This is a genomic window from Thioclava sp. SK-1 (genome assembly GCF_001705665.1).
Lineage (GTDB): Bacteria > Pseudomonadota > Alphaproteobacteria > Rhodobacterales > Rhodobacteraceae > Thioclava.
Genome location: NZ_MDHA01000069.1, coordinates 170,367 through 285,709, shown reverse-complemented (window position 1 = coordinate 285,709; position 115,343 = coordinate 170,367). Strand labels below are relative to the sequence as shown.

The window sequence follows — 115,343 nt, the reverse complement described above, 5'->3', positions numbered from 1 at the left end:
AATTGTCCGAAGATGTCCATGTGGGCAATTTCGTTGAAATCAAGAATTCAGTCTTGGCGGAGGGCGTCAAGGTTGGCCATCTGACTTATATCGGGGATGCCGATATAGGCGCGCGCACGAATATCGGTGCAGGGACTGTGACCTGTAATTACGACGGGGTAATGAAACATCGCACCACTGTGGGTGAAGATGTGTTCATCGGCTCGGATACGATGCTGGTTGCGCCGGTGACGGTGGGGCGTGGGGCGCTGACGGCCTCTGGTTCGGTCATTACCGGGGACGTCCCCAGCGAGGCATTGGCGGTTGCCCGCGCGAAACAGGTGAATAAGCCGGGGCTGGCCGCGAAGCTGTTTGCCAAACTGCGGGCGGAAAAAACGCGCCGCGCTGGGAAAAAGGGCTGATATCATGTGCGGAATCATTGGAGTCCTGGGTGATCACGAAGTTGCGCCGATCCTTGTAGAAAGCCTGAAACGGCTGGAATATCGCGGCTATGACAGTGCAGGGATTGCCACGGTTCACGACGGAAATCTGGATCGCCGCCGCGCGGTTGGCAAATTGATCAACCTGTCGGATGTGCTTGTGCGTGAACCCCTGCGCGGGATGGCCGGTATCGGCCACACACGTTGGGCAACCCACGGCGCAGCGACCGAGGGCAATGCGCATCCGCATCGCTCTGGTCCGGTGGCGGTGGTGCATAATGGTATCATTGAGAATTTCCGTGAACTGCGCCGTGAGCTGGCCGAAGATGGGCTGGCGGCGCAAACCGATACAGACACAGAAACCGTGGCGCTTTTGACCCGGCTTTATCTGGATCGTGGGATGTCGCCTGCCGATGCGGCCGTGGCGACATTGAAACGGTTGGAGGGCGCTTTTGCGCTGCTATGGCTGTTTGATGGTGAAGACGACCTGATGATTGCGGCCCGAAAGGGGTCGCCCTTGGCGATCGGTCATGGCGATGGCGAGATGTTTGTCGGCTCGGATGCGATTGCTTTGGCCCCGATGACGGACCGCATCACCTATTTGGAAGAGGGCGATTACGCCTTTATTACGCGGCAGTCCCTAGTGATCCGCGATCAGGCCGATCAGCTGGTGACCCGTGAGGAGCAGCGGATTGATCTGGGTCGCACCCGGGTTGAAAAGGCTGGCTATAAGCATTTCATGGCCAAAGAGATTGCCGAACAGCCGGTGGTGATTGGCGATGCGTTGGCGCATTATCTGCATGCCGATCAGATCAACCTTCCTGCCGATCTGGATTTTGCGGGTCTGGACCGTTTGACCCTGGTGGCCTGTGGCACAGGGTTCTATGCCTGCCAGACTGCGAAATACTGGTTTGAAAGCCTCGCGGGCATCCCATGTGAAATCGATGTGGCATCTGAATTTCGTTATCGCGAGCCACCTATGCCGCAAAAAAGTTTTGCGTTATTCGTCAGCCAATCCGGCGAGACGGCGGATACACTGGCCGCGCTGCGCTATTGTCAGGACCGGGTGCAAAAGACGGTGGCGGTCGTCAATGTGCCATCGTCATCCATGGCACGCGAGGCGGATATCGCGCTGTCTTTGCATGCGGGGGTGGAGGTCGGCGTTGCCTCGACCAAGGCATTTACATGTCAGTTGACCGTTCTGGCCGTGATGGCGATCAAAGCCGGCCTGGACCGCGGGCATTTGACACAGGCGCAGGCAGCAGAACATATCGCAACCCTGCGGGCCTTGCCCGGTGTGTTCAATGCCGCACTGGCCTGTTCGGATGAGATTGCCGCGCTGTCGGAAAAACTGGCTGAAGCGCAGGATATTTTGTTCCTAGGCCGTGGCCCATTGTATCCATTGGCGATGGAAGGCGCGCTAAAGCTAAAAGAAATCAGCTATATACACGCAGAAGGCTATGCTAGCGGTGAATTGAAACATGGCCCTATTGCACTGATTGAACGCACGGTGCCGGTGGTTGTTTTTGCGCCATATGATCGTCTGTTCGACAAAACCGTGTCAAATATGCAAGAGGTCATGGCGCGGCACGGTCAGGTCTTGCTTGTGTCGGATGCCAAGGGCATTGCGCAGGCAGGTGAGGGGACTTGGGCTACGTTGAAATTGCCCGAGGTGGCAGAACCTTTCGCACCTATTCTTTATGCGCTGCCCGCGCAGCTTTTGGCCTATCATACGGCCATCGCGAAAGGGACGGACGTGGATCAACCGCGTAACCTTGCAAAATCAGTGACGGTGGAATGATGGCTCGCAAACGCGGTGGTGGACATAAGGCGCAGGTGCTGCGCGATGACGGGGAGCGGCTGTCGCCCGAAGAGGAGGCACGCCTGACAGCAGAGCTGGAAAGCTATGTAAGCTCTGACGCTGACTATGAATATTTCGCAGAAGACGAAGACGCGGGCGATGTGTTGCCACCCCCCACCTTTGAAGATGTGATCTATGCGTTGGAAGCGTGGAAAGACGACGGTCGCGCAGATCAGCTGCATACGACGCAGGGCGTGGACCGCCGCTATATCGGGGTGGCGCCGGCGGGGTTGGATGATCTGGTCGCGATGTGGCGCGGGTCGATGGATGTGGAGGCCCGTGTCGATTTGGCACGCGCCCTATGGGACAGTGATATCTTTGAGGCCCGCCTGGTCGCGACACGGTTGTTGTTCCAGGCACGGCTGCGGCCTGACGATGTGGCCTGGGCGATGATTCAGGGATGGATCTTCCAGATGGATTGCCCTGCGCTGACGGAGGCGGTGTGCAAAACCGCTGCGAAACGGGTTCAGGCCGATGCCGCGCGTTTAGATCAGCTGGAGCTATGGTTCGACGCGGCCGATGATACCATCCGTTCGGCTGCGTTCCGTGTGACCTTGCCATGGGCTAAGCTGCGCAACCTGAAAGACGATGACATCGCGGTGCAAGATCGGATCTTGGGTTGGGTCGTCACTTTTGGTGCAGAGGCTGGGCCGGCATTGCGTCTGAGCATGTCGCAATGGCTGCGGGCCTATCTGCGCCATGCGCCAGAGCGCGGCACCGCATGGGCACAGGGTCAAGTTGACGCTCTGGCGCCCGGGGTGCGGCGTGAAATCGCGCGTTTGTTGAATATTGAACTGACGCCGAGTTAATCTTTGCAGACAGTTTCTACCGGAATGTTTGCGCAAATTGCTGCAGGCCTGCGACATATCGCTGCGCTGCGGCAATTTGCGCCCTTCACAAGATGTCGCAGTAAAATCATCGGGTTTAATCCGAAGTGATTCGTTTGTTTTTCCGTTTTGCCAAGATTTTTACCGATTTTGGTGCGGTCGCGGAAAAAGAACTGTGCGTGGATTAACCATCGACAAACGCTTTGCCATGACTTTACGTGGGAACGGGATTTTATATCACAGTTTCGGTATGCCTTTGCATATTCTATTTCCTTTTCAGTAGGGAAACCCGGAGCCGGATGTTGACCCCGCCGCCCCACGGGGCTATTGCAACAGACAGCCGGAACCTGCGCGACAACGTGGTCGCGTCACTAGGGAGCCAAACAGTGCAAGACCTACTGCGCGAATACCTTCCCATTCTCATTTTCCTGTGCATTGCATTGGCGCTTGCGCTGATCTTGTTACTTGCCGCGGCAGTTTTGGCCGTGCGTAACCCAGATCCAGAAAAAGTGTCAGCCTATGAATGCGGCTTTAACGCTTTCGACGACGCACGGATGAAATTTGACGTTCGCTTCTACCTCGTCTCGATCCTATTCATCATTTTTGACCTCGAAGTCGCCTTTCTGTTCCCGTGGGCGGTGGCCTTCGGGGATCTGTCAATGGTCGGATTTTGGTCGATGATGGTGTTCCTATTGGTTCTGACCGTAGGATTTGCCTATGAGTGGAAGAAAGGGGCGTTGGAATGGGCGTGATGACATCAGCCAATACTGCCGGTGGTGACCGTGAGGTCGCGACGCAGGCGCTGAACAACGAGTTGCAGGACAAAGGCTTCCTGCTGACCTCCACCGAGGACATCATCAACTGGGCGCGTAATGGCTCGCTTCACTGGATGACCTTTGGCTTGGCGTGCTGTGCGGTCGAAATGATGCAGGTGTCGATGCCGCGCTATGACGTGGAGCGTTTCGGCACCGCGCCGCGCGCATCGCCGCGTCAGTCGGATCTGATGATCGTCGCAGGCACATTGACCAATAAAATGGCTCCGGCGCTGCGCAAAGTTTATGACCAGATGCCAGAGCCGCGCTATGTGATTTCGATGGGGTCATGTGCAAATGGTGGCGGGTATTATCATTACAGCTACTCGGTCGTGCGCGGCTGTGACCGGATTGTGCCCGTGGATATCTACGTTCCCGGTTGCCCGCCCACAGCTGAAGCGTTGCTTTATGGTATCTTGCAGTTACAGCGTAAGATTCGCCGCACCGGCACATTGGTGCGCTGAGGAGAGACGACTATGCCATTGAACGAACTGGCCGAACATATTGAGCTGAAGCGTCCCGATGATGTTGTCTCGACCGAGGTGGCCTTTGGGGAGCTTGCGGTAACGGTGACATTGTCCGGGATTGTGGATTTTCTGACCTTCCTGAAGGAAGATCCCAATTGCATGTTCTCTTCGCTTGTCGACATTACTGCGGTTGATCACCCAGAGCGGCCACAACGATTTGACCTCGTGTGGCATTTCTTGTCGATGTATCGCAATCAGCGTATTCGTGTAAAAGTTGCGATCCGTGAAGATGAAATGGTGCCGTCGCTGACTGGCGTTCATAAATCCGCAGATTGGTTTGAACGTGAGATTTTCGATATGTTCGGGATCTTGTTCTCGGGCCATCCGGATTTGCGCCGCCTGTTGACGGATTACGGTTTCCGTGGCCACCCGCTGCGTAAAGATTTCCCGACCACCGGATATCTTGAGGTGCGCTGGGACGAAGTGCAAAAGCGCGTTGTTTATGAGCCCGTTAAATTGGTTCAGGAATATCGTCAGTTTGACTTCTTGTCGCCGTGGGAAGGGGCCAAATACATACTTCCTGGTGACGAAAAAACAGCAGACAAAGCGGGGGCCAAGTAATGGACTTGGCTGCGACACAAAGCGGATCGTGCCTGCCGGATGCCACATGGATCGCGGCACAGCGCGGCCTGTCAGCCACAGCCTCCGATGGGGTTATCGGCCTGGGGCGATCTGTTGTGACTTCGCAGATGCCGATTGACTGCAACTTAAAGAATTACGCGCTCGCGAACATGACCTCGGATATGACCGAGGGTGATCTTTTTGCGAAATTCGCGCCCAGCACGGCTGATCAAGCCCAGAGCACGGAGAATGACGCATGATGGACGGCGACATCCGGCAGAACCATTATGATGACGGCTCGCAAGACGCCCTGACCGGCGAACAGCGGATCCGAAACTTTAATATCAACTTCGGGCCTCAGCACCCGGCAGCCCACGGTGTTTTGCGCATGGTTGTCGAGCTGGACGGCGAAGTGGTGGAACGTTGTGACCCCCATATTGGGCTGTTGCATCGCGGCACTGAAAAGTTGATGGAAAGCCGCACCTACCTGCAAAACCTGCCCTATTTCGATCGGTTGGACTATGTTGCGCCGATGAACCAAGAGCACGCCTGGTGCCTGGCCATTGAACGCCTCGCCGAGGTTGAGGTGCCACGCCGCGCACAGCTGATCCGCGTGCTGTATTCCGAAATTGGCCGCGTTTTGAATCATTTGCTCAACGTGACAACGCAGGCAATGGATGTTGGCGCCCTGACCCCACCGCTGTGGGGTTTTGAAGAGCGTGAAAAGCTGATGATTTTCTACGAGCGGGCTTGCGGGTCGCGCTTGCACGCAGCCTATTTCCGTCCGGGTGGGGTGCATCAGGACCTGCCGCCAGCACTGATCGACGATATCGAGACATGGGCCAAGGAATTCCCTGCTGCTCTCAATGATATTGACGGCCTGCTGACGGAAAACCGCATTTTCAAACAGCGTAACGTCGATATTGCTGTTGTGACCGAGCAAGACATTTTGGATTGGGGCTTTTCGGGCGTTATGGTCCGTGGTTCCGGTCTGGCGTGGGATTTGCGTCGCTCGCAGCCATATGAATGCTACGATGAATTTGATTTCGATGTGGCTATCGGTAAATCCGGCGATTGCTACGATCGCTATCTTGTCCGCATGGCAGAGATGCGCGAATCCGTAAAAATAATTCGCCAATGCGTCGATAAGCTGCGTGCAGAAAAGGATGGTGACATCCTTGCACGCGGTAAGCTGACGCCGCCGAAACGTGGCGATATGAAGACGTCCATGGAAGCGCTTATCCATCACTTCAAGCTCTATACCGAAGGGTTCAAGGTCCCCGCTGGGGAGGTATATGCCGCGGTTGAAGCGCCCAAGGGCGAATTCGGCGTGTTTTTGAAGTCTGACGGGACCAATAAACCCTATCGCGCAAAGATCCGCGCGCCAGGTTTCCTGCATATGCAGGCAATGGATTACCTCGGCACGGGCCACCTGCTTGCCGATCTTTCTGCAATTATCGGCACGATGGATATCGTGTTCGGGGAGGTTGACCGCTAATGCTTCGCCGTTTGCATCACGAACAGCCCGAGAGCTTTGAGTTCACACCAGCCAATCTGGAGTGGGCGCAGACACAGCTGAAGAAATTTCCTGTTGGCCGGGAGGCTTCGGCAATTATTCCACTGTTGTTCCGCGCACAGGAACAAGAAGGCTGGCTGTCCAAACCCGCGATCGAATATGTGGCAGATATGTTGGACATGGCCTATATTCGCGCACTTGAAGTTGCGACGTTCTATTTCATGTTCCAGTTACAACCTGTTGGGTCGGTTGCACATTTCCAAATTTGTGGCACGACCTCCTGCATGATTTGCGGGTCCGAGGATCTGATGCAGATCTGCAAGGACAAGATCGCACCACACCCGCATGAAGTCTCTGCCGATGGCAAGTTTTCATGGGAGGAGGTGGAATGCCTTGGGGCCTGTGCGAATGCCCCGATGGCCCAGGTTGGTAAGGACTATTACGAAGATCTGACCGAAGAGGGGCTGGCGAAGCTAATCGACGATATGGCAGCGGGCGGAAACCCCAAGGCTGGATCGCAAATCGGCCGGTTCTCGTCCGAGCCCGCGTCAGGTTTGACTGCGTTGCTTGAGTCCGAGACGGATAAAGAAGATTACAACGGCTCGGTTGAGCGTGCCGTGAAGATCGGTGACTCGATCAAGCGTATTGATGGTCAAGAAGTCCCGCTGCGCGCGCCTTGGGCCGCCAATCAGCGTGGGCCGATCGGCATTATGGGCACGCAGCAGCGGCCTAAGTCTGCTGTGCAGCAGGCCGCGTTGAAAGAGCCGCGCCCATCGAAGGGCAAACCGGTGGATGCGACGGGTGTGACCGAACAGGAAGCACAAGCGGTCGAGAAGGGCAATCCGCCGGGAAAGTCTGATCCGGTTGCAGCCGCCGCGATTGAGGCTGCGGCAACCGGGACACAGGAAAAGCCGGCGATGCTATCTGCGCCGCGCGAAGATGGTGCCGATGATCTGAAGCTGATCAAAGGCATTGGGCCAAAACTGGAAGAGACGCTGAACCAGATGGGCGTCTTTCACTATGATCAGATCGCGGCGTGGACCGGCGCGGAACTGGCTTGGGTGGATGACAATCTGGAAGGGTTTAAGGGCCGTGCGACCCGCGATGATTGGGTCGAACAGGCACAAACACTGGCGTCTGGAGAAGAAACTGACTTTGCGGCGCGGGCTCGGAAAGACGGTATTTACGACTAAGAGGCAGGCTACAATTATTGTGGCTCACTGACGGGAGATGCGGCGTGACGATTGAAACGCGCAAAGATGCTTGGAGGATTGGGGCGATAGCGGGTGCTATTGTCTTCGTGTTCCTATGGCTCTTTGGCGAACCAACGTTTATGGCCGCAGTGTTCTTGGGCTTGGTTACGGCCGGGCTATTGGGCGCGGTACTGGAATGGCTGTTTATATCCGGCACACAGGATATGGCAGAGGCTGATTGGGAAACTGGTGTGGCATCGCGTATCGTGTCCCCAACCGACAGCGCGACCCACGGGACGTTGGATCATTACCGCAAGGACCATGAAACCGGCGCGCAGTTGAACGCACAGCTGGAAGCGCGTGCGCATCAGGCAGAGGCCGACGCGCAGGTTCACATGGCGCCTGTGAATGAGGCGGCGATGGAATGGCGAGCGGATCACCGCGCGCTGTCAGATGTTGAAGATGATGATGACAGCGTGTCCGGCGCGGGGCGTGCGCCGGTGGCCCTGGCTGCCCCACGCGACGGCGAAGCCGATGACTTGACCTTGATCGAAGGTATCGGGCCGAAACTGTCCGCGCGTTTGAATGATTGGGGCGTGTTTCATTACGATCAAATCGCTGGATGGGGCGAAGATGAGATCGCCTATGCGGATGAAAATGTGCCACGGTTCAAGGGGCGTTGCACACGCGATAAATGGGTATCGCAAGCGCAGATTATAGTGCGCGACGGGAAAGATGCTTTCCTGGAGCGTGCAAAGACGAATGACTACTGAGGGAGACACCGTGACGGCTGCGGATAGGGATGCGCAAGATCGCCGTGATGGCCGGTTGGCGGCTGTGGTGATTGCCATCACGACGCTGCTTTGGATCGGATTTCAGTGGGTCGGAAAACAACAGGGCTGGGGGGCGCGCATTGCGATCCTTGGTGATTTCGCGGCAATTGCCGCATATATTTTCGCGCTGGTTCAGGTCTGGCGCATCTGGCGTCGCAAGATCGGTTGAGGCCAGTAAGATGAGGGAAGCGACATGCTGAAGGATCAGGACCGGATCTTTACCAACCTTTACGGGATGTATGACCGTTCGCTTGCTGGTGCGCAAAAGCGCGGCCATTGGGACGGAACGGGCAATATCTTGTCGAATGGCAAGGATTGGATCGTTGAACAGGTCAAGGCCTCTGGGTTGCGTGGCCGTGGTGGTGCAGGTTTCCCAACGGGGTTGAAATGGTCCTTCATGCCGAAGGAATCTGATGGGCGTCCCGCCTATCTGGTCATCAATGCGGACGAATCCGAACCGGCGACATGTAAAGACCGCGAAATTATGCGCCATGATCCGCATACGCTGATTGAAGGCGCGCTGATTGCCGGTTTCGCGATGCAGGCTCAGGCCGCCTATATCTATATTCGCGGCGAGTATGTTCGTGAAAAAGAGGCGCTACAGCAGGCCATCGACGAATGCTACGAGGCTGGTCTTATCGGCAAAAATGCATGCGGGTCTGGCTATGATTATGATGTGTATCTGTCGCATGGCGCAGGCGCGTATATATGTGGTGAAGAAACCGCGCTGATTGAGAGCCTTGAAGGTAAAAAGGGCATGCCGCGGATGAAACCGCCATTCCCGGCGGGTGCGGGCCTGTATGGCTGCCCGACCACAGTGAACAACGTTGAATCCATTGCGGTTGTGCCAACCATTTTGCGCCGCGGTGCGGATTGGTATGCCTCATTCGGGCGGCCCAACAACACCGGTGTCAAACTGTTTGCGATGTCGGGTCATGTGAACACGCCTTGCGTGATCGAGGAATCGATGTCTATCAGCATGAAAGAGCTGATCGAAAAGCACGGCGGCGGTGTGCGCGGTGGTTGGAAAAACCTAAAGGCCGTGATCCCCGGCGGCGCATCCTGCCCGGTGTTGCCTGCCGCGCTGTGCGAAGATGCGATCATGGATTACGATGGCATGCGGGAACTTAAGTCCTCATTCGGCACGGCCTGCATGATTGTGATGGATCAGCAGACTGATATTATTAAAGCCATTTGGCGGCTGTCCAAGTTCTTCAAACATGAAAGCTGCGGCCAGTGCACGCCGTGCCGTGAAGGCACGGGCTGGATGATGCGTGTGATGGATCGTCTGGTAACAGGCGAGGCCGAGGTTGAAGAAATAGATATGCTGTTTGATGTGACCAAACAGGTTGAAGGCCACACGATCTGTGCGTTGGGCGATGCCGCAGCGTGGCCGATTCAGGGGCTTATTCGTCATTACCGTGAAGAAATCGAAGACCGGATCAAAGCGAAGAAAACTGGCCGTATGGGCGCGATGGCAGCGGAGTAACCATGGCTCAGATCGGATCATATCACCGTAAAACCACAGGCCGCGCCACGCGGTTGCGTTTGGTGATGTGTTTCTCTGGGATGGCGTTGTTGATCACGGCTTGCGCTGCTCCGCATCAGTCCGCTGTTGCACACAAACAGGTGCCTGCCGGATATGCGATTGCGCAAAGCCCGCAAGACGGTTTGCTGGTAGCGCGCCAAGGCACAGCTTTCGGCTTTGACGAAGGGGCCGAGGCAAAGCGGGCCGCGAATGACTATTGCGGGGCGGCAGGGGTCGCCTCGGGGACCGAAGACCATTACCGGGCAGGGGCCTGGATCTATCCAAGGGGGTGCGCATAAGCGCCCTGATTGAAACGAAATTTCGCGTAGGTTTCCCCTGCGCCAGAGCCAACTGACGGATTGTGACATGGCAGACCTCAGAAAGATCATCATCGACGATAACGAGGTAGAGGTGAACCCGAACCTCACCTTGATCCAGGCATGTGAAGAAGCCGGGGTCGAGGTTCCGCGCTTTTGCTATCATGAACGTCTGTCGATTGCGGGCAACTGCCGGATGTGTCTGGTCGAGGTGGTCGGTGGTCCGCCAAAGCCTGCGGCTTCTTGTGCGATGCAGGTCAAAGATTTGCGCCCCGGCCCAGAGGGTGCACCGCCTGTCATCAAAACCAATTCGCCTATGGTCAAGAAGGCCCGCGAAGGGGTCATGGAGTTTCTGCTGATCAACCACCCGCTGGATTGCCCGATCTGCGATCAGGGTGGTGAGTGTGATTTGCAAGACCAAGCAATGGCCTATGGGGTTGATTTCTCACGTTACCGGGAGCCGAAACGCGCCGGAACTGAGCTGAACCTTGGGCCACTTGTTGAGACGCATATGACGCGCTGCATTTCCTGCACTCGTTGTGTTCGCTTCACATCCGAAGTGGCGGGCATCACGCAGATGGGGCAGACCGGGCGTGGCGAAGATAGTGAGATCACGTCTTATCTGAACCAGACGTTGGATAGCAATTTGCAGGGCAATATTGTTGACCTTTGCCCGGTTGGCGCTTTGGTGTCTAAACCCTATGCGTTCACCGCGCGTCCGTGGGAACTGACCAAAACTGAAACCATTGATGTGATGGACGCGCTTGGGTCGAATATCCGCGTTGACACCAAAGGTCGCGAAGTGATGCGCATTTTGCCGCGCAACAATGACGGTGTGAACGAAGAATGGCTGGCCGATAAATCCCGCTATGTCTGGGATGGTTTGCGCCGTCAGCGTCTTGATAAACCCTACGTCCGTGAAAATGGAAAATTGCGTCCGGCAAGCTGGGGGGAGGCTTTGACCAAAGCCGCCGCCGCACTGACTGGGAAGAAAGTTGTGGGACTGGTCGGTGACTTGGCACCCACAGAGGCGGCATTCTCGTTGAAAAATTTGGTGGAGGGGCTTGGCGGTAACGTTGAGTGCCGCACCGATGGTGCGCGTCTGCCCATTGGCAACCGCTCCGGTTATGTTGGCAATGCCGCGATTGAAGATATCGAAACCGCGTCCGAGATCGTGATTATTGGGTCGAACCCGGCGGTCGAGGCACCGGTGCTGAATGCGCGGATCCGCAAAGTTTGGCTGAAAGGGACAAAAGTGTCCTTGATTGGCGCGGAATGCGATTTGACATTTGATTACGACTACCTTGGTGACGATCGCGCTGCTTTGACGGATCTGACGGTTAGCGATGATGCGCTGGTGATCATCGGCCAAGGCGCGATCAATGAGGCCGACGGTGAGGCCGTGATCGCGCATGTAATGGCCAAGGGCGCAAAGATGCTGGTGCTGCACAGCGCGGCGGGACGTGTCGGCGCGATGGATGTGGGTGCCGTGACCGAAGGCGGTCTACTGGCGGCCATCGACGGTGCGGAAGTCATCTATAATCTTGGCGCCGATGAGGTTGAGATCGCAAAGGGAGATGGTGCACCCTTTGTCATCTATCAGGGCAGCCACGGGGATCGTGGTGCAAATCGAGCAGATATCATTCTGCCGGCGGCGGCCTATACCGAGGAAAACGGCTTGTTCGTCAATACAGAAGGCCGTCCGCAGTTGGCTTTCCGCGCGGCATTCCCGCCCGGCGATGCGAAGGAAAACTGGGCGATCTTACGTGCATTGTCCGCGGAATTGGGCGCGAAACAGCCATGGGACAGTTTGGCCGGTCTGCGCCGCGCAATGATCGAAGCTGTGCCGCATCTGGCACAGGTCGATACTGTTGTCGAAAACGAATGGACGCCCATCGCGACCCGCGATATGGGCACGGCAACCTTCCGCCCCGCATTGCGTGATTACTATTTGACTAACCCGATTGCCCGTGCCTCGACTTTAATGGCAGAGCTTTCGGCAGCTGCGAAACAGCGCCGTCAGGCGCCGATCGCCGCGGAATAAGAGGAACGACATGCGCTCCAGCAATCGCCAGATCGCGCTTATCGCCACCGGCCTTTTGGCCGGTCTGGCGGCTTGCGCACAAGCTGACGGTGCTGGAGGCAGATCGGATGTGTCGTATCAACCGGTTGAGACACGGCTGCTTGATGGCGATTTGGTGAATTTCCGCGTTGGCCTTTCGGGCAGCGGCGCGGGTGATACGCAGGTGGCGGAATATGCCAACTGTGCGGCGGCGCAATATGCGCTGATCCGTGGATATGGGTTCGCGCGGCATGTTCGCACGAATGTCGAACAAGAGGCTGGCATCTGGCGGGCGGATGCAGTCTATACCATTTCGCCCGCGCTGCCCCGTGGGTTACGAACGATCGACGCCGAAGTGACGGTGGCTGATTGCCGTGACCGGGGCATTCCGACGGTATGACAAGAAGGCGGTCTGAGGGACGACATGGCTGATTTTTTCACAACACCCGGGGGGACATTTGTTCTGATCCTCCTTCAGAGTCTCGCGGTTATTGCCTTTGTGATGATCGCTCTGATCTTTCTGGTTTATGGCGACCGTAAAATTTGGGCCGCCGTTCAGATGCGCCGCGGACCAAACGTGGTTGGTCCTTGGGGGCTGCTTCAAACCTTTGCCGACGCATTGAAATATGTCGTCAAAGAGATTGTTGTCCCTGCGGGTGCCGATAAATTCGTATTTTTCCTGGCACCGGTTTTGTCGATGACACTGGCGTTGTTGGCATGGGCGGTGGTGCCCTTCGCAGATGGCTGGGTCTTGGCAGATATCAACGTGGCCGTGCTGTTTGTCTTCGCGATTTCATCGCTTGAGGTCTACGGCGTGATCATGGGTGGTTGGGCGTCGAACTCAAAATACCCATTCCTTGGGTCGTTGCGGTCGGCGGCACAGATGATCTCATATGAAGTATCGATGGGTCTTGTGATCATTGGTGTGATCATTTCAACCGGTTCGATGAACCTGTCCGACATCGTGCGCGCCCAAGACGGTTCCTTTGGTCTGTTCAATTGGTATTGGCTGCCGCATTTCCCGGTTCTGTGGATGTTCTTCATTTCGGCATTGGCTGAAACGAACCGTCCACCGTTCGACTTGCCCGAGGCGGAGTCTGAGCTGGTTGCAGGCTTTATGGTCGAATATTCCTCCACACCGTATCTGCTGTTTATGGCGGGTGAATATATCGCCATCTGGTTGATGTGCGCGCTGATCTCATTGTTGTTTTTCGGCGGTTGGCTGTCGCCAATTCCGGGCTTGCCCGATGGCGTGTTGTGGATGTTCCTCAAGATGGTCATCTGGTTCTTCATGTTTGCGATGGTAAAGGCGATCGTGCCGCGCTACCGCTACGACCAGCTGATGCGCATCGGTTGGAAAGTCTTCTTGCCGCTGTCCCTTGCCTGGGTGGTGATTGTGGCATTCCTTGCAAAATTCGAAGTATTGGGCACGTTCTGGGCCCGCTTCGCGACTGGAGGCTGATATGGCATTCGATTATGCTCGCGCGGCGAAATATTTCCTGCTTGCCGACTTTGTGAAGGGGTTCGGCTTGGGGATGAAATATTTCTTCAAACCCAAAGCCACGCTGAACTATCCGCATGAAAAGGGCCCGCTGTCGCCGCGCTTTCGTGGTGAGCACGCTTTGCGGCGCTATGCAAATGGCGAAGAGCGCTGCATCGCATGTAAGCTGTGCGAGGCAATTTGCCCGGCACAGGCGATCACCATCGACGCAGAGCCGCGGGCTGATGGTTCGCGGCGGACCACGCGATACGATATCGACATGACGAAATGTATCTACTGCGGTTTTTGCCAAGAAGCGTGCCCAGTGGATGCAATCGTTGAAGGTCCGAATTTTGAATTCGCAACGGAAACCCGTGAGGAGCTGTTCTATGATAAGGACAAGCTGCTGGATAACGGCGCCCGTTGGGAAGCTGAAATCGCCCGCAACCTCGCGCTTGATGCGCCCTACCGTTAAGGACAGCTGATGACGCAGGATTTTTCGAAACTCATCCAGCAAATGATGGAGCAGGGCACGCAGATGGCGCGCATGATGAATCCTGCGACCGAGAGTTTCAATCCTTCGGCATTTGAGAAATTCCTTCCCACATTGTCAAAAGACATGATGGAGATGTGGTTTGGCAAGACATACAACCGCGAGGGGCTGGATGCGCGCACGCGCCTTCTGGTGACGATCGCGGCGCTGACCGTTTTGGGGGCGCAGACGGAACCGCAGCTTCGGCTTGCCATCCGTCATGCCCTTCAGGCCGGCGCAACACAGCGGGAGGTCGCAGAGACGATCTTCCAAATGAGCATGTTCGGCGGGATACCCGCCATGAACCGCGCGCTTGAAATCGCCCAAGGGGTGTTTGCAGAGCAGGCGGGGAACGAAGATTCTGCGGGAGATGACGCATGATGGTGTTCGCTTTGGCCTTTTACCTTTTCGCCATATTGGTGGTGGTATCTGGCATTATGGTGGTTCTGGCACGGAACCCCGTCCACTCGGTCCTTTGGCTGATCCTTGCGTTCTTTTCGGCCGCAGGTTTGTTCGTGCTGATGGGCGCAGAGTTTGTGGCCATGCTGCTTGTCATCGTTTATGTCGGCGCAGTTGCAGTTTTGTTCTTGTTCGTGGTGATGATGTTGGATGTCGACTTCGCTGCGCTAAAGGGCGAGATGGCAAAATACTTCCCGCTTGCCGGGTTGATCGCGATTGTCATGTTACTGATGCTGGGTATGGGTATCGGAACATGGCATGTGGCCGATGGCGCCGAGATGATGCGCACGGCGGTCACGCCCGAGGGCGTTCACAACACTAAGGCGCTTGGGCTGCTGATCTATGACCAATATTTGTATCTGTTCTTGTCATCGAGCCTGATTTTGCTGGTGGCGATGATCGGTGCGATTTTGCTGACACTGCGCCACCGGACGGATGTGAAACGTCAAAACGTGATGGAGCAAATGCATCGTGATCCCGCCAAGCAATTGAAAATGCTGGATGTTAAGCCGGGACAAGGGCTGTAAATTTATCGGCAGGGCGACTACCCTGCCACACTCCCGGCTGATGCGTGGCCGGTGAGGTTCAAGACAAAGGTGTGGCCCAATGGGGCGACCTGACAAGACGAATGGATGACGGGACGATGACCCGGAGGGACATAGATGATCGGAATTGAGCATTACCTGGCGGTGGCGGCGGCGCTGTTCGTCACTGGCATTTTCGGAATTTTCGTCAACCGGAAGAACGTCATCGTCATTTTGATGTCGATCGAGCTGATGCTTCTGGCGGTGAATATCAACCTTGTGGCTTTTTCGACCTATCATGGGGATCTGGCTGGTCAGGTGTTCACGATGTTCGTGTTGACCGTTGCTGCGGCTGAGGCTGCGATCGGTCTTGCGATCCTTGTGGTATTCTTCCGGAACCGTGGTTCTATCGACGTCGAAGACGTCAATATGATGAAGGGGTAAGCTCAGATGGCTTCGATCATTCTCTTTGCACCTCTTCTGGGGGCGATCATCGGCGGCTTTGGCTGGCGTCTGATCACCGAGAAGGGCGCGATGGCGCTTACAACGGGATTGCTATTCCTGTCGTGCGTTCTTAGCTGGGTGCTGTTCCTTGGCCATGATGGCACATTGCAGCAGATTGACCTGTTCACCTGGGTCACATCTGGCGATCTGGACACGTCCTGGTCGATCCGTCTGGATCGGCTAACGGTGATTATGCTGATCGTGATTACCTCTGTTTCAGCGTTGGTCCACCTGTATTCTTGGGGCTACATGGCCCATGATGAGAACTTCCCGGATCAGGCTTATAAGGCACGGTTCTTCGCCTATCTGTCGTTGTTTACCTTCATGATGTTGATGCTGGTCACTGCCGATAACGTCTTGCAGATGTTCTTTGGGTGGGAAGGCGTTGGTTTGGCATCATATTTGCTGATCGGTTTTTATTTTAAAAAGCCATCGGCGGGTGCTGCTGCGATGAAAGCGTTTATCGTCAACCGCGTTGGTGACTTTGGTTTCTTGTTGGGGATCTTTGCGCTGTTCTTCCTGGTGGGCAGCATTGATTTCAACACGATCTTTGCCGCGGGGCCGCAATTGGCGGAAACGCAGCTTCACTTCTTGTGGCGCGATTGGAACGCGGCAGAGCTTATTGCCATGCTTTTGTTCATCGGCGCGATGGGTAAATCGGCGCAGTTGCTGCTGCATACATGGTTGCCCGACGCAATGGAGGGGCCGACACCGGTTTCCGCATTGATCCACGCCGCGACGATGGTGACCGCTGGCGTCTTTCTGGTGTGCCGTATGTCGCCCATCTTTGAATTCGCGCCCCATGCCAAGATGTTCATTGTCTTCCTTGGCGGAACGACGGCGTTCTTTGCCGCGACAGTTGGCTTGGTGCAAAATGACATCAAACGTGTGATCGCCTATTCAACCTGTTCGCAGCTTGGCTATATGTTTGTGGCTGCCGGCGTTGGCGTTTATTCGGTCGCAATGTTTCACCTGCTGACGCACGCATTTTTTAAGGCGATGCTGTTCCTTGGTGCTGGCTCGGTCATCCATGCGATGCACCACGAACAAGACATGCGTAACTATGGTAACCTGCGGAAAAAGATCCCTGTCACATTCTGGGCGATGATGATAGGCACATTGGCGATCACCGGCGTTGGTATCCCTTTAACGCATATCGGTTTTGCCGGGTTCTTGTCGAAAGACGCGGTTATCGAAAGCGCCTATGCAGGCACGAACGGCGGCTATGCGTTTTGGATGTTGGTCATCGCGGCATTGTTCACTAGCTTCTATTCCTGGCGCTTGATTTTCATGACGTTTTTCGGGAAAGAGCGCGGCGACCGTCATACGCATGAGCACGCCCACGAAAGCCCGCTTGTTATGACCATTCCGCTGGGCGTGCTTGCGCTGGGTGCCGTGTTCTCGGGGATGGTGTGGTATAACAGCTTCTTCGGTGACCACAGCAAGGTTCTGTCCTTCTTCGGCCTGCCTGCACATCACGAGGAAATGGCCGAAGGCCACGGGGCTCAGGCGGATGCGCATGCAAGCACGACCGTCGATAGCCACGCCGAACCAGCGGAAGCTGCTACAGCGGATGCTCATGGCGCGCATGATGTCGTCGCGGGTGTTGCGCCCCAGGGGGCGATCTTCATGGCCGCGGATAACACCGTGCTTGATGATGCCCACCATGTGCCGGTTTGGGTGAAAATTTCGCCCTTTATCGCGATGTTGATCGGCCTGGCAACGGCCTGGCTGTTCTATATCAAGGATACATCGTTGCCGGTTCGTTTGGCAAAGGCGCAGCCTGGCCTGTATCAATTTCTGCTCAACAAGTGGTATTTTGATGAGCTGTATGACTTCGTCTTCGTTCGCCCGGCGAAATGGCTTGGCAAGTTCCTTTGGAAAAAGGGTGATGTCGGGGTCATTGACGGCGGTATCAACGGGCTTGCGCTGGGGCTCATTCCTGCGCTTACGCGGCTCGCTGGTCGGTTCCAGTCGGGTTATCTATTCCACTACGCTTTCGCCATGGTCGTCGGTATCGTGGTGCTCATGTTCTGGGTCGTCATGACCGGGGGGTCGCACTAATGGAAAACCTTCTTTCCATCATCACGTTTATTCCCCTCGTGGCGGCTGCCATCCTTGCGCTGGTGCAGCGCGGGGGAGGTGAGGCGGCTGACCGGAATGCCAAATGGTTTGCGCTGACGGCGACAACGGTCACATTTTTGGTGTCGCTGTTCGTGCTGGCGCAGTTTGATCGCAGCAACACCGGGTTCCAATTCGTTGAAGATCGCGAATGGATCATGGGGCTGCATTACCGGATGGGCGTGGACGGGATCTCCGTTCTGTTCGTCATGCTGATCACCTTTATGATGCCGCTGACGATTGCGTCGTGCTGGCATGTTTCGGCGCGGGTCAAAGAATATATGATTGCGCTTCTGGTGCTTGAGGGGCTGATGATCGGCGTCTTTACAGCGCTTGATTTGGTGCTGTTCTATCTGTTCTTTGAGGCTTCGTTGATCCCGATGTTCCTGATTATCGGGATCTGGGGTGGCAAAAACCGTATCTATGCCGCGTTTAAATTCTTCCTATATACGTTCCTTGGTTCCGTCCTGATGCTGGTCGCGATGATCGCGATCTATATGCAAACCGGCACAACAGATATCGCGGTCTTGCTGACCAAAGAGCTGCCGTCCAATGACATCACTGTGCTTGGCGTGCATATTGTCGGCGGCATGCAAACCTTGCTGTTCCTGGCGTTTTTTGCAAGTTTCGCAGTGAAAATGCCGATGTGGCCTGTGCACACATGGTTGCCGGATGCGCACGTTCAGGCGCCGACCGCCGGCTCGGTCATTCTTGCGGCGATCTTGCTGAAAATGGGTGGCTACGGTTTCCTTCGTTTCAGCTTGCCGATGTTCCCTGTTGGTGCCGAAGTTATGCAGGATTTCGTATTCTGGCTCTCTGCGATTGCCATTGTGTACACATCGCTGGTCGCGCTGGTCCAAGAGGATATGAAAAAGCTGATCGCGTATTCTTCGGTCGCGCATATGGGCTATGTCACCATCGGTATCTTCACCTTTAACCAACAAGGGATCGATGGCGCGATCTTCCAGATGCTCAGCCACGGCTTTGTATCGGGTGCGTTGTTCCTGTGCGTTGGCGTGATTTATGACCGAATGCATACTCGTGAAATCAGCGCTTATGGCGGCTTGGTGAACCGGATGCCGGCCTACGCGGTTGTATTCATGTTCTTCACCATGGCGAATGTTGGCCTGCCGGGTACAGCAGGGTTTGTTGGGGAATTCCTAACACTCATGGGTGCGTTCCAAGCCAATACTTGGGTGGCGCTGGTTGCGACCTCGGGCGTGATTTTCTCGGCCTCTTATGCTTTGTGGCTATATCGCCGAGTTGTCTTCGGCGACTTGATCAAAGAAAGCCTGAAGTCGATCACCGACATGGAACCACGTGAGAAATGGATTTTTGCGCCATTGGTCGCGATGACCCTGCTCTTGGGTGTTTATCCTAGCCTTATCACGGATCTTATCGGCCCAAGTGTCGGGCAATTGATCCATAACTACCATGCGAGCCTGCCCGCCGATGCTATGGCAGCAGCGGCTGCGGCAGCGCATTAAGGAGAAGCGACAATGACTTCTGCGGATTTCTCCACGGTTTTGCCGGAATTCCTGCTGGCGGTATATGCGATGTGCGCGCTGCTGGGCGGTGTTTGGCTTGGCAAGGATAAGGCGGCTGGCCCAATTCTTTGGCTGACGGTTATGGTATTGGTCTTGTTCGGCCTGCTGGTTGGGCTGCAAGGCGGGACGGAGCCGGCATTTGGCGGCCTGTTCATCGATGACGCATTCGCCCGGTTTGCCAAAGTCGTGATTTTGCTGTCGGCGGCCGCGGTTCTGGCGATGTCGTCTGACTATGCTTCAAAACGCGGGTTGCTGCGCTTTGAATATCCGATTTTGATCGTGCTGGCGGTGGTCGGCATGATGATGATGGTATCGGCTGGCGACCTGATGTCGCTGTATCTGGGGCTAGAGCTGCAGTCGCTCTCGCTTTATGTGGTGGCGGCATTGCGGCGCGATTCCGCGCGCTCATCCGAGGCAGGTTTGAAATATTTCGTCCTTGGTGCGCTGTCTTCCGGTATCTTGCTTTACGGTGCATCGTTGACCTACGGATTTGCAGGCACCACGCAATTCTCTGGTATTTACCAGATGGTTGAAGGCGGTCAGGCCCCTGTTGGTCTGCTGTTTGGTCTGGTCTTCATGCTGATCGGGCTGGCGTTCAAAGTGTCCGCGGTTCCGTTCCATATGTGGACACCGGATGTATACGAAGGCTCGCCCAGTTCGGTGACAGCGTTTTTTGCGACCGCGCCGAAAATGGCCGCGATGGCACTGATCGCGCGGCTTGCGTTTGATGCCTTCGGTCAGGTGACTGGGGATTGGGCGCAGGTGATCGGTCTGATGGCTGTGGCCTCAATGTTCCTGGGTTCCATCGCGGCGATCGGCCAGCGCAATATCAAACGCCTTATGGCCTATTCATCGATCACGCATATGGGTTTTGCCTTGCTGGGTCTGATGGCGGGAAATGCCGCGGGTGTTGAGGCGATGCTGCTGTATATGACGATTTATATCGTGATGAACGTTGGCACATTTGCCTTTATCTTGTCGATGGAACGCGATGGCGTGCCGGTCACGGATATCTCGTCCCTGAACCTATATTCGCGCCAACAGCCACTGCGTGCGATGGCGTTGTTGATCTTGTTCTTCTCGCTCGCGGGTGTGCCACCGATGCTGGGCTTCTTTGCCAAATATTCGGTGCTATCCGCCGCGCTTGGCGCAGGATATGTCTGGTATGTTGTGCTGGGTGTGATCGCCTCGGTCATCGGTGCGTTCTACTATCTGCGCATCGTTTATCTGATGTATTTCGGTGAAGAGACCGAAGGTCTGGACAGCCATATGCCATCGGTGCAGTGGGGTATGTTGGTTGCCTCTGCGGTGATCGTGCTGTTTGGTGCGATCAACCTGTTCGGGATTGAGGGCGCCGCCAAGGCGGCGGCAGCAGCGCTTGTCAATTGATCGGGAATGGCCGGAGGGTGTGGCACGCCACGCCCTCCTGAAAGTCGACAGCACGATGGCCGAAGCGGCCAGATTGGCCCCGCAGCTTGCGGGGCCTGCGTGGGTTTTGGCGCATGAACAAACCGCAGCGCGGGGGCGTCGTGGCCGCGTCTGGCGCCATCCCAAGGGAAATTTCTCGGCAACCTATGTTTGTCGTCCGAAGGGCGATGCCAGTCACCGCGCGCTGTATTCCTTTGTTGCGGCGCTTGCCTTGGATGCGGCATTGGCGGCGGTCAGCGGTCCGCACGCACGGTTGGGCATCAAGTGGCCCAATGATGTTTTGTTGAATGGCGGTAAGGTTGCAGGGATTTTACTGGAGAGTTTGGGCGACGCCGGGCTTGCCATTGGGATCGGGGTCAATCTGATGCAGGCCCCGGGCCGTGAAGATGTTGAACCCGGTGCAGTTGCCCCGGTCAGCTTGCACAGTGAATGCGGACTGACAGTCACCCCGCTGGAGTTTCTGGACGCTCTTGGCCCTGCTTTCCACCATTTTTCCCAGCAGTTTGCGCTATATGGTTTTGACCCGATCCGCGCTGCATGGCTGTCGCGTGCTGCACGTTTGGGCGAAATCGTGACTGCGCGCACCGGCACCGAGAGTTACACAGGTATTTTTGACACTATCGACTTGCGCGGTGCGATGATCTTGAAGCAGCCTGATGGCCCGCGCGCGATCTCGGCCGCGGATGTCTTTTTCTAAGGGGGCGCCATGCTGCTCTGTATCGACTGCGGGAACACGAATACGGTGTTTTCCATCTGGGACCGGGATCAGTTTCTGTCGACCTGGCGGATGGAGACGAACCATAAGCGCACCGCAGATGAATATTTCGTCTGGCTGTCAACGCTGATGAACCTGCAGGGAATTAAGCCCGATATCGACTCGGTTGTGATTTCCTCGACTGTGCCCAATGTCGTGTTCAACCTTCGTGTGTTGGCGAACCGGTATTTTGATTGCCGTCCACTTGTCGTGGGCCGGCCAGATTGTGCGTTGCCGGTTCCGCCGCGCGTCGATCCCGGCACCACAGTTGGGCCGGATCGTTTGGTCAATACGGTCGCGGGGTTTGACCGGCATGGCGGCGATCTGATCGTCGTTGATTTTGGCACGGCGACGACATTTGATGTTGTCGCACCTGACGGTGCCTATATCGGTGGGGTGATTGCACCGGGCGTGAACCTGAGCCTGGAGGCGCTTCACGCTTCGGCCGCGGCGTTGCCCCATGTCGATGTCACTAAGCCAGAGCGCGCAGTGGGCACGAATACGGTTGCGTGTATCCAATCAGGTGTGTTCTGGGGCTACATCGGCCTTGTGGAAGGAATTGTTCGCCAGATCCGGTTGGAACGTGATCGCCCGATGAAGGTGATCGCAACAGGCGGGTTGGCAGAATTATTTGAACAGGGTTTCGACCTGTTCGATAGTGTGGAATATGATCTGACCATTCACGGTCTACGGCTTATCAACGATTATAATAAGGGGCGCGAGCACGCATGAGCGACAGGCTTATTTACCTCCCACTTGGGGGCGCCGGCGAAATCGGGATGAACGCCTATGTCTATGGCTACGGGCGCGAAGGAAAAGAGCGCCTGATCATTGTGGATCTGGGCGTTACATTCGGCGATATGGATACCTCGCCGGGGATTGACCTGATCATGGCAGACGCGTCGTGGTTGGAACAAAACGCATCGCGGGTGGAGGCGATTTTCATCACCCACGCACATGAAGATCACATCGGGGCGCTGGCCTATCTGTGGCCCAAGATCAAGGCGCCGATCTATGCCCGGCCCTTCACCGCCCGTCTGGGGCAGCTGAAGCTGGACGAAGGCGGCATTCATACGGAAATCAACGTCGTTGCACCGCGCCCGGACACGATTGAGGCCGGACCATTCAACGTGCAGTTCGTGCCGATTTCGCATTCGATTCCTGAAAGCTCGGCATTGGTGATTGATACGCCTGCAGGGCGTGTGGTGCATACGGGTGATTTCAAACTGGATGGCAATCCCATTGTCGGTGAACCCTTCGACGCTGTGATGTGGGATGAAATCAGCAAGGAAAACGGCGGCGTTCATGTTTTGACATGTGATTCCACCAATATTTTCACCCATCTGCCGGGCCGGTCGGAATCCACGCTGATCCAACCTTTGACCGAATTGATCGCGCTGCAAGATGGGATGATCGTTGCAACCACCTTTGCCTCCAATGTGGCCCGTCTGAAGACGCTTGCCGACGCGGGTGTGGCGGCGGGGCGCTCGGTCTGCTTGTTGGGCCGTTCCATGAAGAAAATGGTGCAGGCGGCGCAAGAAACCGGCGTGCTGACCGATTTTCCGCCTGTTGTGCAGCCCGAGGATGCCGCAGAGATCCCGCGCGAGAATTTGATGCTGATCGTGACCGGCAGCCAAGGAGAGCGCCGCGCTGCCTCTGCTCAGCTTAGCCGTGGCCGATATCTGGGGCTGGAGCTGAAAGAGGGCGACTCGTTCCTGTTCTCCTCCAAGACCATTCCGGGCAATGAGATCGGTGTTATTCGGATCATGAATGCGTTCTCTGAGATGGGCGTTGAAGTGATCACCGAACGTGGCGGGTTGTATCACGTTTCTGGTCACGCCAACCGTCCTGATCTGGAAGCGGTGCATGATCTGTTGCGGCCCAAGATGTTGGTGCCGATGCATGGAGAACACCGGCATTTGCGCGAACATATGAAACTGGCCCTGTCCAAAGGGATCGCGTCTGAGGTTGCGACCAATGGCACGATGCTGGATCTGACCGGGGACGCGCCGAAGATCGTCGAATACATCGAAACCGGCCGCAGCTATGTTGATGGCACGGTGTTGATCGGGGCGATGGATGGGGTTGTTCGCGACCGTATCCGCATGGCATTGAACGGTCATGTGCTGGTGACATTGATCATCGATGAAGACGGTAAGCCGCTGGGCGACCCGTGGGTCGAGGTCAAAGGGCTGCCGCCGCAGGGTCGTTCAGGTGCGCCATTGGTTGAAACACTGGAGACCGAGTTGGCCGAAGCGCTGGACCGCACCTCACGTAAAATTATGGCCAATGACGACAAGCTTGACGAGCTGATGCGGCGCGGCGTGCGCACCGCGTCTGTCGAAGAGATCGGCAAAAAGCCCGAAGTGACCGTGGTCGTATCGCGCCTTTTGGACGAGTAACCTTGTGTTTCGTTTTGGAAATGCAAAAACCGCCCCTGATCTGGGGCGGTTTTTTTGTGGGAATACCTGGCCCGCGGCGTCGGGCCAATACCAGATTTGGTCTGGCGTTACGCAGGGTCCAACAAACCACGGCCTTTCAGCAGTGGCTCTACGCCGGGCATACGGCCACGGAAGGCGCGATACAGCTCATCTGCCGGGCGTGACCCGCCGGTGGACAAGATGCACTCTTGCAACCGTTTTGCGGTGTCCGGATCAAACGGGTCGCCGGCCTCAGTAAAGGCCTCGAACGCGTCAGCATCCATGACTTCGGACCACATATAGCTGTAATAACCACAGCTATAGCCATCACTGGAAAATACATGTGCGAATTGTGGCGTTGCATGGCGCATGGGGATCGCATGGGGCAAGCCCAGTTGGTTCAGGATCTCGGTTTGACGGGCCATCATATCCTGCGGGGCGCTGCCATCGTGATAGGCCAGATCGACTAAGGCCGACGCCAGATATTCCACGGTGCTAAAGCCCTGATCATATGTGGCGGCCGCGTCCATCTTGTCTTGCAATGCTTTGGGCATCGGCGCGCCGGTTTTGTAATGTCGGGCATGGCGTTCCAATACCGCAGGCACATCCAGCCAATGTTCATAAAGCTGGCTTGGCAGTTCCACGAAATCACGCGCAACCGAGGTGCCAGAGATTGATTGATAAGTCACATCTGACAGCATCTGATGCAGCGCATGGCCAAATTCGTGGAACAATGTGCGCGCATCATCATGGCTGAGCAATGCCGGATCGCCCTTGGCGAAATTGCACACATTCAGAACGATTGGCGTGGTCTCGCCGCCCAGCTTGCCTTGCGAGCGCATGGCAGAGCACCACGCGCCAGAGCGTTTGGAGCCGCGCGCAAAGTAGTCGCCCATAAAGACGGCAATATGCTTGCCATCGCGCGTGACATTCCAGCCGCGCACATCGGGGTGATAGAATGGTCCCTCCAGCGGGAGAAACTCCAGTCCGAACAGGCGGTTGGCCACGTCAAATGCGGCGCCGATCATCGCCTCTAGCGACAGGTAGGGTTTCACCGCAGTTTCATCGAAATCAAACTCCGCCACCCGACGTTTTTCAGAATAATAGCGCCAATCCCAGGCCTCTAGCGGGCCATTGATTCCGTCTTCGGTCATCATCCGGGTCAGAATTTCAGCATCGGCCAGCGCGGCGCGTTTCGCCGGAGCCCAGACGCGCATTAGAAGATCGCGCACCTGCTGGGGTGTTTTGGCCATCTCTGGCTCCAGCTTGAATTGCGCGAATGTGTCATAGCCCAAAAGCGCGGCGCGTTCCTGGCGCAAATTCAGGATTTCGGCGGCAATGGCGCGGTTGTCTGTGTCACCGCCATTGGCACCGCGCGCGACCCAGGCTTTCTGCGCCAATTCGCGCAGATCGCGGCGTGGTGAGAATTGCAAAAACGGTGAGATCAGCGACCGAGACAACATCAGAACAGGTCCGGCCTGATCGCGTTCTTGTCCCGCCGCACGAGCCGCGTCGATGACAAATTCGGGCAAGCCGGTCAGATCGTCTTCGGACAGCGTGTGAAACCACGCCCGTTCATCGGCCAGCAGGTTTTGCGAGAATTGCGTATACAGAACCGCAAGCCGTTCTTTGATTGCGGACATCCGATCGGCAGCCGCCCCATCCAGCGCGGCGCCTGATCGCACAAAGCCCTGATAGGTCAGATCCAAAACGCGCAGCTGTTCAGGCGTCAGATCCAGCGTGTCACGGGTGGTCCACAGCGCTTCGATCCGGGAAAACAGCGCCGCATTGCGGGTGATCTCGGATGAAAAAGCAGCCATTTTTGGGGCAAGGTCACGCATCAGCGCTTCGCGTTTCGCCGTGCTATCGGCGCTGGACAGGTTGTAAAACACGCCCGCGACACGATCGAGCGAGGTTTGTGCGCGCTCCATCGCGTCAATTGTGTTGCGGAAACTGGGGGCCGCATCATTTGTGGCGATCTCTGCGATATTCACGCGGGCTTCGGCCAAGGCCGCTTCAAACGCAGGTGCGAAATGATCGTCTTGGATTTTGGCAAAAGATGGCAGCGCGAATGGGCCAGACCATTCAGACAACAGCGGGTTTGACATTGAACTCTCCTACAGGTCGCAACATGACCGTTAAGTGATCTTTGCACCACTGAGCGTTCAGGCGCAATCGCCGCAGATGGGACAATTCTTCTGACGTGTCACCCGGATCTGTCGGCTTTCACCCCACAGCGCGTCATGGATCACCAAACGGCCGCGCAGGTCTTGTCCCGCGCCGGTCAGGGTTTTAAGCGTTTCACTGGCCATCATTGACCCAATGATGCCGGGCAGGGCGCCGATCACGCCTGCTTCGGCGCAGGTGGGCGCAAGCCCGGGAGCGGGCGCCTCGGGAAAGATGCAGGCATAGCAGGGCGCATTGCGGGCGGGGTCATACAATGACACTTGTCCCTCCCATTGGGTGATCGCGCCTGACAAAAGCGGTGTCTTTGTAGCGACGCAGGCGGCATTGACTATATACCGGGTTTCAAAATTATCGCAGCCATCAACCACCAGATCATATTGCGCGATCATGTTTTGGGCGTCGTCCTGTGTCAGCCGCCGTTGATAGGGTTTGATCGTCAGATAGGGGTTCAAGGCCAGCAGATTGGCGGCGGCAGAGTGCACTTTGGGCATGCCAATATCGGCATCGCGATGCAGGATCTGACGTTGCAGGTTGGAATTGGATACCACATCATCGTCAATCACGCCGATCGTGCCGACCCCAGCGGCGGCCAGATAATACAGCGTTGAAGATCCCAGTCCACCTGCGCCAATCACCAGCACTTTGGCACGTTTCAATTTCGCCTGACCTGGGCCGCCGATTTCACGCAATAAGATATGCCGGGCATAGCGTTCCAGCTCGGCATCATTAAACAGAGGTTTGGGTCCGGGTTGAGGGGGCTCCGGGCTCCGACGGCGCAGCGCATGCAGGGCTTTGCGATAGGCAGCAACCAGTGTGCAAATCACCAAAAGCGCCGTCCACCCGGGCAAGCTGCCGCCAATCATTGCGATGATCGGTGACGTGTCAGGCAAGAGCAGATGCGCGGTTATAAACCCCGCCATAAGGACTACGGCCACGATGGCGATCTGCAGCCTATGCATCCGCAGCGCCACTCCCAGGCCCACACAGGCCAGCAATATCAGCAGTCCTGCCATCTATGCCGTCCCGGTGGAGCCAAACCCACCCGACCCGCGGGCAGTGTCGTCCAGCGCGGTCATGATTTCAAACTGTGCCTGAACAACTGGGGCGATGATGGCTTGTGCGATGCGATCACCATGGGCGATTGTGAAGGGCTCTTGCCCCAGATTTATCAGCAACACCCCCAACGGCCCACGATAATCACTGTCGATGGTGCCGGGCGTGTTGGGCAGGCTGATGCCATGTTTGAAGGCCAGCCCCGAGCGGGGCCGGATCTGCATCTCATACCCTTGTGGGATGGCGACACGCAGGCCGGTTGGAACGATCACCCGCGCCATCGGGTGCAATGTCAGGCCAGTCGTGCGTTGTGCATCGGGAAAATTGGCGCGTAAATCGGCCCCTGCCGCTCCGGGTGTCTCATAGTGTGGCAAGGCGACGGTTGGGTCGGCCCAGTCTTCGCGCATAACGGCAATCGTCTGTGTCATTGGTCAGCCTTGGTCAAATGGGCGGCGATTTTACGCGCAAGTTGGGTGGCAACCTGCGCTTTTGGCATGCGGGGCCAATGGTCGCTCCCATTGGCATCAATAATCGTCACGGCGTTTTCTGTCCCGCCCATGATTCCCGTGCCGGGGCTGACATCATTCGCCACGATCCAATCGCAGCCTTTGCGGACGCGCTTGGCGGTGGCGTGGCTGTCAACATCATGGGTTTCGGCGGCAAAGCCTACGACCAGCGGCGGACGGTCTGTGCTGCGCTGTGCGACCGTGGCCAAAATGTCCGGGTTCTCGGTAAATTCCAGAACGGGCATCTGGCCGCTACCGTCTTTCTTCATTTTTCGCGTGGCGGCATTGGTCACGCGCCAGTCGGCGACGGCTGCGGCAAAAATGGCGGCGTCGGCAGGCAGGGCTTGAGTGACAGCATTGAGCATATCCTGAGCCGTTTGCACCCGTATCACCGTGACATTTTCGGGTGGTGGCACGCTGGCCGGGCCGGTGATAAAGGTTACGCGCGCGCCCAGATCGCGCAGCGCCGCAGCAATCGCGGTGCCCTGCGCGCCAGATGATCGATTGGCGATATAGCGCACCGGGTCAATCGGTTCATGTGTCGGACCCGAAGTCACAAGCACATGCTTTCCAACAAGCGGGCCTTGGGCGAAAAACGCAACAAGCGCCTGCACAATCGTCGTAGGCTCTGACATACGGCCGGCACCGAATTCGCCGCAGGCCATATCGCCTTGGTCTGGGCCTATAATCAACACGCCATCCGCGCGCAGCTGCGCCAGATTGCGTTGCGTGGCCGGGTGGTCCCACATGCGGACATTCATCGCCGGGGCAATCATCACCTTTTTATCCGTTGCCAGCAGTAAGGTAGAGGCCAAGTCACTGGCCAAACCCGATGCCATTTTTGCCATCAGATCCGCTGTGGCGGGCACGACCAACAATATATCGGCGGCGCGCGACAGTTGAATATGGCCGATTTCAGTTTCGCGGGTCAGATCGAACAGATCTTGATGGACCTGTTCCCCCGCAAGGGATGAAATGGTCAGAGGCGTGACAAATTGCGCCCCTGCACGGGTCAAAATCGGGGTGACGCTGGCGCCCTGAGCGCGCAGCATGCGAATTAGCTCGGGCACTTTGAAAGCCGCGATGCCGCCGCCAATGATCAGACCGATCCGCTTACCTGTCAGCATAATGCCCCCCTGTCGCAGCCCCTAAGATCTAAAACCCGGCGCGGCGATGCGCAAGGGATCGCAGGTAGGGGCCTGAAGCGACAAAAGCCGGACACGCGGTCCGGCCTTTGCAGCTTTGTGATCCCGGGGAAGGGCACAGCTGATTTCAGGCGAAGAAAGTTTGCAACTCCGCACCATGCGTTTCCAAAGATTTGCGCATTTTCACGAAAGCCTGGGCTTCCAATTGGCGGATACGTTCTTTCGACAGACCCATTTCCTGTCCAAGGCTTTCCAACGTGCGTGGGTTTTCAATTAGTCTACGCTCGCGCACGATATAGTGCTCGCGCTCTGACAGGCGGGCAAGCGCATCGCGCAGCCAGCCGCGCATCGCACGACCATCATGCTGCTCGGTGACGTGATCTTCGGGATTGGCGTTTTCATCCTCCAGCGTGTCGACCCATTCACGGCCTTCATCTTCGCTGGATTGCGTCGCATTGAGCGAGAAATCACTACCCGACAAGCGGCCTTCCATCATCTCAACATCGGCGAGTGGCACGCCGATCACTTCTGAAACACGTTGGCGCAGCTGTGCACCGTCCAAAACGATCCCTTCGGCGGCATATTCGCGCTCTAACTGGGCCTGAACACGGCGCATGTTGAAGAACAGCGACTTCTGCGATGAGGTGGAGCCGGTGCGCACCATCGACCAGTTGCGCATGACAAATTCTTGGATCGATGCCTTGATCCACCACACAGCATAGGTTGAGAACCGCACGCCGCGCTCGGGGTCAAATTTTTCGGCCGCTTTCATCAGGCCCAAGCTGGCTTCCTGAATGAGATCGTTCATCGGTGCGCCATATCTGCGGAACTTCGATGCCATCGAGATCGCCAGACGCATATAGGCGCTGATCAGGCGGTGCAGGGCCTGTTCGTCGCGATCTTCGCGCCATGCGCGCGTCAATTCCAGTTCCGTCTCCGCATCCAGAAATTCGGCTTTCATTGCGCGGCGTGGTAGCGTTTCGTCGGTCATTCCATCGAGTGGCATTTTTGTCTCCCCGGGGTTGGCGTCCCGTACACGGCGCTGTGTCACGCCGGGTCACATATACTAACTGGATAATGCTGCGACGCAGGATTTGGTTCCTCACGCTTGCGTCTTTTTTCTTGAAATATCTCTGGGGGAGGCCATGAGAAGCCTGAAATTATGAGTTTCAAGAAATTATTTTCGGCTAAATTTCAAGATGTTATTGCAGGGTTTTGGGGGCGAAACGCCTTAATGAAATTTCACATGAATTACGATTTTAATCGTCTGCGTGCATGAGCGAACCATCGAAGCCCTGGCATCGATCCGCCCTATCAGGTTCCATCACGCGATATCACCCAGGGTACGCAGGGCGGTCTGGCGCTGTGGCAGATCAACGTTAATCATTTGTAAACTATGTCGCGCAACGCTGTGGGCGTGGCGCGTTTGGTTGCACCACATGGCACTTTGGGGGGACGGCGCAGATGGTTACAAAGACCTATACCGTCGCCTTTGAAGGTGTCGATGCCCGGTTGGTAGAAGTGCAATGTGCGCTTGCGCCAGGGCTGCCGGGGTTTTCCATTGTGGGGCTGCCCGACAAGGCGGTGTCTGAGGCGCGTGAACGGGTGCGTGCAGCCCTGTCTGCGCTATCGATTGCTTTGCCCACGAAACGGATCACGATCAACCTTGCCCCGGCGGACCTGCCCAAAGAGGGGTCACATTTCGATCTGCCGATTGCCCTTGCTGTTCTGGCCGCAATTGGGATTTTCGCACCAGAGGATGCGCAGGCGTGGGTGTCGATTGGGGAGCTGTCGCTAGATGGTCGCTTGGTGGCGGTGCGCGGTGCCTTGCCCGCTGCGCTTACGGCTGCGTCCGAAAACCTTGGTCTGTTATGTCCTGCCGCTTGCGGGGCAGAGGCGGCGTGGGTGGGTGGCGCGACTGTGATTGCCGCGCCGACCCTGCACGCTGCGATCAAACATTTAACCGGGGATCTGCCGCTTGCACCGGCACAGCCGGGCGAAGTGCGCGCGCCCGATCACCTGCTGGATTTGCGCGATATCCGCGGGCAAGAGCGTGCGAAACGCGCGTTGGAGATTGCCGCCTCGGGCGGGCATCATATGCTGATGACCGGGCCGCCGGGGTCGGGGAAATCCATGCTTGCAGCGCGGTTGCCGGGGCTGCTGCCAGAGCTAAGCGCGCAAGAGGCGTTGGAAACATCAATGATCCAGTCGTTGGCCGGATTGATCGAGGCTGGCGGGCTGTCGCGTGCGGCGCCCTATCGCGATCCGCATCACACCGCGTCGCGTGTGGCAATGATTGGTGGTGGACGCGGCGCGGCACCTGGCGAGGTGTCCTTGGCGCATAACGGTGTGCTGTTCTTGGATGAGCTGCCAGAGTTTCCACGCGGCGTGCTGGAAACCCTGCGTCAGCCGCTTGAAACGCAGCGCGTCATGGTGGCCCGCGCCAATGCGCATGTCAGTTACCCGTGCCGGTTCATGCTGGTGGCGGCGGCCAATCCGTGTCGTTGTGGCTATGTGGGGGATCCGGCGAGGGCGTGCCAACGCGCGCCCGGATGCAGCGATGATTATCTTGGGCGGTTGTCGGGGCCTCTGTTGGACCGGTTTGATCTGCGTATTGATGTTCCCGGCGTGGCGATTGCAGATCTGGAGATGGCGCCATCGGGGGACAGCTCGGCCAGTGTAGCGGGCCGGGTGGCGCGCACGCGGGCCATTCAGCTTGAGCGGTTTCGTGATCACGCACAGCTGCGGGTGAATGCCGATGCGACGGGCAATGTGTTAGAGCAGATCGCCCGACCCGACCCGATGGGCCGCGCCTTGTTAATGCAAGCAGCAGAGCGGCTAGGCTTGTCCGCGCGTGGCTATCATCGGGTTTTGCGGGTGGCACGCACGATCGCAGATCTGGAGCAAGAGGAGGATATCGCCTGTGCACATGTCGCAGAGGCGATTAGCTATCGGATGCCGATGCATCCATCCCCGAACGTGGCAAATGGCGCCCGATAAACGCCGCAGCATCATCTAGTGCGGCGATTGCTTCAGGTATCATCTTGGGAAATAGCTGCCAGACATGCGGGGTATCGGGCCAGCTTTGCACCGTGACATCAACCCCGTATTGGCGCAGGCGGTCGCCCATACGCAGGCTGTCATCGCATAGAATTTCGTTCATTGAATGTTGGATCAGCACGGGGCTGGCACCTGAAAATTCAGCGAAAATGGCCGAAATCCGGGGGTCTTCAGGGTGCATATCCCCCAATACATATTTCAGGCACAGTGAAAATTTATTGGCCGGTAGCATCGGGTCAGCCTTGGCATTGAGTGTCAAGGACGGGCTGGATCCGGTCAGGTCTGTCCAAGGCGAGAAGACAATGCTGGCGCAGGGGGCAGTGCCCGCAGCACAAAGCAACGACAGCAGGCACAGCGCCAAACCACCGCCCGCGCTGTCACCCATCAAGACGATACGCGCGGGATCATATCCACGGTCCATCAACGCCTGCCAGGCGGACAACGCATCCTCTGTCGCAGCCGGAAGAGGATTTTCGGGGGCGCGGCGGTAGCCGGGCACAAAGACCTCTAGGCCAGTGCGCGCCGAAATTTCTCCTGCCATACCGCGATAGGAGTGCGGGGAGCCGGCCAAAAACCCGCCACCATGGAGATACAGGACGGCGGCGTCATAGCGCGTGATCTGGCCCGCACGCACGGCCAATGATGGCACGCCGCCCAAATCGACATCCAACGCTACCAAAAAGGGCGGCACCGAAAGACTGTCGGTGCCGCGCTCCATTTCAAGCCGCGCGCCTATAGGGTCTGTTACCCGCGCAAGGCGACGTTTCGTCCCCCAGCGCATCGCAAAGTTAAAGGCGTGCAGCCGCAGGCTCATCGGTTTGCCCGTTTGTCTTCGATCACATCCCAGATTTTGCCAGCAATATTGGTGCCGTCAAACCGTTCCAGTTCCTGAATGCCGGTGGGGGAGGTCACGTTGATTTCTGTCAGCCAATCGCCGATCACGTCGATCCCCACAAAAATCTGGCCATATTCGCGCAGCAATGGTCCGATGGCGGCGCAGATTTCGCGGTCACGATCAGTCAGGCCGACTTTCTCTGGGCGTCCACCGACATGCATGTTCGACCGGGTTTCGCCCTCTGCTGGAACGCGGTTGATCGCGCCCACCGGCTCACCATTGACCAAGATGATCCGTTTGTCGCCCTTGGACACTGCAGGCAGGAATTTTTGCGCAATCAGTGGTTCGCGGTTGATGCCGCTGAACAGCTCATGCAGGGAGGCAAGATTGCGGTCATTCGGGTCAAGCCGGAACACACCGGCCCCGCCATTGCCATAAAGGGGCTTTAAGATGATATCGCCGTGACGGGCCTTGAATTCCTTGATCGTCGCCAGATCCCGCGCGATCAATGTCGGCGGTGTCAGATCGGGGAAGTTCAAGACCAGCAATTTTTCGGGGCAATTGCGCACCCAAAACGGATCATTGACCACCAATGTATGCGGGTGAATACGTTCCAGCATATGGGTCGTGGTGATATAGCCCATATCGAAAGGGGGATCCTGGCGCAGCCAGACGACATCCCAATCGGCCAAATTGACCTCGGTTTCCGCGCCAAGTGTAAAGTGATTGCCTTTTTCGCGGCGCACCGTCAGCGGCCAGCCACGAGCGTAAATTTCACCCTCACGATATGACAGCTTGTCAGGCGTATAATAAAACAGCTCATGGCCGCGCGACTGTGCTTCTTCGGCAATACGGAATGTGCTGTCGGCGTCGATGTTGATCGGATCAATCGGATCCATCTGAATTGCGACTTTTAAGGCCATAAGCGCCCCCTTTCGTTGCTTCTTACATGGCGCGATGTGGCGCGGGTTTCAATCGGCGTTCATCAGCCTGTTTGCGCGTGATTTCACATACCATCGCGCATTAATGCGTTTTCTAAAATCTCGACCTGTCCGTGGGCATCGACAAGGGCGGCGTCAAACCGGGTGTCTGCATCGGGATCACCGTTGGTAAATGCCAGTGCTGCACGCCCGATCCGTGCGATTTGCGCGGCGGATATTCGTTCGGCTGCCTGTGCATGGGTGGGCGCGCGTTTGACCTCAACGAAGACCAGCAACGTTCCTTTTCGCAAGATCAGGTCGATTTCCCCCCCCGCACCACGCCATCGCTGCGCCACGGCCATGAAACCCGCCGCCTGATAGGCCCGCAGAACCTGTGCCTCCGCGGCGGCACCCGACAGATAGGCGCGGTGGCCGCGCACGGGTCCGTGTGGATCATGGGTTGGGCGGGTCACTTAGGCGCCTTTCGACAAAGCCAGCGCACGCTGATAAACATCGCGTTTTTTCAGGCCCAGCTCTTTGGCGACCTCGGCACTGGCGTCTTTCAGGCTTAGGTCTTCCAGCCGGTGGCGCAGCATGGCGTCCAGATCGGCCTCTGTCACCGCGATCTTTTCGGCGCGGTCGACCAAAACGACGATCTCGCCTTTGATTGTGCGATCTTCCAGCGCCTGTGCCAGATCGTGCAGCGGGCCGCGCAGAACTTCTTCGAATTTCTTGGTTAGCTCTCGGCAGACCACAGCACGGCGATCTGTGCCAAAGGCTGCGGCCATATCCGCCAATGTATCTTTCAGCCGTTTGGGTGATTCATAAAAGATCAGCGTGGCTTGGATGCTTGACATCTCAGAGAACCAATTTTGCCGGGCTTGCATGGTGCGCGGTGGAAACCCAGCAAACATGAAACGATCACTTGGCAGGCCCGATACGGTCAGCGCGGCCAGCACCGCCGAAGGCCCCGGCGCAGCATAGACCGGGTAGCCGGCGTCAATAGCTGCATGGCCCAGCTGATATCCCGGATCGGCCACCAATGGCGTGCCTGCCTCTGAGGCATAGACCACGCTTTGCCCCTGCTCCAAGGCGGACATGATTTTCGGACGAGCAAAATCGCCATTTTGATCGTGATAGGCCACGATATGACGCCCGTTCAGCGCCACGCCGTGAATGTCCATCAAATGCCGCAGCGACCGCGTGTCTTCGGCCGCCAGCATGTCGGCCTGTGCCAAAAGGTCCAGCGCGCGCAAAGTGATATCGCGCGCAGCGCCAATCGGTGTGGCAATAAAATGCAGTCCCGGTGCCAGACGCGCCCCGCTGGCCGTCTTTCCCACCAGCGGCATATCGCCCGCCTGCCATGTTCCGCTCATCTCGGTGCCTTCCCGCAAAGTTTACTTCGATCCGGCCATCGCATAGGGTCTGGCAAAACCATTGCCCATCCCGGACTCGAGGATCTGACTATGTTTCCTATTTTGCATAAGGCCCGCAACCCCTTGCTGAGAATCGGGGGGCTTGTTTCCGCCTTCTGGCTGGCAGCCTGTGATCCCACCTCCATGCCCGGTGGCGGCACGGGGCAGACGATCAATACATCTGCACCAGTTCCTGTGGCGCTGTTGCTTCCGGCGGGATCGGGATCGTCGGGCGACGAGACGCTTGCACGGTCACTTCGGCAGGCCGCGCAATTGGCAATTTCGGATCTGGACGGGGTCAAGATCGACCTGCGCACTTATAACACGGCAGGCAATCCCACGCAGGCCGCGCAGATGGCTACCAAAGCTGTGGATGAGGGGGCAAAGATCATCTTGGGCCCGGTGTTCGCACAATCGGCCAATGCCGTGGGCGTCGCCGTTGGGCCGCGCAATGTCAATGTTCTAACCTTTTCAAACAACACACAAATCGCAGGCGGAAACGTGTTTGTGCTTGGCCCGACATTTGACAATACCGCAGATCGTCTGATCGGCTATGCCAAGGGGCAAGGCAAGCGCAACGTCCTGATCGTGAACGAGCAAAACACGGCGGGTGAAGTTGGCGCACAGGCGATTGAGCGCGCAATTTCGCGCAATGGTGTCAAGCTGGCGGGAAAAATGAGCTACCCGTTCTCGCAGCAGGGTATCGTGCAGGCCGCGCCGACTATCGCCGCGCGGGCCAAGGCGGATGACGTGGATTCCGTGTTCATGACAGCAGATGCGGCGGGTGCATTGCCGCTGTTGTCCCAGCTGTTGCCCGAACAAGGTGTGTCGATTGGCAGCAAGCAATTCATTGGCCTTACCCGCTGGGATATTCCGCCAGCCACCTTGGCGTTGCCGGGGCTGCAAGGCGGTGTATTCGCGCTGCCTGATCCGAACCTAAGCGCACAATTCCGTTCGCGGTATCAGGCCGCTTATGGTGAGGCGCCGCACCCGATTGCAGGCTTGGCCTATGACGGGATCGCGGCGATTGGTGCATTGGTGAAGGCGGGCAAGGCGAATGCATTGACCAAGGGCGCATTGACGCAAAATTCAGGCTTTGTGGGTGTGAATGGCATTTTCCGCCTGCGCGGCGATGGTACGAACCAGCGCGGCTTGGCAGTGGCGCAGATCAAAAACGGTCAGGCCGTGATCGTGTCGCCAGCGCCGCGTAGCTTCACGGCTGCGGGTCTGTAAATCAGGCCCGGACCGGCTCTGGCCATAAATATTGGCCATAAGACACGCGGGGGCCCACATCGGGCCCCCACTCAGACCCTGCTTGGGATATAGGCTATTATCATGAGTAACGATTTCGTCCTTGCCCCGGCTGATTCCGGCGCGCCATTGCTGTTGACCCCATTGTCATTGATCGAGGCGCTGGACCACGCGCTATACGGTATGAGTGACGAAAAAGATATTCGCACAGCCACGGTGCAATTTTTGCAAACCGCGCGCAAAGCCGCCTTGCCGTGGATTGAATCGGAATTTGATAGACATCCGCGTGCAGCGCGCGAAACGGTGCAAAATTATGCCCGGATGACCGATGGCCTTGTCACCGCTGTCGCACATGTGGCGCAGATCTACCTGCACCCGCAGGAAGGACGGGAAAAACCGGCTGATCGTCTGTCGATCCTGGGTGTGGGCGGCTATGGTCGTGCAGAAATGGCGCCGCATTCCGATGTGGATTTGCTGTTCTTGATGCCACGCACCGGGACCGCCTGGAGCGAGGCGGTGATCGAATCCATGCTTTATATGCTGTGGGACCTGAAACTAAAGGTCGGTCATGCGTCGCGCACGATCGAAGATTGCCTTAGCCTTGGCCGTGAAGATTACACCATTCGCACGGCTTTGTTAGAACATCGCCGGATTTGCGGCGATGTGGCGCTGGCAGAGCTGTTGACCAATCAGTTGCAAGAAAAGCTGTTTCATAATTCTGCATCGGATTTCATTGAGGCAAAACTGGATGAACGTGCCAAACGACACAAACGTCAGGGCGGGCAGCGCTATGTTCTGGAACCCAATGTCAAAGAGGGGAAAGGCGGGCTGCGGGACCTGCAAACCCTGTATTGGATCGCGAAATATCTTCACCGGGTGAACCGGGCGGCGGAATTGGTCGCTATCGGGGCCTTTACTGAAGAAGAATATTTGCATTTTCACAATGCGGAAAATTACCTGTGGGCGGTGCGGTGCCATATGCATTTGATCGCTGGGCGGGCCTCGGACCAGCTGACATTTGACATGCAGGTCGATGTGGCGGTGCGCATGGGGTATTCAGACACCGAAGGCCGCCGCGCGGTTGAGGTGTTTATGCAAGATTACTTCCGCCATGCGACGATCGTTGGCGATGTAACCCGTATCTTCCTGACCAAGCTGGAAGAGAAACACGTTAAAACCGCGCCCAAGCTGACGCGAATTTTTCGGCGTAGGAAAACGCTTAAATCGCCGTTCTTTGATGAAAACAACCGCATCAATATTAGCAGCGAAGACGCGTTTCTGGCCGATCCGCTCAATCTTTTGCGGATTTTTGAAGAGGCGCTGCGCACGGGAATGTTGATCCACCCCGATGTGATGCGGCTGATTTCGGCCAATCTGCATCTGATTGATGACAAAGTCCGCCGCAATAAAGAGGCGCAGCGGATCTTTCTGGATCTGATGCTGAAACATGGCAATCCAGAGCGCGCCTTGCGCCGGATGAATGAGCTGAATGTTCTGGCGGCGTTTCTGCCCGAATTTGAACCCATTGTCGCGATGATGCAGTTCAATATGTATCACAGCTATACCGTTGACGAACATACGATCCAGGTGATTTCGACCCTTGCGCAAATCGAACGCAAAGAGCTGATTGAAGAGCTGCCGCTTAGCTCTGAGATCCTAGAGAATGGGGTCAATCGCAAGGTGCTGTATGTGGCGCTGCTGTTGCATGATATCGGCAAAGGCCGGCCAGAGGATCATTCGATCCTGGGGGCAAAAATCGCGCGCTCGGTCGCGCCGCGATTGGGGCTGAAGGACAGTGATTGTGAAACCGTGGAATGGTTGGTGCGCAATCATCTGGTCATGTCCGACATGGCGCAAAAGCGCGATATTTCTGATCCACGCACGATCCGCGAATTTGCCAAAGTGGTGAAGAACCGCAAATGGCTGGATCTGCTGACGGTGTTGACAGTGTGCGATATTCGCGGTGTTGGGCCCAATGTGTGGAACAATTGGAAGGCCACGTTGCTGCGCCGGTTGCATGCGGAAACCGCGCAGGCGCTGGAACATGGGTTAGGACAAGTCAGCCGTGCGGAACGTTCTGAAGATGCCAAACGCGCCCTTCGTGAGACGTTGGATGCCGCCGGCTGGGAGGTGAAAGAGCGCCGGGCAGAGATCAGCCGCCATTACGACCCCTATTGGCAGGGGCTTGCGGCAATCAACCATGAGATTTTCGCGGAGGCGCTGCGTAATCTGGGCGATGATGAAATTCGCATTGATTTGCAAATTGACCCCGATCATGACGCCACGCGGGCATCTTTCGCGCTTGCCGATCACCCGGGAATTTTCTCGCGCTTGGCGGGGGCGTTGGCGCTGGTTGGGGCCAATGTGGTTGATGCGCGGACCTATACCTCCAAGGATGGCTATGCGACGGCGGTGTTTTGGATTCAGGACGCCGATGGCCATACCTATGAGGCATCGCGCCTGCCGCGTTTGCGCACGATGATCTCAAAGACACTAAAAGGTGAAGTGGTTGCGCGCGATGCGCTTAAAGACCGCGACAAGATCAAGAAACGCGAACGTCAGTTCAAATTTCCTACTCATATCATGTTCGATAATGAGGGGTCGGAGCTGTATACGATCATCGAGGTGGACACCCGTGACCGTCCCGGCCTGTTGTATGATCTGACCCGGGCACTGGCCTCTGCAAATATCTATATTGCAAGTGCTGTGATCGCGACATATGGCGCGCAGGTGGTCGACAGCTTTTATGTGAAAGATATGATCGGCCTGAAACTGCATTCGGAATCGAAACGCCAAGCGTTGGAGAAGCGTCTGCGTGATGCGATCGATTCCGGCTCCCGGAGGGCGGGTAACGAATGAAGCCAATACGGCTTGTCAGGGGCTTTCTGACGGTAGGGATGTGGACATTGCTAAGCCGGGTGCTGGGCTTTGTCCGGGATATGATGATCGCAGCATTTTTGGGGGCAGGCCCGGTGGCCGACGCGTTTTTTGTCGCGTTTTCGCTGCCCAATATGTTCCGTCGCTTCTTTGCGGAAGGGGCGCTGAACATGTCCTTTGTGCCGATCTTTGCCAAAAAGCTGGAAGCGGATGAAAATCCGCAGGCCTTCGCGCGTGAGGCAATGGGTGGGTTGACCACGATTTTGATCGTGCTGACGCTTTTGGCCAGTGTGACGATGCCGTGGTTGGTGCTGGCGATGGCGTCTGGCTTTGCCGAGGATGAGCGGCTTGGTCTTGCGACCAATTTCGGTAGGATCGCGTTCCCATATATTTTGTTCATTTCCTTATCTGCGTTGCTGTCCGGGGTGCTTAATGCCTCTGGCCGGTTTGCAGCCTCTGCTGCTGCGCCGGTCTTGTTGAACATCATTTTCGTGGGCGGCATGATGCTGGCGGATACGGCGGGCTGGGATGTGGGCCAAACGCTTGCGTGGTGTGTGCCAGTGGCGGGGATCGCGCAGCTTGCGTTGGTGTGGATCGCTGCATCGCGCGCGGGGTTTCGCCTGTATCCTGTCTGGCCGCGCCTGTCCCCCGATATGCGCCGTCTGGCCCGTGTGGCAGGGCCAGCGATGCTGGCAGGCGGTGTTGTTCAGGTGAACCTGCTGGTAGGCCGTCAGGTAGCGAGTTGGTTTCAAGATGGTGCGATTTCCATCCTGAATTATGCGGATCGCCTGTATCAACTGCCGCTGGGTGTGGTGGGGATCGCAATCGGGATTGTGCTATTGCCGGATTTGGCGCGGCGTCTGCGTGCAGGCGATGATGACGGTGCGCGCCATTCCTTCTCTCGCGCGGCGGAATTTGCGCTGGCATTGACCGTGCCGCCAGCGGTTGCCCTGATGGTCATCGCGGGGCCGATTGTGTCGGTGCTGTATCAGCGCGGTGCGTTCGGGCCAGAGGCCGCAGCCTCTACCGCGCTGGCGGTGGCGATATATGGCGCGGGCCTGCCGGCCTTTGTGCTGCAAAAGGTCTTGCAGCCGTTATTCTATGCGCGCGAAAATACCCGTGCGCCGTTTAATTATGCGCTGGTTGCGATGGCGTTAAATGCGGTTTTGGCGATTGGGCTAGCGCCGTTCATCGGCTTTTATGCTGCTGCTGTGGCCACAACATTGGCCAGCTGGGCGATGGTTGCGCAGCTGTGGTGGGGGGCACGTGCGATGGGCGACGCAGCCCGATTTGACCTGAGGTTCTTTCAGCGCTTGCCGCGTATCCTTTTGGCCTCTGCCGGGATGGGTGGTTTTGTCTGGGGCCTGTCCCGGATGCTGGACAGCCCCTTACACGAAGCGGGCCTGCGCTATGGTGCGCTGGCAATTGTGATCTTTGCTGGGATCGGTGCATATTTCGCCATCGGTCTGGCGATTGGCGCCTTTAAGGCCACCGATTTCAAATCAGCGGTGAAACGCGGATGACTAGCGGCGCCGGATCCGCGAAAGCGCCCGGCGCAGCCCCCCAGGCGCGACGAAGAAGCTCATTGTGAAGCCTGCGGTGAACCCTGCCAAATCGGCAATCCAATCCAGTGACCCGGGAAAGACGATGCCGAAGATCAGCTGAATGCCCATCAAAAACCCAATCAGGGTAAAGGCACGCGCGCGGCTGGCATGTGCCATGCCCAGCTTGGTCCATAAGATCCAGGTGAAGGCGCCGATCAACCCATAGGCCGCAGGATAGCCACCCATCAGTGCACCTTCGGTAAAGGGCACCAATGTGTAGATAATTGCGCCAAAAATTGCGGCGCCAAAAAACACCGCTGCCACGGCCCAGCCGCGAAACACTTCGCCGACCATTTTGCCAAGCGCCAGCACAAAGACCAGCACGAACAGCGCCTGCGTGAAATTGGCATGGAAGAACGGGTAGGTAATCACGCGTATGACCTGTTGCCACGGCCAGATATTCTGATCGGCCATAGCGCGCAAAATATTAGGATCGAAGGCGAAGCGCTGCAGCGCATCCAATCGCCATCCGGCGGCTTGCGGCCCCAGGATACCAGAGCCCGCCAGCCCGAATAAAATTTCCCCCGCCAAGATCGGGGCGCATAGCAGCCAGACGACCATTGGCAATGGGTTGATCGGGCGTTCATCATATCCCTGCATATCGGGCTCCGGTTGACCTTGCTTTGAATTTGGAGATAAGCGAGCGTAGGCCTTTTTACCAGCCTGAGTGTTAAGGCCATTTTCAGAAGCCGCCAAGGATACCTGCAATGTCTGACCAGACCGAAGTCTTGAACGCCAGTTTTACGCCACGCATCTTCTCGGGGATTCAGCCCTCGGGGAATTTGACACTGGGCAATTATCTGGGGGCGCTGAAGCGCTTTGTGCAAAAACAAGATGAGGGGATCGAAACGATCTACTGTCTTGTGGATATGCACGCGATCACGGTCTGGCAAGACCCCGATGCCCTGAAACGCCAGACCCGCGAAGCGGCTGCTGCCTTTCTTGCATCCGGGATTGATCCGGTGAAATCCATCCTGTTCAACCAATCACAGGTTGGCGCGCATGCAGAGCTTGGTTGGCTTCTGAACTGCGTCGCGCGGCTTGGCTGGATGAACCGGATGACCCAGTTCAAGGACAAGGCAGGCAAGAACGCCGAGAAAGCGTCGCTGGGGCTGTATGCCTATCCGGCGCTGATGGCGGCCGATATTCTGGTCTATCAGGCGACGATGGTGCCGGTGGGGGATGATCAAAAACAGCATGTGGAGCTGACACGCGATATCGCTGCCAAGTTCAATCATGATTTCGGCGTGGACCATTTCCCAGCGCCAGAGCCGCTGATCGAAGGTGCTGCGGCCCGCGTCATGAGCCTGCGCGACGGGTCAAAGAAAATGTCGAAATCCGACCCTGCGGATGCCAGCCGGATCAATATGACAGATGATGCTGATACGATTGCCAAAAAGCTGCGCAAGGCGCGCACCGATGCTGAACCATTGCCAGAGACAATCGATGGTTTGGCAGAGCGGCCAGAGGCGCGAAACCTTGTGAATATCTATGCCGAACTGGCAGAACAGACCCCGTCACAGGTTGTGGCCGAATTCGCAGGGCGCGGGTTTGGGGATTTCAAACCTGCGCTTGCTGATCTGGCTGTATCGGTGCTGGCGCCGATTTCGGGTGAGATGAAGCGCCTTATGGATGACCCGGCAGAAATTGACCGGATCTTGGGTCAAGGCGCGGAACGGGCGGATGCTATCGCCCGCCCTGTCGTCGAAAAGACCCGTGATATCATGGGTATGGTGCGCTCTCGTCAGGTGTGAACCCGGCAGATATTTTGCCAAATTCAGGCGGCCCTCGGGCCGCCTGTTTGCATTAACGCCCGCGCCATGCATTCAGGATATAACGGGCGGTCATCAAATCCAGATGCGCACCACCGCCGTTTTTACATAAGGTGATCTCATCTTCCGATTGGCGTGCAAATTGGCCACTGGCAATGTCATAGTAATCCGCAATGATATCTGATTGCGTGATGACGCCGCGGGCGATCGGATCCCGGAATTCGCCAATATCATGGATTGTGGTGGCCCGTGCATTGGCAAACAGCCGCGCGCGTGTCAACGCAGTGTCATCGACCTCTCGCATATCGGGGCGATAGGCTCCAATCAGGTCCAGATGGGTGCCAGGGCTTAGCCATTCGCCCTGCAGATAGGGTGTCATGGCCATTGTGGTTGTCGCGATGATGTCGGCTTGGCCCACGGCGCGGGAAAGATCGTCAGCCACGCTGGCGCCTGTGACATCGGCCAGTGCTTTTGCTTTGGTGGGGGTTCGATTCCAAAGCGTAAATCGGGCACCGGGGAAGGCTGCGGAATAAGCGGCGATCATGGATTGGGCAACATTGCCCGCCCCACAGATCAAAATGCGTTCGGCATCCGGGCGTGCCAATTTCCGTGCCGCCAGCAGGCTGTCCCCTGCGGTTTTCCATTTCGTGACCAGATGAAAATCGACAATCGCTTCCAGTTGACCGGTCGTGTCGTTTAGCAAATTGACGGCGCCATTGACCATCGGCACGCCATTGTTGGGGTTGCCGGGAAAGACCGAGGCGGGTTTGATGGCAAGCCCCAGCCCATCAATCCAGGCAGAGCGTGTCAACAGCGTGTCTTTCCCGCGATACAAGAAGCTGTCGGCCACTTCGGCACGGGGCAGGCGGTGCCCGGCCTCCATCGCGTCGGTCAGGGCGATCCAGTTCAGATGCGGCTCAACCTCTGGGCCGATGATGTCGGGCGGTGCGGTGCGATACTGGGTCATTGTGCCTCACTGTGTGTCAAAAGCCCCTCGGCGACCATCCGCGCGGCCCATCCGGCGGGGCCTTCAAACAAATGGGTGTTCCAACCGCGCTGGGCGGCAGCGGCGATATTATCGGCGCGGTCATCTGTGAACAGCAGCTGTGCGGGGTCAATCGCGCAATCTGCCTCGACCATTTGATAGATCTTTGTATCAGGCTTGATCACTTTCATCGCGCCCGAGACATAGAATTTGTCGAACTCTTGCAAGAAAGGATAGGTTTTCTGGGCGGTGGCGAATGTGCCTGTGCCGAAATTTGTCAGCGCAAAGACTGGGACGCCTTTGGTGCGGAGCGCGCGCAGCAGCCGGACCGAATGCGGGATTTCAGGAGAGGCCATCATATGCCAATCGCTATGCCAGCGCAGGATCTCATCATGCCATTGCGGATGGGCGGCGGCGTATTTTCTGGCCTCCGTGGCAAGATCACCGCCGCGATCCACGGTGTCATTCATCCCATGCAGATCGACCTGTGAAAACATAGCCCGCCGCGCGGTTTCCCCGATGATGGCATCATAGTGACGTTCGGGCTGCCATTCGATCAAGACATTGCCGATGTCGAAAATCACCGCCTTAACCATTGGGTTTGTCCTTTTGTGCAGCGCGCGCGACACGGTCCAGCGCCATCATGAAACGGGACCGATCCGCCTTGGAAAACGGCTTGCCGCCGCCTTGACGGAACGGATCGGCCGAGCGCAGATCGGTCATCAGGTCGCGCATTGCCAAGACGTTGCCGATATTGGCCTCGGTCAGGGGATCGCCATCATGTTTCAACACCCGCGCCCCATGTTCGATACAGCGTGCGGCCAGCGGTATATCTGCGGTGATCACCACATCGCCCGGCCCTACCTGATCTGCGATCCATTTGTCGGCCTCATCCGGGCCATCAGGCACATATATCATTTCGACCAAAGGGTTGGCAGAGGGGCGCAGCCCGCCGTTGCACACGAGCCGCAACCCGATGTTCAACCGCGTAGCGATGGCTTCGGCCTCGGCTTTGACGGGGCAGGCATCGGCATCAATATAGATCATTTCCACAGCGCCTGAGCGTGAAAATCAATATGATCTGGAATAAAGCTGGCCACGAAATAATAGCTGTGATCATAGCCGTGCTGCATGCGGAATGTGCCGGGCTGACGCCGGGCTGCCATCGCCTGCGCCAAGGCCTCTGGCCGCAAAAGATCCAGGAACTGGTCCGCATCGCCTTGATCTACCAGAACCTCGCCATCGAAACCCAATTGGGTCATCAGATGGGTGGCATCATGGTCAAGCCACGCGCCTTCATCTGGGCCCAGATAGGCGTTTAACTGTTTGCGGCCCCAATCGGAATGTGTGGGCTGTGCTATGGGTGCAAAGGCCGATACCGAACGAAACCGCCCCGGCTGACGCATTGCCAATGTCAGTGCACCGTGCCCGCCCATGGAATGGCCGGTTATCGCCTGACGTTCCATATCCAGCGCGAAATGCTCTGCCACAACGGCGGGCAGCTCTTCGGCCAGATAATCCCACATTTTGAAATGTTTCGCCCAAGGGTCTTGGGTAGCATTGACATAAAACCCTGCGCCTTTGCCCAGATCATAGGCCTCATCATCTGCAACATCATCGCCGCGCGGCGAGGTGTCGGGGAAAATCAACGCGATTCCGGCTTCTGCAGCATAGGCCTGTGCGCCTGCTTTGCTCATGGCATTTTCATGGGTGCAGGTCAGCCCTGACAGATACCACAGAACCGGAACCGGCCCGTCTTGCGCGTCGGGGGGAAGGAACAGACCAAAGGTCATGTCACAGCCGGTGGATGTAGAGGAATGCGCATATACGCCTTGAACGCCTTCAAAGCACCGATTTTCTGAGATGGTCCGCATGGCGGTCTCCGTTCTATCTAGATGTGATCAAGGCCGTGGCAAACCGCAGTATCTTTACCGCATCTTTATTGCGCGACCTGATCCGTTTCATTGGTTATGGATCACATGGGGCGCGTTTGGCGCCGGGGTCTGGGTGAGGAAACAACGAAGGTCTGTCCGCATATCCTTTGGCCTAGCCGTGAACCCAGGACAGCACGAAAGGCAAGGTCAGGATGCTGAAAGCGGTTGATACGAAAATCGCGGCCGAAACACGTTCAGTGCCAACATTATAATGTTGGGCGAGCATGTAAACATTGCCCGCCACCGGTAGCGCGCTGGCCCCGATCATCACGCCGGCTGCGAATGGATCAACCCCAAAGATCAGCAGCGATGTTGCGGCCACGGCCAGCGGATGCAAAATCAGTTTAACGCCCGAAAGCCAGATCGCAGGGCCCAATCGGGTCAGTCGCAATGTTGCCAGTGTGGCACCAATCGCAAACAGCGCACCGGGGGTGGCTGCGGCCCCTAAAATTGTTACCATTTGCAGCAAAGGTTGAGGCATCGGCAGATGCAGAACAGACCAGATCATGCCTGCCCCCATCGACACGATCATCGGGTTCTTGATCAGTCCCAGTGCAATCGGGGCTACCGCGATACGGCCTTGACGTGATCCGGTGATGACGATGGTGATCAACGCGGCAAAAATCACCAAATCAGATGTAAGCACCATCAAAATCGGTCCGACCGCACGTTCGCCCAAAATCGCCGCCAACATTGGCACGCCCAAAAAACCGGTGTTGCCAGTCATGCCGGTGTGGGCCTCCATCGCAGCAAGCGAGATGGGCTCGCCCCGGGTGCGTGCCACGCCAAAGCCGACCAACCATAGGACAACCGAGCCCAGCACATAAGCGGCGACGAACGCCGGATCGAACAGGGATTCGATGTCCAATGTGGAGGTGAACTGGAACAGCATCGCTGAAAGCGGGAAGAAAAATACGAATTTCGTCAGATAGGCGGTGGCTTGGGGCGGAAAAAACTTAATCCGCCCGGCAAACCAGCCCAGCCCGATCAGGGCAAAAAACGGTAAAGTTTGTAGAAAAATCGCGATCATGCAAAATCGCTAGCATGCGCGAACGAAAGGGGCCAGTGCATCTGTGCACAGACCTGCAACCTTTGATCTCGTCCACAGCTTTTGATTAAGGCCGCGTTGGGTCCCAAACATCTTTGTGAATGATGACATCGGCCTGGGGATAGGCCTCGATAATGGCGCGCTTTAACTGTGCGGCGATTTCATGGGCTTGGTTCAGGCTTTGGGCCCCGTCCAGCTCTAGGTGCAATTGCACGAACAGCTTTGGACCTGCGGTGCGGGTTTTTAGATCATGGAACGCGTGCACCTGTGGCCAGTTGCTGACAATATCGGTGATACCTTGCAAGGTTTCAGGATCCGCCGCGCGGTCCATCAGGGCATTCCACCCCGCACAGCCGATCTTGATCGCGCCGCGCAGCATTACAGCCGCCGCGATAAGGCCGACAACAGGGTCCAACCATGTCCAACCGAATTGCCGCGCACCATAAAGGGCGATAATCGCACCGATGGTTGGCAAAAAATCCCCGATGTAATGCAACATATCAGCGGACACGACCTTATTGCCCGTCCGCTTGGCCACACGCGATTGCCAAAGCACCAGCCCACCCGTCACCAGGGCTGATAGCGCCATTACAATGATACCGGCCCCCTCAGACATCAGTTCGGGCGCAGTATCTGCGGTCAATCGGCGCAGGGAGGCAACGATGATCGCGATGGCCGATCCGGTCACAAAGACTGCCTGACCCAGGGATACCAGATCCTCGGCAGAGCTATGGCCAAAAGCATGGTCGTCATCGGCAGGGCGGGCGGCGTATAAGATCGTCCATAGTCCCGCCATGGAAATCAGCAGATCCATCGCACTATCGGCCAGCGACGCCCCAATGGACACAGCCCCGGTTTGCCACAGCGCCCATAGCTTCATACTGACCAGCAATGCGGCCACGCTGACCGAAGCAATTCCAGCAGATAGGTTCAGTCGCTTGTCTTCGTCACTATAGGGCATTGGGAAGGCCCTCCTGTTGTGATGGGCGACTGAGTCGCGCCGGGTTTTCCGTCCTAACTTAGCGTGCCATGTCAGTCACGCAGTTCATCCGCCCCGACACCCCAGATAGCGGTTTTTTGAACCCAGCCATCCGCGCCGTCTGCGCTGATCTCACACCAATCAATTGTGCATTGCCCTAATCTTAGGATTGCGCCGGCTTCTGCCAAGGCTGCAACCGATGCGCTGGCGTCAGGGCGGGATTTTAATTCTGTCATATCATTTTCGATGATGACCGTGCGCACACCGGAAATCAGAGAATAATGGACCCAACCACCCGCGCCATCGCGGTCCTCGACACGGCGCCAGTGCCCGAATTCGGCTGTAACACGCAGGGGCATACCGGTGTGTTTGAACACCCAGTCGATTCGGTGCGACAGGGACGGCCCGCGACGTGCGTTCCCTTCGGAACCTTTCAGCGACACAAAGCGCGGCAAAGGCAAATTGGTCACCGGTCCGCGTTTAGGGCCTGTTATTTGTGCTGCAGGTGCAGCAGGCTGTGTTTGTGCCCCTGCCATCTTGCCGGGAATCGCCATAAACCCCATGCTAACCGAGAGCGATAGGGCGACCAGCCGCAGACCTGAAACTGTAATTCTCATCATTAAGCCCCGAAAGTTTTGCGCTCGCAGCGCAACAAAGTTGCGCAAAAAGTGCTAAATATTGCCATTTCCTGCCGATCGGGCCTTGTGTTTCGGCCCTTAGAGAGGCAGTTTGCACCTAAGAACGAAGAGTTGGAAGAGAGGAGGCTTCGCCATGCCTGCCCAACGTTTAAGTGTTGTCGTCACGCGACGATTGCCTGAGGTCGTTGAGACCCGGATGAAAGAGCTGTTCGATGTCGAACTTCGCGAGGGTGATAAGCCGATGAGCCGTGAGGAGCTGGTCGCGGCAATGGCGCGTTCAGATGTGATCGTGCCCTGTATCACCGATAAAATTGATGCGCCAATGCTGGCGCAGGCCGGTGAGAAGCTAAAGCTGATCGCGAATTACGGTGCCGGTGTGGACCATATTGATGTGGCCTCTGCGCGTCAGCGCGGCGTGCTTGTGTCCAATACGCCCGGCGTCGTGACCGAAGATACCGCCGATATGACGATGGCGCTGGTTCTGGCGGTGACACGCCGGATTCCAGAAGGCCTTGCCACCATGCAGACCGGCCGCTGGGAGGGCTGGTCTCCGACCGGTTATATGGGGGGGCGGATCGGCGGGAAACGTCTGGGCATCCTAGGCATGGGGCGGATTGGTCAGGCCGTTGCACGGCGTGCGCGCGCCTTTGGCATGCAGATCCATTACCACAATCGCAAACGTCTGCGCCCGGAGGTCGAAGCCGAGCTGGAAGCGACCTATTGGGAAAGTCTGGACCAGATGGTTAGCCGGATGGATGTCGTGTCGGTCAATTGCCCGCACACCCCATCGACCTTTCACCTGCTGAATGCGCGACGGCTGAAGCTGATGAAACCCGAGGCGGTGATCGTCAATACATCTCGGGGTGAAGTGATTGATGAAAACGCGTTGACCCGGATGCTGCGGGCGGGCGAAATTTCGGGTGCGGGGCTGGATGTGTTTGAAGGCCGCCACGAAATCAACCCACGCCTGCGCGAATTGCCCAATGTCGTTCTTTTGCCGCATATGGGCTCGGCGACGATTGAAGGGCGTTCGGAAATGGGCGAAAAGGTCATTATCAACGTCAAGACCTTTGCTGACGGGCATCGCCCACCGGATCTGGTCGTTCCCTCAATGGTTTGAACATGCTTCAATCGACATCAAGCGAGCGCAGAGTTCTTCTTGCGCTCGCTTTCTATTTTGCCATCAGTTTTACAATCCGGCTGATGGCCGGTCCAGGGTTGGAACTGGACGAGGCCGAAATGGTGCTGAATGCGCAGCATTTGGCATGGGGCTATGGCGCGCAATTCCCGTTGTATAATTGGCTGCAATATGGCGTGTTTTACATTTTCGGCGTCTGTGTAGGCAGTATTGCGGGGCTGAAATTTGCGCTGCTATTTGCCGGTTTCGCTTTTGGCATTGCAGGGCTGCGCCGTTTAACGGGCAGCACGAATGCGGCCATTTGTGGTGGGGTGGCGCCGGTGTTTTTGCCTGATGTGTTATGGGAAGCACAGCGCAGCCTGACGCATTCGGTTGCGGTGATCGCGGCCGTAATGATTGTCATTTGGGCGTTGGCCGGGGTTTTGCGCCGGGGCGCGTGGCGCGATTATCTTTGGTTGGGTCTGGCGCTGGGCGCGGCGGGACTGTCGAAAGCCAACATCTTTTTGCTTTTGCTCGGGCTGGTAGGGGCGTTGATGGTGGCACGGCCATCGGCTGCGGGATTCATACCGTTGCGCAGATTGCGTTGTGCGGCGGCGATTGGCGTCGCGGCGATCTGTGTCGCCCCATCCTATCTGTGGATCATGGCCCATCAAGACCGGGCCTTGGCGTCTGGCTCAAAATTCTATCGTGGCGGGACAGAGGGGCCATTCGCGCCGATTTTGGCCTTGGGTGAAGGGGTGATCGGTGCGCTTCTTCTATTGGCGATTGTGGTGGCGATCCTGAATTGGCTGCCAAAGCCCAAACCGCCCGCCCCCCGCAGCGCGGCCATTGACTGGACGGCCAGATTTCTGGGCCTTGCGGGTGTGGTCGGGCTTGCGCTGTTGCTGTTTGGGGCCGTGGTGGCCGGGGCCAGTCGGATCAGTCCGCGTTGGCTGCTGCCGCTCTCGGTGCCAATTGCGATGGGGGCAGGGGTTTGGCTGTACGCGGGGGCAGCGTGCGTGATGGTCAAAAGGATTGGCGGTGCGGCGGCTGTGGTGGCCTTGACGGTAACGGTGGGCCTGTATGTGACATTGGTGTATCTGCCTGCGCGGCAAAATAACGATGCGCCAGGCTTTGCGCAGCAGGTGGCCGCACAGGCTGCGGGCGCGGCGCTGTCAGGTGATCCGTGGCTGGTCGGGCAGGTGCTTCTGCACCGATCAGATCAGCAACACACCACAGAATGTGGCCGTGATATTCTGGTGTTGGATCGTGCGCCCCAAGCCCCCTATGCTGCCGATCTGATCAGTCGCTGCGGGGCTGTAATGACAACGCAAAAGGTGCTGCGGCTTCGCAATTTGCGCGGGAAAGAAGCACGTACCGTTTGGGCATCACAGATCACCTATCCCGCTTCATAACTTGGTTTAGACGTAAAATAGCCCGAAACGCGCAAAGCGTTCCGGGCCAAATTTTTGGTATCGAAGCTTTCGGCGGTAGTGGCCTTAGCTTTTGTATTCAGGCATTGCTTTCAGCTCATCTTCTGTGGCCGAAACATGGACTGTGATACCAGTGTCGCTTTGCATCAGCTCCAGCTGATCTGGCGTCAAGGCAACTTGTTTGGCACCAAGACCCAGGAAACCGCCTACATCAACGATCACATCGGTCACTTTCATCTGGTCGTCTACAACCACCTCATCCACAGTCCCGACTTTCTCGTCATTGGCACCATAGATGGTTTCACCTGTCAGCTCTTCGGCGGTCATATCCGACCAATCAGCCGACATCATATCAGTGGTCATATCATCAGCCGTCGCGGCAACGTCGTCGCCGGCGTTATCCATCGCAGCTTCTGCATCGGCGGCCTGTTCTTTGGTCCAGTCAGCCGCCTTGTCTGTGGCCGAGGCAATCTTGTCACCCGCATTGTCTGCTGCCGCACCCACGGCTGCCCCTGCAGCGGCGGCTTTGGTCTGTGCTGTGTCAACAGCTTCGCCCATGCCTGCTTTCATTTCGTCCCAATCAGGGTTGAACGCTGGTGCATCTTCAAGGGCTTGGCGGTTGCCAGTCATAACGATGAAATAGTCATCGGCGTCATCACCATCCGATACCATGTCCAGCGAGGACAGGTTTACAGCAACGGTTTTCTCACCGATGCCCAAGAAACCGCCCACGTCGACCAACACGGCTTCCACATCGCCATCGGTCGAAATGATGACATCAGAGATTTCACCAATATCGTCCCAATTCGCATCCGCTTCGGTGTATTCGGTCGTGTCATCCGCGCCGGTTTCGGCGGCATAAACGCGTTTGCCAATAAAGTCGGATGCCATCACCGCGCCGGACACACCTTCATAGAACGTGTCAGAAGATGTCGCCATTTTCGTGGTGGCATCTGCCTGAACGGAGGTGTCCGTCGACGCTGTCTGAGCGGTCACGGGCATAGCAACAAGAAGACCAAGTGCGGTGGTTGCAAGAAGCTTTTTCATCTGTATCTCTCCCAATTTTTCCGGAAGACGTTCGTTGTCGTCTTCCCTGTATGGCTGCTCAATGCGCAGCCACCGGGAAAGGTTTCATTTCCGTCGATCAACTAAAGTTCAGAAGACCACTTGGAACCAAAACAGAAGTCGTTGTAACGTGTTAGACGCTCATGTGAAGCGAAGAGCTTACAAGGCCCTCTTGGTCATAGACCTGAAATCCGCCGGTCTGGCTGTCATCGGCTGCGCTGGGGGCCAAGGCGCTATAGGCGTCATCGACCTGCTTTTGTGTCACATTTGAGGTTTCAGTATCTTCCGCCGGTTCAAGCCCCAGAGCGCGTGTCTGTGGTGCGGTGCTCATGGCGTCCATCATCTGGGCAAAACGGGCGGCCCCTGTTTGGGCTTCGGCCCGGGCGCGCGCCAGGTCTTCACCGCCTTGGGACTGGCCATAGGATTGGCGGGCTTGTGCCGCGCTTGTATCGGCGCTGACCTGGGCCGTAACGCTGTTTTCCGCGGTGGTCACGCCGCCTGCGGGCAGTTGTGTGCGGCTGTTGGTGTTGTTGTCGGCATCTGTGGCGGCCGGGGCTGCAACGACTTGATCAACCTGCTGTGCCTCAACCGGTGCGGCGGTTGCCGCCTGTGCTGCGGTGTTCTCTTGTGCAGAAGACGCGTTAGAGGAGGTCGCTGCGGTGGGCAGGGCGGGAAGAATATTTTGGAGTAACATGAAACACCATATAACTGAGAAACGGTAACACGCCAGAGTGTTACGATAAGCTTAAGCTACGCTGATTCTGCGGTTCCAGCACCTATTTCCTAACTAAATGGTAAACGCCGCAGCGCAGCAGTCCATTCTATCTGTCAATTGAAAGGAATGTCGTTTTTGGCTGCTAAATGTCGCCAAGATGGCAACGCGTTTACCTGCTTGTGACGCAGATTGGGCGAAACACGGTCCAAGGAGTCGCGCACCGATGAAAACCCATGTCAAAGCTTTGGTGGTCGGTGGCGGTGCCGTCGGTTGTTCAATTGCCTATCATCTGGCCAAGGCCGGTTGGGCCGATGTAATGTTGGTGGAGCGTGACGAGCTGACAGCAGGGTCAACTTGGCATGCGGCGGGTCTGTTGCCCTTGTTCAACATGTCCTATGCGACAACGCATATTCATAAATACTCTGTCGATTTCTACAAAACGCTGGAAGCGGAAACGGGGCTGAACGCCGGTTTTTCTATCTGTGGCAATTTGCGCATGGCCCAAACGCAAGAGCGGATGGATGAATATATGCTGTATTCATCGGTGGCGGAAACGGCCGATGTCTATCATGAATTTTTGACACCGGTGCAAATTGCAGATCGTTGGCCGCTGTTGCGCACCGAAGATTTGAAAGGCGCACTATTCCATCCACAAGATGGATATATCAACCCCGCAGATGTGACCCAGGCAATGGCCAAAGGGGCGCGCCAGCGTGGTGTGGACATCGTGCGCAAGCTACAGGTGAACGCCTATCATTGGACCGGGTCCGAATGGATTGTGACGCTGGAGAAGATGATCGATAAAGGCGGCAATTTGGTCGGCTCTGGTGAGATGATCGATATTCACGCCGAACATGTTGTGACTGCCACCGGCAACCATTCTCAGCGCACGGCGCAATTGCTGGGCATTAAAATCCCGGCGATCCCGGTGGAACATCAGTTCATTGTCACTGAACCCGACCCGGCATTGGTGAAATACCGCGCTGAAGGCGGGGCGGAACATCCTGTGCTGCGCGACGCTGATGCGAAATGGTATGTCCGCGAAGAACGTGGCGGCTGGATCCTTGGCCCATATGAGCGCAACGCGCCGTCCTGTTTCCGTTTTGGCGTGCCGGATACGTTCCGTGCGGATTTGTTCCCGCTGGATCTGGAACGGATCGAAGAGGAATATATGTCGATGATCCACCGGATCCCGACAACGGAAACCGCCGGGCTGAAGGATGATTTTAACGGCCCGATCTGTTACACGCCTGATGGGAATCCGCTGGTCGGTCCTGCACCCGGACTGCGCAATATGTGGCTTGCTGAGGGGTTTAGCTTTGGCATCACAGCGGCGGGCGGCACCGGATATTACCTTGCACAGCTGATGGTCGAGGGCGAGGCCGAGATCGACATGGCGTCGCTCGATCCCAAACGCTATGGGCAATGGATCACGAATGAATGGGCCGCACAGAAGAACGAAGAATGCTATGAGCATGTCTATGTGCTGCATCACCCGGATGAGGAACGCGGCGCAGCCCGGCCTTTGCGCACCACGCCCAATTACGATGCGCAGATTGCCGCAGGTGCCCAGATGGGGCAGGTGAATGGCTGGGAACGTCCGAATTATTACGGCCCGCTGGATGCGGATGCGACATTCGATCACGATACCCGATCGTTCCGCCGGGGCGGGTGGTGGCCCTATGCCAAAGCGGAGGCGGAAGCGATCCGCGAAACCGCTGGCCTGATCGACGCATCGGCCTTTACCAAACATCTGGTGCGCGGCCCCGGCGCCACCGCATTTTTGGACATGTTTACCTGTAATAAATTGCCCAAGATTGGCCGTATCAACCTGACCTATGCGTTGACTCAGGCGGGCACGACCCGGACCGAATATACCATCGTGCGCTTGGCGGAGGATGAATATTATCTGATCTCCGCCGGGGCGTGGACCGATTATGACGCCGATTACCTGAAAAAGTCTGCCGAAGATTTCCGGGCGGGTGGTGGTGAGTATATCGACATTCATGACATCACCACGCAATGGGGTGTCTTTGCGCTGGCGGGTCCAAAAGCACGCGACATTCTGAATGCGCTGGTCGTGGATGCCGATGCGGCAACGGTTTTGTCGAACAAACGTTTTCCGTGGCTGTCGATGCGCAATATCGAATTGGGCATGTGCCCCGTGCGTGCGGTGCGTGTGGCCTATACCGGGGAGCTGGGATGGGAATTGCACTTCCCAATCGAATTCTCGCGCTATCTGTGGAACGCGCTTGTAAAAGCAGGCGAACCGCATGGCATGAAACTGGTCGGTGCGCGGGCGCAAAACTGGCTTCGACAGGAAAAATCTTACCGCGCGTTTGGCAATGAGCTGGGCCGGGATGCAACGCCACTGGAGGCGGGGCTGGACCGGTTCGTGGATCTTGAAAAAGAGTTCACCGGCAAGGCCGCGATGCTGAAGACGGGCATTCGATCCAAATGCGTCACGCTATTGATCGACGGGCCGCAAGATGCCGATCCCTGGGGCCGTGAGGCACTGTTCCATGACGGTGCAAAAATTGGCCGTTTGACCTCGGGTGGTTGGTCGGTCGCCTTCGGAAAATCCATCGGTATGGGCTATGTGCGCCCTGATTTGGCGGCGCCGGGCACCAGATTAAAGGTCAAAATCCAGCTGCAAGAATGGGATGCTGTCGTGACCGAGGACAGCCCGCATGATCCAACGAACGCACGCATTCGGATGAATGGCTAACAGATTGGGCGGCGCCTTCGGGGCCGCCCTTTTTTGCTAATACCCGGGTAGTCCGCGCCGCTACAATCGCTTGCGTTGCAATTTGGCCCGCGGCGGTGGAAAGCTTTGGCGGACGCCACGGCGTGATTTCCCCCCAGATAATTCCGGCGTTATTATGTGGCGCCATGCCAAGCCAGCGCAATTCTGTGCGGTGGTTTTGCGTTCATACTTTGGAATGATGCGGGGAGTGGTGCGGGCAGCGGGAGTCGAACCCGCACGAACTAAGTTCGAGGGAGTTTAAGTCCCTTGCGTCTACCATTCCGCCATGCCCGCGACCGCCCCTTGGCTAGCGTGCTGAAACGATTTCGGCAAGAGGGGGCGCGCATCGTGCGTTGATTTTTTTTTGCGCGCTGGGGCGACGGCGCATGCACGATCTTGGCCGCTCTGGCGACGTGATGCACCTGCAAGATGGCGTAATCGGCGGCATAAATAGCATGGCGGTGTCGGATTTGGTCCGTGATAGGTCGAATACGGATTTTCCGCTTGTCTCATGGCGGCACGCCGGGCTAGGAAATATCTGTCAGCAGCGGGAGAATCCGGGTCCGCCCGGTGCCGAAGGAGCAACCGCCCCGGTAAACTCTCAGGCGCAAGGGACCGCGCTGATAAGAACTCTGGAGAGAGGCCGTGATAAGCGGTCCGCCGAAGGGATAACGATCTCAGGCGCCCTAGCAATCGCAATGGGTATGGACAGAGGGGGCATCGAGCAGGTCGCATTCGCGGCCCTAATTTTCGATGCCGGACACTCCGGCAGCATCATAAAAGGGAGGCCGTATGGCTGAACTGCGTCGCACAGGTCTGTTCGATCTGCATGTCGAATTGGGGGCGCGTCTGGTGCCCTTCGCCGGTTGGGAAATGCCTGTGCAATATCCGCTAGGCGTGCTGAAAGAACATCAACATTGTCGCCAGAAGGCCGGATTGTTCGATGTGTCGCATATGGGACAGGTGATCGTACCGCTATCGGCCATCGAAGCGCTTGAAGCGCTTATCCCGGTGTCCATCGCCGGCTTGGCACAGGGCCGTCAGCGCTATGGGTTTTTCACCAATGATGCGGGTGGGATTTTGGACGATCTGATGATTGCCCGTAAATCCGATCATCTGTTCTTGGTCGTTAATGCGGGCTGCGCCCAGGCCGATATCGACCATCTGCGTGCACATCTGCCCCAGGTGACTGTGATCGAAGATCGCGCTTTGATTGCCTTGCAAGGCCCATCGGCAGTGGCTGCGCTGTCGCGCCATGTGCCTGATGTGGCGCAGATGCGGTTTATGGATGTGGCCGAATTCACATGGTCGGGTGTGACGCTTTGGGTGTCGCGCTCTGGCTATACCGGTGAAGATGGTTATGAAATTTCGGTCCCAGATGCACATGCCGAAGGGTTCGTGCGGGCGTTGCTGAATGAACCCGAAGTCGAAATGATCGGCTTGGGGGCGCGCGACAGTTTGCGGCTGGAGGCAGGCTTGTGTCTGTATGGCCATGACATCGATACGCAGACCTCCCCGGTTGAGGCCGGTCTGGCCTGGGCGATCCAAAAGCCGCGCCGCACAGGTGGCGCCCGTGAAGGTGGGTTCCCCGGTGCGGATCGTATCTTGGCCGAGCTGGACAATGGTCCTGCCCGTATGCGGATGGGGCTGCGGCCCGAAACCCGCGCCCCGATGCGCGAAGGCGTGATGCTTTATGCCGAGGCCGAAGGCGGAGCGCCGATTGGCACCGTCACTTCTGGCGGGTTTGGGCCATCGATCAATGCGCCCATGGCAATGGCCTATCTGCCTGCTGACACCGCCGTTGGCACCATGTTATTCGGTGAGGTTCGGGGAAAGCGATTGCCCTGTAGCGTCGCCGCCCTGCCTTTCCATCCCCACTCTTACAAACGTTGAGGACCGTCATGAGCATCAAATTTACCGAAGAGCACGAATGGCTGCGTGTGGAAGACGATCTGGTTGTCGTCGGAATCACAGAACACGCATCTGAACAGCTTGGCGATGTGGTGTTTGTCGAATTGCCCGAACCTGAAACCAAAGTTGCCAAAGGCGATGAGATCAGCGTGATCGAATCCGTCAAGGCCGCGTCGGATATCCTTGCCCCCTGTGATGGGGAAATTGTCGAGATCAATGACGGGCTGGTCGACAATCCGGCCCTGGTCAATGACGACCCGATGGAGGCAGGCTGGTTCTTCAAGATGAAGCTCGACGATATGGAGCAGCTTGAGACGTTGATGGATGAAGACGCCTATAAGGACTTCATCGGCTGATGTGATCTGCCGCAAATGATCGCAGCGCCCCATGCCGGGGCGCTGTTCGATGCCCCTTCTCCTCCTCTTTGCCGTTTATGTGCTGAAAGCCCGATTGCGATGCCCTTCACGCCCTCTGCCTATAAGACCTATGATTTCGCCCATCGTCGCCATATCGGCCCGTCCCCCAGTGAGATGGAAGAGATGCTAAAGGCGGTCGGCGCACCGTCGCTAGATGCGCTGATTGATGAGACCGTGCCAAAGGCAATCCGACAGGAAACGCCACTGTCATGGGAGCCGCTGTCGGAATATCGCCTATTGGAAAAGATGCGCGGTGTTGCGGGCAAAAACCGGGTGATGACCTCGCTGATCGGGCAGGGCTATTATGGCACGGTCACCCCGCCGGCCATTCAGCGCAATATTTTAGAAAATCCGGCATGGTATACGGCTTATACCCCCTATCAGCCAGAGATCGCGCAGGGCCGTCTGGAAGCTTTGCTGAATTTCCAGACGATGGTGTCAGACCTGACCGGCCTGCCTGTCGCCAACGCATCGTTGCTGGATGAGGCCACGGCCGCCGCCGAAGCTATGGCGATGGCGCAGCGTGGTGCAAAATCCAAGGCGCGGGCTTTCTTTGTTGATGAGAACTGTCACCCGCAAACCATCTCTGTCATCAAGACCCGGGCAGAGCCACTGGGCCTTGAGGTGATCGTTGCTGATCCTTCGACGCTGGTGGCGGAAAATGTGTTCGGGGCGATTTTTCAATATCCCGGCACCTATGGCGATGTGCGCGACTTTACCGCCCAATGCGAGGCGCTGCATGCGGCCAAGGCCATCGCGGTAATGGCGACCGACCTTCTGGCGCTATGCGTGTTGAAAGAGCCGGGCGCGATGGGCGCCGATATTGCGGTTGGCTCGGCGCAGCGGTTTGGCGTGCCAATGGGCTATGGTGGTCCGCATGCCGCGTTTATGGCCTGTGCGGATGGGTTGAAACGGTCCATGCCTGGCCGGATCGTCGGTGTGTCTGTCGATAGCCATGGGGACAAGGCCTATCGGCTGTCATTGCAAACCCGTGAGCAGCATATTCGCCGTGAAAAGGCGACATCGAACGTCTGCACAGCGCAGGCTTTGCTGGCGGTTATGGCCTCGTTCTACGCGGTGTTTCACGGCCCGGTTGGCCTGCGCGCCATCGCAGAAACGGTGCATTGGCAGGCCGTGCGCCTGCGTGATGCGCTTTTGGCGGCAGGGGCGGATGTTCAACCCGGCGCCTTTTTCGACACGTTGACCGTGCGTGTGGGTGTTGGACAGCAAGGCATTATGGCTGCGGCGCGTCACCGTGGGATCAACCTGCGCCGTGTGGGCACGGATCGGGTTGGCATTTCGGTCGATGAGCTGACTGATGACGATGTGCTGGTGCGCTTGCTGGATGCATTTGGAATTACGGCGCCTGCGCCCGAACAGGTGGAACGTGGCTTTGGCGATGATCTGGTGCGCCAGTCCGACTATCTGACCCATCCGGTCTTCCATATGAACCGCGCGGAATCAGAGATGATGCGCTACATGCGCCGCTTGTCGGACCGTGATTTGGCGCTGGACCGGGCGATGATCCCGCTTGGGTCATGCACGATGAAGCTGAACGCAGCCGCGGAAATGATGCCGATCACCTGGCCTGAATTTGGCGCGCTGCACCCGTTTGCGCCGCGCAATCAGGCCGAAGGCTATCACGAGGCGATTGCAGATCTGACCGATAAGCTGTGTGAAATCACGGGGTATGATGCGTTTTCGATGCAGCCCAACTCTGGCGCGCAGGGTGAGTATGCGGGTTTGTTGACCATTGCCGCCTATCACCGTGGTCGTGGCGAGGGGCATCGTAATATCTGTCTGATCCCGGTGTCGGCGCATGGGACCAACCCTGCCTCGGCGCAGATGGCAGGGATGAAGGTCGTGGTGGTGAAATCCGCACCCAATGGCGATGTCGATCTAGAGGATTTTCAGGCCAAGGCAGAGGCGGCCGGCGATAACCTTGCCGCCTGCATGATCACCTATCCTTCTACCCATGGTGTATTTGAAGAAACGGTAAAGCAGATTTGCGATATCACGCATGACCATGGCGGCCAGGTCTATATGGACGGTGCGAATATGAACGCGCTGGTCGGTTTGGTCAAACCGGGGAAAATCGGTTCAGATGTCAGCCATCTGAACCTGCATAAGACTTTCGCGATCCCCCATGGCGGCGGCGGTCCGGGCATGGGCCCGATTGGTGTTGGCGCACATTTGGCCCCCTATTTGCCCGGCCACCCGGACGAGGGGTCGGATGGTGCCGTTTCGGCTGCGCCCTATGGGTCTGCGTCGATTTTGCTGATTTCTTGGGCCTACTGTCTGATGATGGGCGGGGAAGGTCTGACACAGGCCACGCGTGTTGCGATCTTGAATGCAAATTACATGGCAGCGCGGTTGAAAGGTGCTTACCCGATCCTATTCATGGGCAATCGTGGCCGTGTGGCACATGAATGTATCGTGGATACGCGCGGTTTCGCAGATGTCGGCGTGAGCGTGGATGATCTGGCAAAGCGTCTGGTGGACAATGGGTTCCACGCGCCGACCATGTCCTTCCCTGTGGCGGGCACATTGATGATTGAGCCTACGGAATCGGAAACCAAGGCCGAGCTGGACCGGTTCATCACCGCGATGCTGGCAATCCGTGAAGAAGTTCGCGCCGTTGAAAATGGCGATATCACCGCGCAGGACAGCCCGCTGCGTCATGCCCCCCACACCTATAAGGATCTGGTGACACAATGGGACCGCGCCTATACCCGTGAGGAAGGGTGCTTTCCGCCCGGTTCGTTCCGCGAGGACAAATATTGGCCCCCCGTTGGCCGGGTCGATAACGTGTTTGGGGATCGCAATCTAATTTGCACCTGCCCGCCGCTGGAAGACTATGTAAGCGACTAAACGTAATCAGGCAGGGGGCGGGGACGCCCCCTTCGCTGCTGTTTGGTGACTTTTGCCGCACTGGGTTTCAAATCCGATTGCACCAGGTCAGGCTTTGCGCCAAATTCCGCATATGGGTCGTGGCGATGGCGTCGTCACGCGGTGGCCTTGTCGTCCTGCACGCCGGGACCTTTCGGGGTCTGCACGGCCCCAGCATGGAGACAGTGATGACGCGACCAGATTTTTACAGCTTTGAAAACGGTGACAAAGCGGCTTTGCCTTTTTCGCCGCAGGAATATGAGCTCCGGCTGGAGGGGCTGCGCGACCTGATGGAATTGCATTCCCTTGATGCGTGTTTGCTGACCTCAATGCACAATGTGGCGTATTACAGCGGCTTTTTATATTGCGCGTTCGGTCGGCCCTATGGGTTGGTGGTTACGCGCGATACGGCTGTGGTGGTATCGGCGGGGATTGATGCAGGCCAGCCGTGGCGGCGCAGCTATGGGCAGGCGCTGACATATACCGATTGGCAGCGCGATAATTTTTGGCGTGCCGCAGCCCATGTGATCGGCGAGGGTAAGGCAATTGGCTGTGAAGCCGATCATTTGACGATGGTCATGGCCGAAAAATTTGGCATATTTCTGAAGCCTGCGCGTGGGATGGATATTTCCGCCGGCACTATGTCGCAGCGTATGGTCAAATCTGCCGCCGAAATTGATCTGATCCGTCACGGCGCGCAGGTGGCCGATATTGGCGGTGCAGCCATTCGCGATGCAATCCGCGTTGGGGCGCGCGAAATCGATGTGACAATGGCCGGGCGTGATGCGATGGAGCTTGAGATTGCACGCCGTTTCCCGGATGCCGAATATCGGGATACATGGGTGTGGTTCCAATCCGGTCTGAACACAGATGGTGCGCATAATCCTGTGACGGGGCGGGTGCTGGTAAACGGCGATATTTTGTCGCTGAACTGTTTTCCAATGATCTCTGGCTATTATACTGCGTTGGAACGGACGCTGTTCCTGGGGGAACCTGACGCGCGTGCGCTGCAGGTCTGGCAGGCCAATGTCGATGCGCATGAGCTGGGGCTCTCGTTGCTGAAACCCGGTGCGCGCTGTGATCAGATCACGGCCCAAATCAATGCGCTTTTTGCCGAACGTGACCTACTGCAATATCGTAGTTTTGGTTATGGGCACAGCTTTGGGGTGTTGTCGCATTACTATGGGCGCGAAGCTGGGTTGGAGCTGCGTGAGGATATTGACACAGTGCTAGAGCCGGGCATGGTTGTGTCGATGGAGCCGATGCTGACGATTCCACAGGGGCAGCCCGGCGCTGGTGGCTACCGTGAACATGATATCGTCGTCATCGGTGAAGAGGAGGGTGAAAACATCACCGGCTTCCCCTATGGTCCGGCCCATAACATCATCAGCTAATCGGTCGGTCCTTAGGGCGGCGAACGCAGGCCGCATGGCCTGTGGTCCGGGCGCTTGGGGGTTCGATGCCCTCATGCGCCCGATTTGGTTTGGGCAGAAATATCATATGTTCTGACTTTGGGTCATCAAAGTGTCACCTGGCTGTAGCACAGGCGTTACCAATCAGCGGGATGGATCGCGTCAACCAAAACATCGACCACAGATGGGGACGTGAGATATGCTGAAATTATCAATTGGGGCTGTGCTGGCCCTGACCACCGCGCTGCCAGCCTTTGCGGATATGAATTTCAACCGGGTGGCCGCGTTCGCGGTGCCCTCTAATGCTGACAACACGGCGGAAGAAACCTCTGCGGAAATCATCGCGGCTACTGCGGATGGCCAGACATTGGTTTATACCGACAGCCCGCTTGGCGTCATTGGCATGATTGATATCGCAGACCCCGCCGCACCCAAACCGCTTGGCGTGATGGAAATGTCGGGCGAACCGACCTCCGTTGCCATCATTGGCCAAACCGCTTTCGTGGGCGTGAATACATCCGAAAGCTATACACAGCCCTCCGGTGCGCTGCATGTCATCGACATCGCATCGCGCAGCGAGGTCACGACCTGTGATCTGGGTGGCCAGCCCGATTCTGTTGCCGTGGCCAAGGATGGTTCTTTCGTTACGGTGGCGATTGAAAACGAGCGCGACGAAGATTTGGGTGATGGCGGTTTGCCACAAATGCCCGGTGGGTTTGTTGTCAAAGTGCCGGTGAGCGATGGCGTGCTAAATTGCGCAGGATTGCAAAAAATTGACCTGACCGGCGTGCCCACCATTGGTGCCACTGATCCAGAGCCGGAATTTGTCGATGTGAATGCCGCCGGTGAAATCGTCGTCACCATGCAAGAGAACAACCATATCGCAATCATCGCGGCGGATGGCAGCGTTGCAACGCATTTTTCGGCCGGGACGGTGGATCTGGACGGGATTGACACGAAGAAAGACGGAAAGCTGTCCTTTGACGGGTCGCTTCAAGACGTGCCCCGCGAACCTGATGCCGTAAAATGGATTGATGAAGACCATTTCGCCACCGCCAATGAGGGTGATTGGAAAGGTGGCTCTCGTGGGTTCACAATTTTCAATAAAGATGGCACCGTGGTCTATGACGCGGGCAACAGCTTTGAACATCTGGTGGCCAGCGCGGGCCATTATCCCGACAAACGCGCAGGAAAAAAGGGCGCAGAGCCTGAATCTGTGGAATTCGGTCTGTTCGACGGTCAGCCGTTGCTGTTCATCGGATCCGAGCGCGGCTCGATCGTCGCGGTTTATGATGTGACCGACCCGGCCAACCCGGCATTCTTGCAGCTTTTGCCATCGGGCATCGGACCAGAGGGCTATGTGGCCTTGCCATCGCGCAATCTGCTGGTGTCGGCCAATGAAACTGACGCCCGCGGCGATGGAAATGCCGAAGCACATGTCATGATTTTTGAGCGCAGTGAGGCGGCCGCCTCCTATCCCATGATCACCTCTGCAGGCACTCAGCCATTGATCGGCTGGGGCGCGCTGTCGGGGCTGGTTGCCGATGCGACACAGCCGGGGATGCTTTACGCTGTTGCCGATAGTTTCTATTCGGCGCAACCGCGGATCTTTACCATCGATGCAACCACGACGCCGGCGAAAATCACCGGTGCGATCGACATTACCCGCAATGGTCCCCCAGCGCAGCTTTTGGATCTGGAGGGTATCACGCTGGACGGGCAGGGCGGGTTCTGGCTGGCATCCGAAGGGCGCAGCGACCGGATGATCCCGCATGGGCTGATCCATGTGAATGCCGATGGTGAGATCGAAGACCAAATCGGCTTGCCCGCCGAATTGGCCCATGTCGAAACCCGCTTTGGCTTTGAAGGTATCGCAATGGACGGCACCACGTTGTGGATGGCCACCCAGCGCGAATGGGGCGATGACCCGGCAGGTTTGGTGAAACTGGTATCCTATGACACGGATAGCGGTGAGTGGGGCGCGGTACATTACCCGCTAGAGGCCAAAGGCGAGGGCTGGATGGGCCTGTCCGAGATCACGATCCACGATGGCGTCGCCTATGTTCTGGAACGCGACAACCAATTGGCACAGCGCGCCAAGGTCAAAAAGATCTTCCAGGTTGCGCTGTCAGATCTGACGCCTGCGCCTTTGGGCGGTGATCTTCCGGTCGTTCGCAAACAAGAAGTCAGAGACCTGTTGCCCGATCTGAAGGCCACCGGCGGTTATGTTGTCGATAAGGTCGAAGGCTTTGCCATTGATGCGTCGGGCAACGGGTTTATCGTCACCGATAATGATGGTGTTGATGACAGCTCCGGCGAGACGTTGTTCATGAATATCGGCGCTATGGGCAATAAAACCGGCGGCTGATCTTTCAGCGCATATCTTTAAAGGGCCCCGTGCGACATGTGCCGCGCGGGGCCTTTTCATACGGTTTGATGACCTGAAAATGACCTTGCGGTAATAATTTGTGATTTAAGGGAACCTTAACAGGGGGCAGGGGCTTGACGAACAGGTAGGGGTTCGGGCTGATAGGCCCGATCTTCTGCAAATGCCGATCTGCCCCGGCGTGATGCGGATAAAGACGATAAGATTCCGAAAGGATTTGCTGCTGTGCCCTTTTCATTTTCTAATTTGCGTCGTCCGGCGCTGATGCTGCTTGCGCTTGCGGCTTTGGCAGGATGTGCTGCTGAACCGGGTGCGCCGACCGCCCGTATTTCCTCCGCATCGGTGCCGCCGGAATACCAGGCCCGCCAAGATGAGCTGGATCCCACTGTTGTGGTTCCTGCTGTCAGCCCGCGTTACCTGAATGAGCGCAACCGCCGTCGCTGGGTAAATTACGATGGTCCCGAAGCGGTGGGCACGATTGTGATCGACCCCTATGCCCGCGTCGCCTATCATGTAAAGGCCCCGGGCCGTGCCATGCGTATGGGGATTGCCGTCGGCAAAGAGGGTAAAGGCTTTGCTGGCACCGCAGTGATCCGCCGCAAAGAGGTATTCCCATCATGGACGCCTACCGCGAATATGATCCGCACGGACCCGGACCTGTATGGCCCGCTGCGTGATGGCCTGCCCGGAGGTCTAGACAACCCGTTGGGTGCGCGTGCGCTGTATTTGTATAAGGGCAACCGTGACACCTACTACCGTTTGCACGGCACGATGGACCCGTCTTCGATTGGTAAGGCGACCTCGGCCGGCTGTATCCGCTTCTTCAACCAAGACATCATGGATATGTATGATGAAACCGACACGGGCACGGTTGTGAAGGTCCGGTCAGAGGCGGAAAGCCTTGCGATGGAAGGTCCGATGGTTGAATTGCATTCCGGTTATGTCGTGCCGGCGTCGGATGTCGCGGCGATTGATGCCGATCAGCGTGCGTGGGAATCCGGTCAGATCGAAGATTATGCGCAAGTCGAAGCCGAGAGCCATGAACGCGCCGTAGCTGCGGCCAATGCGCAGGCATCGGGACAGCTGTATTCCACGGCAGGCGGTTTGGAAACGATGCAGCCGACCTATGTGAATTCCAACGGGATTTACAGCAACTAACACCCGATTGCCGTGGCCATCGGCCAGAGGTCATCGCGGGTAATACCAAAGCAGAAGGCGCGGGGTGATCCTGCGCCTTTTTCCATTGTGACCAGTAGGTTAATCTGCGGTGATGCGCTGAAACTGTTGGAAATGTGCCGCGGTGCAGCAGGGTTTCTTTTGCATTCACCCTGTCAGGCAGGTAAGGATCTGACCGTTCCACACAGGGTTGGGACGCGGCAGGGGAGATCCACCATGAGTGCAACCGGACAGGTGCGGCAACGGATGCCAACCGATATCGTAGCGATGAAAGGTGGCGATCCAATCGTCTGCCTGACCGCCTATACCACCCCGATTGCGAAGCTGGTCGATGCCGATTGCGACCTGGTGCTTGTTGGTGATTCCGTGGGAATGGTGTTGCATGGGCTGCCCTCCACTTTGGGCGTGACCCTGGAAATGATGATCATGCACGGTCAGGCCGTGGCGCGCGGGCTGTCGCATGCGTGTTTCGTGATCGATATGCCGTTTGGCAGCTATGAAGAAAGCCCCCAGCAGGCCTATCGCAATGCGGCCCGATTGATGTCGGAAACCGGCGCTGCGGCGGTGAAGTTGGAGGGGGGCGTGCACATGGCCGAAACCATCGCGTTTTTGGTGCAGCGCGGCATTCCGGTGATGGCGCATATTGGCCTGACACCGCAATCGGTGAACCTGTTTGGCGGCTACAAGGTTCAGGGCCGTGGCGAGGCTGGAGCGCAGCTGCTGGCCGATGCACAGGCTGTGGCAAAGGCTGGGGCGTTTTCCGTAGTGTTGGAAAAGGTGCCGGGCGGTTTGGCCGATCAGATCACGCAGGCGCTGCCTATCCCGACCGTGGGCATTGGCGCGGGTGTCGGCTGTGATGGTCAGGTTTTGGTGGTCGATGACATGCTGGGCCTGTTCACGGATTTCAAACCGAAATTCGTCAAGCGCTTTGGCAATTTGGGGGCGGATGCAGCCGCGGCAGTGGCCGATTATGCGGCACAGGTGCGCGCGCGCGCTTTCCCGGCGCCAGAACATGCTTTCGCGGATGAGGTCGTTAAGAAATGACGCAGGTTATTCGGAACTCCGCCGAGCTGCGTGAGAAAGTCGCAGGCTGGAAACGTTCGGGTATGTTGGTGGGGGTCGTACCCACAATGGGCGCCCTGCACGAAGGGCATATGTCATTGGTTGCACAGGCGCGGGCGCAATCTGACCGGGTGATTGTAACGATTTTCGTAAACCCAATGCAGTTCAACAACCCCGATGATTTGACGAAATACCCCCGGAATGAGGCGAAAGATGTTGCGCTGTTGGATCAGGCCGGGGTGGATGTGTTGTTCGCGCCGGGTGTAGAAGAGGTCTATCCGACGGGCTTTGCCACGACCGTGTCCATTACTGGCGTGTCCGAACCGATGGAGGGAGCGCATCGTCCAGGCCATTTTGACGGGGTCGCTACGGTTGTGTCGAAACTGTTTGGCATGACGCAGGCCGGGCGCGCCTTTTTCGGTGAAAAAGATTGGCAGCAGTTGCAAGTCGTGCGCCGGCTGGTCGATGATCTGAATATTCCGGTCAAGATTATCGGTTGCCCAACGATCCGCGAAGAGGATGGTTTGGCGATGTCGTCACGCAATGTCCGCCTGACGGCACAAGAGCGGCAGATCGCCCCCCAGATGCATCACATCTTGCAGCAGGCGGCGACACAGCTTCGCGGTGGGGCGCTGGCAAGCGACGCTTTGACCAGCGCACGCGCTGCCTTCCTTGCAGCAGGGTTTCATGATGTGGAATATCTGGAATTGGCCAGTGTTGAAGGTCTGCGCCTGTTGCCCGCAGCCAATGAGCCGGCGCGGCTGCTGGTGGCCGCATGGCTGGGCGATGTGCGCCTGATCGACAATATCGCGGTGTAGCGGGTCGAATACGGCTATTTTTACCAGATTTGGGCGGGCATAGTTCGTCCAGAGCACACGACCAAAAGGAACCTGAGACGATGACACCCTTTATGATTTTCGGCCTGATTATCTGCGTGGCCGTGGGCGGTTTTTTGTCACGGTTTCCCTGGGCCAAGCTGATCGCGCTGATCCCGGTTGGAATGCTGGTGCCCAGCTATTACGCAACAGGCACGGTCTGCGGGCCGCTGTTCTTTCTGGATTTGTTGGATGCACAGGCGATGTGTTCCAACGGCTATCCCGGACGGCAGACATTTGCTTCCGCTTATGTGTTGACACTGGTGCCGGTTGCGGTCAGCGCTGTCTTGATCCGGCTGGTGGTGCGCGCGCGTGCGAAAAATGCCTAAACCGGCCGCAGCAGCATCGGGTACTATGCCATGATCGGCTTTTTCCGCAACGGGGCCTTGGGGCTGTTCGTGTTAAGCGCGTTGTATGTGCTGATGTCCATTTATCTGCGGTCACTGGCGCGCGAACGATATGAAAATGACTGGGCGGACCAGCAGGCACAACAGTCGGCACAAGGCGCTGGCACCACGATGTCACGCGATGAGTTTGTCGAGGCGCGTTTGCAAGACTATAAGAAAAGCCTGCGCGCCAAGCTGGTGTTGCTGGTTTTTATTGTGCCGATCACAGCGGTCGCGGCGGTGATCTATTTGATGAATTACGCATGAGGCTTCAATGACATATGTAAAATGGGGCGTTGGGGTTGTGCTGGCGCTGTTCCTATTTGCCTTTTTCCATTACACATTGCCACAGCATGATATTGTGCGCATTGTCGGCACGGAAAACCGCCGGATTGATTTTGGTGAAAACTCGATCTTCTGGGCGTCGCCCGATGTGGGCACTTCACAGCTTAGCAATCGTGATGTGTTCTTCATTCAGACGCAGCTACCTAATGGCAAGCCGATGGTGTATCGCAATGAAGATACCGGCTGGGGCTGGCCGCCCTATTTCAAGCTGGACAGCTCCAACCTGCAAGCAGAGGCAGCATCGCTTGTTTCACCCAAGGCGGATCCGATCTGGGTGTCAGTGACACATTACGGCTGGCGCAATGAATGGCTTACGATTTTCCCAAATGCAGTCGGTGTGAAGGTCGTATCTGGGCCAGAGGCGACGATCATCCCCTGGGCGAATATCGTCATTCTTGTGCTGCTATTGCTGATTGTGCTGCTGATCCGCGCCATGTGGCGGCAGTTCAAGGAACGCTCGATCGATCCGGTGTTGGAAGATGTCGGTGAGGCCTGGGATGATGTGGAAGACCGCGCGGATGCGGCGGGTGATTATGGCCGTGGTCTTTGGGCCAAGATCAAAGCGAAATTTGGCGCGCTAAAGCGTTAACACGCCCCGGCGTGCCTGCGGCATATACCAACAGCCCCTGATACCATGTGACGGTGTTGGGGGCTTTTTTGATGCGCAAGACGGCGACAAAAAAGATGATCGAAGCGCGGTTGTCGTGCATCTCTACGGGTGATGTTACCCGGTTGTTACATTGCTGACGTACCGCAGGGGGCAAACTTACATGGGGATGGTTTGAATGGCACGCATTGCGATCAATGGTCTGGGACGTATGGGAAAATTGGTGCTTCGTGCGTTGGTAGACGCGGGGCGCGGCGATCAAGTTGTTCTTTTGAATGAACCCAATGGCGATATTGCGCAAAACGCTTTGCTGCTGGAATTCGACTCGGTGCATGGCCGTTGGCCGGTGCCAATCGAGGCACAACAGGACTGTCTGAGCATCGGTGGCGCGCTGATGCGTTTTACGCAGATGAAACGGATTGAAGACCTGCCGCTGGCGCAATTGAATGTGGATTTGGTGATCGATTGCACGGGCGTATTTAAAACCGTTGCCAAAACTGCACCCTACTATGCGGCAGGTGTGAAAAAGGTCGTTGTATCGGCCCCGGTGAAAGAGGCCGGCGCGCTGAACATCGTCTATGGCGTCAATCATGACCTGTATGATGGCAGCCAGAATTTGCTGACGGCAGCAAGCTGCACGACCAATTGCCTCGCACCAGTGGTGAAAGTGGTGCAGGAAAATATCGGCATTAAACACGGGTCAATGACCACGATCCATGATGTGACCAACACCCAGACAATTGTGGATATTCCAGCCAAAGATGCACGTCGGGCCCGCTCTGCGTTGATGAATCTGATCCCAACCACGACAGGCTCGGCAACCGCGATCACCGCAATTTTCCCGCAGTTGAAGGGCCGACTGAATGGCCATGCGGTGCGGGTGCCGTTGCTGAACGCTTCGCTGACCGATTGTGTGTTCGAGCTGGAGCGCGAAACAACGGTGCAAGAGCTGAACAGTTATTTCCAAGCGGCGGCGGAAGGGGATTTGCGCGGCATTCTGGGCTATGAAACCCGCCCGCTTGTGTCTTGTGATTATGTCAACGACCCGCGTTCTTCGGTGATTGATGCGCCATCGACAATGGTGGTCAATGGCACGCAGGCCAAGATCTATGCGTGGTATGATAATGAATGGGGCTATGCCTGCCGTTTGGCGGATGTGGCAAAATTGGTGGCTGACGGGTTATGAGCGATCAAAACGGATTGCGCGCCTATGGCGCGGTGACTGCGGCCTATTGGGCCTTCATGCTGTCAGACGGTGCCTTGCGGATGCTGGTCTTGCTGCATTTCAACGGGCTTGGATTTTCGCCAATCTCCTTGGCATGGTTGTTTTTGTTGTATGAGCTGGCGGGGATTGTCACCAACCTATCCGCAGGATGGTTGGCAGCGCGGTTCGGGCTTGTTGCAACGCTCTATGCCGGGTTGGGCGTGCAGATCGTGGCGCTTGTCGCGCTAAGTCAGCTGAATCCGGCATGGTCCGTTGTGGCTTCCGTCATCTTTGTGATGGGGGTGCAGGGCCTGTCTGGTGTGGCCAAGGACCTGTCTAAGATGTCATCTAAATCTGCCGTAAAACTGTTGGCCCCTTCGGGTGAGGGGACATTGTTTCGTTGGGTTGCGGTGTTGACCGGCTCAAAGAACGCGGTCAAAGGGCTGGGGTTCTTTCTCGGCGCGGCGGGGCTGGGCGTGATGGGGTTCGTGCCGACCGTCTGGCTGATGGCGGCGGTTATGGCGGTCATATTGATCGCGATCATCTTGTTCATGCCGCCGGGGCTGCCGGGCGGGATCAAAGGGGTGAAATTTTCTTCGGTCTGGTCAAAAGATGCGCGGATCAACCGTTTGTCTCTGGCGCGGATGTTCCTGTTTGGCGCGCGCGATGTCTGGTTTGTGGTCGGCATTCCGATCTATTTCCACCATGTGCTGTCAGATGGCACGCCAGAGGGCGCAAGACGCGCCTTTTTCCTTGTCGGGGGCTTTATGGCGGCATGGATCATTGCCTATGGTGCCGTGCAGGCGAATGCACCCAGAATCTTGCGCCGCGAGGTGCACGCGCCCGCACGCGCAGCGGCGCGTTGGGTCGGGGGGCTGGCATTGATCCCCTTGGCCTTGGCCGGGCTGGCGCTGTTGTCCCCACATCCCGCGCCGTGGTTGACCATTGCATTGGTGATCGGCCTTCTGGGCTTTGGTTTTGTCTTTGCGGTCAATTCATCGCTGCATAGCTGGCTGATATTGGAATATTCTTCCGCCGAGCGCGTGACGCAAAATGTCGGATTTTACTACATGGCCAATGCGGCGGGGCGGCTGATTGGCACCGCGCTGTCGGGTGTCAGCTTTGCGTTTGGGGGGCTGCCACTGTGCCTGTTCACCGCCTTTGTTATGGCGGCGGCCAGCTACCTTGCGGTGCGCACATTGGTGGGGGCGGGCGCAGAGAAAAGCCCCATCGCAGAACGACGGGGCCAATCTTTGTAACCGTTGGGCCGTCTAAGACCCGGGCAGATCATGCGTTTGCAGCGCGGATCTGCTCGGCTTTTTCTTTGTCATAGACAACGCCTTGATCGGTGAACAGCTGATCCAGCTCACCAGACAAAGTCATCTCGGTGATGATGTCGCAGCCGCCGACGAATTCGCCTTTGACATAAAGCTGCGGAATGGTCGGCCAGTCCGAGAAATCCTTGATGGTCTGGCGGATTTCCTGATCGGCCAGAACGTTCACATCTTTATATTCGACGCCCATGAAGTTCAAAACGCCCGCCACGCGGCTGGAGAAACCGCATTGCGGCATCTCTTTGGTTCCCTTCATGAACAACACCACGGCATTCTCGGTGATGTCTTTCTGGATGGTTTCCTTCGCGCTCATTGTGCTGGTCCTTTGTTGCCTTCGCGTGTGTCGCGAAGCCCATATATGAAAAACGGTGACGACCCCGATATGGGGCCGATGCGTCTGAAATGCGACCGGTTCGGTCGGTGATCACAAGGCCACGGCCACAGCCATGGCACGATGTCAATGTCGCGCGGCCCAAGGCAGGCCCCGCAGCCCATGGGCCATTCGGTGTCAGTCCGGCACCTTTGTTGTCAGCGCCAGTGCATGAAGTGGCGCGTTCGGCCCGTCCATTGCGCCTTTTAGCGCGGCATAGACCATGCGCTGTTGCTGCACCCGGTTTTTACCACGAAAGGCTTCGTCGATCACTTCACCGGCCCAGTGGTTTCCGTCACCCGCTGTGTCGATGATAGAAATCTGCGCATCGGGGAATTCTGCGCGGATCAGGGCTTCGATGTCGCTGGCTTCCATTGCCATGGGGATCTCCTCGTCCTTTGTTCTAAATCTAGGCCCTGGTGCAGGCCGCTGCAAGGGGCTGTGCGTGTCTCAGGCGGCGCGTTCGGGTAAGGAAGCCAATTGATGCATGACGGCTGCAGCGGTTGCCGTGCCGATCAGCAGCGTCGTGGCACCGATTGTTGTTAAAAGCAGGGGATGACCGGCTGCACCAATCTCTGCCCCAAGCAGGAAACACATATTGGCATCTAACCCAATTGCAGCTGTCTTGGGATGGGCACGCAGTAAAGCACCCGCTGCGATAAAGGCAACCGCCATAGCAAATAGGGCCGTGGGATCGCCGCCCATTGATTGCGCCAAAGCCCGGTAGGTGATGGCTGCAGCAATGCCCAGTGCCACGCCGGGCAAAAGCATGCGCACAACGGGGCGCGGATCATGCATCTGGCCAAGAATTGAGGAAAAGACCACAATCGATAGCGCGGCCGTCATCATTGCAAATTCCAATGTCCATCCGGTCAAAAATGTGACAATGGCCGACAGGCCACCGGCGGCGCAGGCGCGCAAAACCATTTGTCGCGGTGAATGCGGCTGTGGTCGTGGCGGCACGGGTGCGCGGCGCGCAGGCGTGAAGATCCAGCTGATCGCCGTGACGGCCACAACGCCGATCAATGTGCACCACAGACGCTCTACCGCCATAATGAACCCATCCGCCCCGAGCCCGACCGAGGGCATGACGATCACCCCAACCGAGATTGCCATCATCAAGAAGCCGTAGCTGTAGGTCGTGCCAATCCTATAGGCAGCCCCAACACCAATTGCCACGGTCAGGCCGACCGCGAGCGCGATCAACGCGGGGCTGTGGAGCCATGTCAGGGCAGCCAGACCAATCGCGGCCCCCGCCAGGGTTCCCAGCACCCGCAGCACGGCGCGCAAGGCCATATCTTCGCGCACAGGCTGGCTAACGACCCACACAGGCATCACCGCCCAGTATGGGTTGTGAAACCCAAACCATTGCGCCAAAGCCAGCGCGCAGATTGCGGAGGAAAACAACCGCATAGCTTGCGGAATATTTGGGGGAAGCGACGCGAACATAGTCACCTTTCCGGACTGTGGAGGACGGAGAAACCTTTGCCGCGTCTAACATCATGTGCGATGGCGCGACACAGGCAGGGGTGCTCAGGCTTCTGTGCTCTGTCGCACGATTCCATCAGCCACAAGGGTGTTTATACGTCCAGCTCTTCAACGAATTGCGCGTTTTCTGTAATATATTGAAAGCGCAGTTCGGGCTTCTTTCCCATCAGGCGCTCCACCAGATCGCCGGTTTCGCCGGGGGTGTCATCATGAATTGTCACGCGGATCAGCTTGCGGGTTTTGGGGTCCATCGTGGTTTCTTTCAGGTCTTTAGCATCCATTTCGCCAAGCCCTTTGAACCGCTGCACATCGATTTTCCCTTTGCCGCCCAGTCCCTTTGCCAGCCATTTCTCTTTCTCGATATCATCGGAGACATACATCCGCTTGGCCCCTTGTGTCAGGCGATATAGCGGTGGACAGGCCAGATACAGATGCCCCTGATCGATCAGGGGGCGCATCTGCGTGAAGAAAAATGTCATCAACAGCGATGCGATATGTGCACCGTCCACATCAGCATCGGTCATGATGATGATCTTATCATAGCGCAGATCTTCGACATTGAAACGGGTGCCAAGGCCAACGCCCAGGGCCTCGCACAGGTCGTTGATCTCTTGGTTCGACCCCAATTTCGATGAGGCCGCACCAAGCACGTTCAAGATTTTGCCTTTTAGCGGCAACAGCGCCTGTGTTTCGCGGAACCGCGCACCCTTGGCCGAGCCACCTGCGGAATCCCCTTCCACAATGAACAGCTCAGTATTGGCGCGGTTCTTTGCGGTGCAATCGGTCAGCTTGCCCGGCAGGCGCAGCTTCTTGGTGGCGGATTTTCGGGCGGTTTCCTTTTCCTGCCGGCGTTTCATCCGCTCATCCGCGCGCAAGATGAGGAAATCCAAAATCGCGCCGGCCGATTTCGTGTCAGATGCCAGCCAGTTGTCGAAATGATCGCGCACGGCGTTTTCGACCAGTCGCTGTGCCTCAACCGTGGCCAAACGATCTTTGGTCTGGCCAACGAACTCTGGCTCCCGAATGAAACATGACACCAGGGCACAGCCGCCGGTGATCAGGTCATCACGGGTGATATTCGACGCTTTCTTGACGTTGGACAATTCGCCATAGGCTCGGATACCCTTTAATATGGCTGCCCAGAACCCGCTTTCATGGGTGCCGCCCTCTGGTGTTGGAACGGTGTTACAATAGGATTGGATGAATCCGTCACGCGACGGGGTCCAGTTGATGGCCCATTCCACCGATCCCGGCACCTGAAATTTTTCACGAAAATCGACTTTCCCGGCGAAGGGGCGCTCGGAGTAGGTCATTGCTTTGCCAAGGGTTTCGACCAGATAATCGGCCAAACCGCCCGGGAAATGGAAGACCGCCTCTACCGGGGTTTCGCCGTCATCAATCGCGGATTTCCAGCGGATTTCAACACCTGAAAACAGATAGGCCTTAGAACGGACCATTTTCATCATTCGGGCGGGTTTAAACCGGTGATGGCCAAAGATCTGCTCATCCGCGTGGAACGTGACCTGCGTGCCGCGACGGTTGGGGGCTGCGCCAATTTTTTGCACCGGCCCTTCGGGAACGCCGCGCGAAAAGCGTTGTTCAAATAGCTCTTTATTTTTTGCCACCTGCACGATCATCAGATCCGACAGCGCGTTGACAACAGAGGCGCCCACCCCGTGCAGCCCGCCCGATGTTGCATAGGCATCACCCGAGAATTTTCCACCCGCATGCAAGGTGCATAGAATCACCTCCAGCGCGGATTTGCCGGGGAATTTCGGGTGGTCATCGATCGGGATGCCGCGTCCGTTGTCACGAATGGTGACAGAGTAATCGGCGTTCAGCTCGACTTCGATCCGGCTGGCATGGCCTGCAACGGCCTCATCCATAGAGTTATCAAGGATTTCCGCAACCATATGGTGCAAGGCACGTTCATCCGTGCCGCCAATATACATGCCCGGTCGTTTGCGCACCGGTTCCAGCCCTTCAAGCACCTCAATTGACGAGGCGTCATAATCGGATTCGGACTGGGTGGTGGACAGAAGATCGTCGGACATGCTGCTCGTCTCTCTTGATGGATTGGGTGCAAGAGATACAGCAGCTTGGGGTGCCGGGGCAACATGGCACAGCAGATTGCGTGTGGATAAAGCGCATCGCGCAGGATTGCGGGCATTTCGTGCCGATATGGCGGGTGCCGCCCCCAAACAATGCCTTTGTTTCACGGGGTCGCCCCAAAAGATTGATTTATAAAGGCGAAGCGGCTCCGCATTAGGTTAAATTTTAGGCATGTGATGAAAATAAGGTCGCATTCGCGTGAGGGGATGTTAACCACGCTTGCCCAACGACGCCCGCCTGCCCATGTGATTTCTATTCGCAAAGGAGAGCACCGGATGTGGGACGATCGCTTCGCCACGCAAGACTATATTTTTGGCACAGAGCCCGCAGAGTTTCTACGCAAGCAGGTCGTTCATCTCCCTGAAATGGCGAAGGTTTTGACGGTGGCGGAGGGCGAGGGGCGCAATGCGACCTTTCTGGCGCAATCGGGGGCCAAGGTGACTGCGCTGGAGCCTTCTAAACATGCACGCGCCAAGGCGCGAGAGCTGGCCCGCGCGCGCGGCGTCGATGTGACGTTGATTGATGCAGACCTGCGTGGTTGGGATTGGCCGGAGGCACGTTTTGATGTGGTCTTGCTGTGCTTTGCGCAATTTGCGGATGTGGCATTTCGTGAAGACATTTTTGATGGTATCGGGCGTGCGCTTTGCCCCGGGGGCGTGGCATTGATCCACGGTTTTGCCCGGCGCCAGCTGCGCTATACGTCCGGCGGACCAAAGGACGTTTCGCAGCTTTATGATCTGCCGCTTTTGCGCAGCGCATTTCCGCGTTGGCAGGTCTTGCATCAGGCGGATTACGACCATGACCTGTCTGAAGGGACGGGCCATTGCGGTACGGCTGCGTTGATTGATTTCGTGGTGCGTAAGCCCAATCGCTGAGCGATTCACTCAAGAATATGTCAAGTGACATGCGGACCCACCCATAGCATTGTGTCGAGACGGTATTTACCCAAAAGGACTTTCAATGACGGATTCTACCGCCAAGCCCGCTAAAACCATCAGATTATGGGACCCGTTGCTGCGGATTTTTCATTGGTCGCTGGTCGTGTTCGTCTGCAGCGCGTGGGGATTGGGCCAATGGGGGCCTGATGTCATGACATTGCATTTCTGGGCCGGGTACATTGTGGGCGGTTTGTTGGTGTTCCGCTGGATTTGGGGTTTGGTCGGACCCAAAACGGCGCGCTTCTCACAATTTTTGCAGGGCCCGGCAGCGGTGGTGGGCTATGTCAGTCATATGTTCGCGCGCAGGCCTTCGAATTGGTATGGCCATAATCCATTAGGCGGGTGGATGGTTCTGATCATGCTGCTGCTGTTATCGGTGCAGGTGCTGACCGGGCTGACCTCCGACCCGGATGATTTCATCAATATCGGTCCTTGGGCGCAATATGTGGGGTATGAGGCCTCTGTCACGGCATTGGATATCCACGAAGCCGTTGCGACGTTGATTCTGATTGTGGTGATCGCCCATGTTGCTGCGATCTTATTCTACGCATTTTGGAAGCGCGAGGATTTGGTGCGCCCGATGGTTACGGGCCGCAAAAAGATTGACGACGTATAACCTGTCTGGATCTTTTTTTACCAAACGGTTAGCGTCGCGCGATGACGCATACCGCCCCTTTCGCATCACCCGGTTCCGGGCCGCAACCACCCGCCACGATCGTCCAGCATTTCTGGGCGATTTTGGCGCTTGGGCTGCCGTTGATCGGCTCCAATATGGCGCAGATGGGTCTGCATGTGACCGATACGATCATGCTGGGTTGGTATGGCGTGCCACAGCTGGCAGCAGTGGTTCTGGCGGCATCGACCTTCTTCATTTTGTTCATCTTTGGCTCTGGCTTTGCCTATGCGGTGATTGGCCGGGTGGCCACCGCGCTTGGATCTGGCGATGAAACCCAGGCACGGCGCGATACGCGTATGGCGCTGTGGCTTTCGCTGATCTACTCCGTTGCGGTGATGCCAATCTTATGGTTTTCAGGGCCGATCCTGCGGCTGTTGGGCCAAGAGGACGCGCTGTCGCACATGGTCGAAACCTATCTGCGTGTCGCGGGATGGGGGATGTTTCCGGCGCTGATCACGGCGGTTTTGCGCGGCTATTTATCGGCCCAAGAACGCACGCAGGTTGTGTTGTGGGTCACATTGGCCGGGGTTGTGGTGAATGTTGGTTTTAACTGGGTTTTGATCTTTGGCAATTTAGGCGCGCCTGAAATGGGGCTGCAAGGGGCGGCGGTTGCATCGTTGTCTGTGCAGATCCTGACCTGTGTCGCGCTGTGCCTTTATGCCGGCTATGGGCCCAGCCTGCGTCATGTCGCATTGTTTCAAAACTTTTGGCGCCCCGATCCAGAGGCCTTTGTGGATGTCGCAAAAATGGGCCTGCCTATTGGCCTGACATCGGTATCAGAGGGCGGGTTGTTTCAGGCTTCGGCTTTGATGATGGGGTGGATCGGCGCGGTTGAGCTGGCGGCGCATGGTATCGCGCTGGAACTGGCGTCGATGGTATTCATGCTGCATTCCGGATTGTCACAGGCGGCGACTGTGCGCGCGGGCCGGGCGCATGGCGCGAAGGATCTGCTGCGGTTGCGCCGCGGTGCGGTCGTCGCGATTGCGCTGTCGTTGTTGGCCGGTGTAATCACGGTTACGGCCTTCATTGCGATGCCCACGCCATTGGTGGCTTTATTCGTGGATAGCCGTGATCCCAAAGCGGCCGAGCTGATTGATCTTGGCGTGAAATTCTTAATGGTCGCGGCGCTGTTCCAGCTGTTTGATGCGGCGCAGGTTATGGCGCTGGGGCTGCTGCGTGGTGTGCAAGATACACGCGTGCCAATGATCTACGCGGTCACAAGCTATTGGATTGTGGGGATACCTGCCAGCTATGTGTTGGCTTTCCCGCTTGGTCTGGGCGGGGTTGGGCTGTGGCTGGGCTTGGCGGCGGGTCTTGCGGTGGCAGGCGCGCTGATGATGCACCGCTTTTGGAGCAGGGACTGGATCTAACACCAGCCCCCAATATCCAGAACCGTGGGCCTGTTATGCCGTCATATCGTCGCGGTGAATCAAGGCCGCGCGGCCCGGATATCCAAGGATCTGTTCGATTTCATGCGATTGATGGCCCGAAATTTCACGCGCTTCGGCGGCAGTATAGCGCACAAGCCCCTTTGCGATCACGATATGATCGGGGCCACTGACGGTGACCGGTTCGCCGCGCCCAAATTGCCCCACGACCTTGACCACCCCTGCGGGCAGCAAAGAATTGCCAGATTGCAGGGCCTTGGCCGCGCCGGCATCGACGATAATCTCACCTTGGGGTTTCATCGCTGCGATCCATCGTTTGCGTGCCGCCTGTGGGTCGCCTTCGGGCAAGAACCATGACGCGCGCGCACCTTGTTCAATGGCGTGAAGCGGGCGCAGGCCAAACCCTTCTGCAATGGCCATCGCGCAGCCACCGGCAACGGCGACCTTCGCGGCCAAGATCTTGGTTTTCATGCCGCCCTTGGACAGGCCTGAAACGGGATCACCTGCCATTGCCTCAATCTCAGCCGAGATATGATCGATCCGCGGAAGATGCCGCGCGCTCGGGTCGGTCTTAGGATTGGCCGTATACAGGCCATCCACATCCGACAGTAGAATAAGCTGATCCGCACCAATGGTGACCGCAATGGAGGCGGCAAGCCGATCGTTATCGCCAAAGCGGATTTCATCTGTCGCGACCGTATCGTTTTCATTCACGATCGGCACCACGCCCAGGCTAAGCAGGGTTTCCAATGTTGCCCGGGAATTTAGATAGCGCCGGCGGTTGGCCGTGTCATCCAGGGTCATCAAGACCTGCGCGGTTTGCACCCCATGTGGGCTGAGCGCCTGGCTATAGGCCTGTGCCAAACGGATCTGACCGGTGGCAGCGGCGGCTTGGCTTTGTTCCAGTGCCAAGGCACCCGGCGCAAGTTTCAGCATCTGCCGTCCCAGCGCGATAGAGCCAGAGGACACCAGAACCACATCCGTGCCGCGCGCGCGCAGGGCACTGACATCAGCTGTCAGCCCCTCCAGCCAGTCGCCGCGCAACCCGTTGGCATCCACCAGCAGGGCAGATCCAATTTTAATCACCAGCCGCTTGGCGGTTTCAATCCGGGGCAGCGGGGCAGGCGTTAGGGTGTCCAAGGTCCAGCATCCTCAGCATCGGTGATGTCGGGGTGGATATTGCTCCACAATTCACGCAGAACATCTTTCACACCCTGCTGCGCAACCGAGGACATGACCTGAACCGGGCCAGCCACCGCCTGTAGCTCGGCCAGCCGTTCTTCCAGCGTTTCTTCATCCAAGGCGTCGATCTTGTTCAAAACCGTAATGCGGGGTTTGGTGAACAGTTTCTCGGAGTAAGCTTCCAGTTCGGTCACGATGGTTTGCCAATCTTCGGCCACTGTCTCGGATGTGCCATCCACCAGATGCAGCAAAACAGAGCACCGCTCCACATGGCCCAGGAATTGATCCCCTAGGCCACGCCCCTCAGACGCCCCTTCGATCAGGCCCGGAATATCGGCCATCACGAATTCCTTATTGTCGATACCGACAACGCCGAGGTTTGGTACAAGCGTGGTGAACGGGTAATCTGCGATTTTCGGCCGTGCGTTGGACACGGTGGATAAAAACGTCGATTTCCCTGCGTTGGGAAGGCCCAACAGCCCCGCATCCGCGATCAGTTTCAACCGAAGCCAGATCGTCCGCTCTACGCCTTCTTGGCCGGGGTTGGCGCGTTGTGGTGACCGATTGGTTGAGGATTTGAACCGAAGGTTGCCCCAGCCACCATTGCCGCCCTTAGCCAGAAGAATTTTCTGCCCAACCTCGGTCAGGTCTGCCAGAATGGTTTCTTCATCCTCGTCAATGATTTCGGTCCCGACGGGGACCTTCAAAATGATATCATCGCCATCTTTGCCGGTGCATTGGCTGCCCATACCGTGCTGCCCGGTTTTGGCGAAGAAATGCTGTTGATAACGAAAGTCGATCAGCGTGTTCAGCCCTTCAACCGCCTCAACGAAGACAGAGCCGCCCTTGCCGCCATCGCCACCATCGGGGCCGCCAAATTCAATGTATTTTTCACGCCGGAAGGAGACACATCCAGCACCGCCGCCGCCCGAGCGGATATAGACTTTCGCGAGATCGAGAAATTTCATCGCTCAGGGACCTTTCGTTGCCAAGGCGTCGAGATACGCCGCATTTGCTATGGTATCAAGGGCCGAAGTGGGGGCTATCCCCGGCGACGGTCCAATATTTCAAGGCAATCTGACGGTCAGTGGCGCGTAGCCCAGCGATCATGCGTCAGCAGCATTGCCTCATGCAAAAGATGCTCGCCGCGCGCGCGGCAATATTTACGGTTTGTCTGCACATGTTCAAAGCCTAACCGGTGTAAGACACTGGCAGATCGAGTGTTGCCGGTGAAATATCCCGCCCGCAGATCATGTGCGTCTGGAGCGGCAAAATAGGCCTGTGTTGCAGCCTGCGCCGCCTCTGACGCATAGTCATGTTTCCAGGCGCGCGGTGCCAGCCAATAGCCCAATTCCCCGACAGTACCGACCATACCAATCAATCCTGCAGTGTCATGGATCATCCAGACCTGACCGGAATTTTTCTCATTTGTGACAATGAACTGCTCGGCATCTTTACGCCCATAGGGGTAGGGCACATTCCCCAGCCAGCCAGAAATTCTGAAATCGTTCAAAATTTCCGCCAGATGCGGAATATCGCTTTGTGCTGGTGGACGCAGCTGTAACCGCGCCGTGTTCATATAGGCGCGGCCCAGTGTCATCAGCTCATTTTCCGCAAATAGGTCCATGTGGCAACATGGCTGCCGCGGGCCAAGGACCAGCTTTCTGCATCACCCAGATATTCAAAATCGGCATTGCTTAGCACCCGGGCAGAGCCGGGATTGTCCTGAAAAACCTCTGCAAACAATGTGCGGGCATTATGGGGATTAGCTGCGACGATGGCTTGCACGGCTTCGGAGGCAAAGCCGGCATTCCAAAACCCAGCCCCCAGCCAAAAGCCAATTTCGGATTGATCATCGTCCAGCCGTTCCAATGAGATAACGCCCAATACTTCTGCAAGGCCATGCGCCGACCCGTCCAAGGCCCAGACATCTTCGCGGGTGGACCCAGACATAGCGCGCGCGATATAGGATTCTGTGGTGCCTGGTGGCAACGGGTGTGGAATGGCGCGCGTGCCAACGGCCACGCGTTTGTCACTGCTATACAGCGCAATCAATCCCGCGTCAGACCGCCGTAGCGGGCGCAGCACGAACCGTTCAGCTTCAATGACGGGTTGCGTCGAAATCGGTTCCTGAAACATATCGCGTCCTCCTCGACACGTTCGGCTTCATTTTCTCTTTTGGAGCCGGCAGGTTGGGCAGATAAACTGCCGATATTAAACTAAGATTAAAATGCACGCAAAACGGGCAGTCGCAAGGATGCGGTCTTGTTATGATTGCGGCATGCTGGGGACTTCTCCTCCAAGCCACAGCGCACCTTTGGCACCACAAACGACAAAGGGGACCGGCCTTGGCCGATCCCCCAAATTTTATGTCCCGGGTGGGTCGGCTTATTCGGCCGCTTCCGCTGCCGGAAGAACCGAAACGAAGGTGCGCCCTTTCAGGCCCTTCGAGAATGTGACGCGACCATTCGCAACTGCGAACAGTGTGTGGTCTTTGCCCATCATAACGTTCTCGCCTGCGTACACTTTCGTGCCGCGCTGACGAACGATGATGTTGCCCGGAATAGCGGCCTGACCGCCATACAGTTTAACGCCAAGACGACGACCAGCGGAGTCGCGACCGTTACGGGATGAACCGCCTGCTTTTTTATGTGCCATGGGTGGTGTCTCCCCTGTTTATTGCGCTGCGTGCGCCGCGCGGCGCGCGACTGCGGTGCCGACAGCTTCTTTAACCGAAGCATCTGCGCCCGAAGCGACAATGTTGGTGACGCGCAGCAGCGTCAGTTTTTGACGGTGACCACGGGTCCGCTGCGACGAGTGCTTACGACGACGCTTATGATACGTGATCACTTTGTCAGCTTTGATGTTGTCGATGACTTCTGCCTGAACAGCAGCACCTGCCACGAGCGGCGCGCCAACGGTAAGCGTTTCACCGCCAACCATCAGAATGTCATTGAACTGAACTGTTTCGCCAGCAGCAGCATCCAAAAGCTCAACGCGCAGAACATCGCCTGCCTGAACTTTATACTGCTTGCCGCCAGTCTTGAGGACCGCAAACATAGGGTCGTCCTTTTTGTCTTCCGCATTCTATGGCCCCCGTCTTCGGGTGTTTGTGGGGAGCTCCCCGCCTTCGAACAGCGCGCCCGTGTCAGGGCGTGTGTGAAAAATAAGTCACCGGCGAAAGAATCCCTTCGCCGGTTGGTGGCTATATCGTGTAATCACGGCGATCTGTCAAGCGTTATGGGCCATTCACCCTGGCCGCGCCGTTCGAAATGCGCGCCTTAGCGCTTGCGGCGCGGCGTGAACGTGCACGAAATCCCAAAGCCAGGTGTTTGCGGGGCCACGGTATAGCTGGCATTGGCCTGCGCGGCAGAGGCTTCCATGATTTGCAGGCCAAGACCTTTTTGCGGCTCTGCCCCTTGGGCGAGGCCGATGCCATCGTCACGGATACGCAGCTGGTATTCGCCCTTCAGGTTCAGTTCCAAATCAATGGTCACCGTGCCTTTCAGCGCGTTCGGGAACCCGTGTTTGATGGAATTGGCCACGAATTCGTTGACCAAAGTGCCAAACGCTGCCGCCTGCTCTGCGAGGACCTCGACCTTGATCACATTACAGCGCACTTGCAGACGGTCCGGCGTCTGCGATTCCAGGAACCGCGCGACATTGCTTAGATACCCACCCAGATCCACCGCGGTGCCATTATCCGCCTTATACAGTTGCTCATGCAGCATCGCGACGGTTTGAATCCGGCGTTGCAACGCACGTAGCGCGTCTTTCGCCTCGGGCACCTTGGCCATGCGTGCTTTGATCGACGCCAATGCCGCCAAAGATTGCAATGAATTTTTGACCCGGTGATCGACCTCGCCGCGCAATTCGGTCGTGATCCGTAAGCTGCGGCGCAGCTCTAGCTGGTTCATCACCTGACCGGCCATGACGCGCAGCGTTTCGCGCTGTAAAGCGGTCAAGACCCGCGGTTTTTTATCCAAGATGCAGACTGTACCAATTGCCAGACCCTCACGGTTGATCAGCGGCATGCCCGCATAAAACCGCATCGGGTCATCGCCCAGACACAGCGGATTGGCGCGGGTCCGGGGGTCTTTGGTCGTGTCTTCAATTTCCAGAATATCCGTGCCCAGGATCGTGTAGCTGCAAATTGCCATATCGCGCGGCGTTTCGGTCAGATCCGTCCCAACGCTTGCCTTGAACCATTGGCGACCTTCTTCCAGCATGCTGACCAAGGCGATTGGAACATCACAAATTCCCGCCACAAGGCGGACGACATCGTCATATTCTTTTTCGGCAGGTGTGCCAACCACGCAATAGGAGCTAAGCGCTTCAATGCGTGTGCTCTCATCAGTTTTTGATTGCGCTGTCATAGGTCTGGAACTCTTGTCTAAATTCGCTTGCAGAAAGGCCACGCCGCTTCTTGTTCAAACTCCCGTGAGGATAAGGCGGTCAGCCGGCGCAAACAAGGGGTTTGCTGCGCGTGCTTGATCACAATTAAACAAACCGAAACCTTGAGCAATCCCGGCGCGAGCGTTGTGGGGGTGTCGGCAGATCAACCGTTGGCTTTCTCTTCCAGCGCCATCCATTCTTCTTCTGCATCTGATAGGGCCGTATGCCGTTCTACCAGCGCATCGGTCGCTTTTTGGAATTTTTCGGGCTCTTTGGTAAAGAGCTCAGGGTCCGCCAAGAAGCCTTCCAGCTTGCTGATTTCCGCTTCCAGCCGCTCAATCACACCCGGAAGCGTTTCAAGGCGGTGCTTTTCGGTGAAGCTAAGTGCGGATTTGACAGGGGCGGTTTTGTCAGGCTTCGCGTTGGGTTTGGTTGCGTTCCCAGAGGGTTTTGCCGCCGGCTCCGGTTCGCTTTGGGCCAAGCTGCGTTGGTGGCGGTAATCGCTCCAGCCGCCAGGATAGGCGGTGACGCGGCCGGCGCCTTCCATTGCGATGGTGGTCGTGGCCACGCGATCGATAAAGTCACGGTCGTGGCTGACAAGCAGCACGGTGCCATCGTAATCGCCTAGAATGTCTTGTAGCAGGTCCAGCGTTTCGACATCCAGATCGTTTGTGGGTTCGTCGAGGATCAGCAGGTTGGAGTCCCGCGCCATGATCCGCGCCAGCAGTAAGCGCGCACGCTCGCCGCCCGATAGCGACCCAATCGGCGCGCGCGCCTGAGATTCATCAAACAAGAAATCTTTCAAATACGCGACAACATGTTTGGGCTGGCCGCGTACCATAACCTGATCAGAGTTCCCCTTCACAGCCATATCGGGGTCATTGACCAGACCGTTCCACAGAGTTTGGTTGAAATCCAGTGTTGCGCGGGCCTGATCAAACACCGCCATTTCCAGATTGGTGCCCAGTTTGACATTGCCCTCATCGGGGGCCAGTTCGCCAATCAACAGTTTCAAAAGAGTGGTTTTGCCCACGCCGTTCGGGCCAACAAAGGCGATCCGGTCGCCGCGCAACACGCGCAGATCAAAACCTTCTACGATTGTCTTGTCGCCAAACCGTTTGGTCAGGTTCGTGGCCTCAAACACGCGTTTGCCAGAATTGGGCGCGGCCGATAGCTCCATCGCGGCAACGCCTTGGCGTTTGATCTGATTGGCGCGTTCATCCCGCATATCATGCAAGGCGCGCAAACGGCCCTGGTTGCGTTTACGTCGGGCAGAGATCCCCTCAACCGCCCATTTGCCCTCGGCTTTGATCTTTTTATCCAGCTTAGCCCGCGCGTCATCTTCTGCCGCCCAAACCTCTTCGCGCCAATCTTCGAAATGTTCAAACCCGCGTTCCTGACGGCGGACTTTGCCACGGTCGATCCACAGGGTCGCGCGGGTCAGTGCGCGCAAGAAGGCCCGGTCGTGGCTGATCAAAACAAAAGCCGCGCGGGTGGATTTCAGCTGATCTTCCAGCCAAGCGATGGCTTCGATGTCCAAGTGGTTTGTTGGTTCATCAAGCAGCATCAATTCGGGTGCTTCTGCCAAGAGCTTGGCCAATGCGGCGCGGCGGCGCTCTCCGCCTGATGCGGTGGCCACCGGGGTATCGGGGTTAAACTTCAACCCTTCAGCGACCATCTCGATTTTATAAGTTTCCATTGGATCAAGTTCGGAGGCCGCGTAATCTCCGAGCGTCTCATAGGCGCTGAGATCCGGCTCTTGTTCCATATATCCGACCGAGACACCGGGCGGGATGACAATATCGCCTTGATCGGCCTCAATCAGGCCGGCCATGATTTTCATCAGGGTCGATTTGCCCGAGCCATTGCGCCCGACCAACGCGACACGGTCGCTTTGCTGAACAATAAGGTCGAGCCCGTCAAAAACAGGGTTTCCACCATGGGTGAGGGAGAGATCGGAGATCTGCAAAAGGGGTGCGCGTGCCATGATTTTGCAGCTACAGCGGGGCGCGGGTGGCGTCAAGCCACGGCGCAAGTGTGACGGCGGGGCGGGGCGCAAAATTCACCGCCAGTGGCGTGGCTGTGCAATGTTGTGTCTTGGATATTTATAGCAAGATGAAAGGGCGGCGCTTTATCTTTCGTTGCGAGAGCGCTACATCCTGTTGACCAATTCGCGTGAGGGAGAGGGCCATGGCCGACGATCTGATCAACAGTTTCATGAAAGTGCCAGATGATAACGGGCGTTTCGGGATTTTCGGTGGGCGGTTCGTGTCTGAGACGCTGATGCCGCTGATCCTGGATCTGGAGGCGCATTATGAGGCCGCCAAGACCGATGCGAGTTTTTGGGTCGAGATGGATGATTTGTGGAAGCATTATGTTGGCCGTCCCTCGCCGCTGTATCATGCGCCGCGCATGACCGAAGAATTGGGCGGCGCGAAGATCTATCTGAAGCGCGATGAGCTGAACCACACTGGTGCGCATAAGATCAACAATGTTCTGGGTCAGCTGATTTTGGCCAAGCGGATGGGGAAGACCCGGATTTTGGCGGAAACCGGGGCAGGTCAGCATGGGGTGGCCACCGCGACCGTTTGCGCGAAGATGGGGTTGAAATGTGTCGTGTATATGGGCGCGACCGATGTTGAACGGCAGGCGCCCAATGTGTTTCGGATGCGGCTTTTGGGAGCGGAGGTTGTGCCTGTGACCTCAGGTCGTGGAACATTGAAAGACGCGATGAATGATGCGCTGCGTGATTGGGTGACCAATGTGCATGACACGTTCTATTGCATTGGAACCGTGGCAGGGCCGCATCCCTATCCTGCGATGGTGCGCGATTTTCAATCGATCATCGGTAAGGAAGTGCGTTGGCAATTGGCGGAGCAGGAGGGCGAGGGCCGCTTACCTGACACAGTGATTGCGGCGATTGGCGGTGGGTCGAATGCTATGGGGCTGTTTTATCCGTTCCTGGACGATCCATCGGTGAATATTGTCGGCGTTGAGGCTGGCGGTCACGGTGTGGATGAGAAGATGGAACATTGCGCATCGTTGACGGGCGGCCGGCCCGGTGTGCTGCATGGCAATCGCACCTATTTGCTGCAAGACGCGGATGGCCAGATCTTGGAAGGTCATTCCATTTCGGCGGGTTTGGATTATCCCGGCATTGGGCCAGAACATGCATGGCTGCATGATATCGGGCGGGCGAAATATGTGTCGATCACGGATAATGAAGCACTGGAGGCCTTCCAATTCTCGTGCAAGACTGAGGGGATCATTCCCGCATTGGAGCCAAGCCATGCCTTGGCGCATGTAATGAAACTGGCGCCGACGCTGCCTAAAGACCATATCATCGTGATGAATATGTGTGGCCGTGGGGATAAGGATATCTTTGCCGTGGCCAAGCATCTTGGCTTTGATATGTCTGACGTCGGTTAAGTCGCCTTACGAATGACGCCCCCTTAGCCCGTTGTGGTTTTGGGGGCGTTTTATTTCAGCTTTTTCTTTTTCCGCGGTCGGGGTGCATCTTGCATCAGCTTCGCCAGATCTGCAGGAGCAAGCGCACCCAGCCCCGCCATCCAACTGTTGGCTGTTTGTGCCACATCGGCCAAAGGTTGCACGCGTCCATCATCTTCGGATTGCGCCAAGGCCGTTAGCCGTGCACTGAGCACGGCAATATCGCGTTGCTGGCGGGTGATGATCAGCTGCCGAAGTAACGCCCAAGGATCAGGATCCGCAAAGAAGTAATCGCGCCGTGAGCCCGGCGTACGTGCGGATTGCACCAATCCCAGGTGGCGCAACTCTTTGAGGGCCGTTGAGACATTGGAGCGCGAGATGCCCAGGATGGTCACCAATTCTTCTGCAGATGGGGATTGAGCGGCACGCCAGATCGCCCCGAAACATAATGCGGCTGGACGGCTGATGCCAAATCCGGGCGCAAGGTCTGACAGGATGATAGAGAAGTCGGGCGCTGACACGGGCATACCTTTCAGTAAGTTATCGAATGGTCTCTAACATTGTGGTTTGGATTTGTCTTGTGACACATTCGCAAATATCACAGGCCTGCGGCCATGCGCAAACCGGCCAGAAGGGCGGGTTCGTCCGCGCCGGTGGTGACCATGGTGGCCTGCGCCGTCAGGGCATGGGCGCGTAAATGCGCCGTTGGACCCAATGCCAGAACCTGCTGACCCAGCCACCATGCGCGTGTGGCAGTCAGCTCCGCGCCGATCAAACTGCCCATGAACCGATTGGGATCCTGGGTTGATGTTGTAAGCAGCATCCGCTCTGGCCGTGACTGGGCGGCGGAGAGAGCATCGTTAAATGCTGCATCGGTTGTGGGCAATCTGTGCGGATAGAGCGCGCGAAACAGCCGATCCGCGCTGGACGCTGCGACCGAGATGACCTCGGCTGCTGATACATGCACCCAATATGTTTCTGGGCCGGTCAGGCAGATCACGCCGTCGAATTTTGGATGGGCTTGCAGCACCCCCGCAACTGTTGCTGTCTGCCGGGCCGGCAATTCGGCGGCTGGGGCCGTTTGTGTCAAGATGGGGATATGGATCACGCCTAAAGCCTGCGATGGCGTCACCGGGGCACAAGGAATGGCTTTGTGTGGGCTTTCTGGGCCTGCAAGAACCGCCCGCGTCAGGCCGTGACGCTCCATCTGGGCGCGAATAACATCATGTGCATCTGCGCCCTGCAATGGGATATGGCGGGCGGGCTCTGCACCATCGTCCCATATCGACAACGTGTCATTTGTGACGCTTGCGGCCAGCCAATCCATCATTTCCTCCACAGTCATGTCGGGAATGTTATGACCATGCCGCAAGGTCGGGTTCAACCCTTAGCGTGATGCCATATGCTTAGGGCGTTTGTGTCAGGCACTCAGAGAGTGCCGTGCCAAAGCTGCGCAGCAATGTTTCATACAATGCGGGGGTAAGGGGAAGCGTGCTGCCGGTGGGGTCAAGCGGGGCTCCTAGACGGGTCTGCGTGCCCTCAATCACCTGTTGCAGGGGCTTGGGGTCTTGTTGCGGTTCCGGGAAGGCGCATAGCACGTTCTTTTGGGTCAGCGTGTCGCGCAGCTGGGACAGATGCGCAGCCCCGGGTGCGGCCGCATCGCCCATCGACAGGCTACCAACTGTGTCCAGCCCGTAATGATCGGTGAAATAGCCATAAGCAGCATGGAAGGTAACAAAGGGCTTGTGCCCAATAGGTGCAAGCTGCGCCTGCAAATCGCTATCCAGTCGCGCCAATTGTTTGGCGGCTTGGGCAGCATTGCCGCGGTAGGTTTGCGCGTTCTGTGGATCCAGTGTTGAAAGTTGATCTGCGATCGCCGTCAGCCAATGTTCGGCATTATGGGGGTCCAGCCAGGCATGCGGGTCCGTGCCGCTGTGGTCATGATCATCGTGGTCACCATGCCCTTCTGTATGATCTTTATTTGCATGGTTGTGTTCGTCGGTGTGGTCATGTGACCCGTCGTGGTCGTGGTCGTGGTCGTGGTCGTGCGCAGCTTCGGGCGCATCAGCGAAATTCCGCAATTCCGTGCCAGGGGTATGTAGTAACGAAAGCTGCGGTGTCTGACCGCTTAGCCCGTCCAGCGCACGATCCAGCCAGGGTGTCAGCTCTGGCCCAACCCAGATCACCAGATCTGCGTTTTGCAATTTGCGCGCCTGAGAGGGACGCAATTGATAGGAATGCGCATCTGAGCCACGATCCAGCAGCACATCAGGCGTGGCCAGATCCCCCATCACCTTTGCAGTGAGGGAATATACTACGGGAATATCAGTCATCACCTGCGGCACCTGCGCCAGGGTGGGGCTGGCGGCGATCAGGGCGGAAAGGCAAATCGGGAAAAGGCGCATTGGGGTCTCCGGCAGTAGGCCCGGTATCGGGCATTGAGTTCTCGGCCAACGTTATTTATGTTATGTTATCACGCGTCAATAGGAATGTGATAATATAACATGAATACCCCCAAAGATGCCGTTCAGCCTGGTGGCGAACCCGTGGCGCAGGCCCGCGCGTTTTCCAGCCATGATCACACCCTATGCAGTGGCCACGCGTTGGCTTTGGCCGAAGAAATGGCGCAAGAGCGCAATCTTCGTCTGACCCCGGTGCGGCGGCGCGCGTTGGAAATCTTGCTTGAGGCGCATCGCGCAATCGGTGCTTATGAAGTGTTGGAGCGGCTGTCCGAAGAAGGGTTTGGCAAACAGCCGCCTGTGGCCTATCGGGCGCTTGATTTTCTGGTGGATCATGGGTTCGCGCATCGCATCCGTCGATTGAATGCCTTTGTCGCCTGCGGCCATCCCGGAGAAGATCATGCGCCGATTTTCTTGATCTGTCGTGATTGCAATGCTGTGGCCGAGGCCGAAGGCGGACCGGTTCGCAACGCTCTTGACGCAGCTGGCGCCGCGGTTGGTTTTGTGGTCGAGCGGGCCTCTATTGAGGCGGTCGGCCAATGCCCCAGCTGCGCGAGCGTCGCAGCATGACCGCGTTGATCCAGGCGCAGGATCTTTGCGTTGCGCATAACCGCACAGAGGTCCTATCGGGTGTGTCGATGACATTGGCACCGGCGGAAATTGTGACCGTGGTCGGGCCGAACGGGTCGGGCAAGTCGACATTGATCCGGGCGTTGATTGGCTTGCAGCCTCTGGCCGCAGGGCAGGTCCACCGCAAATTGGGATTGCGGATCGGTTATGTGCCGCAAAAACTGCATGTGGATGGCAGTTTGCCATTGAGCGTGCGGCGCTTCCTATCTTTGCCCCGCAGGGTAACAGATGCCCGCGCTGCGCAGGTGTTGGACCGTGTCGGGGTTCCTGATATCGGAAGCCGACCGATTGCGGGCCTGTCTGGTGGGCAGTTTCAGCGCGTTTTGCTGGCCCGTGCGATGTTGGCCGATCCGCATGTGCTGATTTTGGATGAGCCCACACAGGGGCTGGATCAGCCCGGAACAGCCGGGTTTTATAAGCTGATCGAGCAATTGCGCGCAGATACCGGTGTTGCCGTGTTGATGGTCAGCCATGACTTGCATGTGGTCATGTCGGCCTCTGACCGGGTGATCTGTTTGAACGGGCATGTGTGTTGTCAGGGCACGCCCAAGGTTGTGTCGGCGGCGCCTGAATATCGGGCGCTCTTTGGTATGGGCACAGGCGGTGCCTTCGCGCTGTATCAACACGCCCATGACCACGATCACGATGAAAATTGCGGCCATAGCCATCATCACCCCGATACACAGGACCACGATCATGCTTGATGATTTTTTGACACGCGCTGGGCTGGCGGGGATTGGGCTGACCCTGGCAACCGGGCCGTTGGGGTCTTTCGTCAACTGGCGGCGTATGGCCTATTTTGGCGATGCCACATCACATGCGGCAATCTTGGGCGTCGCGCTGAGCTTTGGTTTTGGTATCTCAGTCTATTGGGGCACGATGGCTGTGGCGCTGGGCATGGCATTGACGGTGGCACGCCTGTCGGGGCGGGGCCACGCAATGGATACGATTTTGGGTGTGCTCGCCCATTCCGCCCTGGCATTCGGGCTGGTCGCGGCCTCGTTTATTTCGGGGTTGCGGGTTGATTTGTCCGCATGGTTGTTCGGCGATATCCTGGCGGTGTCGCGCATGGATGTCGGGATCGTCTGGGGCGGTGCGGGGCTGGTGTTGGCCCTATTAGTGTGGCGCTGGCAAGCCTTGCTGACGACGACGATCAACGAAGAGCTGGCACAAGCGTCCGGGTTGAGCCCCCGCCGCGAAGCCTTGGTACTTACCGTCGCTTTGGCTCTGACCGTAGCGGTGGCGATCAAAATCGTTGGTGCGCTTCTTATCGCGGCCATGTTGATTATTCCACCGGCGGCAGCCCGCGCCTGGGCACGATCCCCCGAGCAGATGGCCATCGTTTCCAGCGGTATTGGGGCCTTGTCTGTTTTAGGCGGGCTGTGGGCGTCTATCGTGTGGGATACGCCCGCAGGGCCGTCCATTGTCGCCGTCAGCACGGTTTTGTTTGTCGTGTCCCTGCCGATGCGCCGTCGGATTTAAAGCGCGGCGGCGTGTCGTATGTGTCTTGGGACGTATTCAAAGGGCGAAACGATGATGATTCGTCCCTTGAATTGCTTTACGCGACCCAAGGGAAGCTGGTGTAAAAAGTTCCATAGAAAATATATTTTTTTTGACCTAATTTCAGGGGGCTATGTGCGACCTTGCCGGAAATGGCGTGTTTTGTTCGCTGCGCCGCAAAATCGGTTTTAGAAACACTTGCGAAACTGCAACACTCAGCACTGAGAGCACTGCCATATTCACGATTTAGCCTTTGCAATTAATATTCCGTGTGCAAATCTCGCATCCGATGCTGCCCTGGGGGGCGGCACAACGGTAATGACGGAGATTACTATGAAAAAGATCGCTACTCTCGCCCTCGTGGCTGGCCTTTCGGCTTCGACCGCTTTCGCTGGTGGTTACACCGCACCTGTTGTTGAAGCAGAGCCGGTTGTTGTTGAAGGCGGTTCGTCCTCGAACGCTGGTATCTTGGTTCCAGTTCTGTTGCTGCTTGGCGTTGCCATCGTTGCTGCAGACTGATCCAAGGCCACAGCCTTGATCAAAGAAAACCGAGACGTGAAAGCGTCTCGGTTTTTTTGTGCCGCAAGGGTGAAATTGACGGAACGGTCCGGCTAAGCCATGCTGCGCATTTACTTTATCGCTCAGATGTGCTGCGATCTTGTGATCAAATGGGGAAATGAGTGATATGGCCAAGGTGATTACCGTAGCGCAGCAAAAAGGCGGTGCAGGGAAGACGACATTGGCCGTAACGCTGGCAACCGGCCTGATCGCGCGCGGCGTGCGTGTGGCGGTGATCGATACCGATCCGCAGGGATCGTTGGGCCGTTGGTTCATGACACGGCGCGAACGGATGGAAGATCCGGGGTTAGAATTCTCGACAGCCTCTGCATGGGGTGTGTCCTATGAATGTGAGAAGCTGGGCCGGCTGGCCGATGTAGTGATCATTGACACGCCGCCAAAGGTGGACAGTGATCTGCGCCCGGCACTGCGCGAGGCGGATGAGGTGCTGATCCCCATTGCCGACAGCCATGTTGACCTTTGGGCAACAGAGGGTGTGATTGATTTGGCGACCCGCGCAGGAAAGGCACCCAAAGTGGTGTTCAACCGGGTCAAAAAAGGCACCCGATTGGCGGCAGAGGTGGCGCAGGCTGCCTCCGGCTTGGGGGTGGAGATTCTGGCACCTTCCCTAAGCAACCGTGTGATCTACGCCGAGACGTTGGGGCAGGGCCTTGGGGCCATTGAAGCCCGCAGAAGCCCGGCCCATGATGAGATCGAGGCGCTGATGGCGGTTCTGTTTGATCAGTAACGCAGCATCCACCAGCCGGTTTTGATCAGGGCGGCACATTCGCGCAGCCGAGCAAAGATCAGGGTTTTGCGCCGTAGCAGATGTTCGGGCGGGCAACAGCATGTGACGCGCAGACCCAATCTGCGGGCGATCAACCTGGCGCGAAAGCTGTGGTAACGATCCGTGACCAAGATTCCATGAGCCTGACGTAACTGCGGGCATATCTCCAGCGCATTGACGATATTGCTGACCGTATTGGTTGAGCGATCTTCTTCCAGCACTGCAGCGCATGGCACTCCGGCCTGGATCAGGCTTTGAGCGATAACCTGCGCCTCTGCCGGGCCATGCACCCCCCATCCACCGCAGCAGATGATAACATCCACTGATGTTTGGTGCCAAAGCGCCAGCGCGGCGTCAATGCGGCGCTGTAGCGCGGGGGAGGGCTGGCCGCCGGGCCAGACCGCCGCACCAAGGATCAGGGCAATCGTGGTCATCGCCGCACGATAGGCATTGCGAGCCAGGACGTCTACTATTGGTGAGTATCATGTTAAAAGCTGATCCAAAGTGCAAGTTTCGCGCGGGTCTGACCGCCGCCTGCCACTGGGGTGATCACGCCGGTTTCCAAGGTCAGCGGCGTGGTGCCCAGCCCGAACGCAAGCGTCGATGAAAGATCTGCAGATAGCGGCGTTTCATCCGCTTTGAACAGTTGCAGTTGATTGATCCATTTTAATCGGTCTGACAGTGTCAGCCCGGCAGTCAGATCCAATTTGCCCTGTAGTTCCAGCACCAGGTATTGAGTGTATCGCAACAGATCATCGTCCATCTGCGCTTCATATGTGATGTAGCTGGATGCAAATAGGGCAGCTTCGGCGCTGATCCATCCAGAGCGCGGTAGGGGCGCTGCCCAATGCGTGCTATATCCACGCCCCCAATTGGCGCCCAACTTGATCAGCGGCGATGTATCGCCATTCTGGCTGCGCGCCCCTAGGCCGATCTGCCAACTTGCGACGCCCCAATCATCGCTCAGGGGGAATTGGCGCTGTAAAATCGCCAAAAGATCACGTTTGTGATCGCCATCACTGCCGATATCAAAAAGTGCGGTGGTTGCGTCGCTTAGTCCATATTCCAGATAGATACTGTGCCAGCCGGTTGGATCGTGGTCCAATCCTGCATCGTGGCTGATTGAGGCAAATACATTTCCCGCCCCCCGTGCCCAAGGTCCGGCTTGCGGTGCCGTGGCCCCCATCAAAGCGCAGAATAAGAAGACTAGCCGCAATACTATCTGTGTCATTGCCGGAGTGTGACAGGAATTTGCGACTTTTTGAACGCAAAGAACAACCTTGGGTTGTTTTATTTCTTGCAGCGGTGCGGAACTCACGCGGGCGTGATGCGTTGTGTGATCAGAAGAAGTGGAGAGTGTAATGGAAAATCTTGTGGCTACGCTGGGTATTCTGGGGCTGGCAGCCTTGGTCATCAGTGGCGCTTTGGCGGGATGGATTGCCAGCCTTGTGGCCGGGCGCAATCACCGTATGAGATATATCGCCATCGGCATTTTGGGCGCGGTGGCGATACCGTTTTTAATTGCGGCCCTGGGCGTTGGTGCTTTGGCCGCTGGTGGCGCAGCACTTATGGTCAGCGCGGCTATTGTGGGATCCTTGATCGTTTTGGCGATTGGCAAGCTTATTTTTGATTGATTAAGGCCCTTGTAGTAGCCTGAACGCCCCGGCCCCCCGAATTGCCCCTGCGTGATGCAGCGCTTTAGGCCAATGTTAACGCTATGTTCGAACATTTTGTGAACACTCAGCCCGTAGTGTCTTCTTGTTTGGAGTAGCGTCCGCTCGCCGGACCAATTGAAATGGCAAATTATACTTTCATCGGGTACGGCCCAAGCGCCTTTCAATCGGCAGGCGGGTCAAACTATATGCTGGATCCCAATTGGGATTCTGCAACCGATGGATATACGTTCAATATCACCGATGATGACGGCAATTTTGACGGTGATTCCAACGAAGTCGGCAACGATAGCAATCAAAACATATCTGTCACCGATGGCGCGGGAAATCCGGTTGGTAGTGGCCGTGGCTATGTCGAAGACAGCTGGAACTATACGGATGAATACGGCAACCCGCAGACGCTGTATTCTATTGAAATTGATGGGACACCGGTCGGTTTTATCTCTACCAGCCCGTTACAGCCCGGGATGGTGTTTTCTGCCCCAAGCTCTAGCAACGCGGCCCCCGTCGCCTATTCATCGTTGTCCAGCAACACCTATTCGCAGTCCAGCAGCAGTTCGATCAGGGGCGGCAGCTCTGGTGATTCGCTCTATGGCGGAGCAGGCGATGATACGATCGAGTCCGGCCAGGGGGCCGATACGATTGATGGCGGCTCTGGCAATGACACGCTGTTATACGGCGAAGGTGGCGCGACCTCTCTGGACGGTGATTCCGTTAGCGGCGGCGATGGCGATGACTATATCGACGATATCTCCGGTGGCTGGTGGGATTACAATGATACGCTCGATGGCGGGGCGGGGAACGATACGATCTATGCCGGCGGGGGGGATGACCTTGTTTATGGCGGTAGTGGCAACGACCTGCTGCATGGTGAAAATGGCAATGACACCCTGTATGGTGGCGATGGGAATGACACCATTTGGGGCGGGGCAGGCAATGACCTGATCTACGGCGATGGTGGTGACGATCAGCTTGTCGGGGACGATGGCGACGACACGATCTATGGCGGCGATGGCAATGACACTTTGGCCGGTGGCGCGGGTAATGACAGCCTGGATGGCGGTGCCGATGCTGATACATTCTATTTCAGTGATAATTGGGGAATTGATACGGTTTTTGGCGGTGGCACCACCACCACCGGCAGTGACAACGATACGCTTGATTTTAGCTATTATACCCAATCGGGCGTCACGGTTGTGTTCACGGGATCTGAAGACGGCACGTTCAGTGGCGGCGGCAACAGCGGTACATTCGACAATATTGAAGCCATCACCGGGTCAAACCAAGGTGATTCTGTCGATGGGGCTGCGGATGGCTCTGGATTCTATGCCGATATGGGCGGGGGGGATGACACTGTCGGCGGCGGGTCCGGTGCGGATACGCTTTATGGTGGCGCAGGCGATGACACGTTGTGGGGCGCAGGCGGCGATGACTATCTGTCAGGTGGCGATGGCAATGACACGCTGGAAGGGGCTGATGGAAATGATACCCTGACGGGGGGCGCCGGCCAAAACACTTTGATCGGTGACAATGATGCCGACACGTTCCTTGTGTCTAACACGGACGGGGTCGCCAACATTTACGGCGGCGAAGGAGGCACGGATTGGGACGTGATCGAGCTGTCGGGCGGCCCTGTGTCAATGACATGGACCGGATGGGAAACTGGATCTTTCACCTATGATGGTGGAACAACAACCCATAACTTCTGGGAAATTGAATCCGTCCAAGGCACCAGCTTTGCGGATACGTTTGATGCATCCGGCGCCAGCAATGGTGTCACCATTGATGCGGGCGACGGGGCGAATACGATCACCGGTTCTGCCCAGAGTGATAACATCGTTTCTGGTGATGGTGATGACAGTATCGAAGGTGGCGCGGGTGACGACACTATCTATTCAGGCTTCGGCAATGACACGGTGTCGGGTGGCGATGGCAACGACCTGATCGATGATTACGCAGGCAATATGGCCGATGATTATCGCAGCTCGGTCGATGGTGGGGCGGGAAATGATACCATCTTTACTGGCGGTGGTGCGGACACGATCACAGGCGGCAGCGGTTCGGATTCCCTACATGGGGAAGGCGGCGACGACCTTATTTTCGGCGGCGATGATAATGATGTAATCTATGGCGGCCTAGGTGCCGATACCCTGCATGGCGATGCAGGAGATGACACGATCTTCGGCGGGTCCGGCGATGATGTGATCTCCGGTGGTTCGGGCAATGACAGTATCACCACCGGCAGCGGTGCCGATAGGGTTGATCTGAACGACGGTGATGGCAGCGATATCGTCACCGACTTTGATATGACCGATGCCGGGTCGGGGTTGACGATTGACCAATTGGATGTGGCCGATCTGACCGATGCCGATGGCAATCCCGTCAATGCATGGGATGTTGTCGTAACCGATGACGGCTTCGGTAACGCTGTTCTGAGCTTCCCAAATGGGGAGCAAGTGACGTTACAAGGCGTCAGCCCCGGCCAGGTGTCCACCGCACCACAGCTGCATTCCGTGGGCATTCCTTGCCTTGTGGCCGGCACGATGGTCAAGACGCCGACAGGCCCGCGTTGTGTCGAAACATTGCAAATTGGGGATTATATTTGCAGACGGGATGGTCCGCCGGTGCCTGTGATCTGGACGGGCTCCCGCCATATCAGCCATGCGCAGATGCAGGCGGATCCCAGATTGCTTCCGGTCCAAATTGCCGCAGGGGTATTTGGCCAGCCGCATGCGCTGCATGTGTCGGGCCAGCACGGGATTTATGTGCCCGATGGTATGAATGGCGGCTTGGCGCGTGCGCGTCATTTGGGGCAATCCGAGTGGCGCGGGGCGCGGATCATGCGTGGCAAACGTGGCTGCACCTACCACCATATTTTGCTGCCGCGGCATGACCTGATCTGTGCAAATGGGCTGTGGGTTGAGAGCTTTTGGCCGGGGCCCAATGGCTTCGCTGCGATGGATTTGGCGAATCGGCAGTCGATCCTGACGAATCAACCACATTTGTCAGCGGGCCTTTTGGGGCTCGCTCCGGTTGAGACGGGCTATGGTGCACGCATTCTTCCGGTTTTGCGGCGCCGTCAAATCGATCATTCCAGCTGTTCGAAGTGGTCGCGTAAGATGCGTGAATTGGCGCTTTTCAACGCGTCTAAGGACGAAATGTACGGTTTGGATCGTCTATCTTAGGGCATTTGTCACAAAGGGTTGAAATTCTGACGGTCGCTTGGTTTAGTCGACACCTACGGGAACGAACGAACAAAAAAGATCGACAGGGAGCCCGATTTGAGTGATTCTAATAATGGCGACAGTTTTGTCGCCTTCGATCGCGTGCAGAAAAGCTACGACGGCGAAACTCTGGTCGTTAAGGACCTCAACCTTTCGATTGGCAAGGGCGAATTTCTGACGATGCTTGGCCCATCTGGGTCCGGTAAGACGACATGCCTGATGATGTTGGCGGGTTTTGAAACCGCGACGCATGGCGAAATTCTGCTGAATGGAACGAATATCAACATGGTGCCGCCGCATAAGCGTGGCATTGGTATGGTATTTCAAAACTATGCGCTGTTTCCGCATATGACAGTGGGGGAGAACCTTGCTTTCCCGCTGGAGGTGCGCGGTATCGGCAAGGCCGAACGCGAGAAGAAGGTGATGCGCGCGCTGGATATGGTCCAGATGGGCAGTTTTGCCAGCCGCCGGCCTGCGCAATTGTCCGGCGGTCAGCAGCAGCGGATCGCTTTGGCCCGTGCCCTTTGCTTTGATCCGGAATTGGTGCTGATGGATGAGCCGCTTGGCGCGCTTGATAAACAGCTGCGTGAGCATATGCAGTTTGAAATCAAAGCGTTGCATGAACGGCTTGGCATCACAGTGGTCTATGTAACGCATGATCAGGGCGAAGCGCTGACCATGTCGGACCGCGTGGCGGTGTTTAACGATGGCCGCATTCAACAGCTTGCACCACCAGATGAGCTGTATGAAAGGCCCAAAAACAGCTTCGTCGCGCAGTTCATCGGTGAAAACAACAAACTGGCGGGCAAGGTCGAAACGTTGGATGCGGCGGCTGACACTTGCACCGTGCGTCTGGCGTCGGGCGAGCTGATCGAGGCGACGCCGGTAAATGTGCGCCACGCGGGTCAGGAGACGCTGGTTTCCATCCGGCCAGAGCGGGTGGAATTCGATCCCGACCGCATGGAGCCAAATTGGCATTTGATTGACGCCGAAGTGATCGAGGTCGTCTATATGGGCGATATATATCGCACCGTTTTGCGCGTTGCCGGGACCGAAGGTTTCGTTGTGAAAACACGAAATACATTGGGCGCGAAAATGATGCCGAAAGGATCTAAGATTAAGATCGGTTGGAACCCCGCGGACGCCCGTGCGCTGGAGCCAATTGCATAATTTGAATTTCATGGGCGCGACGGTGTTCGCGCCCGGAATGCCGCAAACTGCGGTCAAAACGAACACAAAGTTCGAAAGATAACTGGGAGTATAAAATGAAAACAGCCATTATTCTGACCACCGCGCTTGTCGCCGTCGGAACCGCCGCTGCCGCGAAAGAGGTCACTGTCGTCTCATGGGGTGGTGCCTATGAAAAATCGCAGGTTGAGGCGTATAACAAACCGTTCCAAGAGCAAACTGGCATCACCGTGAACATGGTGGCGTCTGATAACCCTGCGGCGCCGATTAAGGCACAGGTTGAGGCCGGAAACGTGTCTTCGGACGTGTTTGACGTTGAATATTCCGACGCCGTGCGCCTGTGCGATGAAGGTATGCTGGTCGAGATTGATAAATCCATCCTGCCCGCGGCACCCGATGGCACCCCGGCAGAGGATGATTTTATCGAAGGCGCCCTGACCGATTGTGCGGTTGCCAACATCGTTTGGTCGACAGTCGTGTCCTATGACACGTCCAAATTTGCGGACCTGAAGCCGGAAACCATCGAAGATTTCTTCGACATTGACACATTCCCGGGTAAACGCGGCCTGCGTAAATCTGCAAAAGCGACATTGGAAATGGCGCTGATGGCCGATGGCGTTCCTGCCTCCGAAGTCTATGAGACATTGGAAACAGATGAGGGCGTGGATCAGGCGTTTGCCAAGCTCGACACCATCAAAGACGATGTTGTTTGGTGGGATGCCGGCGCGCAACCGCCACAGCTTTTGGCCGATGGTGAAGTCACCATGACCACCGCGTATAATGGCCGTATCTTCAACGCTGCCGTGGCCGAAGGTAAGCCCTTCGACATCATCTGGGATGGTCAGATCATGGATTTTGACCTGTTCGTCGTTCCCGTTGGGGCGCCAAATATGCAAGAGGCAATGGATTACATTGCCTTCGCAACTGATACGCAGCGCCTTGCCGATCAGGCGCAATATATTTCCTATGGCCCGGCGCGGAAATCCTCAGGGGCGCTTGTCGGCACCTACATGGACGGAAAAACCGAAATGGCGTCGCATATGCCGACAGCTGCGGCAAACCTGGAAAATGCTCTAGTCAATGACTTTGAGTTCTGGGCTGATCGTGATGTTGAACTGAACGAGCGTTTCAACGCTTGGCTGGTGAACTGATCGAAGCTTTTGGGGAGGAGGGATGATCCTTCTGCCCACGACTGCCATTGGGCCGCGCACCTACGTGCCGTGGCCTTGGCAGGTTGCGGACATGCATAGATATGCGATGCCGCCATGCCTCTCATTCTGTTGCGGGTTGGACCGACCCGCCGCGTGTCCAAAGGACCCCAGATGACCGACGCCACACTCCATCCTTCAGACCCGGAACCGCAGCCGATCTTGACGACGGCCGACGGTAAACCGCTTAAAGCGGCTTTGGCTGCCTCCCAGGCGCGGGCACGCCGACGCGCGTTCATGCTGGTCGCACCGCTGTTTGTGTTTATCCTTGTGACATTCATCTTTCCCATCGGACAGATGCTGTTTCAATCGGTCTATAACCCCGCGTTCAGCGATAACGTGCCACATTTGCAGACATGGTTCGATGACAATCCTTTGGGAACCGAACCTGACGAAGCCGCCTATGAGGCCTTGGTTATGGATCTGCGCCAGATGCGCGAAGATCGGACACAAGGTTCGGCAGGCACCCGGATCAACTATGACGTATCGGGGACACGCTCGCTTTTCACGAAAACGGCACGTCGTGCTGAGCGGTTAGCCCCCCCTTATAAACAGGCCGTACTAGAGGTTGATGACGGCTGGGATGATCCAAACCTATGGCGGGCGATGCGATCTGCGTCGTCGCCGCTTACAATTGATTTTTACCTGTCGGCCCTTGATATGACCCGCGATGTCCAAGGGCATATCGTATCGGTCGAACCAGAGCAGGCAGTTTATAAAAAATTGTTTGGCAGAACCTTGATGCTGTCACTGACGATCACGGTAATCTGTATTTTACTGGCCTTTCCAATCGCCCATATGCTGGCAACATTGCCCTTGGCAAAGTCTAACCTTCTGATGATATTGGTGCTTTTGCCATTTTGGACGTCGCTCTTGGTGCGCACCACCTCATGGATGGTGCTGTTGCAAAGCCAAGGCGTTATCAATGACTTGCTCGTGTGGATAGGTATCATCGGTGACGATGGGCGTATCCAAATGATGTATAATCAGTTGGGAACGGTCATCGCGATGACCCATATCTTGTTGCCCTTCATGGTGCTGCCACTTTATTCTGTCATGCGCACCATTCCACCGACCTATGTTCGGGCTGCGCGATCCCTTGGTGCGACGAGTTGGACGGCCTTCCGTCGGATCTACCTGCCGCAAACGTTGCCAGGGATTGGCGCCGGCGCCTTGCTGACATTCATCCTCGCAGTTGGATATTACATTACCCCGGCCCTGGTCGGCGGTGCAGACGGTCAGCTGATCTCCAACCTGATTGCATTCCATATGCAAAAATCACTGAATTGGTCGCTGGCCGCCGCCTTGGCCGCAATTTTGCTTGCTGGCATCTTGCTGCTCTACTGGCTTTACGACCGGCTCGTCGGTATCGATAATATGAAACTGGGCTGAACGGCCCCTTTTCATCTTGCTGTAAATATCCCGGGGGAGCAATTTTCAGAGGCATCGAGCCTCTGAAAATTGCGGGGGCAGAGCCCCCATTGCGCCCGGGTTCAACGAAAGTAGAAAGATATGGCCGTTCCCGCCTATGCCAGCCCGCTCGAAAAAACGTGGCACTATACATATCTTGTGCTGTGTACGCTGATCTTTTTGTTTCTGATCGCGCCAATTCTGATCATCATTCCGCTCAGCTTCAATGCCGAGCCGTATTTCACCTTCACACAGAAGATGCTGTCTTTCGACCCTGAAGGTTATTCTCTGCGGTGGTATGACAGCTTGCTGACCTTTGGCATGCAAGAGCCTGATCGCATGCGTGACGCCAGCTGGTGGCTGGATGTATGGCAAAATGCGCAATGGGTGCAGGTCGCCAAGCATTCGGTAATCATCGGGATTTTTGCGACGCTTTTGGCAACATTTCTGGGCACTCTGGCTGCACTTGGCCTGTCTCGCCCTGAGATGCCGTGGCGTCGGCCCATCATGGCCATCCTTATCTCCCCTATGATCGTTCCGATCATCATCACGGCAACCGGGTTGTTTTTCTTCTATTCGAAAACTGGTTTGGCAAATTCCTATCCGGGGATCATCTTGGCGCATGCCACGCTTGGCATTCCATTCGTGATTATCACTGTAACGGCTACTTTGGTGGGGTTTGATCACTCGCTCAGCCGCGCGGCAGCCAGCTTGGGTGCCAGTCCGCGCACGACGTTTTTCCGGGTCATTATGCCTCTCATCTTGCCGGGCATGGTGTCGGGCGGCTTGTTTGCCTTTGTCACATCCTTTGATGAGGTGGTTGTGGTTCTTTTTGTGGCGGATCACAGCCAGCAGACCATTCCACGGCAGATGTGGAACGGCATACGCGAGCAAATCAGCCCGGCAATCTTGGCGGTTGCAACCATCTTGGTGTTTGTTTCAATTGCCTTGTTGACCACGGTGGAGCTGCTGCGCCGGCGTTCTGATCGGGTTCGCGGTGTGACGGGCCGATAAGCCTCTCCTTTGGTTACCCTGTGGACGCTAATGCCCGCAGGGGGACCAATGCAGGTTGGCCCGCGCCAAACAGACGGCTTTGTGTTTTGGTCGGGCCGCCCATGAACGCTTTGCTGTGTTCAGGTCGCGCTTTGTCGGGCGGTAGGGGGAAGGCGTCGGATGTAATATCGGTTTTTCGCTGCACCGGGCCGCTCAGGCTCTTGACCAGAATATCATGCTCCGGCTATGGCGCGAGCATGAACGATACACCGAAATCCCCCGAACACCCCGACCGCGGCTGGCGTAATTTTTATGGCCGTAGGCATGGTCCAACGCTGAACAAGGCGCAAAAGGATTATCTGGACGAGGACCTTGACAGCCTGTCACCGGGCGCGGCGGTGGATTGGGACGCCAATCCAGAGCGTGCACCCTTGGACATGCAGATGCGTTTCCATGGCAAGCCAGTGTGGCTGGAGGTGGGTTTTGGCGGTGGAGAGCATATGATCCATATGGCCAGCACCTATCCCGAGGTCGAGATCATCGGCTGTGAACCCTATATGAATGGCGTGGCCATGTTACTGGGGAAAATCCGTAAACTAGGGCAGCAAAATGTAGCGGTGCATCCCGGTGATGCGCGCGATGTCATGGATGTCCTGCCCGAGGCCAGCCTGTCGAAAGCGTTCTTGCTGTATCCTGATCCCTGGCCCAAGGCCCGCCACCATCGCCGCCGCTTCGTGACGCAAGAGCATCTAGTGCCATTGTTCCGGGCACTGAAACCTGGCGCCGAATTCCGCATTGCGACTGATATTTGCGACTATGTGCGTCAAGCCGTGCAAGAAGTGCCCAAAGCCGGGTTCGTGGCGCAGTTTTGTGTCCCGGAAGCCTTTAACCATGACGACCCGCAAGAGGTGTCAGGCGATTGGGACACCGCATGGGATGATTGGATTTCGACCCGCTATGAACAAAAAGCGCTGCGTGAAGGGCGAAAGCCACATTACCTGACCTACCGCAAACCCTGACGCGTGCAGAGGCTGCGGCTTTGCGCAATCATGTTGTCGGGCGGCGGCCTATGCGCTAGGAAAGCGGCGCAATTATGGGAGATGCGCAATGTCCGGCCATGGTGATCCGATCCGTATGACCTCGTCGAAATCCGGTCCCTTGACGGGCGTGGCAGAGGTGCCTGGGGATAAATCAATCAGCCACCGCGCGTTGATTTTGGGCGCGCTGTCAATCGGTGAGACAAAGATCACCGGATTGCTTGAAGGCGAAGATGTCTTGGACACTGCCAAGGCCATGCGTGCCTTTGGCGCACAAGTGACACAGCATGGTCCGGGGGAATGGACCGTTCATGGTGTCGGTGTCGGCGGCTTTGCAGAGCCCGAGCAAGTGATTGATTGCGGTAACTCTGGCACAGGTGTGCGGTTGATTATGGGCTGTATGGCAAGTTCGCCAATTACGGCAACATTTACCGGTGATGGATCATTGCGCAAACGCCCAATGGGGCGCGTGACCGATCCGATTGCGCTATTTGGGGCGCAAAGCTATGGCCGTGAGGGTGGTCGTTTGCCGATGACGATTGTGGGCGCGGTTGATCCGGTTCCGGTGACATATCACACGCCGATGGCCTCGGCGCAGGTGAAATCTGCGGTGCTTTTGGCAGGTTTGAACGCCCCTGGCGAAACAGTGGTGATTGAAACCACCCCGACCCGCGATCACACGGAGCGCATGCTGCGGGGGTTTGGCGCGGATGTGCGTGTAGAAACTGTGGCCGAAGGGCATAAGATTACGCTGAAAGGCCAGCCCGAGCTGAGCGGTCAAGTGGTGGCCGTGCCGCGTGATCCCAGCTCGGCGGCGTTTCCTGTCTGTGCGGCGCTGATCACGCCTGGGTCGGATATTATGGTTCCCGGGGTCAGCCAGAACCCGACGCGCAACGGGCTGTTCGTGACGTTGCAAGAAATGGGCGGGAAGATAGAGTTTTTGAATGAGCGGGAAGAAGGTGGTGAGCCGGTCGCGGATCTGCGGGTGCGCTATTCTGAACTGGTGGGAATTGAGGTTCCGCCGAAGCGTTCTGCGTCGATGATTGACGAATATCCGGTGCTGTCGGTTGTGGCCGCCTTTGCGACGGGAAAGACGGTGATGAAGGGCGTGCATGAGCTGCGCGTGAAAGAGTCGGACCGTATTGATGCGATGGCGCGCGGGCTGGAAGCCAATGGTGTGACGATCGAGGAAGACGAAGATACGTTGATCGTTCACGGGATGGGCGCGGGTGGTGTACCAGGTGGAGGGACAGCTGCGACCCACTTGGATCACCGGATTGCGATGAGCTTCATGGTTCTTGGCATGAATTCTGTCGCAGCTGTGTCGGTTGATGATGGCACACCGATTGCGACATCTTTCCCGATTTTTGAAGGGCTGATGGCGGGTTTGGGCGCGTCGATCACCCGTGGCTGAGTTTGGGCCGATGGCGTAGGGGGCTGTCTGCCCCCTTTTGGGCCAAGGGCCCAATTCACCCCCGAGGATATTTCGGGCAAGATGAATGAGGTGAGGCGAGATGCGATTTACTGTGGCGATTGACGGGCCTGCTGCGGCCGGCAAAGGCACATTGAGCCAGGCGGTTTCCGCAGAATTCGGGTTTACGCATTTGGACACGGGCCTGTTATACCGCGCGGTAGGTGCATTGGTCGCAGATGGTGCTGATCCGGTGGCAGCGGCGCAGGGCTTGAGTGTGCGCGATTTGCAGCGCGATGACCTGAGATCACTGGAGGCCGGGCAGGCTGCGTCGAAAGTTGCTGCGATTGGGGCGGTTCGTGCAGCTTTGGTGCAGTTCCAGCGCGATGTTGCCTGCAGTGAAGGTGGTGCGGTTTTGGATGGGCGCGATATTGGCACGGTGATTTGTCCGGATGCGCAGGTGAAGTTATTTGTGACGGCATCGGCTGAGGTTCGGGCGCATCGACGTTGGCAAGAGGTTGGCGGTGATGCGGCGGAGGTTCTGGCACAGGTTCGGGAACGCGATGCACGCGATATGGGCCGTGAGGACGCGCCGTTGCGGCCTGCGCTGGACGCGATTGTGATTGATACCACAGAACTGTCTATAGCAGCAGCTGTTGCCAAGGCGGTGTCGGTTATTCGCGAAAAAATCGGTCAAACCAGCTAGTGATTTGTGATGTCTGGCCTATAGTCGATCTATGATGAGAGCGATTGGCATAGGGGTGATCTGGCTATGGTGGGCCTTGGCAGCTGTCGCCCAGGATCGCCCTGAGGGGTTATTGTGGGTGCACTCTGATCTGCCGCGTGTGTTTCCGTTACAGGTTCAGACAGATGCCGGGCGTGACTATTATCTGGAGCTGCGCTCGACTGAAGATGAGCGCCGCGTTTTAGGGGCATATGTGCGCGGTGGCGCGTTTTTCCGGGTTTTGACCCCGCCGGGAGCCTACCGCATTGCCATAGTGTCGGGACGCGATTGGGATGCGCAGGCGCATGTGTTCAAAGAACCGGGGCAGGCGATCATTTTGGATGAGGTCTTTCGCTTTCGCGCAGGGTTTGCCCGCAAAAACGGCTGGCTGTTGGATTTGCGTGATACGGGTCAGGGTGCGGATTTGCATCAGATCGGGTTATGCCAACGCCTGAGTTTTGAGCAAGTCACGCCCGAGCCTGAGGACCCTTTCGCGGCAAGGTTTCAAACTGACGTGATCGAACGGTTTTGCGGTTGAAACATTCATCACGAAGGGGTGAATGTAGGTATAACATTGCAGCGCGTGCACAGGAGGGACATGTGGTTCGGTCGCTATTTTCCCGTCGGGCCGTTTTCGGTTTGGCTGCGTTTTCGGTTTCTGTCACTGCGATGATTGTCATGGCGGCTGGTCTGCGTGCGGGTGTTCAAGCGGATCCGGCACCAGATGCTGTGTTTGACAATATTGATGGTGGACAGCTGCGGTTATCTGATTTCGCGGGCCAGGTCGTGTTGGTCGTCAATACGGCCTCGCGTTGTGGGTTTGCACCCCAGTTTTCCGGGCTGCAAGATTTGCAAGATAACTACGCCGGGCAAGGGTTTACCGTTTTGGCCGTACCCTCGGACGATTTCCAACAAGAGCTGGATAGCAATGCTGAGGTGAAAAGCTTCTGTGCGATGACATTTGGCATAGAAGAGATGCCTATGACCACGATCACCCATGTCACGGGGGAGAGGGCGCATCCGTTCTATCGCTGGATGCGTGAGGCCCATGCCTTTGAACCGGAATGGAATTTCAACAAAATTCTGCTGGATCGGCATGGTAATGTCGTACAGACCTACCCGGCCACAGCTGAGCCACTGTCGGAGTGGCTGCGCGGGGATATTGAAGCCGCGATCGCGGGCTAGGCCGCGCAGCAATACCTGGGTTTTATCTAGTGATGGTGGGCGGTGGATTGGCCGAGGGCCCAGACCGCGTTGTCGGCGCTGACAAGGCGATCTGGTGACAGCTTATTTCCAACAGGCGACATGCACGACCAGCGATTGCGCGCCCTGTGTCAGATCTTCGGCGGCCAGGGCTCCGCTGGGGTCTGCAGCTTCGGGTGCGAAACCATTGGCGGCCAAGCTTTGTGCCATTGCATCGGATTGGATTGCCAGCGACAGGTCATCGGGCAGGATCTTGGTTGTGTCATCAGGGCGGGGCAGCACCATGCCCACCACTGCGCCACTTTGATCAAGTACCGGTGCGCCAACATCGCCGGGCAGGGTGCGCAGCGACAAGCGTGCCTGATCAGGTTCATTTTCCAGCCCGGCGAGTGCCGACAATGCGCCGAAGCTTAGAACCGGGGCGGACAGCGCTTCGGGATAGGAAAACCCTGCCACAGCAATCTCTGCGCCCGGTGTGACTTGCGCGGTTTGGAATTTACCAATCGTGGCGGGGGCCAGCGCGGTGCGCGGGGTCAGGACGGCCACGCCCAGATCCATATCAGTAAAGGCAACATCGAAGTCGTCATCCTCTACCGTGATCCGGCTGCAGGTGTCGATCCCTTGCGCGGCGGTCACAATCGCGCCGCTGGCATCGATAAAGAAGCCAGAGCGGGCGAATTCAGGCTGGCGTACATCAAGGCCCGACAAGATATCGCCGCGTGGCAGGGCCAATGGCTTGCCCAATGTGGCATCTAAAGCGGTGCGTCCAACGGGAGCAAAGCTTTGCTGCATCGCGCTGAGCACCCGGTCATAATCGGCGGCACTTGCAGTGGCGGGCCAGACCAGAGAGAACCCTTTGATCAGCCCACCCGACAGGCGCGCATGGGTGTATGACCGCAGCTGATCATTTTTCCCCGTCAGGGTGAAGCCGCTGCGATCTTGCGAACGTTCCCCATCAATAGGCACGATTTCAAGGGTTTGCATTGCGTCATACAGCGCGGACAGAGAGCTGGCATCGCCTTGTTGTGAAATTAGCAAAACAGTCACGTCAGAGCCATTGATGCCAGTATAATGCACGAAAGGTGCATCATAATGATCGAAGGCAACCAGCCCATTTGGCATCGCGATTTCAATGCCGGCCTCTTCATCCGTGATCACATTCAGATCAATCCTGGCGCGTTCCAGATCAACGCGTTCCAGCAGCGCAGCATGTTGAACGGATGACAAGACGCCGGTGGGTTCAAACCCATTTGCGGCCTGCCAACCCGATATTGCGCCGCGTGTGCCGGGACCAAAGGCAGCGTCCAGACGCCCGTCATAGGCGCCTTCCCATTGTAACGCGGACTGAATTTCGATGCGTTGATCGCGGTTCAGTTGCCGTTCAAGGGCCTGCGATTGCGCCAAAGTTTCCGCCATAGGGTCCGGCGTAACAGCGACGGGTGCTTGTGCGGCGTCAGGCGTGACTTCGGGCGAGGGTTCAACGATCGGGTCGGACTGCAGGGTGTCGACCTGCGCAGATGGCGCGCTACTGGCCGGCGGGGTGACAAACCGTGCACCTACGGGCCAAAACTGCTGTCGATATTGGGCGCCTTCGGTCAGATAGGCATCATTGGGGATCAGGCCTTCGCGGCGCAGCTGCAAACGGCGCTGATCCGCGGTGGTGCGGTCTTCAAATGGACCAATAGTGATTGCATACCAATTTGTGCTCATGGCGAAGCCGTTCAGATCAGGCAAGGTGGTGCCATATTCGCGCGCGCTTTGCTCGGCCTGTGCCAAAGAGGGTTGGGCCTCAATCTGGATCCAGACGGGGGCGGCCCAGCCGATGCCGGTCCACATCATCCCGGTCAGAACCGCACCAACCACCATCGAAACAGATTTGCCCAAACGCACCATCGTAAATTCCCAATATATGTTCGGGCCCCAACTTTGCGCCCGTATTTGGCGGAAATTAGCGAATATGACGGCAAGGTCACGCTGAAACTGCCCATCTATGCGCATATGTGTTCTTGGTGCCACCCGTTGACCAGACCGGCGCGCTTGCCTAATGACAAGACTAACTGACTGTAAGGGCCATGCCCGAGGGGAGACCATGTCCGAGAGTGCTGCATCCAAACCTGCTCAGCCGAGGTCGTTTCAGGAGATCATCCTGCGGCTACAGGCCTATTGGGCGTCGAAAGGCTGCGCGGTAATGCAGCCCTATGATATGGAGGTAGGCGCTGGCACGTTCCATCCTGCCACCACGCTGCGGTCGCTGGGGGCGAAGCCTTGGGCTGCTGCTTATGTTCAGCCATCACGGCGTCCGACAGATGGCCGCTATGGAGAAAACCCGAACCGTTTGCAGCATTACTATCAATATCAGGTGCTGATCAAACCGAGCCCCCCGGATCTGCAAGAGCTGTATCTGGGCAGCTTGCGTGCGATTGGGATTGATATCGATCTGCATGATATCCGCTTTGTCGAAGATGATTGGGAATCGCCGACATTGGGTGCCTGGGGTTTGGGCTGGGAAGTGTGGTGCGACGGTATGGAAGTGTCACAGTTCACCTATTTCCAACAGGTTGGCGGGCATGATTGCCATCCGGTCTCGGGGGAGCTGACCTATGGATTGGAACGTCTGGCGATGTATGTGCTGGGCGTCGATCATGTCATGGACATGCCGTATAACGACCCGTCGGCGCCCATTGCCCTAAGCTATGGTGATGTGTTCAAACAGACTGAACAGGAATATTCCCGCTGGAATTTCGATGTGGCCGATACCGACATATTGTTGCAGCATTTCAAGGATGCTGAGGCAGAATGTGAACGCATCTTGGCACAGCCTGCGACCGATGGCGCAGGTCGCGATATCATCATGGCACATCCGGCCTATGATCAATGCATTAAGGCCAGCCACCTGTTCAACCTGCTGGATGCGCGCGGTGTTATTTCCGTGACAGAACGCCAAGCCTATATTGGCCGCGTGCGCAATCTGGCCAAGCAATGTGCTGATGCGTTCGTGCAAACGCCGGCAGGTGGCGCGGGTGCAGGGGACGCAGCGTGAATGGTAAATGGGTCGGAGCGGGTATCGTGATCAGCGCATTGGTGTTTGGCGGCGTGGTCTATTACACGCAGATGTATGGCTATTATCAGCCTGTGCCCGCATCGGCAGATAGCGCCGAAATACGCCTGACATCAATGATGGATGGCACACCAGAGGTGATCGAGACATCGAATTTTGAAGGGATCGATGCAGATAGCTCCCCTTTGCGATTCCGTGGCTGTTTTACCACGCCTTTGTCTTTGGCCACCGCCACCGAGACCTATACCGTTTATGAAGGGGCAACCCCGTTGAACGGTCCAGGTTGGTTTGAATGCTATAATGCTGCCCAGCTTGGCGAAGATTTGCAGACAGGGGCCGCCGTGGCCTTTTTGTCAGAACATCAAATTTCCCCCGGTGTTGACCGGGTGGTTGCAATTTATCCAGATGGCCGGGCCTTTGCCTGGCATCAGCTGAACGACACATCGGAGAAGTGACATGTCGGACCTTCTGATCGAGCTCTTCTCGGAAGAGATCCCGGCGCGCATGCAACAAAAAGCGCGTGAAGATTTGAAATCGCTTGTGACCAACGGGCTTGTGGAGGCGGGGTTGACTTATGCCTCTGCCGGCGCGTTTTCGACACCGCGGCGTCTGGTGCTGACGGTCGAGGGGCTGTCTTCCGAAAGCCCGACCCTTCGTGAGGAACGTAAGGGGCCAAAGGTAGGAGCGCCGGACAAAGCGGTGGAGGGGTTCTTGCGCTCCACCGGGTTGACGCTGGATCAGTTGGAAATCCGCGATGACAAAAAGGGTCAGGTCTATTTCGCGGTCATGGAAAAGCCAGGACGCGCCGCAGCTGCGATCATCGCAGAGGTGCTGGAGAAGACGATCCGCACCTTCCCTTGGCCGAAATCCATGCGCTGGGGTGCGGGCAGCCTGCGTTGGGTGCGCCCACTTCATTCCATCTTGTGCATCTTGACTGATGAGGCCGGAGCGCAGATCGTGGATCTTGATATTGACGGGATCGCAGCTGGCAACGCCAGCCAAGGGCATCGTTTCATGGCACCGGACCGTTTTGCGGTAACTTCCTTTGACGATTATAGCGCGAAACTGAAAACGGCCAAAGTGGTGTTGGACGCGCAGACGCGTGCCGATACGATCTGGCATGATGCCGAACAGATGGCCTTCGCACGCGGTCTTGAACTGGTGCAGGACAAAGGTCTGTTGGCCGAGGTGTCGGGGCTGGTGGAATGGCCCGTGGCGCTGATGGGACAGATTGACGATGAATTTCTTGGGCTGCCGCCAGAGGTTTTGCAAACCTCGATGAAAGAGCACCAGAAATTCTTCTCGGTCAAAAGCCCTAAAACGGGCCGTATCGAAGGGTTCGTGACTGTTGCAAACCGCGAAACGTCCGATCAAGGCGAGACGATTTTGAAGGGCAATCAGAAGGTTTTGTCGGCGCGACTATCGGATGCCAAGTTCTTTTGGGAAAATGATCAGCGTCTGGTCAAGTCTGGTGGTTTGGTGGCCATGGGCGCCGGGCTGTCCGAGGTGACATTCCATAATAAAATGGGATCACAGGCAGAACGTATCGCGCGTATCGCGGCACTGACGGCAGAAATTGCGCCTTCGGTGGGGGCCGACCCCGCGCTTGCACGACAAGCGGCTGAGGTCGCAAAGGCCGATCTGCAATCCGAAATGGTCTATGAATTCCCAGAGTTGCAGGGGATCATGGGGCGGTATTACGCGCAATCGGCGGGCTTGCCAGATGCGGTGGCAGATGCCTGCCGTGATCATTATTCGCCGCTTGGCCCGTCAGATGACGTGCCCAGTGATCCGGTAACGGTCGCAGTGGCATTGGCCGATAAGATCGACACGCTGACAGGGTTCTGGGCGATCGATGAAAAACCTACCGGGTCGAAGGATCCTTTCGCGCTGCGTCGTGCTGCGCTTGGGGTGATCCGCCTGGTTCTGACGAACGCTTTACGGCTGAACCTGACAGAGACCTTCGCGAAGGGCTATCCGGGGGCGGATACGGCAGATTTGCTGACCTTCTTCCATGACCGGCTGAAGGTTTATCTGCGCGACCAGGGTGTGCGTCATGACGTGATTGATGCGGTTTTGGCGATGCCGGGCAATGATGATCTGGTGCTTGTGGTCAAGCGGGCGACGGCGTTGTCGGACCTGTTGAAGACCGATGATGGCGAAAACCTGATTCAGGGCTATAAGCGCGCCAATAACATACTGAGCCAGGCAGAATCGAAGGATGGCGTTGAATATAGCTTTGGTGCCGACCTTAAATTTGTTGAAAGCGAGGCTGAAAAGGCCCTGTTCGTTGCCTTGGACACCGCAGAGGAGAAAATCAATAAAGCCATGTCGGGCGATGATTTCGCTGGAGCAATGGCTGCAATGGCGACTTTGCGGACACCGATTGATGCGTTCTTCACAGATGTGCAAATTAACTCCGAGAATGAGATAATTCGGAGGAATCGTTTGAATCTGCTGTCCCAGATTCGAAAGATTTGTCTGTCGGTCGCAGATGTTGCAAAATTAGAAGGCTAGTTTACCCAATCAGTACAATTGGCTAGACCGTTACAGCCGGAGGTTTCATCGAAACATCCGGCTGCAGCTATAAGATCGCTTTCGGGATGCCTCGAAACAGGATATGCTGCAGGCGCAAAGAGGGCTTGCTGCGATGCAGAAACATTACGAATTTGACGAGTTCGTTGAGCTGCGGCCAACGGCAAAGGTCGACAAATCACGCCACGGATGGCGCGCAAAATGTTTGCAACGGCTGATCCGTCTGGATTTGCCGGTGCCTGCGACTGTGGCATTGCCCACCGAAACGGTGCGCCGGATCGCGGCAGGGCAAATGCCCGATGTTGCTGCCATCATTGAATGTTTCGGCGACGAGATGCTGATCTCGGTGCGCTCCAGCCCGGAAAATCCCGAATGGGGCGGGCCGGGCACGGTTCTGAATGTCGGCCTGAACAATGACATGCACGCGCGGTTGGTTGAAACCCATGGTGCCGAAGCCGCCGATGCGCTGTATCTGGCATTCGTGCAAAACTATGCCGTTCATGTTGCCCGACTTGATCCTGATATGTTTTGTGCCCCCGCTGGCCCCGGTGCGGTGCAAGCCGCGCTCGCGATGTATCAGGAGGAAATGGATAGCGAATTTCCGCAAAATCCGGTGCAGCAGCTGATTGAGGTGCTGCGCTCGATGGCGCGGGCATGGGAAGGCACCACAGCGCGCTTACTGCGTCAGGCCAAAGGCGCCCCGGCAGAGGCGACATTGGGTTTGGTGCTGCAGCAGATGGCATTGGGGATCGGCCCGGGGCTGTCGGGTTCTGGTACGATCCAATTTGTTGATTCGGTGACGGGCAAGCCATTGATCAATGGGCGCTTCCGGCGCCAAAGCCAGGGCCGGGCCAGCGCGGATGCCGAATTGTATCTGACGCGGGATCCTCGCGGGCCGTCATTGGAAGATCTTGCGCCTGAGGTTTTTGAACAACTGCGTGGATATGGTGCAATTTGCCGCCAGCGCCTACGCGAAGAAATGCAGGTGGAATTTACGCTGGAAGGCGGGCGCGTGTCAGTGATTGATGCTGTGCGCGTGCAGCGGTCGGCGCGTGCCGGGGTGCGGATCGCGGTCGCGTTGGCCGAAGATGGGGTGATCCCGCGCGAAGACGCTTTGCTGCGCGTTGAGCCACGCGCATTGACCGAATTGCTGCATTTCCAGGTGGATCCACGGGCGCCACGTGATGTTTTGGCGCGCGGCATTGCGGCCTCTCCGGGGGCTGCAACCGGGAAAATCGTGTTTTCTGCGGCAGCCGCACAGGCCAGTGCAGCGCGTGATGAGCCTTGTATTTTGGTGCGCCGCGAAACTTCGCCCGAAGACGTGCGCGGGATGCATGCAGCCCATGCGGTGCTGACCGAACGCGGTGGGATGACCAGCCATGCGGCCGTGATTGCACGCGGGCTTGGCCTGCCCTGTATCGTTGGCTGCCTAGAGATTTCGATCTCGGGCCGTGAAAAGCGGTTGGTGGGGCCGCGCGGTCGTGTGTTCTACGAAGGGGATGTGATCACTGTTGATGGCTCTAACGGTGATGTGTTGGTCGGCACGGCCGAGATGCTGTCACCCGCACTTGATGATGGGTTCCAGACCTTACTGCGATGGGCAGATAATGTGCGCGACATTGGCATCCGTGCAAATGCCGACACGCCCGAAGATGCCCGCACCGCCCGGAACTTTGCCGCCGATGGGATTGGGTTGTGCCGGACAGAGCATATGTTCTTTGACGAAGATCGTCTGACCGTGATGCGCGAGATGATTTTTGCAGATGCCTCGCAAGACCGGCGCTTGGTACTGGAACGATTGCTGCCGATGCAGCGGGCGGATTTCATTGCATTGTTCGACATTATGGCCGGCATGCCTGTGTGCATCCGCCTGTTTGACCCACCGCTGCATGAATTTTTGCCCCATGACCGCGATGGGATGCGCGATCTTGCGGATGCGCTGGACCGCCCCTTGTCAGAGGTTACACGCCGGATTGAAGCCATGTCGGAATTCAACCCGATGTTGGGGATGCGCGGCGTGCGGCTGGGCGTAACGATCCCCGAAATCTACGACATGCAGGCCCGTGCGATTTTTGAGGCCGCCGTCGAGGCCTCCACCCGCGGAGCGCAGGTCGTGCCTGAAATCATGATCCCGCTTGTCTCTGCCTCGCGTGAGGTGGAGCTGGTGAAATCGCGTATTGATGCCGTTGCGGCCGCCGTGCGCAGCGAAACAAAGGCCGAGTTCACCTATCGCCTG

At 57.1% G+C, this 115,343-nt stretch carries 108 protein-coding genes, 1 tRNA gene and 1 riboswitch (2 of these 110 cut by a window edge); of the genes, 71 read left to right on the top strand and 38 right to left on the bottom strand.

Annotation, left to right across the window (positions count from 1 at the left end; genetic code table 11):
* From glmU to BFP70_RS17195, 26 genes are all read left to right on the top strand, one after another.
* On the top strand, positions 1–401 hold the 3' portion of the coding sequence (gene glmU / locus BFP70_RS17320; protein ID WP_066012884.1) for a bifunctional UDP-N-acetylglucosamine diphosphorylase/glucosamine-1-phosphate N-acetyltransferase GlmU. 949 nt of this gene lie to the left of the window's left edge; only the last 401 of its 1,350 coding nucleotides appear in the window; its start codon lies beyond the left edge, outside the window; its stop codon occupies positions 399–401.
* Between the two features lie 4 nt (positions 402–405).
* On the top strand, positions 406–2,220 hold the full coding sequence (glmS, locus tag BFP70_RS17315) for a glutamine--fructose-6-phosphate transaminase (isomerizing) (RefSeq protein WP_066012883.1): 1,815 nt from the start codon (positions 406–408) through the stop codon (positions 2,218–2,220).
* The gene (locus BFP70_RS17310; protein WP_176715597.1) at positions 2,220–3,089 is read left to right on the top strand and encodes a DNA alkylation repair protein; all 870 of its coding nucleotides are present in this window, start codon (positions 2,220–2,222) and stop codon (positions 3,087–3,089) included. Before glmS ends, BFP70_RS17310 begins: the two co-directional genes overlap by 1 nt.
* A 404-nt stretch (positions 3,090–3,493) precedes the next feature.
* Positions 3,494–3,859 (top strand): NADH-quinone oxidoreductase subunit A, encoded by a 366-nt coding sequence (locus tag BFP70_RS17305; protein WP_066012950.1) that lies wholly within the window; start codon positions 3,494–3,496, stop codon positions 3,857–3,859.
* The gene (locus BFP70_RS17300; protein WP_176715596.1) at positions 3,850–4,383 is read left to right on the top strand and encodes an NADH-quinone oxidoreductase subunit B family protein; all 534 of its coding nucleotides are present in this window, start codon (positions 3,850–3,852) and stop codon (positions 4,381–4,383) included. The genes BFP70_RS17305 and BFP70_RS17300 overlap by 10 nt, the downstream gene beginning before the upstream one ends.
* Before the next feature lie 12 nt (positions 4,384–4,395).
* Positions 4,396–5,007 carry an NADH-quinone oxidoreductase subunit C gene (locus tag BFP70_RS17295; protein ID WP_066012881.1) on the top strand — a complete coding sequence of 204 codons (612 nt, stop codon included), beginning with the start codon at positions 4,396–4,398 and terminating at the stop codon, positions 5,005–5,007.
* Complete coding sequence (locus BFP70_RS17290) at positions 5,007–5,267, top strand: hypothetical protein (protein WP_066012880.1); 261 nt, start codon at positions 5,007–5,009, stop codon at positions 5,265–5,267. Before BFP70_RS17295 ends, BFP70_RS17290 begins: the two co-directional genes overlap by 1 nt.
* Complete coding sequence (locus BFP70_RS17285) at positions 5,264–6,505, top strand: NADH-quinone oxidoreductase subunit D (protein ID WP_066012879.1); 1,242 nt, start codon at positions 5,264–5,266, stop codon at positions 6,503–6,505. Before BFP70_RS17290 ends, BFP70_RS17285 begins: the two co-directional genes overlap by 4 nt.
* On the top strand, positions 6,505–7,716 hold the full coding sequence (locus BFP70_RS17280) for an NADH-quinone oxidoreductase subunit E (RefSeq protein ID WP_066012878.1): 1,212 nt from the start codon (positions 6,505–6,507) through the stop codon (positions 7,714–7,716). The genes BFP70_RS17285 and BFP70_RS17280 overlap by 1 nt, the downstream gene beginning before the upstream one ends.
* A gap of 44 nt (positions 7,717–7,760) precedes the next feature.
* Positions 7,761–8,489 (top strand): hypothetical protein, encoded by a 729-nt coding sequence (locus BFP70_RS17275; protein WP_066012877.1) that lies wholly within the window; start codon positions 7,761–7,763, stop codon positions 8,487–8,489.
* Complete coding sequence (locus BFP70_RS17270) at positions 8,479–8,718, top strand: DUF5337 family protein (protein WP_066012876.1); 240 nt, start codon at positions 8,479–8,481, stop codon at positions 8,716–8,718. Before BFP70_RS17275 ends, BFP70_RS17270 begins: the two co-directional genes overlap by 11 nt.
* Positions 8,719–8,742: 24 nt before the next feature.
* On the top strand, positions 8,743–10,038 hold the full coding sequence (nuoF, locus tag BFP70_RS17265) for an NADH-quinone oxidoreductase subunit NuoF (RefSeq protein ID WP_066012875.1): 1,296 nt from the start codon (positions 8,743–8,745) through the stop codon (positions 10,036–10,038).
* Between the two features lie 2 nt (positions 10,039–10,040).
* Positions 10,041–10,376 (top strand): hypothetical protein, encoded by a 336-nt coding sequence (locus BFP70_RS17260; RefSeq protein WP_066012874.1) that lies wholly within the window; start codon positions 10,041–10,043, stop codon positions 10,374–10,376.
* A gap of 67 nt (positions 10,377–10,443) precedes the next feature.
* Positions 10,444–12,438, top strand: coding sequence for an NADH-quinone oxidoreductase subunit NuoG (nuoG, locus tag BFP70_RS17255; protein WP_066012873.1), 1,995 nt, complete (start codon positions 10,444–10,446; stop codon positions 12,436–12,438).
* Positions 12,439–12,448: 10 nt separating this feature from the next.
* Entirely contained in the window at positions 12,449–12,856 is a 408-nt protein-coding gene (locus BFP70_RS17250) for a hypothetical protein (RefSeq protein WP_066012872.1), read from the top strand.
* A 24-nt stretch (positions 12,857–12,880) separates the two neighbouring features.
* Entirely contained in the window at positions 12,881–13,918 is a 1,038-nt protein-coding gene (gene nuoH / locus BFP70_RS17245) for an NADH-quinone oxidoreductase subunit NuoH (RefSeq protein WP_066012871.1), read from the top strand.
* 1 nt (position 13,919) lies between these two features.
* Complete coding sequence (nuoI, locus tag BFP70_RS17240; RefSeq protein ID WP_066012870.1) at positions 13,920–14,411, top strand: NADH-quinone oxidoreductase subunit NuoI; 492 nt, start codon at positions 13,920–13,922, stop codon at positions 14,409–14,411.
* A 9-nt stretch (positions 14,412–14,420) separates the two neighbouring features.
* A complete protein-coding gene (locus BFP70_RS17235) occupies positions 14,421–14,849 on the top strand; it encodes a carboxymuconolactone decarboxylase family protein (RefSeq protein WP_066012869.1) in 429 nt (142 codons plus the stop codon).
* A complete protein-coding gene (locus BFP70_RS17230; RefSeq protein WP_066012868.1) occupies positions 14,846–15,454 on the top strand; it encodes an NADH-quinone oxidoreductase subunit J in 609 nt (202 codons plus the stop codon). Before BFP70_RS17235 ends, BFP70_RS17230 begins: the two co-directional genes overlap by 4 nt.
* A gap of 135 nt (positions 15,455–15,589) precedes the next feature.
* Positions 15,590–15,895, top strand: a complete 306-nt coding sequence (gene nuoK, locus BFP70_RS17225) for an NADH-quinone oxidoreductase subunit NuoK (RefSeq protein WP_066012867.1) — start codon at positions 15,590–15,592, stop codon at positions 15,893–15,895.
* Positions 15,896–15,901: 6 nt separating this feature from the next.
* On the top strand, positions 15,902–18,019 hold the full coding sequence (nuoL, locus tag BFP70_RS17220; protein ID WP_066012866.1) for an NADH-quinone oxidoreductase subunit L: 2,118 nt from the start codon (positions 15,902–15,904) through the stop codon (positions 18,017–18,019).
* Entirely contained in the window at positions 18,019–19,563 is a 1,545-nt protein-coding gene (locus tag BFP70_RS17215; RefSeq protein WP_066012865.1) for an NADH-quinone oxidoreductase subunit M, read from the top strand. The genes nuoL and BFP70_RS17215 overlap by 1 nt, the downstream gene beginning before the upstream one ends.
* A 12-nt stretch (positions 19,564–19,575) precedes the next feature.
* Complete coding sequence (gene nuoN / locus BFP70_RS17210; protein WP_066012864.1) at positions 19,576–21,012, top strand: NADH-quinone oxidoreductase subunit NuoN; 1,437 nt, start codon at positions 19,576–19,578, stop codon at positions 21,010–21,012.
* The gene (locus tag BFP70_RS17205) at positions 21,008–21,748 is read left to right on the top strand and encodes a biotin--[acetyl-CoA-carboxylase] ligase (protein ID WP_141693252.1); all 741 of its coding nucleotides are present in this window, start codon (positions 21,008–21,010) and stop codon (positions 21,746–21,748) included. The genes nuoN and BFP70_RS17205 overlap by 5 nt, the downstream gene beginning before the upstream one ends.
* Before the next feature lie 9 nt (positions 21,749–21,757).
* Positions 21,758–22,537: a type III pantothenate kinase gene (locus tag BFP70_RS17200; protein WP_066012862.1), complete on the top strand. Its 780-nt coding sequence runs from the start codon at positions 21,758–21,760 to the stop codon at positions 22,535–22,537.
* Positions 22,534–24,207 carry a ribonuclease J gene (locus BFP70_RS17195; RefSeq protein WP_066012861.1) on the top strand — a complete coding sequence of 558 codons (1,674 nt, stop codon included), beginning with the start codon at positions 22,534–22,536 and terminating at the stop codon, positions 24,205–24,207. The genes BFP70_RS17200 and BFP70_RS17195 overlap by 4 nt, the downstream gene beginning before the upstream one ends.
* Before the next feature lie 107 nt (positions 24,208–24,314).
* On the opposite strand, the gene BFP70_RS17190 is transcribed toward BFP70_RS17195, so the two are convergent.
* From BFP70_RS17190 to BFP70_RS17170, 5 genes are all read right to left on the bottom strand, one after another.
* Positions 24,315–26,333, bottom strand: a complete 2,019-nt coding sequence (locus tag BFP70_RS17190; RefSeq protein ID WP_066012860.1) for a M3 family metallopeptidase — start codon at positions 26,331–26,333, stop codon at positions 24,315–24,317.
* Positions 26,334–26,390: 57 nt separating this feature from the next.
* Positions 26,391–27,425, bottom strand: coding sequence for a molybdopterin-synthase adenylyltransferase MoeB (locus tag BFP70_RS17185; protein ID WP_066012859.1), 1,035 nt, complete (start codon positions 27,423–27,425; stop codon positions 26,391–26,393).
* Positions 27,426–27,893 (bottom strand): dUTP diphosphatase, encoded by a 468-nt coding sequence (gene dut / locus BFP70_RS17180; RefSeq protein WP_066012858.1) that lies wholly within the window; start codon positions 27,891–27,893, stop codon positions 27,426–27,428.
* On the bottom strand, positions 27,890–29,098 hold the full coding sequence (gene coaBC, locus BFP70_RS17175) for a bifunctional phosphopantothenoylcysteine decarboxylase/phosphopantothenate--cysteine ligase CoaBC (RefSeq protein ID WP_066012857.1): 1,209 nt from the start codon (positions 29,096–29,098) through the stop codon (positions 27,890–27,892). The genes dut and coaBC overlap by 4 nt, the downstream gene beginning before the upstream one ends.
* 145 nt (positions 29,099–29,243) lie before the next feature.
* Positions 29,244–30,122: an RNA polymerase factor sigma-32 gene (locus BFP70_RS17170; protein WP_083217581.1), complete on the bottom strand. Its 879-nt coding sequence runs from the start codon at positions 30,120–30,122 to the stop codon at positions 29,244–29,246.
* Positions 30,123–30,580: 458 nt separating this feature from the next.
* Here BFP70_RS17170 and BFP70_RS17165 point away from each other — a divergent pair, with 458 nt between their 5' ends.
* Positions 30,581–32,116 (top strand): YifB family Mg chelatase-like AAA ATPase, encoded by a 1,536-nt coding sequence (locus tag BFP70_RS17165; RefSeq protein WP_066012856.1) that lies wholly within the window; start codon positions 30,581–30,583, stop codon positions 32,114–32,116.
* On the opposite strand, the gene BFP70_RS17160 is transcribed toward BFP70_RS17165, so the two are convergent.
* The 4 genes from BFP70_RS17160 to rsmI form a co-directional block, all read right to left on the bottom strand.
* A complete protein-coding gene (locus tag BFP70_RS17160) occupies positions 32,061–32,990 on the bottom strand; it encodes an alpha/beta hydrolase fold domain-containing protein (RefSeq protein ID WP_066012855.1) in 930 nt (309 codons plus the stop codon). The genes BFP70_RS17165 and BFP70_RS17160 overlap by 56 nt on opposite strands.
* Entirely contained in the window at positions 32,987–33,934 is a 948-nt protein-coding gene (gene gshB, locus BFP70_RS17155) for a glutathione synthase (protein ID WP_066012854.1), read from the bottom strand. Before gshB ends, BFP70_RS17160 begins: the two co-directional genes overlap by 4 nt.
* A gap of 83 nt (positions 33,935–34,017) precedes the next feature.
* Positions 34,018–34,404: a YraN family protein gene (locus BFP70_RS17150; protein WP_255356761.1), complete on the bottom strand. Its 387-nt coding sequence runs from the start codon at positions 34,402–34,404 to the stop codon at positions 34,018–34,020.
* A complete protein-coding gene (rsmI, locus tag BFP70_RS17145; RefSeq protein WP_369820215.1) occupies positions 34,405–35,307 on the bottom strand; it encodes a 16S rRNA (cytidine(1402)-2'-O)-methyltransferase in 903 nt (300 codons plus the stop codon). It lies immediately after the preceding gene.
* 90 nt (positions 35,308–35,397) lie between these two features.
* Here rsmI and BFP70_RS17140 point away from each other — a divergent pair, with 90 nt between their 5' ends.
* From BFP70_RS17140 to murJ, 3 genes are all read left to right on the top strand, one after another.
* The gene (locus BFP70_RS17140; RefSeq protein WP_066012853.1) at positions 35,398–36,579 is read left to right on the top strand and encodes a penicillin-binding protein activator; all 1,182 of its coding nucleotides are present in this window, start codon (positions 35,398–35,400) and stop codon (positions 36,577–36,579) included.
* A gap of 102 nt (positions 36,580–36,681) precedes the next feature.
* Positions 36,682–39,456 (top strand): [protein-PII] uridylyltransferase, encoded by a 2,775-nt coding sequence (locus BFP70_RS17135; RefSeq protein WP_066012852.1) that lies wholly within the window; start codon positions 36,682–36,684, stop codon positions 39,454–39,456.
* Positions 39,453–40,997 (top strand): murein biosynthesis integral membrane protein MurJ, encoded by a 1,545-nt coding sequence (murJ, locus tag BFP70_RS17130; RefSeq protein ID WP_066012851.1) that lies wholly within the window; start codon positions 39,453–39,455, stop codon positions 40,995–40,997. The genes BFP70_RS17135 and murJ overlap by 4 nt, the downstream gene beginning before the upstream one ends.
* Here the strand turns inward: murJ and BFP70_RS17125 are convergent, their stop codons facing one another.
* The gene (locus BFP70_RS17125; protein WP_066012850.1) at positions 40,998–41,678 is read right to left on the bottom strand and encodes a rhomboid family intramembrane serine protease; all 681 of its coding nucleotides are present in this window, start codon (positions 41,676–41,678) and stop codon (positions 40,998–41,000) included. It abuts the gene before it with no gap.
* A 107-nt stretch (positions 41,679–41,785) separates the two neighbouring features.
* Here BFP70_RS17125 and trpS point away from each other — a divergent pair, with 107 nt between their 5' ends.
* Positions 41,786–42,832: a tryptophan--tRNA ligase gene (trpS, locus tag BFP70_RS17120; RefSeq protein WP_066012849.1), complete on the top strand. Its 1,047-nt coding sequence runs from the start codon at positions 41,786–41,788 to the stop codon at positions 42,830–42,832.
* A gap of 52 nt (positions 42,833–42,884) precedes the next feature.
* On the opposite strand, the gene BFP70_RS17115 is transcribed toward trpS, so the two are convergent.
* The 7 genes from BFP70_RS17115 to BFP70_RS17085 form a co-directional block, all read right to left on the bottom strand.
* Positions 42,885–43,817, bottom strand: coding sequence for an ornithine cyclodeaminase family protein (locus tag BFP70_RS17115; protein ID WP_066012848.1), 933 nt, complete (start codon positions 43,815–43,817; stop codon positions 42,885–42,887).
* A complete protein-coding gene (locus BFP70_RS17110; RefSeq protein ID WP_066012847.1) occupies positions 43,814–44,431 on the bottom strand; it encodes an HAD family phosphatase in 618 nt (205 codons plus the stop codon). The genes BFP70_RS17115 and BFP70_RS17110 overlap by 4 nt, the downstream gene beginning before the upstream one ends.
* Entirely contained in the window at positions 44,424–44,882 is a 459-nt protein-coding gene (locus BFP70_RS17105; RefSeq protein WP_176715595.1) for a YaiI/YqxD family protein, read from the bottom strand. Before BFP70_RS17105 ends, BFP70_RS17110 begins: the two co-directional genes overlap by 8 nt.
* Positions 44,879–45,709 carry an S-formylglutathione hydrolase gene (gene fghA / locus BFP70_RS17100; protein WP_066012845.1) on the bottom strand — a complete coding sequence of 277 codons (831 nt, stop codon included), beginning with the start codon at positions 45,707–45,709 and terminating at the stop codon, positions 44,879–44,881. The genes BFP70_RS17105 and fghA overlap by 4 nt, the downstream gene beginning before the upstream one ends.
* 172 nt (positions 45,710–45,881) lie before the next feature.
* Positions 45,882–46,799: an AEC family transporter gene (locus tag BFP70_RS17095; protein WP_066012844.1), complete on the bottom strand. Its 918-nt coding sequence runs from the start codon at positions 46,797–46,799 to the stop codon at positions 45,882–45,884.
* Positions 46,800–46,884: 85 nt separating this feature from the next.
* On the bottom strand, positions 46,885–47,778 hold the full coding sequence (locus tag BFP70_RS17090) for a cation diffusion facilitator family transporter (protein WP_066012843.1): 894 nt from the start codon (positions 47,776–47,778) through the stop codon (positions 46,885–46,887).
* A 71-nt stretch (positions 47,779–47,849) separates the two neighbouring features.
* A complete protein-coding gene (locus tag BFP70_RS17085; RefSeq protein WP_255356766.1) occupies positions 47,850–48,332 on the bottom strand; it encodes an SH3 domain-containing protein in 483 nt (160 codons plus the stop codon).
* A gap of 235 nt (positions 48,333–48,567) precedes the next feature.
* Here BFP70_RS17085 and BFP70_RS17080 point away from each other — a divergent pair, with 235 nt between their 5' ends.
* On the top strand, positions 48,568–49,554 hold the full coding sequence (locus tag BFP70_RS17080; RefSeq protein ID WP_066012841.1) for a D-glycerate dehydrogenase: 987 nt from the start codon (positions 48,568–48,570) through the stop codon (positions 49,552–49,554).
* 83 nt (positions 49,555–49,637) lie between these two features.
* Positions 49,638–50,966: a glycosyltransferase family 39 protein gene (locus BFP70_RS17075; RefSeq protein WP_176715594.1), complete on the top strand. Its 1,329-nt coding sequence runs from the start codon at positions 49,638–49,640 to the stop codon at positions 50,964–50,966.
* Positions 50,967–51,050: 84 nt separating this feature from the next.
* On the opposite strand, the gene BFP70_RS17070 is transcribed toward BFP70_RS17075, so the two are convergent.
* Entirely contained in the window at positions 51,051–52,031 is a 981-nt protein-coding gene (locus BFP70_RS17070; protein ID WP_066012839.1) for a PRC-barrel domain-containing protein, read from the bottom strand.
* Positions 52,032–52,182: 151 nt separating this feature from the next.
* The gene (locus BFP70_RS17065; protein ID WP_066012838.1) at positions 52,183–52,743 is read right to left on the bottom strand and encodes a hypothetical protein; all 561 of its coding nucleotides are present in this window, start codon (positions 52,741–52,743) and stop codon (positions 52,183–52,185) included.
* A gap of 244 nt (positions 52,744–52,987) precedes the next feature.
* Here BFP70_RS17065 and BFP70_RS17060 point away from each other — a divergent pair, with 244 nt between their 5' ends.
* Complete coding sequence (locus BFP70_RS17060; RefSeq protein ID WP_066012837.1) at positions 52,988–55,492, top strand: FAD-dependent oxidoreductase; 2,505 nt, start codon at positions 52,988–52,990, stop codon at positions 55,490–55,492.
* Positions 55,493–55,719: 227 nt separating this feature from the next.
* Here BFP70_RS17060 and BFP70_RS17055 read toward each other — a convergent pair.
* Positions 55,720–55,804: transfer RNA gene (locus BFP70_RS17055), tRNA-Leu, on the bottom strand.
* Between the two features lie 244 nt (positions 55,805–56,048).
* Positions 56,049–56,137: riboswitch (glycine riboswitch) on the top strand.
* Between the two features lie 165 nt (positions 56,138–56,302).
* On the opposite strand from BFP70_RS17055, the gene gcvT reads away from it, so the two are divergent.
* The 13 genes from gcvT (at position 56,303) to arsJ (ending at position 71,438) form a co-directional block, all read left to right on the top strand.
* The gene (gene gcvT / locus BFP70_RS17050; RefSeq protein WP_066012836.1) at positions 56,303–57,403 is read left to right on the top strand and encodes a glycine cleavage system aminomethyltransferase GcvT; all 1,101 of its coding nucleotides are present in this window, start codon (positions 56,303–56,305) and stop codon (positions 57,401–57,403) included.
* A gap of 14 nt (positions 57,404–57,417) precedes the next feature.
* Positions 57,418–57,777 carry a glycine cleavage system protein GcvH gene (gcvH, locus tag BFP70_RS17045; protein ID WP_066012945.1) on the top strand — a complete coding sequence of 120 codons (360 nt, stop codon included), beginning with the start codon at positions 57,418–57,420 and terminating at the stop codon, positions 57,775–57,777.
* Between the two features lie 99 nt (positions 57,778–57,876).
* Positions 57,877–60,708, top strand: a complete 2,832-nt coding sequence (gcvP, locus tag BFP70_RS17040; protein WP_066012944.1) for an aminomethyl-transferring glycine dehydrogenase — start codon at positions 57,877–57,879, stop codon at positions 60,706–60,708.
* A 206-nt stretch (positions 60,709–60,914) separates the two neighbouring features.
* Complete coding sequence (locus BFP70_RS17035) at positions 60,915–62,120, top strand: aminopeptidase P family protein (RefSeq protein ID WP_066012835.1); 1,206 nt, start codon at positions 60,915–60,917, stop codon at positions 62,118–62,120.
* 217 nt (positions 62,121–62,337) lie between these two features.
* Positions 62,338–64,506: an esterase-like activity of phytase family protein gene (locus BFP70_RS17030; RefSeq protein WP_066012834.1), complete on the top strand. Its 2,169-nt coding sequence runs from the start codon at positions 62,338–62,340 to the stop codon at positions 64,504–64,506.
* 243 nt (positions 64,507–64,749) lie between these two features.
* Entirely contained in the window at positions 64,750–65,682 is a 933-nt protein-coding gene (locus BFP70_RS17020; RefSeq protein ID WP_255356760.1) for a L,D-transpeptidase, read from the top strand.
* Positions 65,683–65,916: 234 nt separating this feature from the next.
* Positions 65,917–66,744, top strand: coding sequence for a 3-methyl-2-oxobutanoate hydroxymethyltransferase (gene panB / locus BFP70_RS17015; protein ID WP_066012831.1), 828 nt, complete (start codon positions 65,917–65,919; stop codon positions 66,742–66,744).
* On the top strand, positions 66,741–67,580 hold the full coding sequence (gene panC, locus BFP70_RS17010; protein WP_066012830.1) for a pantoate--beta-alanine ligase: 840 nt from the start codon (positions 66,741–66,743) through the stop codon (positions 67,578–67,580). Before panB ends, panC begins: the two co-directional genes overlap by 4 nt.
* Positions 67,581–67,660: 80 nt before the next feature.
* Positions 67,661–67,966, top strand: coding sequence for a hypothetical protein (locus BFP70_RS17005; protein ID WP_066012829.1), 306 nt, complete (start codon positions 67,661–67,663; stop codon positions 67,964–67,966).
* A gap of 30 nt (positions 67,967–67,996) precedes the next feature.
* The gene (locus BFP70_RS17000) at positions 67,997–68,290 is read left to right on the top strand and encodes a hypothetical protein (protein ID WP_066012828.1); all 294 of its coding nucleotides are present in this window, start codon (positions 67,997–67,999) and stop codon (positions 68,288–68,290) included.
* Between the two features lie 7 nt (positions 68,291–68,297).
* Entirely contained in the window at positions 68,298–68,957 is a 660-nt protein-coding gene (locus tag BFP70_RS16995) for a DUF1523 family protein (RefSeq protein ID WP_066012827.1), read from the top strand.
* A 196-nt stretch (positions 68,958–69,153) separates the two neighbouring features.
* Positions 69,154–70,161 carry an ArsJ-associated glyceraldehyde-3-phosphate dehydrogenase gene (locus BFP70_RS16990; RefSeq protein WP_066012826.1) on the top strand — a complete coding sequence of 336 codons (1,008 nt, stop codon included), beginning with the start codon at positions 69,154–69,156 and terminating at the stop codon, positions 70,159–70,161.
* Positions 70,158–71,438, top strand: coding sequence for an organoarsenical effux MFS transporter ArsJ (gene arsJ / locus BFP70_RS16985; protein WP_066012825.1), 1,281 nt, complete (start codon positions 70,158–70,160; stop codon positions 71,436–71,438). Before BFP70_RS16990 ends, arsJ begins: the two co-directional genes overlap by 4 nt.
* Positions 71,439–71,466: 28 nt before the next feature.
* On the opposite strand, the gene grxD is transcribed toward arsJ, so the two are convergent.
* From grxD to parE, 4 genes are all read right to left on the bottom strand, one after another.
* Positions 71,467–71,826: a Grx4 family monothiol glutaredoxin gene (gene grxD / locus BFP70_RS16980; RefSeq protein WP_066012824.1), complete on the bottom strand. Its 360-nt coding sequence runs from the start codon at positions 71,824–71,826 to the stop codon at positions 71,467–71,469.
* 195 nt (positions 71,827–72,021) lie between these two features.
* A complete protein-coding gene (locus BFP70_RS16975; protein WP_066012823.1) occupies positions 72,022–72,264 on the bottom strand; it encodes a BolA/IbaG family iron-sulfur metabolism protein in 243 nt (80 codons plus the stop codon).
* Positions 72,265–72,333: 69 nt separating this feature from the next.
* A complete protein-coding gene (locus BFP70_RS16970) occupies positions 72,334–73,296 on the bottom strand; it encodes an FUSC family protein (protein ID WP_176715593.1) in 963 nt (320 codons plus the stop codon).
* A gap of 167 nt (positions 73,297–73,463) precedes the next feature.
* Positions 73,464–75,425: a DNA topoisomerase IV subunit B gene (gene parE / locus BFP70_RS16965; protein ID WP_066012821.1), complete on the bottom strand. Its 1,962-nt coding sequence runs from the start codon at positions 75,423–75,425 to the stop codon at positions 73,464–73,466.
* A gap of 264 nt (positions 75,426–75,689) precedes the next feature.
* On the opposite strand from parE, the gene BFP70_RS16955 reads away from it, so the two are divergent.
* The 3 genes from BFP70_RS16955 to BFP70_RS16945 all read left to right on the top strand — a co-directional run bounded on the left by BFP70_RS16955 (position 75,690) and on the right by BFP70_RS16945 (position 78,467).
* Positions 75,690–76,358: a bifunctional 2-polyprenyl-6-hydroxyphenol methylase/3-demethylubiquinol 3-O-methyltransferase UbiG gene (locus BFP70_RS16955; protein ID WP_255356758.1), complete on the top strand. Its 669-nt coding sequence runs from the start codon at positions 75,690–75,692 to the stop codon at positions 76,356–76,358.
* An 85-nt stretch (positions 76,359–76,443) separates the two neighbouring features.
* Entirely contained in the window at positions 76,444–77,037 is a 594-nt protein-coding gene (locus tag BFP70_RS16950) for a cytochrome b/b6 domain-containing protein (protein WP_066012818.1), read from the top strand.
* A gap of 41 nt (positions 77,038–77,078) precedes the next feature.
* On the top strand, positions 77,079–78,467 hold the full coding sequence (locus BFP70_RS16945; protein WP_083217580.1) for an MATE family efflux transporter: 1,389 nt from the start codon (positions 77,079–77,081) through the stop codon (positions 78,465–78,467).
* Between the two features lie 33 nt (positions 78,468–78,500).
* Here BFP70_RS16945 and proB read toward each other — a convergent pair whose 3' ends face one another.
* From proB to BFP70_RS16905, 8 genes are all read right to left on the bottom strand, one after another.
* Positions 78,501–79,625, bottom strand: a complete 1,125-nt coding sequence (gene proB, locus BFP70_RS16940; protein ID WP_066012817.1) for a glutamate 5-kinase — start codon at positions 79,623–79,625, stop codon at positions 78,501–78,503.
* Entirely contained in the window at positions 79,613–80,635 is a 1,023-nt protein-coding gene (gene obgE, locus BFP70_RS16935) for a GTPase ObgE (protein ID WP_066012816.1), read from the bottom strand. Before obgE ends, proB begins: the two co-directional genes overlap by 13 nt.
* A 116-nt stretch (positions 80,636–80,751) precedes the next feature.
* On the bottom strand, positions 80,752–81,294 hold the full coding sequence (locus BFP70_RS16930; protein WP_083217588.1) for a GNAT family N-acetyltransferase: 543 nt from the start codon (positions 81,292–81,294) through the stop codon (positions 80,752–80,754).
* Positions 81,267–81,806, bottom strand: coding sequence for a GNAT family N-acetyltransferase (locus tag BFP70_RS16925; RefSeq protein ID WP_066012814.1), 540 nt, complete (start codon positions 81,804–81,806; stop codon positions 81,267–81,269). Before BFP70_RS16925 ends, BFP70_RS16930 begins: the two co-directional genes overlap by 28 nt.
* Before the next feature lie 249 nt (positions 81,807–82,055).
* On the bottom strand, positions 82,056–82,325 hold the full coding sequence (rpmA, locus tag BFP70_RS16920) for a 50S ribosomal protein L27 (RefSeq protein WP_066012813.1): 270 nt from the start codon (positions 82,323–82,325) through the stop codon (positions 82,056–82,058).
* Between the two features lie 18 nt (positions 82,326–82,343).
* Positions 82,344–82,727 (bottom strand): 50S ribosomal protein L21, encoded by a 384-nt coding sequence (rplU, locus tag BFP70_RS16915; protein ID WP_066012812.1) that lies wholly within the window; start codon positions 82,725–82,727, stop codon positions 82,344–82,346.
* Positions 82,728–82,948: 221 nt separating this feature from the next.
* Positions 82,949–84,043 carry a histidine kinase dimerization/phosphoacceptor domain -containing protein gene (locus tag BFP70_RS16910; protein ID WP_066012811.1) on the bottom strand — a complete coding sequence of 365 codons (1,095 nt, stop codon included), beginning with the start codon at positions 84,041–84,043 and terminating at the stop codon, positions 82,949–82,951.
* Between the two features lie 182 nt (positions 84,044–84,225).
* Positions 84,226–86,049 carry an ATP-binding cassette domain-containing protein gene (locus BFP70_RS16905; RefSeq protein WP_066012810.1) on the bottom strand — a complete coding sequence of 608 codons (1,824 nt, stop codon included), beginning with the start codon at positions 86,047–86,049 and terminating at the stop codon, positions 84,226–84,228.
* 203 nt (positions 86,050–86,252) lie between these two features.
* Here BFP70_RS16905 and trpB point away from each other — a divergent pair, with 203 nt between their 5' ends.
* Positions 86,253–87,491, top strand: coding sequence for a tryptophan synthase subunit beta (gene trpB, locus BFP70_RS16900; protein WP_066012809.1), 1,239 nt, complete (start codon positions 86,253–86,255; stop codon positions 87,489–87,491).
* Positions 87,492–87,541: 50 nt separating this feature from the next.
* Here trpB and BFP70_RS16895 read toward each other — a convergent pair whose 3' ends face one another.
* The 3 genes from BFP70_RS16895 to BFP70_RS16885 form a co-directional block, all read right to left on the bottom strand.
* Complete coding sequence (locus tag BFP70_RS16895) at positions 87,542–88,030, bottom strand: GbsR/MarR family transcriptional regulator (protein WP_176715592.1); 489 nt, start codon at positions 88,028–88,030, stop codon at positions 87,542–87,544.
* Positions 88,031–88,107: 77 nt separating this feature from the next.
* On the bottom strand, positions 88,108–88,854 hold the full coding sequence (locus tag BFP70_RS16890) for a 2-dehydro-3-deoxygalactonokinase (protein ID WP_083217579.1): 747 nt from the start codon (positions 88,852–88,854) through the stop codon (positions 88,108–88,110).
* A 61-nt stretch (positions 88,855–88,915) separates the two neighbouring features.
* The gene (locus BFP70_RS16885; protein WP_066012806.1) at positions 88,916–89,914 is read right to left on the bottom strand and encodes a zinc ABC transporter substrate-binding protein; all 999 of its coding nucleotides are present in this window, start codon (positions 89,912–89,914) and stop codon (positions 88,916–88,918) included.
* Positions 89,915–90,013: 99 nt separating this feature from the next.
* Between BFP70_RS16885 and BFP70_RS16880 the strand changes: the two genes are divergently transcribed.
* From BFP70_RS16880 to parA, 5 genes are all read left to right on the top strand, one after another.
* On the top strand, positions 90,014–90,538 hold the full coding sequence (locus tag BFP70_RS16880) for a Fur family transcriptional regulator (protein ID WP_066012805.1): 525 nt from the start codon (positions 90,014–90,016) through the stop codon (positions 90,536–90,538).
* The gene (locus tag BFP70_RS16875; protein ID WP_066012942.1) at positions 90,535–91,302 is read left to right on the top strand and encodes a metal ABC transporter ATP-binding protein; all 768 of its coding nucleotides are present in this window, start codon (positions 90,535–90,537) and stop codon (positions 91,300–91,302) included. Before BFP70_RS16880 ends, BFP70_RS16875 begins: the two co-directional genes overlap by 4 nt.
* Positions 91,295–92,080 (top strand): iron chelate uptake ABC transporter family permease subunit, encoded by a 786-nt coding sequence (locus BFP70_RS16870; protein ID WP_066012804.1) that lies wholly within the window; start codon positions 91,295–91,297, stop codon positions 92,078–92,080. The genes BFP70_RS16875 and BFP70_RS16870 overlap by 8 nt, the downstream gene beginning before the upstream one ends.
* Before the next feature lie 351 nt (positions 92,081–92,431).
* Positions 92,432–92,617, top strand: a complete 186-nt coding sequence (locus BFP70_RS16865; RefSeq protein WP_066012803.1) for a hypothetical protein — start codon at positions 92,432–92,434, stop codon at positions 92,615–92,617.
* 166 nt (positions 92,618–92,783) lie between these two features.
* Positions 92,784–93,404 (top strand): ParA family partition ATPase, encoded by a 621-nt coding sequence (gene parA, locus BFP70_RS16860; protein WP_066012802.1) that lies wholly within the window; start codon positions 92,784–92,786, stop codon positions 93,402–93,404.
* On the opposite strand, the gene BFP70_RS16855 is transcribed toward parA, so the two are convergent.
* Together BFP70_RS16855 and BFP70_RS16850 are read right to left on the bottom strand one after the other, a co-directional pair.
* Positions 93,398–93,877 (bottom strand): YdcF family protein, encoded by a 480-nt coding sequence (locus tag BFP70_RS16855; RefSeq protein WP_066012801.1) that lies wholly within the window; start codon positions 93,875–93,877, stop codon positions 93,398–93,400. The genes parA and BFP70_RS16855 overlap by 7 nt on opposite strands.
* 53 nt (positions 93,878–93,930) lie before the next feature.
* The gene (locus BFP70_RS16850; RefSeq protein WP_141693243.1) at positions 93,931–94,674 is read right to left on the bottom strand and encodes a hypothetical protein; all 744 of its coding nucleotides are present in this window, start codon (positions 94,672–94,674) and stop codon (positions 93,931–93,933) included.
* 130 nt (positions 94,675–94,804) lie between these two features.
* On the opposite strand from BFP70_RS16850, the gene BFP70_RS16845 reads away from it, so the two are divergent.
* The 11 genes from BFP70_RS16845 (at position 94,805) to BFP70_RS16795 (ending at position 107,496) form a co-directional block, all read left to right on the top strand.
* On the top strand, positions 94,805–95,077 hold the full coding sequence (locus BFP70_RS16845) for a hypothetical protein (protein WP_066012799.1): 273 nt from the start codon (positions 94,805–94,807) through the stop codon (positions 95,075–95,077).
* 161 nt (positions 95,078–95,238) lie between these two features.
* A complete protein-coding gene (locus tag BFP70_RS16840; protein WP_066012798.1) occupies positions 95,239–98,301 on the top strand; it encodes a Hint domain-containing protein in 3,063 nt (1,020 codons plus the stop codon).
* 96 nt (positions 98,302–98,397) lie between these two features.
* Positions 98,398–99,510 carry an ABC transporter ATP-binding protein gene (locus tag BFP70_RS16835; protein WP_066012797.1) on the top strand — a complete coding sequence of 371 codons (1,113 nt, stop codon included), beginning with the start codon at positions 98,398–98,400 and terminating at the stop codon, positions 99,508–99,510.
* A gap of 95 nt (positions 99,511–99,605) precedes the next feature.
* Positions 99,606–100,679 (top strand): ABC transporter substrate-binding protein, encoded by a 1,074-nt coding sequence (locus tag BFP70_RS16830; RefSeq protein WP_066012796.1) that lies wholly within the window; start codon positions 99,606–99,608, stop codon positions 100,677–100,679.
* Positions 100,680–100,850: 171 nt separating this feature from the next.
* On the top strand, positions 100,851–102,128 hold the full coding sequence (locus BFP70_RS16825; protein ID WP_066012795.1) for an ABC transporter permease: 1,278 nt from the start codon (positions 100,851–100,853) through the stop codon (positions 102,126–102,128).
* Between the two features lie 120 nt (positions 102,129–102,248).
* Positions 102,249–103,160: an ABC transporter permease gene (locus BFP70_RS16820; RefSeq protein ID WP_066012794.1), complete on the top strand. Its 912-nt coding sequence runs from the start codon at positions 102,249–102,251 to the stop codon at positions 103,158–103,160.
* Positions 103,161–103,396: 236 nt separating this feature from the next.
* Complete coding sequence (locus BFP70_RS16815; protein ID WP_066012793.1) at positions 103,397–104,158, top strand: tRNA (guanosine(46)-N(7))-methyltransferase TrmB; 762 nt, start codon at positions 103,397–103,399, stop codon at positions 104,156–104,158.
* Positions 104,159–104,246: 88 nt separating this feature from the next.
* A complete protein-coding gene (aroA, locus tag BFP70_RS16810; protein ID WP_066012792.1) occupies positions 104,247–105,590 on the top strand; it encodes a 3-phosphoshikimate 1-carboxyvinyltransferase in 1,344 nt (447 codons plus the stop codon).
* A gap of 100 nt (positions 105,591–105,690) precedes the next feature.
* The gene (locus tag BFP70_RS16805; protein WP_066012791.1) at positions 105,691–106,293 is read left to right on the top strand and encodes a d(CMP) kinase; all 603 of its coding nucleotides are present in this window, start codon (positions 105,691–105,693) and stop codon (positions 106,291–106,293) included.
* Between the two features lie 31 nt (positions 106,294–106,324).
* Positions 106,325–106,849, top strand: a complete 525-nt coding sequence (locus BFP70_RS16800) for a hypothetical protein (protein ID WP_141693242.1) — start codon at positions 106,325–106,327, stop codon at positions 106,847–106,849.
* A 62-nt stretch (positions 106,850–106,911) separates the two neighbouring features.
* Positions 106,912–107,496 (top strand): glutathione peroxidase, encoded by a 585-nt coding sequence (locus BFP70_RS16795; RefSeq protein ID WP_255356757.1) that lies wholly within the window; start codon positions 106,912–106,914, stop codon positions 107,494–107,496.
* 102 nt (positions 107,497–107,598) lie between these two features.
* Here the strand turns inward: BFP70_RS16795 and BFP70_RS16790 are convergent, their stop codons facing one another.
* Positions 107,599–109,407, bottom strand: coding sequence for a trypsin-like peptidase domain-containing protein (locus BFP70_RS16790; protein WP_066012789.1), 1,809 nt, complete (start codon positions 109,405–109,407; stop codon positions 107,599–107,601).
* 196 nt (positions 109,408–109,603) lie between these two features.
* Between BFP70_RS16790 and BFP70_RS16785 the strand changes: the two genes are divergently transcribed.
* From BFP70_RS16785 to BFP70_RS16770, 4 genes are all read left to right on the top strand, one after another.
* The gene (locus BFP70_RS16785) at positions 109,604–110,554 is read left to right on the top strand and encodes a glycine--tRNA ligase subunit alpha (RefSeq protein ID WP_066012788.1); all 951 of its coding nucleotides are present in this window, start codon (positions 109,604–109,606) and stop codon (positions 110,552–110,554) included.
* Positions 110,551–111,027: a DUF6446 family protein gene (locus tag BFP70_RS16780; protein WP_066012787.1), complete on the top strand. Its 477-nt coding sequence runs from the start codon at positions 110,551–110,553 to the stop codon at positions 111,025–111,027. The genes BFP70_RS16785 and BFP70_RS16780 overlap by 4 nt, the downstream gene beginning before the upstream one ends.
* Before the next feature lies 1 nt (position 111,028).
* A complete protein-coding gene (gene glyS, locus BFP70_RS16775; protein ID WP_066012786.1) occupies positions 111,029–113,089 on the top strand; it encodes a glycine--tRNA ligase subunit beta in 2,061 nt (686 codons plus the stop codon).
* A gap of 133 nt (positions 113,090–113,222) precedes the next feature.
* On the top strand, positions 113,223–115,343 hold the 5' portion of the coding sequence (locus tag BFP70_RS16770) for a putative PEP-binding protein (RefSeq protein WP_066012940.1). The gene runs 417 nt beyond the window's last position; the window shows 2,121 of its 2,538 coding nt (coding positions 1–2,121); the start codon lies at positions 113,223–113,225; its stop codon lies beyond the right edge, outside the window.

Excerpts from the sequence above, each read along its gene's own strand:
- glmS (WP_066012883.1), top strand. The coding sequence starts at position 406 with ATGTGCGGAATCATTGGAGTCCTGGGTGATCACGAAGTTGCGCCGATC.
- BFP70_RS17310 (WP_176715597.1), top strand. The coding sequence starts at position 2,220 with ATGGCTCGCAAACGCGGTGGTGGACATAAGGCGCAGGTGCTGCGCGAT.
- BFP70_RS17300 (WP_176715596.1), top strand. The coding sequence starts at position 3,850 with ATGGGCGTGATGACATCAGCCAATACTGCCGGTGGTGACCGTGAGGTC.
- BFP70_RS17295 (WP_066012881.1), top strand. The coding sequence starts at position 4,396 with ATGCCATTGAACGAACTGGCCGAACATATTGAGCTGAAGCGTCCCGAT.
- BFP70_RS17290 (WP_066012880.1), top strand. The coding sequence starts at position 5,007 with ATGGACTTGGCTGCGACACAAAGCGGATCGTGCCTGCCGGATGCCACA.
- BFP70_RS17285 (WP_066012879.1), top strand. The coding sequence starts at position 5,264 with ATGATGGACGGCGACATCCGGCAGAACCATTATGATGACGGCTCGCAA.
- BFP70_RS17280 (WP_066012878.1), top strand. The coding sequence starts at position 6,505 with ATGCTTCGCCGTTTGCATCACGAACAGCCCGAGAGCTTTGAGTTCACA.
- BFP70_RS17270 (WP_066012876.1), top strand. The coding sequence starts at position 8,479 with ATGACTACTGAGGGAGACACCGTGACGGCTGCGGATAGGGATGCGCAA.
- nuoF (WP_066012875.1), top strand. The coding sequence starts at position 8,743 with ATGCTGAAGGATCAGGACCGGATCTTTACCAACCTTTACGGGATGTAT.
- BFP70_RS17260 (WP_066012874.1), top strand. The coding sequence starts at position 10,041 with ATGGCTCAGATCGGATCATATCACCGTAAAACCACAGGCCGCGCCACG.
- nuoG (WP_066012873.1), top strand. The coding sequence starts at position 10,444 with ATGGCAGACCTCAGAAAGATCATCATCGACGATAACGAGGTAGAGGTG.
- BFP70_RS17250 (WP_066012872.1), top strand. The coding sequence starts at position 12,449 with ATGCGCTCCAGCAATCGCCAGATCGCGCTTATCGCCACCGGCCTTTTG.
- nuoH (WP_066012871.1), top strand. The coding sequence starts at position 12,881 with ATGGCTGATTTTTTCACAACACCCGGGGGGACATTTGTTCTGATCCTC.
- nuoI (WP_066012870.1), top strand. The coding sequence starts at position 13,920 with ATGGCATTCGATTATGCTCGCGCGGCGAAATATTTCCTGCTTGCCGAC.
- BFP70_RS17235 (WP_066012869.1), top strand. The coding sequence starts at position 14,421 with ATGACGCAGGATTTTTCGAAACTCATCCAGCAAATGATGGAGCAGGGC.
- BFP70_RS17230 (WP_066012868.1), top strand. The coding sequence starts at position 14,846 with ATGATGGTGTTCGCTTTGGCCTTTTACCTTTTCGCCATATTGGTGGTG.
- nuoK (WP_066012867.1), top strand. The coding sequence starts at position 15,590 with ATGATCGGAATTGAGCATTACCTGGCGGTGGCGGCGGCGCTGTTCGTC.
- nuoL (WP_066012866.1), top strand. The coding sequence starts at position 15,902 with ATGGCTTCGATCATTCTCTTTGCACCTCTTCTGGGGGCGATCATCGGC.
- BFP70_RS17215 (WP_066012865.1), top strand. The coding sequence starts at position 18,019 with ATGGAAAACCTTCTTTCCATCATCACGTTTATTCCCCTCGTGGCGGCT.
- nuoN (WP_066012864.1), top strand. The coding sequence starts at position 19,576 with ATGACTTCTGCGGATTTCTCCACGGTTTTGCCGGAATTCCTGCTGGCG.
- BFP70_RS17200 (WP_066012862.1), top strand. The coding sequence starts at position 21,758 with ATGCTGCTCTGTATCGACTGCGGGAACACGAATACGGTGTTTTCCATC.
- BFP70_RS17195 (WP_066012861.1), top strand. The coding sequence starts at position 22,534 with ATGAGCGACAGGCTTATTTACCTCCCACTTGGGGGCGCCGGCGAAATC.
- BFP70_RS17190 (WP_066012860.1), bottom strand. The coding sequence starts at position 26,333 with ATGTCAAACCCGCTGTTGTCTGAATGGTCTGGCCCATTCGCGCTGCCA.
- BFP70_RS17185 (WP_066012859.1), bottom strand. The coding sequence starts at position 27,425 with ATGGCAGGACTGCTGATATTGCTGGCCTGTGTGGGCCTGGGAGTGGCG.
- dut (WP_066012858.1), bottom strand. The coding sequence starts at position 27,893 with ATGACACAGACGATTGCCGTTATGCGCGAAGACTGGGCCGACCCAACC.
- coaBC (WP_066012857.1), bottom strand. The coding sequence starts at position 29,098 with ATGCTGACAGGTAAGCGGATCGGTCTGATCATTGGCGGCGGCATCGCG.
- BFP70_RS17170 (WP_083217581.1), bottom strand. The coding sequence starts at position 30,122 with ATGCCACTCGATGGAATGACCGACGAAACGCTACCACGCCGCGCAATG.
- BFP70_RS17165 (WP_066012856.1), top strand. The coding sequence starts at position 30,581 with ATGGTTACAAAGACCTATACCGTCGCCTTTGAAGGTGTCGATGCCCGG.
- BFP70_RS17160 (WP_066012855.1), bottom strand. The coding sequence starts at position 32,990 with ATGAGCCTGCGGCTGCACGCCTTTAACTTTGCGATGCGCTGGGGGACG.
- gshB (WP_066012854.1), bottom strand. The coding sequence starts at position 33,934 with ATGGCCTTAAAAGTCGCAATTCAGATGGATCCGATTGATCCGATCAAC.
- rsmI (WP_369820215.1), bottom strand. The coding sequence starts at position 35,307 with ATGAGCGGAACATGGCAGGCGGGCGATATGCCGCTGGTGGGAAAGACG.
- BFP70_RS17140 (WP_066012853.1), top strand. The coding sequence starts at position 35,398 with ATGTTTCCTATTTTGCATAAGGCCCGCAACCCCTTGCTGAGAATCGGG.
- BFP70_RS17135 (WP_066012852.1), top strand. The coding sequence starts at position 36,682 with ATGAGTAACGATTTCGTCCTTGCCCCGGCTGATTCCGGCGCGCCATTG.
- murJ (WP_066012851.1), top strand. The coding sequence starts at position 39,453 with ATGAAGCCAATACGGCTTGTCAGGGGCTTTCTGACGGTAGGGATGTGG.
- BFP70_RS17125 (WP_066012850.1), bottom strand. The coding sequence starts at position 41,678 with ATGCAGGGATATGATGAACGCCCGATCAACCCATTGCCAATGGTCGTC.
- trpS (WP_066012849.1), top strand. The coding sequence starts at position 41,786 with ATGTCTGACCAGACCGAAGTCTTGAACGCCAGTTTTACGCCACGCATC.
- BFP70_RS17115 (WP_066012848.1), bottom strand. The coding sequence starts at position 43,817 with ATGACCCAGTATCGCACCGCACCGCCCGACATCATCGGCCCAGAGGTT.
- BFP70_RS17110 (WP_066012847.1), bottom strand. The coding sequence starts at position 44,431 with ATGGTTAAGGCGGTGATTTTCGACATCGGCAATGTCTTGATCGAATGG.
- BFP70_RS17105 (WP_176715595.1), bottom strand. The coding sequence starts at position 44,882 with ATGATCTATATTGATGCCGATGCCTGCCCCGTCAAAGCCGAGGCCGAA.
- fghA (WP_066012845.1), bottom strand. The coding sequence starts at position 45,709 with ATGCGGACCATCTCAGAAAATCGGTGCTTTGAAGGCGTTCAAGGCGTA.
- BFP70_RS17095 (WP_066012844.1), bottom strand. The coding sequence starts at position 46,799 with ATGATCGCGATTTTTCTACAAACTTTACCGTTTTTTGCCCTGATCGGG.
- BFP70_RS17090 (WP_066012843.1), bottom strand. The coding sequence starts at position 47,778 with ATGCCCTATAGTGACGAAGACAAGCGACTGAACCTATCTGCTGGAATT.
- BFP70_RS17085 (WP_255356766.1), bottom strand. The coding sequence starts at position 48,332 with ATGGCAGGGGCACAAACACAGCCTGCTGCACCTGCAGCACAAATAACA.
- BFP70_RS17080 (WP_066012841.1), top strand. The coding sequence starts at position 48,568 with ATGCCTGCCCAACGTTTAAGTGTTGTCGTCACGCGACGATTGCCTGAG.
- BFP70_RS17075 (WP_176715594.1), top strand. The coding sequence starts at position 49,638 with ATGGCCGGTCCAGGGTTGGAACTGGACGAGGCCGAAATGGTGCTGAAT.
- BFP70_RS17070 (WP_066012839.1), bottom strand. The coding sequence starts at position 52,031 with ATGAAAAAGCTTCTTGCAACCACCGCACTTGGTCTTCTTGTTGCTATG.
- BFP70_RS17065 (WP_066012838.1), bottom strand. The coding sequence starts at position 52,743 with ATGTTACTCCAAAATATTCTTCCCGCCCTGCCCACCGCAGCGACCTCC.
- BFP70_RS17060 (WP_066012837.1), top strand. The coding sequence starts at position 52,988 with ATGAAAACCCATGTCAAAGCTTTGGTGGTCGGTGGCGGTGCCGTCGGT.
- gcvT (WP_066012836.1), top strand. The coding sequence starts at position 56,303 with ATGGCTGAACTGCGTCGCACAGGTCTGTTCGATCTGCATGTCGAATTG.
- gcvP (WP_066012944.1), top strand. The coding sequence starts at position 57,877 with ATGCCCTTCACGCCCTCTGCCTATAAGACCTATGATTTCGCCCATCGT.
- BFP70_RS17035 (WP_066012835.1), top strand. The coding sequence starts at position 60,915 with ATGACGCGACCAGATTTTTACAGCTTTGAAAACGGTGACAAAGCGGCT.
- BFP70_RS17030 (WP_066012834.1), top strand. The coding sequence starts at position 62,338 with ATGCTGAAATTATCAATTGGGGCTGTGCTGGCCCTGACCACCGCGCTG.
- panB (WP_066012831.1), top strand. The coding sequence starts at position 65,917 with ATGAGTGCAACCGGACAGGTGCGGCAACGGATGCCAACCGATATCGTA.
- panC (WP_066012830.1), top strand. The coding sequence starts at position 66,741 with ATGACGCAGGTTATTCGGAACTCCGCCGAGCTGCGTGAGAAAGTCGCA.
- BFP70_RS17005 (WP_066012829.1), top strand. The coding sequence starts at position 67,661 with ATGACACCCTTTATGATTTTCGGCCTGATTATCTGCGTGGCCGTGGGC.
- BFP70_RS17000 (WP_066012828.1), top strand. The coding sequence starts at position 67,997 with ATGATCGGCTTTTTCCGCAACGGGGCCTTGGGGCTGTTCGTGTTAAGC.
- BFP70_RS16995 (WP_066012827.1), top strand. The coding sequence starts at position 68,298 with ATGACATATGTAAAATGGGGCGTTGGGGTTGTGCTGGCGCTGTTCCTA.
- BFP70_RS16990 (WP_066012826.1), top strand. The coding sequence starts at position 69,154 with ATGGCACGCATTGCGATCAATGGTCTGGGACGTATGGGAAAATTGGTG.
- arsJ (WP_066012825.1), top strand. The coding sequence starts at position 70,158 with ATGAGCGATCAAAACGGATTGCGCGCCTATGGCGCGGTGACTGCGGCC.
- grxD (WP_066012824.1), bottom strand. The coding sequence starts at position 71,826 with ATGAGCGCGAAGGAAACCATCCAGAAAGACATCACCGAGAATGCCGTG.
- BFP70_RS16975 (WP_066012823.1), bottom strand. The coding sequence starts at position 72,264 with ATGGCAATGGAAGCCAGCGACATCGAAGCCCTGATCCGCGCAGAATTC.
- BFP70_RS16970 (WP_176715593.1), bottom strand. The coding sequence starts at position 73,296 with ATGCGGTTGTTTTCCTCCGCAATCTGCGCGCTGGCTTTGGCGCAATGG.
- parE (WP_066012821.1), bottom strand. The coding sequence starts at position 75,425 with ATGTCCGACGATCTTCTGTCCACCACCCAGTCCGAATCCGATTATGAC.
- BFP70_RS16955 (WP_255356758.1), top strand. The coding sequence starts at position 75,690 with ATGTTAACCACGCTTGCCCAACGACGCCCGCCTGCCCATGTGATTTCT.
- BFP70_RS16950 (WP_066012818.1), top strand. The coding sequence starts at position 76,444 with ATGACGGATTCTACCGCCAAGCCCGCTAAAACCATCAGATTATGGGAC.
- BFP70_RS16945 (WP_083217580.1), top strand. The coding sequence starts at position 77,079 with ATGACGCATACCGCCCCTTTCGCATCACCCGGTTCCGGGCCGCAACCA.
- obgE (WP_066012816.1), bottom strand. The coding sequence starts at position 80,635 with ATGAAATTTCTCGATCTCGCGAAAGTCTATATCCGCTCGGGCGGCGGC.
- BFP70_RS16930 (WP_083217588.1), bottom strand. The coding sequence starts at position 81,294 with ATGGACCTATTTGCGGAAAATGAGCTGATGACACTGGGCCGCGCCTAT.
- BFP70_RS16925 (WP_066012814.1), bottom strand. The coding sequence starts at position 81,806 with ATGTTTCAGGAACCGATTTCGACGCAACCCGTCATTGAAGCTGAACGG.
- rpmA (WP_066012813.1), bottom strand. The coding sequence starts at position 82,325 with ATGGCACATAAAAAAGCAGGCGGTTCATCCCGTAACGGTCGCGACTCC.
- rplU (WP_066012812.1), bottom strand. The coding sequence starts at position 82,727 with ATGTTTGCGGTCCTCAAGACTGGCGGCAAGCAGTATAAAGTTCAGGCA.
- BFP70_RS16910 (WP_066012811.1), bottom strand. The coding sequence starts at position 84,043 with ATGACAGCGCAATCAAAAACTGATGAGAGCACACGCATTGAAGCGCTT.
- BFP70_RS16905 (WP_066012810.1), bottom strand. The coding sequence starts at position 86,049 with ATGGCACGCGCACCCCTTTTGCAGATCTCCGATCTCTCCCTCACCCAT.
- trpB (WP_066012809.1), top strand. The coding sequence starts at position 86,253 with ATGGCCGACGATCTGATCAACAGTTTCATGAAAGTGCCAGATGATAAC.
- BFP70_RS16890 (WP_083217579.1), bottom strand. The coding sequence starts at position 88,854 with ATGACTGTGGAGGAAATGATGGATTGGCTGGCCGCAAGCGTCACAAAT.
- BFP70_RS16885 (WP_066012806.1), bottom strand. The coding sequence starts at position 89,914 with ATGCGCCTTTTCCCGATTTGCCTTTCCGCCCTGATCGCCGCCAGCCCC.
- BFP70_RS16880 (WP_066012805.1), top strand. The coding sequence starts at position 90,014 with ATGAATACCCCCAAAGATGCCGTTCAGCCTGGTGGCGAACCCGTGGCG.
- BFP70_RS16875 (WP_066012942.1), top strand. The coding sequence starts at position 90,535 with ATGACCGCGTTGATCCAGGCGCAGGATCTTTGCGTTGCGCATAACCGC.
- BFP70_RS16870 (WP_066012804.1), top strand. The coding sequence starts at position 91,295 with ATGCTTGATGATTTTTTGACACGCGCTGGGCTGGCGGGGATTGGGCTG.
- BFP70_RS16865 (WP_066012803.1), top strand. The coding sequence starts at position 92,432 with ATGAAAAAGATCGCTACTCTCGCCCTCGTGGCTGGCCTTTCGGCTTCG.
- parA (WP_066012802.1), top strand. The coding sequence starts at position 92,784 with ATGGCCAAGGTGATTACCGTAGCGCAGCAAAAAGGCGGTGCAGGGAAG.
- BFP70_RS16855 (WP_066012801.1), bottom strand. The coding sequence starts at position 93,877 with ATGACCACGATTGCCCTGATCCTTGGTGCGGCGGTCTGGCCCGGCGGC.
- BFP70_RS16850 (WP_141693243.1), bottom strand. The coding sequence starts at position 94,674 with ATGACACAGATAGTATTGCGGCTAGTCTTCTTATTCTGCGCTTTGATG.
- BFP70_RS16845 (WP_066012799.1), top strand. The coding sequence starts at position 94,805 with ATGGAAAATCTTGTGGCTACGCTGGGTATTCTGGGGCTGGCAGCCTTG.
- BFP70_RS16840 (WP_066012798.1), top strand. The coding sequence starts at position 95,239 with ATGGCAAATTATACTTTCATCGGGTACGGCCCAAGCGCCTTTCAATCG.
- BFP70_RS16830 (WP_066012796.1), top strand. The coding sequence starts at position 99,606 with ATGAAAACAGCCATTATTCTGACCACCGCGCTTGTCGCCGTCGGAACC.
- BFP70_RS16825 (WP_066012795.1), top strand. The coding sequence starts at position 100,851 with ATGACCGACGCCACACTCCATCCTTCAGACCCGGAACCGCAGCCGATC.
- BFP70_RS16820 (WP_066012794.1), top strand. The coding sequence starts at position 102,249 with ATGGCCGTTCCCGCCTATGCCAGCCCGCTCGAAAAAACGTGGCACTAT.
- BFP70_RS16815 (WP_066012793.1), top strand. The coding sequence starts at position 103,397 with ATGAACGATACACCGAAATCCCCCGAACACCCCGACCGCGGCTGGCGT.
- aroA (WP_066012792.1), top strand. The coding sequence starts at position 104,247 with ATGTCCGGCCATGGTGATCCGATCCGTATGACCTCGTCGAAATCCGGT.
- BFP70_RS16805 (WP_066012791.1), top strand. The coding sequence starts at position 105,691 with ATGCGATTTACTGTGGCGATTGACGGGCCTGCTGCGGCCGGCAAAGGC.
- BFP70_RS16800 (WP_141693242.1), top strand. The coding sequence starts at position 106,325 with ATGATGAGAGCGATTGGCATAGGGGTGATCTGGCTATGGTGGGCCTTG.
- BFP70_RS16790 (WP_066012789.1), bottom strand. The coding sequence starts at position 109,407 with ATGGTGCGTTTGGGCAAATCTGTTTCGATGGTGGTTGGTGCGGTTCTG.
- BFP70_RS16785 (WP_066012788.1), top strand. The coding sequence starts at position 109,604 with ATGTCCGAGAGTGCTGCATCCAAACCTGCTCAGCCGAGGTCGTTTCAG.
- glyS (WP_066012786.1), top strand. The coding sequence starts at position 111,029 with ATGTCGGACCTTCTGATCGAGCTCTTCTCGGAAGAGATCCCGGCGCGC.